The organism is Paractinoplanes pyxinae (assembly GCF_026626335.1).
Classification (GTDB): Bacteria; Actinomycetota; Actinomycetes; order Mycobacteriales; family Micromonosporaceae; genus Actinoplanes; species Actinoplanes pyxinae.
In genome coordinates this window covers 566,814-680,924 of record NZ_JAPNTZ010000003.1, presented here as the reverse complement: position 1 = coordinate 680,924, position 114,111 = coordinate 566,814, and the positions used below count along the sequence as shown (strand labels likewise).

98 protein-coding genes and 1 riboswitch (2 of these 99 running past the window's edge) are annotated in these 114,111 nt (G+C 71.7%); of the genes, 46 read left to right on the top strand and 52 right to left on the bottom strand.

The window, feature by feature from the left end:
• The 4 genes from OWR29_RS11060 to OWR29_RS11045 form a co-directional block, all read right to left on the bottom strand.
• Positions 1 to 762, bottom strand: partial view of an ATP-binding protein gene (locus OWR29_RS11060; protein ID WP_267562549.1) — the 5' portion only. The gene continues 441 nt to the left of window position 1, outside the view; the window shows 762 of its 1,203 coding nt (coding positions 1–762); it begins with the start codon at positions 760 to 762; its stop codon lies off the left edge, out of view.
• Positions 763 to 840: 78 nt separating this feature from the next.
• Complete coding sequence (locus OWR29_RS11055) at positions 841 to 1,803, bottom strand: C40 family peptidase (protein ID WP_267562547.1); 963 nt, start codon at positions 1,801 to 1,803, stop codon at positions 841 to 843.
• A gap of 13 nt (positions 1,804 to 1,816) precedes the next feature.
• A riboswitch (cyclic di-AMP (ydaO/yuaA leader) is annotated at positions 1,817 to 1,950 on the bottom strand.
• A 71-nt stretch (positions 1,951 to 2,021) separates the two neighbouring features.
• Positions 2,022 to 2,930: a M56 family metallopeptidase gene (locus OWR29_RS11050; RefSeq protein WP_267562546.1), complete on the bottom strand. Its 909-nt coding sequence runs from the start codon at positions 2,928 to 2,930 to the stop codon at positions 2,022 to 2,024.
• Positions 2,927 to 3,277 carry a BlaI/MecI/CopY family transcriptional regulator gene (locus tag OWR29_RS11045; RefSeq protein ID WP_267562545.1) on the bottom strand — a complete coding sequence of 117 codons (351 nt, stop codon included), beginning with the start codon at positions 3,275 to 3,277 and terminating at the stop codon, positions 2,927 to 2,929. Before OWR29_RS11045 ends, OWR29_RS11050 begins: the two co-directional genes overlap by 4 nt.
• A gap of 84 nt (positions 3,278 to 3,361) precedes the next feature.
• Here OWR29_RS11045 and OWR29_RS11040 point away from each other — a divergent pair, with 84 nt between their 5' ends.
• Genes OWR29_RS11040 through cydC form a run of 3 tightly spaced genes read left to right on the top strand, consistent with a single transcriptional unit; the run spans position 3,362 to position 9,917 of the window.
• Positions 3,362 to 4,723 (top strand): cytochrome ubiquinol oxidase subunit I, encoded by a 1,362-nt coding sequence (locus OWR29_RS11040; protein WP_267562543.1) that lies wholly within the window; start codon positions 3,362 to 3,364, stop codon positions 4,721 to 4,723.
• Positions 4,724 to 4,734: 11 nt separating this feature from the next.
• On the top strand, positions 4,735 to 5,715 hold the full coding sequence (cydB, locus tag OWR29_RS11035; RefSeq protein WP_267562541.1) for a cytochrome d ubiquinol oxidase subunit II: 981 nt from the start codon (positions 4,735 to 4,737) through the stop codon (positions 5,713 to 5,715).
• Positions 5,712 to 9,917, top strand: a complete 4,206-nt coding sequence (cydC, locus tag OWR29_RS11030) for a thiol reductant ABC exporter subunit CydC (RefSeq protein ID WP_438872569.1) — start codon at positions 5,712 to 5,714, stop codon at positions 9,915 to 9,917. Before cydB ends, cydC begins: the two co-directional genes overlap by 4 nt.
• Here the strand turns inward: cydC and OWR29_RS11025 are convergent.
• Positions 9,871 to 11,898 carry a S9 family peptidase gene (locus OWR29_RS11025; protein ID WP_267562538.1) on the bottom strand — a complete coding sequence of 676 codons (2,028 nt, stop codon included), beginning with the start codon at positions 11,896 to 11,898 and terminating at the stop codon, positions 9,871 to 9,873. The genes cydC and OWR29_RS11025 overlap by 47 nt on opposite strands.
• A 180-nt stretch (positions 11,899 to 12,078) precedes the next feature.
• Complete coding sequence (locus tag OWR29_RS11020) at positions 12,079 to 15,441, bottom strand: putative Ig domain-containing protein (protein ID WP_267562536.1); 3,363 nt, start codon at positions 15,439 to 15,441, stop codon at positions 12,079 to 12,081.
• A gap of 266 nt (positions 15,442 to 15,707) precedes the next feature.
• Between OWR29_RS11020 and OWR29_RS11015 the strand changes: the two genes are divergently transcribed.
• Genes OWR29_RS11015 through OWR29_RS11005 form a run of 3 tightly spaced genes read left to right on the top strand, consistent with a single transcriptional unit; the run spans position 15,708 to position 18,306 of the window.
• Positions 15,708 to 16,034 (top strand): PadR family transcriptional regulator, encoded by a 327-nt coding sequence (locus OWR29_RS11015; protein ID WP_267562534.1) that lies wholly within the window; start codon positions 15,708 to 15,710, stop codon positions 16,032 to 16,034.
• Positions 16,034 to 17,119, top strand: a complete 1,086-nt coding sequence (locus tag OWR29_RS11010) for a hypothetical protein (RefSeq protein WP_267562533.1) — start codon at positions 16,034 to 16,036, stop codon at positions 17,117 to 17,119. Before OWR29_RS11015 ends, OWR29_RS11010 begins: the two co-directional genes overlap by 1 nt.
• A gap of 53 nt (positions 17,120 to 17,172) precedes the next feature.
• Entirely contained in the window at positions 17,173 to 18,306 is a 1,134-nt protein-coding gene (locus OWR29_RS11005) for a glycosyltransferase 87 family protein (protein WP_267562532.1), read from the top strand.
• Here OWR29_RS11005 and surE read toward each other — a convergent pair.
• The 13 genes from surE to OWR29_RS10940 all read right to left on the bottom strand — a co-directional run bounded on the left by surE (position 18,225) and on the right by OWR29_RS10940 (position 31,174).
• On the bottom strand, positions 18,225 to 19,028 hold the full coding sequence (gene surE / locus OWR29_RS11000; RefSeq protein ID WP_267562531.1) for a 5'/3'-nucleotidase SurE: 804 nt from the start codon (positions 19,026 to 19,028) through the stop codon (positions 18,225 to 18,227). The genes OWR29_RS11005 and surE overlap by 82 nt on opposite strands.
• Complete coding sequence (locus OWR29_RS10995; RefSeq protein ID WP_267562530.1) at positions 19,025 to 19,942, bottom strand: 1-phosphofructokinase family hexose kinase; 918 nt, start codon at positions 19,940 to 19,942, stop codon at positions 19,025 to 19,027. The genes surE and OWR29_RS10995 overlap by 4 nt, the downstream gene beginning before the upstream one ends.
• Before the next feature lie 71 nt (positions 19,943 to 20,013).
• Positions 20,014 to 20,310, bottom strand: a complete 297-nt coding sequence (locus OWR29_RS10990; RefSeq protein WP_267562529.1) for a hypothetical protein — start codon at positions 20,308 to 20,310, stop codon at positions 20,014 to 20,016.
• 43 nt (positions 20,311 to 20,353) lie between these two features.
• Positions 20,354 to 21,325: a DNA topoisomerase IB gene (locus OWR29_RS10985; RefSeq protein WP_267562528.1), complete on the bottom strand. Its 972-nt coding sequence runs from the start codon at positions 21,323 to 21,325 to the stop codon at positions 20,354 to 20,356.
• A complete protein-coding gene (locus OWR29_RS10980; protein WP_267562527.1) occupies positions 21,306 to 22,205 on the bottom strand; it encodes a glycosyltransferase family 9 protein in 900 nt (299 codons plus the stop codon). The genes OWR29_RS10985 and OWR29_RS10980 overlap by 20 nt, the downstream gene beginning before the upstream one ends.
• Positions 22,202 to 22,882 carry an SDR family oxidoreductase gene (locus OWR29_RS10975; RefSeq protein WP_267562526.1) on the bottom strand — a complete coding sequence of 227 codons (681 nt, stop codon included), beginning with the start codon at positions 22,880 to 22,882 and terminating at the stop codon, positions 22,202 to 22,204. Before OWR29_RS10975 ends, OWR29_RS10980 begins: the two co-directional genes overlap by 4 nt.
• 13 nt (positions 22,883 to 22,895) lie before the next feature.
• Complete coding sequence (locus OWR29_RS10970) at positions 22,896 to 24,272, bottom strand: PfkB family carbohydrate kinase (RefSeq protein ID WP_267562525.1); 1,377 nt, start codon at positions 24,270 to 24,272, stop codon at positions 22,896 to 22,898.
• Positions 24,269 to 24,898, bottom strand: coding sequence for a D-sedoheptulose-7-phosphate isomerase (locus tag OWR29_RS10965; RefSeq protein WP_267562524.1), 630 nt, complete (start codon positions 24,896 to 24,898; stop codon positions 24,269 to 24,271). Before OWR29_RS10965 ends, OWR29_RS10970 begins: the two co-directional genes overlap by 4 nt.
• Entirely contained in the window at positions 24,898 to 26,103 is a 1,206-nt protein-coding gene (locus OWR29_RS10960; protein WP_267562522.1) for a glycosyltransferase, read from the bottom strand. Before OWR29_RS10960 ends, OWR29_RS10965 begins: the two co-directional genes overlap by 1 nt.
• On the bottom strand, positions 26,088 to 27,014 hold the full coding sequence (locus tag OWR29_RS10955; protein WP_267562521.1) for a glycosyltransferase: 927 nt from the start codon (positions 27,012 to 27,014) through the stop codon (positions 26,088 to 26,090). The genes OWR29_RS10960 and OWR29_RS10955 overlap by 16 nt, the downstream gene beginning before the upstream one ends.
• Entirely contained in the window at positions 27,011 to 28,573 is a 1,563-nt protein-coding gene (locus OWR29_RS10950) for an HAD-IIIA family hydrolase (protein WP_267562520.1), read from the bottom strand. The genes OWR29_RS10955 and OWR29_RS10950 overlap by 4 nt, the downstream gene beginning before the upstream one ends.
• Positions 28,566 to 29,507 carry a glycosyltransferase family 2 protein gene (locus OWR29_RS10945; RefSeq protein ID WP_267562519.1) on the bottom strand — a complete coding sequence of 314 codons (942 nt, stop codon included), beginning with the start codon at positions 29,505 to 29,507 and terminating at the stop codon, positions 28,566 to 28,568. Before OWR29_RS10945 ends, OWR29_RS10950 begins: the two co-directional genes overlap by 8 nt.
• Positions 29,504 to 31,174: a carbamoyltransferase family protein gene (locus tag OWR29_RS10940; protein WP_267562518.1), complete on the bottom strand. Its 1,671-nt coding sequence runs from the start codon at positions 31,172 to 31,174 to the stop codon at positions 29,504 to 29,506. Before OWR29_RS10940 ends, OWR29_RS10945 begins: the two co-directional genes overlap by 4 nt.
• A 131-nt stretch (positions 31,175 to 31,305) precedes the next feature.
• On the opposite strand from OWR29_RS10940, the gene OWR29_RS10935 reads away from it, so the two are divergent.
• Positions 31,306 to 32,712 (top strand): aldehyde dehydrogenase family protein, encoded by a 1,407-nt coding sequence (locus OWR29_RS10935; RefSeq protein WP_267562517.1) that lies wholly within the window; start codon positions 31,306 to 31,308, stop codon positions 32,710 to 32,712.
• On the opposite strand, the gene OWR29_RS10930 is transcribed toward OWR29_RS10935, so the two are convergent.
• The 5 genes from OWR29_RS10930 to OWR29_RS10910 form a co-directional block, all read right to left on the bottom strand.
• Positions 32,713 to 33,558 (bottom strand): glycosyltransferase family 2 protein, encoded by an 846-nt coding sequence (locus OWR29_RS10930; RefSeq protein ID WP_267562516.1) that lies wholly within the window; start codon positions 33,556 to 33,558, stop codon positions 32,713 to 32,715.
• A gap of 41 nt (positions 33,559 to 33,599) precedes the next feature.
• Positions 33,600 to 34,547 (bottom strand): TIGR03557 family F420-dependent LLM class oxidoreductase, encoded by a 948-nt coding sequence (locus OWR29_RS10925; protein WP_267562515.1) that lies wholly within the window; start codon positions 34,545 to 34,547, stop codon positions 33,600 to 33,602.
• An 82-nt stretch (positions 34,548 to 34,629) separates the two neighbouring features.
• Positions 34,630 to 35,268 carry a DUF3618 domain-containing protein gene (locus OWR29_RS10920; RefSeq protein ID WP_267562514.1) on the bottom strand — a complete coding sequence of 213 codons (639 nt, stop codon included), beginning with the start codon at positions 35,266 to 35,268 and terminating at the stop codon, positions 34,630 to 34,632.
• A complete protein-coding gene (locus OWR29_RS10915) occupies positions 35,244 to 35,666 on the bottom strand; it encodes a phage holin family protein (RefSeq protein WP_267562513.1) in 423 nt (140 codons plus the stop codon). Before OWR29_RS10915 ends, OWR29_RS10920 begins: the two co-directional genes overlap by 25 nt.
• Positions 35,663 to 36,508, bottom strand: coding sequence for a hypothetical protein (locus OWR29_RS10910; protein WP_267562512.1), 846 nt, complete (start codon positions 36,506 to 36,508; stop codon positions 35,663 to 35,665). Before OWR29_RS10910 ends, OWR29_RS10915 begins: the two co-directional genes overlap by 4 nt.
• 203 nt (positions 36,509 to 36,711) lie before the next feature.
• On the opposite strand from OWR29_RS10910, the gene folP reads away from it, so the two are divergent.
• Complete coding sequence (gene folP, locus OWR29_RS10905) at positions 36,712 to 37,578, top strand: dihydropteroate synthase (protein ID WP_267562511.1); 867 nt, start codon at positions 36,712 to 36,714, stop codon at positions 37,576 to 37,578.
• Positions 37,579 to 38,153: 575 nt separating this feature from the next.
• Here folP and OWR29_RS10900 read toward each other — a convergent pair.
• The gene (locus OWR29_RS10900; protein ID WP_438872568.1) at positions 38,154 to 38,711 is read right to left on the bottom strand and encodes a TetR/AcrR family transcriptional regulator; all 558 of its coding nucleotides are present in this window, start codon (positions 38,709 to 38,711) and stop codon (positions 38,154 to 38,156) included.
• A gap of 73 nt (positions 38,712 to 38,784) precedes the next feature.
• Between OWR29_RS10900 and OWR29_RS10895 the strand changes: the two genes are divergently transcribed.
• Positions 38,785 to 40,191: a DHA2 family efflux MFS transporter permease subunit gene (locus tag OWR29_RS10895; protein WP_267562509.1), complete on the top strand. Its 1,407-nt coding sequence runs from the start codon at positions 38,785 to 38,787 to the stop codon at positions 40,189 to 40,191.
• 353 nt (positions 40,192 to 40,544) lie between these two features.
• On the opposite strand, the gene OWR29_RS10890 is transcribed toward OWR29_RS10895, so the two are convergent.
• The 3 genes from OWR29_RS10890 to OWR29_RS10880 form a co-directional block, all read right to left on the bottom strand.
• Complete coding sequence (locus OWR29_RS10890) at positions 40,545 to 40,682, bottom strand: hypothetical protein (RefSeq protein ID WP_267562508.1); 138 nt, start codon at positions 40,680 to 40,682, stop codon at positions 40,545 to 40,547.
• Complete coding sequence (locus tag OWR29_RS10885) at positions 40,679 to 40,873, bottom strand: hypothetical protein (protein ID WP_267562507.1); 195 nt, start codon at positions 40,871 to 40,873, stop codon at positions 40,679 to 40,681. Before OWR29_RS10885 ends, OWR29_RS10890 begins: the two co-directional genes overlap by 4 nt.
• Positions 40,874 to 43,169: 2,296 nt before the next feature.
• A complete protein-coding gene (locus OWR29_RS10880; protein WP_267562506.1) occupies positions 43,170 to 43,592 on the bottom strand; it encodes a hypothetical protein in 423 nt (140 codons plus the stop codon).
• Between the two features lie 105 nt (positions 43,593 to 43,697).
• Here OWR29_RS10880 and OWR29_RS10875 point away from each other — a divergent pair, with 105 nt between their 5' ends.
• Positions 43,698 to 44,786, top strand: a complete 1,089-nt coding sequence (locus tag OWR29_RS10875; protein ID WP_267562505.1) for a MutS-related protein — start codon at positions 43,698 to 43,700, stop codon at positions 44,784 to 44,786.
• Positions 44,783 to 46,237 carry a MutS-related protein gene (locus tag OWR29_RS10870; protein ID WP_267562504.1) on the top strand — a complete coding sequence of 485 codons (1,455 nt, stop codon included), beginning with the start codon at positions 44,783 to 44,785 and terminating at the stop codon, positions 46,235 to 46,237. Before OWR29_RS10875 ends, OWR29_RS10870 begins: the two co-directional genes overlap by 4 nt.
• Here OWR29_RS10870 and OWR29_RS10865 read toward each other — a convergent pair.
• On the bottom strand, positions 46,133 to 47,026 hold the full coding sequence (locus tag OWR29_RS10865; RefSeq protein WP_267562503.1) for a helix-turn-helix transcriptional regulator: 894 nt from the start codon (positions 47,024 to 47,026) through the stop codon (positions 46,133 to 46,135). The two genes, OWR29_RS10870 and OWR29_RS10865, sit on opposite strands and share 105 nt — an antisense overlap.
• 88 nt (positions 47,027 to 47,114) lie before the next feature.
• Here OWR29_RS10865 and OWR29_RS10860 point away from each other — a divergent pair, with 88 nt between their 5' ends.
• Genes OWR29_RS10860 through OWR29_RS10845 form a run of 4 tightly spaced genes read left to right on the top strand, consistent with a single transcriptional unit; the run spans position 47,115 to position 52,057 of the window.
• A complete protein-coding gene (locus OWR29_RS10860; protein WP_267562502.1) occupies positions 47,115 to 48,050 on the top strand; it encodes an SDR family oxidoreductase in 936 nt (311 codons plus the stop codon).
• A 54-nt stretch (positions 48,051 to 48,104) separates the two neighbouring features.
• Positions 48,105 to 48,455, top strand: a complete 351-nt coding sequence (locus OWR29_RS10855) for a hypothetical protein (RefSeq protein ID WP_267562501.1) — start codon at positions 48,105 to 48,107, stop codon at positions 48,453 to 48,455.
• Positions 48,416 to 50,617 carry a bifunctional polysaccharide deacetylase/glycosyltransferase family 2 protein gene (locus OWR29_RS10850; RefSeq protein ID WP_267562500.1) on the top strand — a complete coding sequence of 734 codons (2,202 nt, stop codon included), beginning with the start codon at positions 48,416 to 48,418 and terminating at the stop codon, positions 50,615 to 50,617. The genes OWR29_RS10855 and OWR29_RS10850 overlap by 40 nt, the downstream gene beginning before the upstream one ends.
• A gap of 57 nt (positions 50,618 to 50,674) precedes the next feature.
• Positions 50,675 to 52,057: a serine/threonine-protein kinase gene (locus OWR29_RS10845; RefSeq protein WP_267562499.1), complete on the top strand. Its 1,383-nt coding sequence runs from the start codon at positions 50,675 to 50,677 to the stop codon at positions 52,055 to 52,057.
• On the opposite strand, the gene OWR29_RS10840 is transcribed toward OWR29_RS10845, so the two are convergent.
• From OWR29_RS10840 to OWR29_RS10830, 3 genes are all read right to left on the bottom strand, one after another.
• The gene (locus OWR29_RS10840; protein WP_267562498.1) at positions 52,035 to 52,757 is read right to left on the bottom strand and encodes a hypothetical protein; all 723 of its coding nucleotides are present in this window, start codon (positions 52,755 to 52,757) and stop codon (positions 52,035 to 52,037) included. The two genes, OWR29_RS10845 and OWR29_RS10840, sit on opposite strands and share 23 nt — an antisense overlap.
• Before the next feature lie 145 nt (positions 52,758 to 52,902).
• Positions 52,903 to 54,726, bottom strand: a complete 1,824-nt coding sequence (locus OWR29_RS10835; RefSeq protein WP_267562497.1) for a LamG domain-containing protein — start codon at positions 54,724 to 54,726, stop codon at positions 52,903 to 52,905.
• A gap of 51 nt (positions 54,727 to 54,777) precedes the next feature.
• Positions 54,778 to 56,244 (bottom strand): GntT/GntP/DsdX family permease, encoded by a 1,467-nt coding sequence (locus OWR29_RS10830; RefSeq protein ID WP_267562496.1) that lies wholly within the window; start codon positions 56,242 to 56,244, stop codon positions 54,778 to 54,780.
• 61 nt (positions 56,245 to 56,305) lie between these two features.
• Here OWR29_RS10830 and OWR29_RS10825 point away from each other — a divergent pair, with 61 nt between their 5' ends.
• From OWR29_RS10825 to OWR29_RS10815, 3 genes are read left to right on the top strand one after another with little or no spacing between them, the layout of a single operon-like run.
• Positions 56,306 to 57,850, top strand: coding sequence for an FUSC family protein (locus OWR29_RS10825; RefSeq protein WP_267562495.1), 1,545 nt, complete (start codon positions 56,306 to 56,308; stop codon positions 57,848 to 57,850).
• 43 nt (positions 57,851 to 57,893) lie between these two features.
• The gene (locus OWR29_RS10820; protein WP_267562494.1) at positions 57,894 to 58,208 is read left to right on the top strand and encodes an ArsR/SmtB family transcription factor; all 315 of its coding nucleotides are present in this window, start codon (positions 57,894 to 57,896) and stop codon (positions 58,206 to 58,208) included.
• A gap of 14 nt (positions 58,209 to 58,222) precedes the next feature.
• The gene (locus OWR29_RS10815; protein WP_267562493.1) at positions 58,223 to 58,723 is read left to right on the top strand and encodes an SRPBCC family protein; all 501 of its coding nucleotides are present in this window, start codon (positions 58,223 to 58,225) and stop codon (positions 58,721 to 58,723) included.
• A 15-nt stretch (positions 58,724 to 58,738) separates the two neighbouring features.
• On the opposite strand, the gene OWR29_RS10810 is transcribed toward OWR29_RS10815, so the two are convergent.
• Both OWR29_RS10810 and OWR29_RS10805 read right to left on the bottom strand, forming a co-directional pair.
• Positions 58,739 to 59,332, bottom strand: a complete 594-nt coding sequence (locus OWR29_RS10810) for a TetR/AcrR family transcriptional regulator (RefSeq protein ID WP_267562492.1) — start codon at positions 59,330 to 59,332, stop codon at positions 58,739 to 58,741.
• A complete protein-coding gene (locus OWR29_RS10805) occupies positions 59,329 to 60,816 on the bottom strand; it encodes a DHA2 family efflux MFS transporter permease subunit (protein WP_267562491.1) in 1,488 nt (495 codons plus the stop codon). The genes OWR29_RS10810 and OWR29_RS10805 overlap by 4 nt, the downstream gene beginning before the upstream one ends.
• Before the next feature lie 53 nt (positions 60,817 to 60,869).
• Here OWR29_RS10805 and OWR29_RS10800 point away from each other — a divergent pair, with 53 nt between their 5' ends.
• The 4 genes from OWR29_RS10800 (at position 60,870) to OWR29_RS10785 (ending at position 63,161) form a co-directional block, all read left to right on the top strand.
• On the top strand, positions 60,870 to 61,727 hold the full coding sequence (locus OWR29_RS10800; protein ID WP_267562490.1) for an amidohydrolase family protein: 858 nt from the start codon (positions 60,870 to 60,872) through the stop codon (positions 61,725 to 61,727).
• A 75-nt stretch (positions 61,728 to 61,802) separates the two neighbouring features.
• Positions 61,803 to 61,958 (top strand): hypothetical protein, encoded by a 156-nt coding sequence (locus OWR29_RS10795; RefSeq protein WP_267562489.1) that lies wholly within the window; start codon positions 61,803 to 61,805, stop codon positions 61,956 to 61,958.
• Positions 61,959 to 61,962: 4 nt separating this feature from the next.
• Complete coding sequence (locus tag OWR29_RS10790; RefSeq protein WP_267562488.1) at positions 61,963 to 62,370, top strand: EVE domain-containing protein; 408 nt, start codon at positions 61,963 to 61,965, stop codon at positions 62,368 to 62,370.
• The gene (locus tag OWR29_RS10785; RefSeq protein WP_267562487.1) at positions 62,367 to 63,161 is read left to right on the top strand and encodes a PfkB family carbohydrate kinase; all 795 of its coding nucleotides are present in this window, start codon (positions 62,367 to 62,369) and stop codon (positions 63,159 to 63,161) included. Before OWR29_RS10790 ends, OWR29_RS10785 begins: the two co-directional genes overlap by 4 nt.
• Here the strand turns inward: OWR29_RS10785 and htpG are convergent.
• Complete coding sequence (gene htpG, locus OWR29_RS10780) at positions 63,158 to 64,987, bottom strand: molecular chaperone HtpG (protein ID WP_267562486.1); 1,830 nt, start codon at positions 64,985 to 64,987, stop codon at positions 63,158 to 63,160. The genes OWR29_RS10785 and htpG overlap by 4 nt on opposite strands.
• A 65-nt stretch (positions 64,988 to 65,052) precedes the next feature.
• Positions 65,053 to 66,336 (bottom strand): citrate synthase, encoded by a 1,284-nt coding sequence (locus tag OWR29_RS10775; RefSeq protein WP_267562485.1) that lies wholly within the window; start codon positions 66,334 to 66,336, stop codon positions 65,053 to 65,055.
• Positions 66,337 to 66,499: 163 nt separating this feature from the next.
• Here OWR29_RS10775 and OWR29_RS10770 point away from each other — a divergent pair, with 163 nt between their 5' ends.
• The 6 genes from OWR29_RS10770 to OWR29_RS10745 all read left to right on the top strand — a co-directional run bounded on the left by OWR29_RS10770 (position 66,500) and on the right by OWR29_RS10745 (position 75,351).
• Positions 66,500 to 67,357 (top strand): universal stress protein, encoded by an 858-nt coding sequence (locus OWR29_RS10770; RefSeq protein WP_267562484.1) that lies wholly within the window; start codon positions 66,500 to 66,502, stop codon positions 67,355 to 67,357.
• Between the two features lie 27 nt (positions 67,358 to 67,384).
• A complete protein-coding gene (locus OWR29_RS10765; protein ID WP_267562483.1) occupies positions 67,385 to 69,631 on the top strand; it encodes a putative bifunctional diguanylate cyclase/phosphodiesterase in 2,247 nt (748 codons plus the stop codon).
• 1,707 nt (positions 69,632 to 71,338) lie between these two features.
• Positions 71,339 to 72,121 (top strand): exodeoxyribonuclease III, encoded by a 783-nt coding sequence (locus tag OWR29_RS10760; RefSeq protein WP_267562482.1) that lies wholly within the window; start codon positions 71,339 to 71,341, stop codon positions 72,119 to 72,121.
• Between the two features lie 86 nt (positions 72,122 to 72,207).
• Positions 72,208 to 73,893 carry a PP2C family protein-serine/threonine phosphatase gene (locus tag OWR29_RS10755; protein ID WP_267562481.1) on the top strand — a complete coding sequence of 562 codons (1,686 nt, stop codon included), beginning with the start codon at positions 72,208 to 72,210 and terminating at the stop codon, positions 73,891 to 73,893.
• A complete protein-coding gene (locus OWR29_RS10750) occupies positions 73,890 to 74,921 on the top strand; it encodes a cobalamin B12-binding domain-containing protein (protein ID WP_267562480.1) in 1,032 nt (343 codons plus the stop codon). Before OWR29_RS10755 ends, OWR29_RS10750 begins: the two co-directional genes overlap by 4 nt.
• 214 nt (positions 74,922 to 75,135) lie before the next feature.
• Positions 75,136 to 75,351 (top strand): hypothetical protein, encoded by a 216-nt coding sequence (locus OWR29_RS10745; RefSeq protein WP_267562479.1) that lies wholly within the window; start codon positions 75,136 to 75,138, stop codon positions 75,349 to 75,351.
• A 194-nt stretch (positions 75,352 to 75,545) separates the two neighbouring features.
• Here OWR29_RS10745 and OWR29_RS10740 read toward each other — a convergent pair whose 3' ends face one another.
• From OWR29_RS10740 to gsmA, 6 genes are all read right to left on the bottom strand, one after another.
• Positions 75,546 to 76,316 carry a LamG-like jellyroll fold domain-containing protein gene (locus OWR29_RS10740; RefSeq protein ID WP_267562478.1) on the bottom strand — a complete coding sequence of 257 codons (771 nt, stop codon included), beginning with the start codon at positions 76,314 to 76,316 and terminating at the stop codon, positions 75,546 to 75,548.
• A 103-nt stretch (positions 76,317 to 76,419) separates the two neighbouring features.
• Positions 76,420 to 76,800 carry a DUF6401 family natural product biosynthesis protein gene (locus tag OWR29_RS10735; protein ID WP_267562477.1) on the bottom strand — a complete coding sequence of 127 codons (381 nt, stop codon included), beginning with the start codon at positions 76,798 to 76,800 and terminating at the stop codon, positions 76,420 to 76,422.
• Positions 76,801 to 76,875: 75 nt separating this feature from the next.
• Positions 76,876 to 80,772 carry an ATP-dependent RNA helicase HrpA gene (gene hrpA, locus OWR29_RS10730; protein ID WP_267562476.1) on the bottom strand — a complete coding sequence of 1,299 codons (3,897 nt, stop codon included), beginning with the start codon at positions 80,770 to 80,772 and terminating at the stop codon, positions 76,876 to 76,878.
• 43 nt (positions 80,773 to 80,815) lie between these two features.
• The gene (locus OWR29_RS10725) at positions 80,816 to 81,607 is read right to left on the bottom strand and encodes an aldo/keto reductase (RefSeq protein WP_267562475.1); all 792 of its coding nucleotides are present in this window, start codon (positions 81,605 to 81,607) and stop codon (positions 80,816 to 80,818) included.
• A gap of 33 nt (positions 81,608 to 81,640) precedes the next feature.
• Positions 81,641 to 83,959, bottom strand: a complete 2,319-nt coding sequence (locus OWR29_RS10720; RefSeq protein ID WP_267562474.1) for an ATP-binding protein — start codon at positions 83,957 to 83,959, stop codon at positions 81,641 to 81,643.
• 73 nt (positions 83,960 to 84,032) lie between these two features.
• Positions 84,033 to 85,196, bottom strand: coding sequence for a sporangiospore maturation cell wall hydrolase GsmA (gsmA, locus tag OWR29_RS10715; RefSeq protein ID WP_267562473.1), 1,164 nt, complete (start codon positions 85,194 to 85,196; stop codon positions 84,033 to 84,035).
• A 199-nt stretch (positions 85,197 to 85,395) separates the two neighbouring features.
• Between gsmA and OWR29_RS10710 the strand changes: the two genes are divergently transcribed.
• Both OWR29_RS10710 and OWR29_RS10705 read left to right on the top strand, forming a co-directional pair.
• Positions 85,396 to 86,340 (top strand): phosphatase PAP2 family protein, encoded by a 945-nt coding sequence (locus OWR29_RS10710; protein ID WP_267562472.1) that lies wholly within the window; start codon positions 85,396 to 85,398, stop codon positions 86,338 to 86,340.
• A gap of 60 nt (positions 86,341 to 86,400) precedes the next feature.
• Positions 86,401 to 86,895 carry a YflT domain-containing protein gene (locus tag OWR29_RS10705; RefSeq protein WP_267562471.1) on the top strand — a complete coding sequence of 165 codons (495 nt, stop codon included), beginning with the start codon at positions 86,401 to 86,403 and terminating at the stop codon, positions 86,893 to 86,895.
• Between the two features lie 229 nt (positions 86,896 to 87,124).
• Here OWR29_RS10705 and OWR29_RS10700 read toward each other — a convergent pair whose 3' ends face one another.
• Positions 87,125 to 87,886: an RNA polymerase sigma factor SigF gene (locus tag OWR29_RS10700; protein ID WP_267562470.1), complete on the bottom strand. Its 762-nt coding sequence runs from the start codon at positions 87,884 to 87,886 to the stop codon at positions 87,125 to 87,127.
• Positions 87,887 to 88,082: 196 nt separating this feature from the next.
• Here OWR29_RS10700 and ppgK point away from each other — a divergent pair, with 196 nt between their 5' ends.
• Positions 88,083 to 88,880, top strand: a complete 798-nt coding sequence (gene ppgK, locus OWR29_RS10695) for a polyphosphate--glucose phosphotransferase (protein WP_267562469.1) — start codon at positions 88,083 to 88,085, stop codon at positions 88,878 to 88,880.
• Positions 88,881 to 88,882: 2 nt separating this feature from the next.
• Positions 88,883 to 89,344 (top strand): PPOX class F420-dependent oxidoreductase, encoded by a 462-nt coding sequence (locus OWR29_RS10690; RefSeq protein WP_267562468.1) that lies wholly within the window; start codon positions 88,883 to 88,885, stop codon positions 89,342 to 89,344.
• 6 nt (positions 89,345 to 89,350) lie between these two features.
• Here the strand turns inward: OWR29_RS10690 and OWR29_RS10685 are convergent, their stop codons facing one another.
• The 4 genes from OWR29_RS10685 to OWR29_RS10670 form a co-directional block, all read right to left on the bottom strand.
• Positions 89,351 to 90,322: a hypothetical protein gene (locus tag OWR29_RS10685; RefSeq protein WP_267562467.1), complete on the bottom strand. Its 972-nt coding sequence runs from the start codon at positions 90,320 to 90,322 to the stop codon at positions 89,351 to 89,353.
• 3 nt (positions 90,323 to 90,325) lie between these two features.
• A complete protein-coding gene (locus OWR29_RS10680) occupies positions 90,326 to 91,267 on the bottom strand; it encodes a hypothetical protein (RefSeq protein WP_267562466.1) in 942 nt (313 codons plus the stop codon).
• On the bottom strand, positions 91,257 to 91,763 hold the full coding sequence (locus OWR29_RS10675; protein WP_267562465.1) for a SigE family RNA polymerase sigma factor: 507 nt from the start codon (positions 91,761 to 91,763) through the stop codon (positions 91,257 to 91,259). Before OWR29_RS10675 ends, OWR29_RS10680 begins: the two co-directional genes overlap by 11 nt.
• Positions 91,764 to 91,918: 155 nt before the next feature.
• Positions 91,919 to 92,488, bottom strand: coding sequence for a hypothetical protein (locus tag OWR29_RS10670; RefSeq protein ID WP_267562464.1), 570 nt, complete (start codon positions 92,486 to 92,488; stop codon positions 91,919 to 91,921).
• 95 nt (positions 92,489 to 92,583) lie between these two features.
• Here OWR29_RS10670 and OWR29_RS10665 point away from each other — a divergent pair, with 95 nt between their 5' ends.
• From OWR29_RS10665 to OWR29_RS10610, 12 genes are all read left to right on the top strand, one after another.
• Positions 92,584 to 93,342 (top strand): spermidine synthase, encoded by a 759-nt coding sequence (locus OWR29_RS10665; RefSeq protein ID WP_267562463.1) that lies wholly within the window; start codon positions 92,584 to 92,586, stop codon positions 93,340 to 93,342.
• A gap of 128 nt (positions 93,343 to 93,470) precedes the next feature.
• Complete coding sequence (locus tag OWR29_RS10660; protein ID WP_267562462.1) at positions 93,471 to 95,438, top strand: alpha-1,4-glucan--maltose-1-phosphate maltosyltransferase; 1,968 nt, start codon at positions 93,471 to 93,473, stop codon at positions 95,436 to 95,438.
• A 21-nt stretch (positions 95,439 to 95,459) separates the two neighbouring features.
• A complete protein-coding gene (treS, locus tag OWR29_RS10655; RefSeq protein WP_267562461.1) occupies positions 95,460 to 97,238 on the top strand; it encodes a maltose alpha-D-glucosyltransferase in 1,779 nt (592 codons plus the stop codon).
• Positions 97,235 to 98,599: a maltokinase N-terminal cap-like domain-containing protein gene (locus tag OWR29_RS10650; RefSeq protein ID WP_267562460.1), complete on the top strand. Its 1,365-nt coding sequence runs from the start codon at positions 97,235 to 97,237 to the stop codon at positions 98,597 to 98,599. The genes treS and OWR29_RS10650 overlap by 4 nt, the downstream gene beginning before the upstream one ends.
• A 23-nt stretch (positions 98,600 to 98,622) precedes the next feature.
• Positions 98,623 to 100,782, top strand: coding sequence for a 1,4-alpha-glucan branching protein GlgB (glgB, locus tag OWR29_RS10645; RefSeq protein ID WP_438872567.1), 2,160 nt, complete (start codon positions 98,623 to 98,625; stop codon positions 100,780 to 100,782).
• A gap of 60 nt (positions 100,783 to 100,842) precedes the next feature.
• The gene (locus OWR29_RS10640) at positions 100,843 to 101,751 is read left to right on the top strand and encodes a COG1361 family protein (protein WP_267562459.1); all 909 of its coding nucleotides are present in this window, start codon (positions 100,843 to 100,845) and stop codon (positions 101,749 to 101,751) included.
• A 124-nt stretch (positions 101,752 to 101,875) separates the two neighbouring features.
• Complete coding sequence (locus tag OWR29_RS10635) at positions 101,876 to 102,034, top strand: hypothetical protein (RefSeq protein WP_267562458.1); 159 nt, start codon at positions 101,876 to 101,878, stop codon at positions 102,032 to 102,034.
• A 13-nt stretch (positions 102,035 to 102,047) separates the two neighbouring features.
• Entirely contained in the window at positions 102,048 to 103,226 is a 1,179-nt protein-coding gene (locus OWR29_RS10630) for an FxsB family cyclophane-forming radical SAM/SPASM peptide maturase (protein WP_267562457.1), read from the top strand.
• On the top strand, positions 103,210 to 104,889 hold the full coding sequence (locus tag OWR29_RS10625; protein ID WP_267562456.1) for an HEXXH motif domain-containing protein: 1,680 nt from the start codon (positions 103,210 to 103,212) through the stop codon (positions 104,887 to 104,889). Before OWR29_RS10630 ends, OWR29_RS10625 begins: the two co-directional genes overlap by 17 nt.
• The gene (locus OWR29_RS10620) at positions 104,874 to 106,088 is read left to right on the top strand and encodes an MFS transporter (protein ID WP_267562454.1); all 1,215 of its coding nucleotides are present in this window, start codon (positions 104,874 to 104,876) and stop codon (positions 106,086 to 106,088) included. The genes OWR29_RS10625 and OWR29_RS10620 overlap by 16 nt, the downstream gene beginning before the upstream one ends.
• Positions 106,085 to 106,231: a hypothetical protein gene (locus OWR29_RS10615; protein ID WP_267562453.1), complete on the top strand. Its 147-nt coding sequence runs from the start codon at positions 106,085 to 106,087 to the stop codon at positions 106,229 to 106,231. The genes OWR29_RS10620 and OWR29_RS10615 overlap by 4 nt, the downstream gene beginning before the upstream one ends.
• Positions 106,232 to 106,263: 32 nt before the next feature.
• Entirely contained in the window at positions 106,264 to 106,365 is a 102-nt protein-coding gene (locus OWR29_RS10610; protein WP_438872566.1) for a hypothetical protein, read from the top strand.
• Positions 106,366 to 106,484: 119 nt separating this feature from the next.
• Here OWR29_RS10610 and OWR29_RS10605 read toward each other — a convergent pair whose 3' ends face one another.
• A complete protein-coding gene (locus OWR29_RS10605) occupies positions 106,485 to 110,126 on the bottom strand; it encodes an nSTAND1 domain-containing NTPase (RefSeq protein WP_267562451.1) in 3,642 nt (1,213 codons plus the stop codon).
• A 173-nt stretch (positions 110,127 to 110,299) separates the two neighbouring features.
• Complete coding sequence (locus OWR29_RS10600; RefSeq protein ID WP_267562450.1) at positions 110,300 to 110,446, bottom strand: nitroreductase/quinone reductase family protein; 147 nt, start codon at positions 110,444 to 110,446, stop codon at positions 110,300 to 110,302.
• A 41-nt stretch (positions 110,447 to 110,487) separates the two neighbouring features.
• Between OWR29_RS10600 and OWR29_RS10595 the strand changes: the two genes are divergently transcribed.
• Complete coding sequence (locus OWR29_RS10595; protein WP_267562449.1) at positions 110,488 to 110,994, top strand: GNAT family N-acetyltransferase; 507 nt, start codon at positions 110,488 to 110,490, stop codon at positions 110,992 to 110,994.
• On the opposite strand, the gene OWR29_RS10590 is transcribed toward OWR29_RS10595, so the two are convergent.
• The 3 genes from OWR29_RS10590 to OWR29_RS10580 are packed head-to-tail and all read right to left on the bottom strand — an operon-like array spanning position 110,981 to position 112,490.
• A complete protein-coding gene (locus tag OWR29_RS10590) occupies positions 110,981 to 111,364 on the bottom strand; it encodes a VOC family protein (RefSeq protein ID WP_267562448.1) in 384 nt (127 codons plus the stop codon). The two genes, OWR29_RS10595 and OWR29_RS10590, sit on opposite strands and share 14 nt — an antisense overlap.
• 13 nt (positions 111,365 to 111,377) lie before the next feature.
• A complete protein-coding gene (locus OWR29_RS10585; RefSeq protein ID WP_267562447.1) occupies positions 111,378 to 111,914 on the bottom strand; it encodes a DUF4240 domain-containing protein in 537 nt (178 codons plus the stop codon).
• Positions 111,915 to 111,947: 33 nt separating this feature from the next.
• A complete protein-coding gene (locus OWR29_RS10580; protein WP_267562446.1) occupies positions 111,948 to 112,490 on the bottom strand; it encodes a GNAT family N-acetyltransferase in 543 nt (180 codons plus the stop codon).
• 92 nt (positions 112,491 to 112,582) lie between these two features.
• Between OWR29_RS10580 and OWR29_RS10575 the strand changes: the two genes are divergently transcribed.
• Positions 112,583 to 114,111: the 5' portion of a serine/threonine protein kinase gene (locus OWR29_RS10575; protein ID WP_267562445.1), read on the top strand. Its footprint extends 253 nt past the window's final position; only the first 1,529 of its 1,782 coding nucleotides appear in the window; its start codon is at positions 112,583 to 112,585; its stop codon lies off the right edge, out of view.

The window sequence follows — 114,111 nt, the reverse complement described above, 5'->3', positions numbered from 1 at the left end:
GCCGTCGACGCCGTCGAGCTCGGTCAGCAGCTGGTTGACCACCGTGCGCATCGACGACGAGTTGAGCTGACTGCGCTTGTGGCCGAGGGCGTCGATCTCGTCGAGGAACAGCACGCACGGGGCGTGGCCGCGGGCCGAGTCGAACAGGTCGTGCAGGTTGCGCTCGGAGCTGCCCACCCACATGTTGAGCACGTCGGTGATCGACAGCGAGATGAACGCGGCCCCCATCTCACCCGCGACGGCCCGGGCCAGGAAGGTCTTGCCGCAGCCGGGCGGCCCGTACAGCAGGAGACCGCCGCGCAGCGACTTGCCGAACAACGTACGCAATTTCGGGTTTTTCAAGGGGCCGAGGAACGAGACCTCGAGACGCTTCTTGACCTCTTGCATGCCGCCCACGTCGGCCAGCGTCACCGTCGAGCGTTCGACGTCGAACGTACGGTCGTCGTGCCCCTGAACCGGCTCGGGCTCATGCGAGAAGCGCGGCGGCACGATGTCGCCCAGGTCTTGCTCCATGGCGGCCCAGTCCACGGTTTCCGGCGGAGAAGACGACGGTGGCGATGGCTTGCCGAGCGCGGACGTCATGAGCTTCTGCGCGACCTCGTTGCCCGGCTCACGGGCCAGCACCTGAGCCGCGTGCCCGATCGCCTCGGCCCCGCGCCCCGCCCCCACCAGCAGCTCGGCCAGGTGCAGGCGCAGCGTCAGGTCGTCGGGCCGGGCCTCGACGGCCGCGGTCAGGCTGTCGATCAGGGGCGAGTCGCTCATGACAGCGAATTATGCCCGCCGCCTGTGACAAGAAGAGGCCGCCGGGTAGCTGCCCCGACGGCCTCTTCGACAACAAACTCAGCCCGGTCGTCGATAACCCGCGATCGGGCCGCGGTCGATCGTCGCCATGCGCACATGGTCGCCCGTGTGCGGGGCGTGCACCACCATGCCGCCGCCTATGTAAAGCGCGACGTGGTGCAGGCTGCCCGGGTAATAGAACACCAGGTCGCCCGGTTGGAGCTCGTCCTTCGAGACGGGCCGGCCCTCGTTCCACTGGTCCTTCGTGTAGTGGTCGAGGTGCACGCCGACGCTGCCCCAGGCCTCCTGGGTCAGGCCCGAGCAGTCGTACGAGTTGGGACCGGCCGACCCGAAGACGTAAGGCTTGCCGATCAGGTCGCACGCCTTCTGCGCGGCCCGGCCACCCTTGTCGTTGGTGTAGTCGACCGGGCACGGCCCGAGCCGCAGCGGCCCGTCGTTGGCGTCGGCCGAACCGTAGGCCGCGATGCGCAGCTTCTGCAGCGAGTCGATCTTCTTCTCGATCGCCGTCTTGCGCTTGGCCAGGTCGACGTCGCGCGCGGCGACCGACTTGGTCACCACATCCAGGTCGGCCTTGGACGCGGTCAGCTTGTCCCGCAGCGCTGCCACGCCGGCCACCTGGGCCCGCTGGTTGCGGGCGAGCTGGTCGAGGTAGAGCAGCTTGTCGGTCAGCCCGGTCGGCGACCCGGTGACCAGCAGCGCGTTCACCGCGTTGGGGGCGCCCTGCTTGTACGCGTCGACCGCCAGCCCGCGCACCTGCTGCATGGCCAGGTCGACCTTCACCTGCAGCGGGGTGATCTGGGCGGCCAGCTTCTTCTGCTGCGCACGGTTCTTGATCAGCTTGCCGTGCACGTCGTTGTACTGCTCGATGACCGGTTCGAGCTCGTTCCACTGCTTGTCGATCTGCGCCTCGACCGTTCCCGGCGAGGGAGTTGCGTGCGCCACCGCGGGCCCGGAGAAGATGATCCCGACCGCGGCCAGAGCGCAGAGCAAGGCACGACGCACTCTGCTGTGGTTCCTTTCTTCCCTCAGCCGCCTACCGGGTTAGCTGCCGGGTTCGGACGGGAAGCGCGTCCGGCCGCAAAATATCGCGGCTTCACCCCTACTACTCGGGTCCCCGGTTCACTCACAGTGATTGGGCGGTGATCCGCCAGATCGACCGGGCGGTCGATGGGGGGCTGCCGGACCGTGCAACACCGTACTCCCGATCAAGCAAAAGATCACTACAGGGGCCAGGCCTCCAGAGCCTGGTCGAGCCACGGCACGATCAAAATCACGGTGGGTAACACGAGGAGACTCACCGCGACGAAAACGACCAGCGCGTTGAGCGCGACGGACGGAGTGTGCGACTCCGTGAGCCGGGCCAGCCGACGCCGGCGCGCGTCACCCCGGGGATCGGCCTTCACGTCCTCGGCCAAGGGCACTGCGTCGGACAACTGCTCGAGGGCGGCGCGCAACGGCGCAGCACCCACGCGGCGGCGGGCGACGTCGTCGGCGATCATCTCGAGCAGCAGGTGCACGGCGTCGAGCGGCAGCCGGCTGCGCAACGGCCGCGGCACCGCGCGGTAGAAGGCGGTGAACGACTCCATCACCACCTCGTGCCGGTGCCGCAGGTGGGTCTGCTCGTGGGCCAGCACGGCGTCGACCTGTTCGCGGTCGAGCACCTGCAGGACGCCGTTGCTGAGCACCACCCTCGGCTCGCGCCCCGGCACGCAGTACGCCAAGGGAAGCGGCCCGTCGAGCACGCGCAGATTGTCCGGGCCCAGCTCGCGGTGCTGTTCGGCCCGGTCGAGCAGGTCGACCAGCAGCCGGTGCCGGGCGCGGCGGGCCCGCGAGCGCCGGCTGACCCCGATCAGCGAGAGCAGCAGCCGCACGATGATCACCGCGGCCACCGCCAGAGCGCCGATGACGGCCGCCTCGGCCACCGGCTGCCCCGAACCGGCGATGCGGGTGACCTCTTCGGGCGCGGCCAGCACGACGCCGAGGGCCGCGAGCACGGCGGTCAGGGTGATCGACTGCCACAGCAGGACGGCCGCGATCGGCGCCCGGTCGGGCCAGCGCGCGTTGGCCAGGAGGCTCGGCACGACCAGCGAGAGGGTCAGGCCGAGCGCCCCCAGCAGAAGCGCGGTCACCGGTTCTTCTGAGCGGCTTCGATTGCTGCAGCTAAGGCGTCGGGCGGCAGCTGCCCGACGAAGTACGCCAGTGCGGCGTCCTGATCGTCGCTGGACGTCAGCGCGTCGAGCATGACCGAGGCGGTCATCTCTTCCCGCGTCTGAGCCGGCACGTACTTGTAAGCGCGGTCAGCCTTCTGCTGGGTGACCACACCCTTCTTCGCCAACCGGTCGAGCACGGTCATCACCGTTGTGTAGGCCAAGTCGCGCTGACGGCTCAGGCGCTCGTGCACCTGCCGCACGGTGAGCGGCTCACCGGCGTCCCACAACTGCGTCATGACCTCGCGTTCCAGATCCCCGAGAGCCATGTGAGCAAGCATACCCACCCTACTGCACAGCGTCGTACTACGAGGCGTAGTATCTACTACGAGACGTCGTAGAGGGGCATCCACATGGACGTGCTGGACTGGACCCGGCTGCAGTTCGCGGTCGTGACGATCTATCACTACTTCTTCGTGCCGCTGTCGATCAGCCTGGCCGCGACCGCCGCCGGCCTGCAGATCGCCTGGCTGCGCACGAAGAAAGAGCAGTACCTGCACCTGACCAAGCTGGTCGGCAAGCTGCTGATCGTGACGTTCGCCGTCGGCGTGGTCACCGGCCTCGTCCAGGAATTCCAGTTCGGCCTGGGGTGGAGCGCATTCGCCCGGTTCTACGGCGACGTGTTCGGGCCGACGCTGGCCATCGAGGGGATGCTCGCGTTCTTCCTCGAGGCGACGTTCCTCGCGCTCTGGTACTTCGGGTGGGACCGGCTGCCCCGCGCCATCCACACGGCCTGCATCGTCATTGTCGCGGTCGGCACGCTGCTGTCGGCGTTCATCATTCTGGCCGCCAACTCCTTCATGCAGAACCCCGTCGCGTACGCGTTGGACCCCGTCACCGGACGGGCCCGGCTCACGTCGTTCACCGAGCTGATGCTGAACAAGGTCAACCTGGCCGCCTTCCCCCACACCATCTCGGGCGCGGTCATGGTCGGGGGCGCCCTGCTGCTGGCGGTCGGCGTATGGCGGCTGGCGGCCGACCCGGCGTACGGAATCCTGGCTCGCCTCGGCGCCTGGCTGACGCTGGCCGGCGGGGCGGCGACCGCGCTCACCGGCGACCACCTGGGCAAGGTCATCACCGAGGTGCAGCCGATGAAGATGGCCGCGGCCGAGGCGCTGTACGAGACCACGGCCGGCGCGCCGTTCGCCGTCTTCGCGACGGGCAAGCCGCTGCCCGAGTTCGCACTCGAGATTCCGTGGCTGCTGTCGATCCTGGCCAAGGGCAACCCCAACGCGACCGTCCAGGGCATCGACGACCTGCAGGCGCAGTACGCGGCGGAGTTCGGGCCCGGCTCCTACGTGCCGATGATTCCGGTGGCGTTCTGGACGTTCCGGCTCATGATCGGGATCGGCATGCTCGCCGCCTTCCTCGGGGCGCTCTACCTGTGGCGTACGAGGAAAGGTCGTCAAGCCCCGCGCTGGCTGACCCGATGGCTGCCGCTGATCCCGCTGCTACCGACCGCGGCCAACACATTCGGCTGGATCTTCACCGAGACGGCGCGCCAACCGTGGATCGCGTTCGGCATCTCCAAGGTCGCCGACGGCATCTCCCCCGGGCTGACCAGCTCGGAGGTCATCGTGTCGCTGGCCGGGTTCACCGTCATCTACGGGGTGATCGCCGTGGTCTGGCTTCGTCTCGTACGTCATCTGGCGCGGCAGCCGCTTTCGCCTTCGGCCGCGTCGGCTGAGAAACCCGAACTCGCCCCGGTCTACTGAGGAGCTTCGACGTGATCACCTTCTGGTTCTCGGTCGTCGTGCTGGCCTGGGTGCTGTTCTTCGTGCTCGAGGGCTTCGACTTCGGCGTGGGACTGCTCGGGCCGGTGCTCGGCCGCGACGACCACGAGCGAGGCGCGGCCGTGCGCACCATCGGCCCGTTCTGGGACGGCAACGAGGTGTGGCTGGTGGCGGCGATCGGCGTGACGTTCGCGGCGTTCCCGGCCTGGTACTCGGCGCTGCTGGCCGGGCTGTACCTGCCGATGGTCCTGCTGCTGCTCCTGCTGGCGGTGCGCGGCGTGGCCCTCGAGTTCCGCGGCAAGGGCGACGGCCCGCGGTACCGGCGGCGGGCCGACATCGCGCTGGCGCTCAGCTCGCTCGGCATCGTGCTGGTGTGGGGGGCGCTGCTGGCGGCCTTCGTCCGGGGCCTGGCCATCGACGCCGGCGGCGACGTGGTGGGTGGCGGTTTCGCCCGTACGGTGGGTCCGGTGCTGACGCCGGCGGCCGGGCTCGGTTCGCTGGCCGCGCTGTACGCCGCGCTGCTGCTCGGGGCGACGTTCCTGGCCCTGCGCACGAGCGGCCCGGTGCGCCGCCGGGCCCGCACGCTCGCCCAATGGCTGGGCACGGGCGGGGCAGTCGCGCTTCTGCTGCTGGGCTTGGGTACGGGTTCGGTCGTGGTGCTGATCGCCGCGGTGCTCGCCTTCGTGGCCGGCCTGCTGGCCCGCACCGGCCGCGAGGCGCTCGCCTTCGCCGCCACCGCCGTGGGCGTGGCCGGCTCGGTGGTGGCCGTCTTCACCAGCCACGGCTCGGTCGTGCTGCACAGCACCATCGACCCGGCGTACGCCCTGACCCGCGACGCCGCGGCGGCCACCCCGCAGGCCCTGGAACTGCTCACCTGGGCCGGCGTCCTCATCCTGCCCGGCGTGCTGGCCTACCAGGTCTACTCCTACTGGGTCTTCCGCCGCCGCGTAGCCAGCGAACGGGTCCCCTCATGACTGCCTCTCCTCCTGCTGCCATCGCACCTTCCCCTCCTGCGGCCGCGGTTTCCGCGCTTCCCTCCTCTCCGGGTCCGGAAGCCGTGGCGTCCCAGCGATCCGCGCCGCCTCGCGGGCCGCTGGACCCCCGGCTGGTGCGGCACGCCCGCACCAGCCGGGGTGGCATCGCCGGCCTGGCCCTGCTCGGCGCCGGGCAGGCCGGCGCCACCCTGCTGGTGGCGGTGGCTCTGACCATGCTCGTGACCCGAGGCCCCGGCTGGGCGGCGCTCTTGCTGGCCCTCGCGTACGTGGCCCGGGCGCTGCTGTCGTGGGGGGAGCAAGTGGTGGCCCGCCGGACCGCCGCCCGCGTCACCGACGAACTTCGCCGCTCGATGCTGCGGGTGCTCCCGCAACGCGGCCCGGCCTGGGTGGCCACGTTCGGCGCGGGCCGCCTGACGGCCGTCCTCACCACCGGCCTCGACGCCCTGAAGCCCTGGTTCAGCGGCTACCTGCCGGCCCTGGTGCTCGGCGTGGCCCTGCCCCCGCTGGTCATCGTGGCGATGGCCGTCGTCGACCCCACCTCGGCCGTGATCGCGCTGGTCACCCTGCCCCTGATCCCGGTGCTGGGCGCGCTGATCGGTTGGGCCACCCAGGCCCGGGCCCGCCAACGCTGGCAGGCCGACGCCCGCCTGGCCGGCCACTTCCTCGACGTGGTGCGCGGCCTGCCCACCCTGCGCGTCTTCGGCCGGGCCGACCGCCAGACCGAGGTCATCGAAACCCTGACCGACCAGCACCGCTCGGCCACGCTGCGCGTGCTGCGGGTCGCCTTCCTCTCCTCCACCGCGCTCGACCTCGTCGGCACCCTCTCGGTGGGCCTGATCGCCGTCGAGGCCGGCCTGCGCGTGGCCGCCGGCAACCTCGCCCTCGGCCCCGCCCTGCTGGTGATCCTGCTGGCCCCGGAGGCCTACCGCCCGCTACGCGAAATGGCCGCCCGCTACCACGCCTCCACCGACGCCACCGCCATCATCACCGACGTCGACGAGATCCTCACCGCCCCGGCCCTGGCCACCGCGGCATCCACGGTCGAAGAAGCCGTCGGCGCCTCAGCGACCACCAACCCGGCCGCCGAATCCTCAGCCTCCGCCGCAGCCGGCGACACCGAGGCTCGCCCGGCGACTCCCGGCCTCTTTCCCATCGGTGTCGCAGGCGGCACGGGCACCAGCCCGGCTGGATGCGGTGCTACCGCCGGCCCTTCCGACACCGGCTTCGGCCCGGTCGCCGGCGGCCTTCCTCCGGCGGCGGGTGTTGTGGTCAGCGGATTGCGATCCCGCTATCCCGGCGCCACGCGCGACGCGGCCGCGCTGGAGCAGCTGGTCGTGCGACCGGGCGAGATAGTCGCCCTGGCCGGCCCGTCCGGCGCCGGCAAGACGACAGTTCTCCGCGTCCTGGCCGGCCTGCAGACCGCCCACACCGGAGCCGCCCACGCCACCAACCCGCTCTACCTGCCGCAACGCCCGGCGCTGCCGCACGCTCGAACGGTCGCCGACCTCTTCCCCACCGGCACCTCCGCCGCCGACATCACCGACGCCCTCACCACCGTCGGCCTGGCCACCGACCTGACCCCGGCCACCCAGCTCGGCGAACGCGGCACCGGCGTCTCGGCCGGCCAACGCCACCGCCTGGCCCTGGCCGCCCTGCTCCACCAGGTCCTCACACCGACCGCCGCCACTCCGCAGCACCCGGACACGACGCCGAACGCAGGCGTCCGGCATCACCCGGCCACGGGGCCCAACGCAGCCGCTCCGCAGCACCCGGCCGCGGCACCGAACGCCGCCACTCCGCAGCACCAGGCCACAACACCGAACGCAGCCGCTCCGCAGCACCCGGACACGACGCCGAACGCCGCCGCCTCGCACCACCAGGCGACGACACCGAACGCAGGTGCTTCGCCGCACCGGGCCGGCACACCGACCGCCCGGCAACCCGGAACCGGCGCGCTGATCGAGGCCGCCCTACTACCCCTATCCAGCCCACCCGCCCGGGGTCGGGACGACTCTACGATTTTTCGGGCGCCCACGTCGGCGTCGTCCACAGGTGGCGTCGCTGCCCACAGTTCTGTCGAGCGGCCGGACAAAGCGCCCGCCACCCTGCTACTCGACGAGCCGACCGCCCACCTCGACCCGGCCGGCGAAGCACTGGTCATCGCCCGCCTGCGTGAGGCCGCCCGTGCCGGATGCGCGATTCTCGTGGTCGCCCACCGCGCGGCCCTGCTCGCCGCCGCCGACCGCGTGGTCCGGCTCGTCCCGCCGGCCACACCCGGAACCGAAACGCCCTTCCTCGCCACGGCCGACGTGCCGCTGCCGGGCCACGCCGGGCTCGCCACAGCGGGAACCGCGGGCACGAAGGCCAACTCGCAGGCATCCGCCCCGACCCGGACGCTCACGACCGGCACGGGGAACGCCGTCCGGCTCGCCACCGCCGAGACACCCCTCACTTTGGAAGCGGCCGCGTCCCCCGCCGGGACGGAACGGGCCGAAGCGTCCCCCGCCGGGACGGAACCGACCGAAGCGTCCCCCGCCGGGACGGAACCGGCCGAAACCGAAGCGGCCACCGAAGCGGCCGAAACCGAAGCAGCGGCCACCAGGCACGACGCTTACCGATCGGACTCGCCAACCCAGCGGCCGTGGTGGCGGCGGGCCGGCGTGGCGGTAGCGCTCGGCAGCGGCTCCTCGCTGGCCGGCCTCGTCCTGACCGGGGCGGCGGCCTGGCTGCTCGTGCGGGCCTCCTTCCTGCCGCCGGTGCTCACGCTGTCGACTGCTGTGGTGCTCGTGCGGGGCAGTGCCGTCGCCCGGCCGCTGCTCCGGTATCTGGAGCGGCTTGTCGCGCACGACGTGGCCTTCGCGCGCCTGGGCGTCTGGCGGGCCCGGGTCTTCGCGGCCCTCATCCCCCGCGTGCCGGGGCCTCGGCTGCGCCGCCGCGGGGACCTGCTCACCAAAGTGGCCGACGACGTCGACGCCCGGGTCGACGGGCTGCTGCGGGGGCGGATGCCCTTCCTCGTTGCCGCCGCGACCGTCGCGGTTGCCGTGAGCGCCGCCGTCCTGCTGAGCCCGCTTGCCGCGCTCCCGCTGATGGCCGGGGTGTTCATCGCGGGCGTTCTGGCGCCTGCGCTGGCCGCCCGCCAGGCCGCCCGGGACGAAGCCGCCACCGGTGAGGCGCGGGCCCGGCTACGCGACGCGATGGTCGAGACGGTGGACGGCCTGGAGGATCTGCGAACGGGTGACGACGTACCGCAGAAGCGAAGCCGCGACCTGGCCCTGCTCGAAGCGCGGGCCGCCCGGACGGCCGGTTGGTCGACCGCGCTCGCGCACCTCGGCTGGGGTGTGGCCGTCACCGGCGTCGCGTTCGCGCTCGGCGGTCTGAGCGCGGAGTGGGCCGCCGTGCTGCTGCTGGCCACCGTGGCCCTGGGCGAGATCGTGCTGACGCTGCCCGACGCCGCAGTGGCCCGGCAGCGCGCGGCCGGCGCCGAAGTCCGCCTGGCCGGCCTGACGTCCGAGCCGCCCGCCGCGACGCCCCGCGACAGCAGCGGCTCGACGGGGTTCCGCCTCGAGCGGGTCACCGCCGCCTGGGCCGACCCCGTGCTCGACGGCCTGGATCTCGACCTGCCGGCCGGTTCCCGGGTGGCCGTGCTGGGCCGCTCCGGCTCCGGCAAGTCGACGCTGGCCGCCGTGCTCGCCGGTTTCCTCGACCCTCGCGACGGTGTCGTGACGCGAGGCCGCGGCCGCGTCGTTCTCGTGGGCGACGACACCGGGCACATCTTCGCCTCGACCGTGCGCGAGAACCTGCGGCTGGCCCGCCCCGGCGCCACTGATGACGAGCTCCTTGCGGTGCTTCACCGCGTACGGCTGGGAACTTGGTTCGATGCCCTGCCGCAAGGCCTCGACACGTGGCTGGGCGGTGGCGGGACGACGATGTCGGGCGGTCAGGCCCGGCGGTTCGCCGTTGCGCGGGCCCTGCTGGCCGGGCCCGCGCTGCTCATCCTGGACGAGCCGACCGAGGGCCTCGACGCGGAGGTGGCCGAGGAGCTCATGGCCGACCTGCTCGGGGCGGCCGACATGAGCGTGCTCGTCCTGACCCACCGCGCCGAAGGCCTCGACCGGGTCGACCGGGTGCTCGAGCTCAGCGCGGGGCGAGTGCGTCCTGCAGGAATCGCAGTTGCGGCGTGAGCAGGTCGACGTCGGGCGGCATGTGGCTGGCGCCGGCCAGTGTCAGCAGCGTGTGCGGTTTTCCGGCGGCGAGCAGGGCCGCCGAGAGCCGCATCGTGTGCGCCGGGTAGACGTTGTCGTCGGAAAGTCCGTGGATCAGCATGAGCGGCCGCTCCAGGTTCGGCGCGTCGGCGATCAACGACTCTTTCTCGTACGGCGTGGGGTCGACGCGGGGATCGCCGAGGAACCTTTCCTGCCAGTGCGTGTCGTACAGCCGCTCGTCGGTCACCGGCGCCCCCGCCACCGCCGCGTGGAAGACGTCGGGCCGGCGCAGCACCGCGGCCGCCGCCAGGTAGCCCCCGTCCGACCAACCGCGCACCCCGACCCGGGACAGGTCGAGCTCCGGATACAGCGCGGCCACCGTCTCGAGCGCCTCGATCTGATCGTCGAGCACCTTGCCGATGCGTTCGCCGCGCGCCTCCCGTTCCCAGCGCGGCCCGCGCCCCGGCGTGCCCCGCCCGTCGGCCACGATCACCGCGAAGCCCTGATCGGCGAACCACTGCGACACGTAGAACTGCCGCCGGTTCGCGACGACCCGTTGCGCCGCCGGCCCGCCGTAGGGATCCAGCAGCACCGGTAGGCGTTCGCCGCGCTGCCACACCGCCGGGAACAGCACGGCCGTACGCAATTCGTTCTTGCCCGCACGCAGCAGCGACACCTTCGGAACCACCGGCGAGCTGAGGGCCAGGCTTCTCACCGTACGGCCCTCGCACATGGCACTGAAGCCGGAGAGCGTGTCGCTGCTGATCACCGTCGCCCCACCCGCTCGCGTGCCGGTGTGCTCGCCGGGTTCGGTGGTGAGCCGGCGCAACCCGTCGGCGGCCGACCACGACCACAGGTGCTGCTCGGTGGGCTCGGACGATCCGGTGAACAGCACGGTGTCGCCGTCGACCCCGCACAACGCCGCGATTTGCAAGCCGGGCGGCGTCACCGTTTCGCCGGCCACCGTGAGGTGCCGGGTGTCGCCACGGTCCTCGGTCCAGACCAAAGACCCTTCCCTCGTACGCCGGGGAAAGCCGGGCACGATGGTCGTCCACAAGGGATCGTGGGTCTCGGCCAGCACGTCCCCGCTGTCGGCGTCGACCACGCGCATCTTCGTCTGGGGCCGGTTCTGCAACACGACGAGCAGCCCGTGCTGGTCCCACACGACGTCGACCAGATACTCGTACTCGTCCCAGCCGAACTCGACGGCCCGGCGCTCGCCGTCCAGCCCGAGCACGAACAGCTCGACGACGGCGTTGTCGGTGCCGGCCCGCGGGTAGCGCTGCGCGGTCGGCGGCGCGGCCGGATCGGCCGGGTCGCTCAGGTACCAGATCTCGAGCGGCGAGTTGTCGACCCGGGCTACGGCCAGGTGCTGCCCGTCGGGCGCCCACCAGAACCCGCGCAGCCGCTCCATCGACTCCGACGCGACGTGCTCGGCCAGCCCGTACGTGACGTCGTCGCCCTCGGGCGTGGCTAGCGCCCGGTCCCCCGTACCGTCGCAATTGATCACGCGAAGCGCACCCTCGTGCACATACGCGACGGCGGTCCCGTCCGGGCTGATGGTCGCATCGGTCAGCGGCGTCAGAGCGGGCAGCTCCCGCGACTCGCCCGACTCCGCGTCGGCAACGAACAACTTCTGACCAGCCGTGTACGCGATGACGCGCGCGCCCCGGTCGGTGCTGTAGTCGGAAATGCCGGCCGACCGATCACGGGCCCTCTCGCGCCGGGCCCGCTCAGCCGCCGACATCGGCCCGGCGGCGCCCGCAGACCCCGGATCCCCCACGAGCCGTTCTTCCCCGCTGGCGAGCTCGAGCTCCCACAACAGCCGAACCGGATCCTCCCCACCGGCGCTGCGCAGAAACAACACCCGCTTCCCATCCGGAGCAACCGTGAACCGATGCGGCCGCCCCAGCCCGAACCCCTGCGTCCGAGCCAGCAACGGCGGAAACGACACAAGCATGGCTAAGTCTTACTCCGATCAATGCTCGAGCGGGAACCAGCGACCTGATCATGTCGCGACGAGCCGCCCAATGCACTATCGGAAAGGCGCCTTTCTCCTGTCGCCGGCGGCCGTCCACTCCGAGCCGGGCCGGCGGGCCACGTGGTCGCGGGGCTGACCACGCCCCGCGACCACACTGCGTCAGTCCTCCATCACGACCTTCCAGGCCAGGCCGGCCGGGTTGCCGTTGGGATCGTCACCGCCGTTGTTGACCGTGTCGAAACTGAGGATGTTCGGCCCGGGCTGGAGCCGTACGGCTGCGGAGACCGGGGCGTTGTACCCAGCGTTCAGGACGACGTCACCGTTCACCGAGGCCGTCACCAAGTCATCGGCTGCGGCGTAGAGGCGGACCGGGCGTTCGGCCTGCGCCGCTGTCGCGGTGATGGTTGCGGTGAACGTCGCCCGGTACTGCCCCGGCGTGGTCAGCCGCTTCGTCCAGATCCACGGCGCGTCCGGCACCACGGTCCAGGCGCCGCTCGTGCAGCGGTTGCGCGTATCCAGGCCGGCGCAGCCGGTGTGGCCGTAGGTCAGTTCGCTGACGCCGGTGACACCGGCCGCGTCCCGCCAGGGCTGTCCCGCCTTCGACGCCCCGAGCACCCGGCCATCGCCGGCCGAGCCGGCCGACTGGGCGACGATCGCGGCCGCGGCGGCGTTCTTGTCACCGCTGAGCGCTACGTCGAGAGTGCAAGCGTCGAGCAGCGTGGGCTCCGTGATCCCGGCGGCCGCGCACGCCCGGCGCGCGGCCTCGCGGTTCTCGTCGGGAAGACTGTTCAGCGGCAGGTCCGCGTAGGGAAACGCGGTGTCGGTGTAGGTAGAGGTGTCCTCACCCGGCGCATAGTCGAACAACGAGTCGTCCGGTGTCACGCGCCAGGCCGAAGGATCGTCACCGACCGCGCCGAGCAGACCGTCCAGGAAGCCCCGCTGCGACTCCGGCGCACCGACGGTCAGGTTGAGCGCCGAGCCAGGGTCGTAGTCCACGCCCAGGTAGGAGCCGTCCGGACCGCTGACAGTCACCCGCCGGATGCCGGCATCGAGCATGATCGTGCCACCGCCGGGCAGCTCGAGCGGATCGCTGCCTGGATTGACCACAGCTCCGTCGACCATCGTCCGCACTCCGGTGTCGGTGAGGTAGACGCCGACGCGGTGTCCGCCGACCCGCAGCGCCACGGCCGAGTTGACCGCGACCACCCGCGACGACCCCCACGGGCGCTGCCGGACCTGGATCTCGAGGTCATCCACCGTGGACCGGACCGCGGTGAACTCGCCGACGCGCTGGAAGTCGTAGGCGACGCCGTCGAAGGTGCGCAGGTGCGGGTCGCCCCAGGTGGTCGTGCAATAGGTGCCGCAGCTCGGCGCGGGCGGTCCGCTGACCACGCCGCCGCCGTCCACCGGGGGCGGCAGTTCGGCATTGACGGTGAGGTCGAGTGTGCGGGTGACGGTGGTGCCACCCGCGTCGGTGAGCCGGAAAGTGACGGGGCCGGACCCGACGGCGGTGGGGCGCCCGGCGATGGAGCCGGTCGTGTCCATCGTGAGACCGTCCGGCAGGCCGGAAGCGGTCCAGGTGTAAGGCGGCGCGCCGCCTGCACCGGCTACGCCGCCGCGATAGTCGATGCCGAGGAAGCCGTCGTTCAGCCGGCTGGTCGTGATGGAGAGGGCGGTGGAGTCGGGGTTGACCCGCAGACGCACGGTGCCGTCGGCGGTCTGCCCGCGGGCATCGGTGACGCTCACCGCGATCTCGTAGTCGCCGGCACGGGCCGGCGTGCCGATCAGCATGCCGTCGCGCACAACCAGACCGTCGGGCATCGATCCGGTGCTGCGCCAGGTGTAGGGCTCGGTTCCGCCCGACGCCAGGAGCTTTTCCTCGTACGCCCGCCCGGCCTCGCCGGGTGCGAGCGGCTGGTCCGAGACGGACAAAGGATCGGCACAGCCGGGCCCGGGACGATCGATCAGCAGTTTGCGGATCTCGGCCACGGTCGCCTGGAAGTTCGCGATCGTCAGCGTGAAGAACTTGATGTCACCGCTCACCTTGGCCGCCAGGTAGGGACCGAACGTCTCGCTGCCGGGGCACGGCAACGTGGCCTTGAGCTCGAGCCCCACCTCGGGGTGCACGCTCGGGCCGAGCAGCCCGTTGATGGTCGCGCCGAAATGCGGATCGGTGTAGACCTTCTCGGAGGCCGACGCCGACACCTTGGCCTCCAGCGGGCCGGTGACCTCACCGGACAGGCTCGCGTCGCTGAGGTTGGTGATCTTCCCGTCCTGCCACCGGAATCCGGCGCCGACGGTGGCGTTGCTCTTGGCGCCGACCGAGATCTTGCCGTTCACCTGGGCCGAAGCACCGATCTCGGCACCCGCGCTGGGCACCAGCACCAGCGGCGGTGTGGGAGTGATCAGGACCGGGGCGAGCTGGACTTCGGGCACAGCACGGGGCAGCTTCCAGTCCAGCTTGCCCGAGCCGGAGATCTCCGCTTCCAGGCCCGTGTCCACCGTGCCGCTGACGCGCCAGCTGAACGTACGAAGCTTGCCCTTGATCCCGCTCCAGGAGACGTCGATGTCGATCTTGAGGCTGACGTCGAGGGCCACCCGGGCCGAGATCGACGCGCTGCCCTTGATCTCGACCGGCTTGGCCGACGATGCGATCGCGACTGTCCGGGAGAGCGTGAGATTGCTGGTCAAAGCCTTGGACCGAGTGCCCGCCGCGCCCGGCGGGGTCAGCGGGACATCGGTCAAGTTGATGTCGGCCTGCAGCAACGCCTCGTCGATCCCGGCGGGAACGGTCTGCACCACGGTGCTGGAGCCCTTGCGGCCGACCGAGGCGACCCGCCGCAACAGTCCTTCCGGGGTGGTCGGACTCAGACCAGCCACGATGATGTCGCCGGACTCGAGGCCAGGCGATCGGGAGAAGGTGATGCTGCGATCGGCAGTCTTGGTGATGGCGGACAGCACCGACGCGGACGGAGTCACCACATCAGGTGACACCACCGTTGCCCCAGCCGGCGGAGCTTTCACGGTGAAGGTCAGCCGGGCGGCCGCAGTCAATCCGCCCCAGGTTCGTACACACGCGAGCAGAGCGTGCTTCCCGGCCGGCGCCGACGTCCGCAACGACCAGGTACGGCTGCCGTCCCGCGCCGGTTGGCGAGCGATCTGGGCGGCCCCGATGCTCTGGTCGTCCGCGTACAACTCGACCCTGCGGGCGAAGGAGGCCAGGCCGCCCCGGAAGACGCCGGTGATGTCGAACTCGGGTTGTTTCGCCAGATCGATCGTCCCGTTCGCCCGCGGGGTGCTGATCGTGAGCGTGAGCGCCCGAGTGGGGGCGGTGCCGGGGCACGAGGGCTTCGGCTTCGCCGGACGGCTGACGGTTCGCGGAACGCCGGCCGCTTGACCCGCGAAGGAAGCCTTCCCCTCGCTGGTGGCCGCGTCCGCCGTGGCGATCCCACCGGCGACGAGACCACCGACTACCAAGGCCGCGGCGATGGACGACGCCACACGACGCCAGGGTCTGGACATGCTGAGTGCTCCTCTGTTCGCGACGCGGCGGCTTCCGAGTCGCATCGACGGAGTGAACAACCGGACACGAACAGACAGGGACACTCATCAGTCCATGATTCGACCGCGAAGGTCCGCGGCTCCGGGACGATCTACGAGCCGGCTCACCTCACCGGCTGAGCAAGACCACCGGTCCGGCCGAACCCGTTCGGCGCGTGCGGCTGGTCGCTTCGACCCGGCACGGACAGCAGGTGGTCGAGCGTGCCAACCCTATGTAGGGTGCGTACATGGGTGAGCCGCGGATTACCGCTTCTGTGCTTAAAGTGCTGGCCGGGCTGCTGGCCGAGCCGGGGGCGCAGCGGTACGGGCTCGAGCTCATGCAGGACACCGGGCTGCCCAGCGGCACGCTTTATCCGATTCTGGCGAGGTTCGAGCGGGCCGGGTGGGTCGAGTCGCGGTGGGAGCAGATCGATCCGGCGGCCGAGGGGCGCCCCAGCCGCCGTTACTACGTGCTGACGGCCGAAGGGACGGTGGCCGCGCGGCGCGAGGTTGCCCTGATGCGGCAGCAGATGTCTCGGGCGGCCGGGCCGCTCGGTCAGGCGCAGGAGGCGTGATGGGGGCGGTTGACCGGCTGGCCCGCGCGGCCGTTCTGGTGGCGGCCCGGCGGTGGCCGGACGACCTCGCCGGGGTCATGCGGGACGAGTGGCTGGCCGAGCTGGCCGTGATCGGCGAACCGTGGCGGAAGCTGGCTTTCGCCGGGTCGCTGGCGGTTTCGCCGGGTGTGGACGAGCCGTCGTGGCGCGAGCGGGCCGAGAATGCCGGACGGCTGGCGGCGGTCGCGGCGGGAGTCACGTTGCTCGCCGCGGTGGCGACCAATCTCGCGCGAGCTACGGAGGCTCTGGCCCCCGTGATGCTGCTGCTGGGCGCCGCCGGGCTAGCGCTGGCCGGCCGGCGGGTTCGCGGGTCAGTCGCCCTGGCCGGGGTGGCGCTGTTCGCCTTCCTGTTCGCGGGCAATCCGGTGCCGATGATGCCGTTCATGGGTGCGCGTGACATCGCTCCGGCGGTCGCGGTCTGGACGATCGGGATGGCCGTCGCGCTTCGGGCGAGGCGGCGGTGGGTGGCCGTCGCCGGCGGTCTGGTCACGCTTGATCTCGCGGTGGTCGCGGGGTCGGCGCATGCGGCGGCGGCACTCGGCGTGCCCGCGTGGACGGCTCCGGCCTGGTTCCCGCTCGCCCTGCTGCCCGGCGGCACCGTGTCGTTCGGGCCCCACCTCGGTGACGGCCCGGCCTTCCACGCCTCCGGGATCCTGCTGGCCAACGCTGCCGTATCGGCCGGCCCGTTCCTGCTGTGCACCGCCTTCCTCCTCGCCTCGGCACTCACGGGCAAGACAGGTGAGCCGGCACGAAGCAGCGGGCACCTGACCCGGCGTGTCACAGACGCTGCCCGCGCGGCGGTGTCGCGACTCGGTGTGAACGCGCGCCGGGGAGCCGCCGGGGCGGTGACGGCGCTGGCCACGCTGGCGGTGGCGCCCGCTCTGCCGGCGGCCGGCGGGGATCCGGATGTGGTGTTGCGGCGGCTGCTCGACAACTCGACGGCGTTCGGGTTCGGGTTTGTCGAGCACCCGGTCGGCCTGGGCGCCGTCGCCCTCCTGGCAGCCCTGCTGGCCATGCGGGCCACCGACTCCCTCACGGCCGCATAACAACCGAGCTCGCGGCTCGACAAGCAGCCCAGACCCTATGTAGCGTTCCGACTATGGGTAAGCGATGGATCTGGTTCCTCACGGCGGTGGTCGCAGCAGCCACGGCGGTCGCGGCCTTCTGGAAGCCTGCGGGAAGCCGCCTCACCGACCTTTCGGTCTACCTGGGCGCGGTCTCCGGCCTGGCCGACGGCGCCGGCCTCTACGACTTCACCCGCGGCGCCGCTCCCTTCACTTATCCCCCGTTCGCGGCCCTGCTGTTCACCCCGCTGACTTGGCTCCCGGTCGGCGTCGTGCAGATCGCCTGGACCCTGGCCTCGCTGGCCACCGTCGCCGGTCTGGCCGTTCTGGTCACCCGCCGGAACCAGCCAGTCGTCGCGCTCGCGCTCATGCTCTCGGCGCCCGTCTCGTCCGACGTCAAATACGGCCAGGTGAGCCTCTTTCTGGCTGCTCTGGTCGCGGCCGATTTCCTGGCCTTGCGCCGTACGCCCTGGCACGGCGCACTGGTCGGCCTGGCCGCAGCCGTCAAACTCACGCCGCTGATCTTCATTCCGCTGCTCTGGCTGGCCGGCCGCCGCACCGCCGCGGCCGTCGCCACCGCCACGTTCGCCGCCTGCGGCCTGCTCGCTGCGGCCACCTTGCCCGGCGACTCGTGGGCCTTCTGGACCGACAAGGTCTTCCAGGTCAACCGGCTCGGCTACATCGACGGCGTGGGCAACCAGTCGCTCAACGGCGCCCTGCTGCGCCTGGGCATCGAGGCCGACGCCCGCCGGACCCTGGTGCTGTTCGTCGGGGGCACCGTCGCCGCCGTCGCGCTCGCTCGAGCCGTACGGCTGGCCCGTCGCCAGGACTGGCTGAGCGCCGTGATTGTGGTCGGCGCGGCGAGCATTGTCCTCAGCCCCGTCTCGTGGACTCACCACCAGATCTGGCTGGTCCTGGCCGTCCTGCTGCCCATTGGAAAGGTTCAGAAGGCGGTCGTCCTGGCCGTCATGATCCTGCCCGTGCCGGTGCTGTTCGCCGAGTCACGCCTGCTGCTGGCGGTGGCCGTGGCCGCCCTGATCCCGCTTCACGACGACGCGGGCCCCGGCCACCGGACGCGCATCCCGCTTCACGACGACGCGGACCGCGGAACCGGAATGCGCACCCCGCTGACCGAGACGGGCGGCCGCAGCGCGGTCACCGTGGCGTAGCCGTCGGCCAGCAACGCCAGGTCGGTGCCGGGCACCAGCTTCTCGCCGCTGCGTTCGATGGTCGTCCGCACGTACCCCTCGCCCGACTCGGCCACCGCGAGGCCCGCCTGGCCGAACGACGCCAGCGTCGCCTCACGCACCTGCGGCGCCTCGGGCCGGTCGGGCACGTTCACGTTGAGCACCGTTCCGGCCGGCGTCGACGAGGCCATCTCCATCAGCGAGGCCGCGACCGCCGCGGCCGTCGGCCAATGCAAATCGTCGTCGGACGGCAGGATGATCGCGTTGCCCCCGGAGGCGGCCGAGATCGCGGCGTCCGGGTTGAGCACGTCGAGCGAGACCGCCATCGCCCGCATCCCGTAGTTGGCCGCCGTCAGCGCCGCCCCCACCGTGCCCGAGTGCAGCACCGCGCGGCCCGCGTTGGCGCCCCGGTTGATCCCCGAGAGCACCACGTCGGGCGGCGGGCCGAAGACCCCCAGGGACGCCAGGACCACGATGTACGCCGGTGAGGCGGCCACCCCGTACGCGGTGATCCCCGGCATCTCGTACTTCGAGATCAGGATCTGCCCGTCCGACACCACCGCCGTCAGGGCGGCGCTCATGCCGCTCGCTTCTTCCTGCGGCGCCGCCACGACCACGTCGTACGTGCCGGAGACAGCCGCCGCCAGGGCCAGGATCCCCGGCGCGGCCACCCCGTCGTCGTTGGTGATCAGCACCCGGGTCATCGCTTCTCGATCCGCACTCGGCTCATCAGCTCGCGCACCGCCTCGGCCCTTCCCGTCCCCAACCCGTGCCGCGTCACGTTGAGGGCCCCGGCCGCCGACCCGGTCCGCAGCGCCTCCTCGAACGAGCCGCCCCGGGCCAGCACCGACGTCACCCCGGCGGTCATCGAGTCGCCGGCGCCCCGGTGCTCGTTGACGGTCAGCGGCGGCGGGTGCACCTCACACTCATGGTCTTCGTAAAGGGCCAGCGCCGCGTCCCCCGCCCGGCTGATCAGCACCGCGTCGAGCCCGCGCTCGCGCAGCTTCCGCCCGGCGGCCAGCAGCGATTCCACGCTGTCGTCGTCGGCCAGCCCGTCGTCGAGGAGTTCCTCGTGGCTGACCTTCACGACCGAAACCCCTCCTTCGAGCACGGCGGTCAGGTAGTCACCGGAGAGGTCGGCCACCACCCGTACGCCGTTGGCTGTCAGGTCCGAGGCCAGGCGCTCATAGACGTCGGGCGCGACCGCCGAAGGCTTGTGCGGTCCGCTCAGCAGGGCCACCGACGAGCGCAGGCCCTCGGTGAGCGCGACGTTGTGCAGCTCGTCCAGTTCGTGCCGGGTCAGCGGCGGCCCGGGGTGCTCGGCCACCGACTCGCGCTGCCCCTCGCGGCGGTCGTGCACGTACCAGCCGCTGGCCGAGTGCCGGGGCACGGCCCGGACGTCGAACCCCTCCGCGGCGAGCGTCGCCTCCAGCAACGACCCCGGCTCGCCGCCCAGCGCCACGCACAGGTTCACCGGCACGCCGAGGGCTGAGATCATGCGGGCCTGCCAGACGCCCTGCCCGCCCGGGTGGACGTGCAGGTCGGGTTCGTCGCCATGTTGTTCGATGGTCACGGTCAGGATCGGCGCAGGAGCGAATACCATCACCCGGTCGGTCATGCCGGAGGCTTACCCAGCCCGGCCGCTCCGATCGGCGGTGACCGCTGTGAATCGCCTGGGAACCGGACGCTTCAGGCCACGCGGGTCAGCTTGAGGTACCGCTTGCCCACGGCGTGCCGGGCTCCCCGCGGCTCGACGCGCAGCCGCACGGTCGCGCCCGGTCCGAGGTGGACGGGCACGTCGTCGCTGCCGGTCCAGTCGAGGCGGGCGCGGACGGTGTGCGGCCCCGGCGGCAGCGCCAGCGACAGTTCGCGGCCGCAGCGCACGACGCCCTTGACCGCCCCGTCGACGACGATCTGGTACGCGCGGGCCCGGTCGATCCAGTGCCCGGACGGCCGTTCGACGGTGAGTGTGGCTATGACGGTCATACCGACGATGCTCCCACCGGGGTGCGGGAACCGCAGCGCATGATCACTCCTCCAGGAGCTCGAGGACGGCCTTCTCGCCCGGCTCGTCGACGACCTCGCCCTCCTCGAACGCCTCGACCACGCGCGGGTCGACGTAGGACGCCCTCGCCACGGCCGGCGTATTGCCCAGCAGGTTCGAGACCTCCTTCATGGCGTGCGAGACTGCCTTCTTCCGCTTGCTCTCGGTGGGCTGCGGGCCGACCTCGGCCAGCGTCTCGGCCGCCTTGACGGTGCCGTGCCACGTACGGAAATCCTTGGCCGTCATCTGCTCGCCGCTGATCTCGCGGAGATAGTCGTTGACCTCGTCGGCGTGGATCTCGTGCCACCGCTTGGCCGACTTGTCGTAGTACGCGAAGAGGCGGTTCTCGCTGCGGCGCCGGCGCTTGAGGTCCTTGAGCACCTGGCACACCTCGCCGTCGCCGATCGTGCCCGAGTGCTGCACGCCCGACTTGCCGGTGAACTCGAGCAGCACACAGCCGCCCTGCGTGCGCACGTGCTCGGGCCGCAGCGTGGACAGCCCGAACGACGGGTCGTCCTCGCGGACGGCCGACTGGTCGCCGCCGATGCGGAACATGCCCATGTCGAGCAGCCGGACGATGGCCGCCAGCACCCGGGCCCGGGTCAGCCCGCGCTCGTCGGTCAGGTCGCCGCACAGCTTGTCGCGGATCTCGGGCAGACGCTCGGCCACCTCCAGGGCGTGGTCGAACTTCGCCTCGTCGCGGGCGGTGCGCCAGGCGTCGTGGTAGCGGTACTGCTTGCGCCCGGCGGCGTCGATGCCGGTGGCCTGGATGTGCCCGCGCGGATCGGGCGATATCCACACGTCCTTCCAGGCCGGCGGCAGCACCAGCTGCTTGACCCGCTCGACCTCGTCCGGGTCGGTCAGGGCCGACCCGTCGGTGTCGCGGTAGCGGAAGCCCTTGCCCGACTTCTGCCGGGTGTAGCCGGGCTTGCTCAGGTCAGAACGCTTGAGCCGCATCGATCACCTCGCCGGGCTCGATGGCCAGCAGGGCCGGGTGGACGCCGGGCTCGGTGCTGTCGCCCGGTTCGCTGCGGGTGCCGTGCCAGATGGTCTTGTGCTGGGGCAGCGCGGGCGGTCCCCAGCGCTCCGGCGACATCGGGCCGAAGAGGACAACTGACGGCGTACGGTACGCCGAGGCGAGATGCGCGATGCCGGTGTCCCCGCTGATCACGATCCGGGCGTGGGCCACCAGCCCGGCGAGCTCGGCCAGCCCCGTGCTGGGAACGGCGTCCCGGCCCAGACCGGCCCGCTCGGCCACCCGTACGGCCAGTTCTTTCTCGGAAGCGGAACCGGTGACCAGCACGCGGTGACCCGCCGAGCGCAACTGCCGCGCGACGGCCGCATAGCGGTCGACCGGCCAGCGCCGCGAGGGCGACTTGGCCCCGGGATGAATGATCGTGGCCTTCTCGACGGGAGCCACCGGCGCCGCGATCCGAAGGTCGGTCTCGTCGGCGGTGACGCCGTAATGGCGGACGAGCCGGCACCAGCGATGCACCTCGTGCTCCTCTGCGGTCCAGGTGGGACCGTCGAGATGCCCGGCCTCGGCGTTGGCAAACGCCCACAGCTTGGCCGGTTCCGCCGATTGCAGCAGCCGGTGCGACTCCGGCCCGCTCCCGTGCAGGTTGACCGCGATCTCGGCCGGCGGCAGGGTCACCGGATCGAGCGACGACACCTCGACGATCCGGTCGACGCCGCCGATCAGCTCGATCAGCGGCGTCAGCCAGGCCGGCGCGGCCAGCGCGAGCGTCTGCCGCGGGAACGCACCGCGGAGCCCGCGCAGGGCGGGCACCGCGGTGAGAAGGTCGCCCACGCCCAGCGCGCGCAGAGCGAGGATCACGGGTACGAGCTCTCCTGCTCGGCCGCGATGACCAGCTCGCGGACGGCGCAGCCGCGGGGCTGGCCGAGCGCGAACATGATCGCCGAGGCGACGTGGGCCGGGTCGTTCAGGATGGCGTCCGGGCCCGGCTTGTACTGCGCGTCGCGGTCGTCGAAGAACTTCGTCCGCATGCCGCCCGGGATGACCAGGGTGACGTTGACCTGCCCGGCCAGCTCGGCCGAGAGGGCCCGGGTGAAGCCGACCACGCCGAACTTGGCCGCGCAGTACGCGGTGGCGTCGCTGACCGCCTTCACGCCGAGCGTGGAGGCGACGGTGACGACGCCGCCGTGCGACTGCTTGAGGGCCGGGATCGCGGCCCGGATCACGGCCGCCGTCGACAGCAGGTCGATGGTGACGATCCGGTCCCACGTCTCGCCCGGGATGTCGGCCAGCGCGCCCGGCACGTCCATGCCGGCCGCGGTGACCACGCCGTCGATGCTGCCGCCGGCCTGCTCGATGGCCTGCCGGGTGGCGGCCTCGGCGGCGCGGGTGTCGGCCAGGTCGCACTCGATCCAGGCCACGCCGTCGGCCGGGGCCTGACGGTCGATGACGAACGGGCGGCCGCCGGCCTTGACCACGGCGTCGACGACGGCGGCGCCGAGGCCGCTCGATCCGCCGGTGACGATCACTGCGTCCATGTCTTTCTCCTACTCAGCTGGTGGCGGCTTGAGCCGCGGCGATGGTCCGGGTGGTGGAACGGCCGTCCAGGTAGGGCACGAAGACGGTCTGGCCGCCCCAGCGCTCGATGAGCTCCGACTCGGGCACGGAGTCGTAGTCACCGCCCTTGACCCAGACGTCGGGGCGCAGCCAGGTCAGCGCCGCCTCCGGGGTGGACTCGTCGAAGACGACCACGGCGTCGACGCAGTCGAGGGCGGCCAGCAGGCGGGCCCGGTCGTTCTGCGGGTTCAGCGGGCGTTCCGGGCCCTTGAGCCCGCGCACCGAGTCGTCGCTGTTGAGCAGCACGATCAGGCAGTCGCCGAGCTTGCGGGCGGCCCGCAGGGTGGCCAGGTGGCCGACGTGCAGCAGGTCGAAGCAGCCGCCGGTGGCCACGACCGTGCCGCCGCGGGACCGCACCTCGGCCGCGAGCCGGCCGGCCGCGTCGGCCCCGATGCGCTCGGGCGCCGCTTCGGCCACGACGGGCGGTGCGAGCGCGGCGGTCACCCCGCCCGACGCGACGTACGCCGAGGCGGCCGCCACCGCCTGCTGCACGGCCTCGCTGACCAGGGCGCCGCCGGCCAGCGCGAGCGCCGCCGTGGCCGCGAACCGGTCGCCCGCGCCGCAGGTGTCGCCGTCGCCGACCTCGGGGGCCGGGACGACCAGCGGCGTCGAGCCCGAGTGGCAGAGCACCGCGCCCTCGGCCCCGCAGGTCACGACGACCGCGCCGGCCCGCCAGTGCTGGCGCATCGCCTGCCCGCCCCGCTGCGCGGCGGCCAGTGTGGAGCCGCCGCCCCCGTCGCCGGAGAGCTTGCGCACCTCAGCCAGATTGGGCGTGACGAGCCGGGCGTTGGGCACCGGCTGCGGCCCGTTGGGGTGCGGGTCCCAGACGATCGGGGCCTTGGTCTCGCCCAGCGCGCGACGCAGCTCCGGGTGCCGGGCCACGCCCCGCCCGTAGTCGCTGACCAGGATCGCCTTGGCCTGGCGGAGCAGGTCGAGGGCGGCCTCGGGCGCAGCACCGGGCGGCTGGGGCTCGCCGCCGCGGTCCAGGCGCAGCAGCACGTGCTCGCCGGAGCGCAGGCGCACCTTCTCGGGCGTGGCGCCGGGCAACGGCAGCGCGTAGACCTTCACGCCGGCCGCGGTGAGCAGTTCGCTCAGCCGGGCGCCGCCGGCGTCGTCGGCCAGCGCGGTGACCAGGGCGACGTCCTGGCCCGACTGGGCGGCGAGCAGGGCGGCCAGGCCGGCGCCGCCGGGGCGCTCGTTGACGTCCTCCTCGTCGAGCACCGGGGCCGGCGCGTCCGGGGCGACCCGCCGCACGCTGCCCTGCACGTCCTTGTCGAGCAGGGTGTCGCCCACGATGACGAGACTGCTCATACGGCCACCTCCACCTTGAAGTCGGCGAAAGGGGCGTCGCTGCCGCCTCCGAGCACCGAGGGCAGGGTGCGGTCGAGGTATTCGCACATCAGGTGGACCGCGACCAGGTGCAGCTCCTGCACGACCTGGCTCTCCGGCGACGGGCAGCGCAGCGCCTCGTCGGAGGCCTCGGCCAGCGGGCCGGACGGGCCGGTCATGGCCCAGGTGCGCATCCCGCACTCCTTGGCCGCGCGCACGGCGGCCAGCAGGTTGGGGCTGCGGCCGCTGGTCGACAGGGTGATCAGCACGTCGCCCGGGCGGCCGTGGGCCCGTACCTGCCGGGCGAAGATCTCCTCGAAGCCGTAGTCGTTGCCGATCGCGGTGACCGCCGAGGAGTCCGGGGTGAGCGCGATGGCCGACAGCGGCCGCCGCTCGTCGCGCAGCCGGCCGACCAGCTCGGCCGCCAGGTGCTGGGCCTCGGCCGCGCTGCCGCCGTTGCCGGCCACCAGCAGCCGGCCGCCCTGCCCGAGGTGCCAGGCCAGGTCGGAGCCCCAGCGGGCCAGCTTGCCGGACATGGCCCGGAAGGGGACGATCGCCGCGGCCAGCGCGGTCAGGTGGTCGTCGGTGGGGGTGAGATCGTGGTCCATCAGGCGACTGCCTCCCGGGTGGGTTCGGTGGCGACCCCGGCGACGCTCGCGTAGACCTGAGCGAGCCGGTCCGCGATGCGGGGCCAGGCGTAGGAGTGGAGGGCGCGGTCGACGGCGGCCGCCGCGTACGACAGGCGGCGCACCTCGTCGGAGGCCAGCCGGCGCAGCGCGACGCCGAGCCGGGCCGGGTCGCGCGGCGGCACGAGGTCGCCGGTGACCCCGTCGACGACCGTGTCGGCCAGCCCGCCGACCGAGCTGGCGACGACCGGCACCCCGCACGACATGGCCTCGAGCGCGGTCAGGCCGAACGGCTCGTACCAGGGGGTGGCGGCCACGATGTCGGCCGAGCGGTACCACTGCGGCATCTCGTGGGCGGGCACCGCCCCGGCCAGCACGACCCGGTCGGCCACCCCGGACTGAGCGGCGGCCCGCCGGAGCTTCGTGGCGACCTCGCCCTCGGCCGGGCCGCCGACCACGACCAGTTCCGCCCCGGGAACGGCCGGCAGGGCGCGGACGATGTCCTCGATGCCCTTGCGCTCGACCAGCCGGGCCACGGTGAGGATGCGGGTCCGCTTGGGGTCGCGGGCGACGGCCGGGCCGTCCGGGCTGAACCGCTCGACGTTGACGCCCGAGGGCACCAGCGTCATCTGCGAGCGCGGCACGCCCAGGCGCAGCAGCTCGCGGATCTCGTCGTGGCACTGCACGATGACCCGGTCGACCGCCCGGCCCAGCTCGCGCTCGTAGGCGATCCGGCGCGGCGGGCTGGTGTCGGCCGAGCCCTGGTGGCGGCGCTTGACCGAGCCGAGCGCGTGGTACGTCTGCAGCACCGGCACGTCGCACCGGCGCCCGGCGGTCACCGCGGCCAGCCCGCTCATCCAGAAGTGGGCGTGCACGACGTCCGGCCGCCACTCGGTGCGCCAGTTGGCCGCCAGCCACTCCGCGAACTCGCCCATGAACGGCAGCAGCTCGTCCTTGGGCAGCACGCAGGCCGGCCCGGCGGGCACGTGCACGACGTCGATCCGCTCCCCCATCGGCATCACGGCCGGCAGGTCGGCGCTGTCCCGGCGGGTGTAGACACGCACCTCGTGCCCGGCCGCCGCCAGCGCCCCGGCCAGCTCCGCCACGTGCGCGTTCTGGCCGCCGGCGTCGATGCCGCCCAGCGCGGCCAGCGGGCTGGCGTGTTCCGAGATCATCGCGATGCGCATGTTTCCTCCTCGAGCAGCCGGTCCCAGTCCGCGAGGAACCGGTCCAGCCCGTAGCGGGCGAGGGCGACCTGACGGGCCCGGGCGCCGAGGCTCACGGCCGCGGCGTCGTCCTCGAGCAGCCAGTGCGCGGCCTCGACCAATGTGGCGACGCGGGTGTCCAGCACCCCGGCGTCCGGTGGCACGGCGACGACCGCCTCGGTGGTGGCCAGGCCGATGACCGGCATGCCCATCTGCATGGCCTCGATCAGGCTCAGCCCGAGCGAGGTCCAGCGGCACAGGTGCAGGTAGGCCCGGCGCTGAGCCACGAGCCGGTGCATCTCGTGCTGCGGCGGGTCGTCGTACGGGGTGATCCGCTCGCTGCGGAGCCCTTCGACGCCCATGCCGAACACGTCCAGCGGGGCCACCGCGGCGAACCGGCCGAACAGGTCGGTCCCGGTCACCCGCTGCCGCCGTACGGGCTCGTTGGTGACCACGGCGAAGTTCTTCAGCTCGCCGGTCCAGCGGGCCTGGGGCTCGACGATGCCGTGCTCGATCACCGTCGTACGGGTGGCGCCGGTGTCCCAGAAAAGGTCGTTGAAGTCGGTCACGTGGGCCACGATCAGGTCGTCCCGGTCGGCCATGGGATGCCGGCTGACCGGCACGTCGCCCTTGGGGGTGTTGTGCTCGACGTAGATCACCGGCACGCCCTTGGGCACCAGCTCGAGCTCTTCGGGCCGCTGGACGATCGCCACATCGACGTCGTGGATCTCGTCGAGCGGCAGCTCCTCCACGGTGGCGGGCCAGTCGAAGGTCTGGGCCCGGCCCCGCCCCCAGGCGTCCCGGGCGTCGTTGACGGGGATCAGGTAGCGGTGCTTGCCCTGGACGAACGAGGTGGTCCAGGAGCCGTGCACGTGCCAGAGCAGGATGTTCACGCGGCGGCCTCGGCAATCTCGGCCGGGGTGGTCAGCCGTGCGACGGCGGCCACCACCTCGGCCGGTTCGATGGTGGACAGGCAGGGATGGCCGTCGATCGGGCAGGTGGTGGCCCGGCTGTCGCGGCAGGGCGCGGCGGCGTCGCCGAGGCGGATGTTCGGGACGCGGTAGGGACCCCATTGGCCGTACGGGACGGTGGGGGCGTAGAGGCTGACGACGGGAGTTCCCACGGCGGCGGCCAGGTGGGCCGGGCCGGTGTTGGCCACGATCAGGGCCCGCGCGCCGGCCAGCAGCGTGGCCAGCTCGGGCATCGAGGTGCGGCCGACCTGATCGGCGGTGTCCCCGGCGACGTACGCGGCCAGGTGGCGCTCGTCGGGACCGCCGGTGATCAGCACGCGGTGGCCGGCCCCGGCCAGCGCGGCCACGATCCGGCGCAGGGTCTCGGGCGGGCAGGAGCGGGCCTCGCAGCTCGCTCCCGGGTGGACGACGACGTAGTCGCCCCGTTCCGCCGGGGCGGCGGTGACCCGTAGGCGGCCGTCGTCGCCCGGGGGAAGGGCGAAACCGGCGGCCGCGGCGACGCTGCGCGCCCGCTCGGGTTCGGGCAGGCCCACCGGTACGCCGCGGTGGCGCACGTCGAGCAGGGAACCGGGGTAGTCCTCGCTGATCGCGGTGATCCGGCCGATGCCGGCCATCCGCATGAGCAGCGCCAGCGGGAGGGCCGACTGGTGGAACGAGGTGAACACCACCGCCTCGTCGATCTTCTTCGACCGCAGGAGCGCGACCAGCTCCTCCATGCCTTCCACCGGCCCGGGCTGCGCATCGATCCAGGGCAGCCGCCACTCGATGATCTCGTCGACCCCCGGCAGCAGCTCGGCGGCACTGCGCCCGCGCGGGCCGCACAGCATGGTCACCCGCTCGGCGCCGGCCGCGACCGCCCGGATCGCCGGCCCGGTGACCAGCACATCGCCGGCCGAGTCGGACCGAACAACCAGGACATTTCCGGCGGCCGCCGACCGCGCGACCGGAGCCACCAGAGCTTCCCGCTGAAGGATCAGATCCGCGGCGGCTGAGATGGTGGGCGCGACGGCCGGGGCGGCGGCGACCTCGGCGGGCAGCGTGACCGGCGTCGGCACGAGGATGGCGGCGGCCCCGGCGGCCTGGGCGGCCTCGGCGTCGCGTCCGATGTCGCCGATCATCACGCAGCGGGCCGGGGTGGTGCCCAGCGCCTCGGCGGCGGCGACGACCATGCCCGGCGCGGGCTTGCGGCAACGGCACCCGGCCGTCTCGTCGTGCGGGCAGATCTGCCAGTCGTCGAACGGGCCCAGCAACTGCTCGACCCGGGCGTTGACCGCGTCCAGCTGCTCGGCGGTGAACCGGCCCCGGGCCAGCCCCGACTGGTTGGTGACGACCCCGATCCGCAGCCCGGCCGCGCGCAGCCGGTCCAGCGCCTCGCGGGCCCCCGGCATCGGCTCGACCAGCGCCGGGTCGCCGTTGTAGGGCACGTCGACAATGAGCGTGCCGTCCCGGTCGAACAGCACCGCCTCGAACAGCTCAGCCACGGGCGCGCCACCGCCACCAGCCGCGCAGATAGTGCAGGGTCGCCACCGGCGGGATGACCGCGCTGGTGACCAGCATCGTGCCCACCTCGCGGGCGTCGCGGGGGCCGGGCGCGATGCGGGCCGCGGCGAACTCGGCGGTGCCGGCCGCCCAGGCCAGCCCGGCCAGTGCGGCCAGCCGGGGGCGGCGGGCGGCCGCGGCGGCCAGCGCGGTGAGGCCGGCGACGGTGACGGCCAGGTGCCGGGGGCGGCGGCCGGGCGGGATCTCCAGCAGCTCCCGCCACTCGGGGCCGTAGAGGCGGCGGAGCAGGGCGTCGTCGGCGTTGCCGCGCTGGGTGCGGACGCTGACCCACGTGCTCTCGGGCCGCACCGGGTGGGTGACACGGCGGTTGCCCCGCTGCAGGGTCCAGCCCTCACGCCGTACGCGATAAGCCAGTTCGGCATCCTCGCGGAAGGCCCGCGGCAGGCGCTCGTCGAAGCCGCCGCACCGCTCCAGCGCCTCGCGGCGGTAGGCCATGTCGGCGGTGATCCAGGCCCCGTCGGCCAGCCCGGCCGTCACCCGCTCCCAGTCGGTCGGCCGCCGGTCGTCCGGCAGCGGCACCCGCAGCACGCCCTGCACGCCGCCCACCTCGGAACCGGCCGCGGCCAGATCCAGCACCAGGCGGTCGGCCCAGTCCGGATCGGGCACCACGTCGTCGTCGAGGAAGGCGACCCAGTCGTGCCGGGCCGCCCGCCAGCCCACGTTGCGCGCCGCCGCCGGACCCCGGGCCGGTCCGGTGAGGACCTTGGCCTCGACGTCCAGCGCCGGCGGATTGCCCGGCCGGTCGTCCACCACCAGCAGCTCGAGGTCGTGCTCGGCCACGCCCGCAGCCAGCGCGGCGAGCAGGACGTCCAGGCTCGGACGGCCGAGCGTCGGCACCACGACGGTGACGGTCACGCGCGTTCCGCCTGCTCGGCGACGACACCTCGCGCGTCCGCGCCGAACGCCTTCGCGCGGTGCACCGCGAACGGCCCGATCGCCAGCAGGTCGACCGGCGCCGAGCCGAACAGCTCCATGGCCTCGCGCGGCGTGTCGACCATGGGCCGCCCAGCCGTGTTGAGCGACGTGTTGACCACCACCGGCAGCCCGGTCAGCCGCTCGAACTCGGCCAGCATCTCGGCCACCAGCGGCTCGGTCTCGGTGTGCACGGTCTGCACGCGGGCGGTGCCGTCGACGTGGGTGACCGCCGGGATGCGGTCCTTCCACTCCGGTTTCACCTGGTGCACGAAGAGCATGTACGGGCTCGGGTAGACGCCTTCGAAGATGTCGCCGAACCGCTCGGCCCGCACCATCGGCGCGATCGGGCGGAACTGCTCGCGGCCCTTGACGTTGTTCATCCGGGTCTGCGTGTCCTGGTCACCGGGGTGGGCCAGCAGCGACCGGTGGCCCAGCGCGCGCGGGCCGTACTCGCTGCGCCCCTGGTACCAGGCGATGATCCCGTTGTCGGCGAGCACCTTGGCCGCCTCGGCCGCGATGGACTCGGGCCGGGTGTAGGGCAGCGCAGCCCGCTTCAGCTCCGCTTCCAGCTCGTCGTCGGACCAGCCCCGGCCCAGCGCGGCGGTGCCGAACGGGATGTTCTTGCCATGGACGGCCAGGGCGGCGCCGAGCGCGGTGCCGGAGTCGCCGGCGGCCGGCTGCACCCAGACCCGCTCGTACGGGCCCTCGGCCGCGATCCGGGCGTTGGCCACGCAGTTCAGGGCGGTGCCACCGGCCATGGTCAGCGTCTTCAGCGTGCCGCCGGAGGCCTCGAACGTCCATCGGGCCAGGTCGAGCAGCACTTCCTCGAGCCGCACCTGCACGCTGGAGGCCAGGTCGGCGTGGGCCTCGGTCATCTCGCCGTCGGCCGTGCGCGCCTTCGCGAGGGCGGCCCAGTCGATGCGCTCGACGACGAAGCCGCCGTCCTCGGTGGGCCGGACGAGCTCCCGCAGCAGGTTGAGGAACTTCGGTTTCCCGTACGAGGCCAGCGCCATCACCTTGTACTCGTCGCTCGAGTGCATGAAGCCCAGGTGGCGCGTCAGGTCCTCGTAGAGCAGCCCCAGCGAGTGCGGCAGCTCCTGGCTCTTGAGCACTTCGAGCTCGCCGCCGCGGAAGGCACCGGCCAGGTGGCTGGCCACCTCACCGCGCCCGTCGAGCACCAGCACCGCGCTGTCCTCGGGCACCGACAGGCCGGCCGAGGCGGCGTGCGCGACGTGGTGCGGCACGAACCGCACCTGCTCCGGGTCGAGCCCGGGCAGCGCCGCGGCCAGGAACTGCGGGGCCCGCCGCGCGTAGTCGACGCGCAGGTGGTCCCACGGGTCGGCCAGGCCCAGGCTCTCGGCGTCGCGGCTCAGGCCGGGGTCGAAGGAGTAGGCGACCGCGTCCAGGTCGTCCGGGCGCAGTCCGGCCTCCTCGAGGCACCAGGCGGCCGCCAGTTCGGGCAGCTCCCAGGCCGAGAAGGGAACCGGGCGCTTGCCGTGCTTGCGGCGGCTGAACCGCTCCTCCTCGGCCGCCGCCACGACCTGACCGTCGACGATCAGCGCCGCGGCCGGATCATGGAAGATCGCGTTGATTCCCAGGACTCGCATGGCGCGCCGGATACCCGGCTATCCCGCGCTTACTCCCAAGATCGTTGACTTCCTGCAAATAAAATTCCCGACGGCGTGAGCTGCACTGATAACCGTGTTTGTTTTCTTTGCCGTGGGGCAAGCGCCCGACCATGTACGACGTGGAGCAATACGTTGACGGCGCCTGGAACCCGGGCAACTCGGGCCGGACCCTGACCGTTATCAACCCTTCGGATGACACTCCGGTGACCACCGTGCGTATTTCCGGTGAGCCCGACGTGGAAAAGGCCGTGCAGGCCGCGCGGAAAGCCGCCGCGCCGTGGGCGGCGACCGCGCCCGCCGCCCGCGCCGCCGCCCTGCACGCGGCCGCGACCGCCGTCGAGGAGGCCGCCGGCGAGCTGGCCGAGATCATGACGGCCGAGATGGGCAAGCCGGTCGACGGCGCCCGCGAGTCGATCCTGGCCGGGGTGGGCACGCTGCGGCAGTACGCCGAACTGGGCCCCACCCACCGCGGCCGCACCCTGGCCGGCAACGACGAGGCGATCGACCTCATGGCGTACGGCCCGCGCGGGGTGGTCGCCGTGATCACCCCCTGGAACGACCCGGTCGCGGTGTCGTGCGGTCTGCTCGGCGCGGCCCTGGTCACCGGCAACACGGTCGTCTACAAGCCCAGCGAGCGCACCCCCGCCACCGGCTGGCGCCTGGCCCAGCTGCTCGCCCCGCACTTCCCGGCCGGCGTGCTCAACCTGCTCAACGGCGACGGCCAGGTCGGCGCCGCGCTGGCCGCCGCCCCGGTCGACGTGGTGGCCCAGGTCGGCTCGACCGCGACCGGCCGATCGATCGCCGCCGCGTGCGCCCGCACCGGCGCCAAGGCTCTGCTCGAGAACGGCGGCAGCGACCCGCTGATCGTGGACGCCGGCGTCGACCCGGCCTGGGCGGCCTCGCAGGCGGCGCTGGGCTCGTTCGTCAACTCCGGGCAGATCTGCGTGGCCGTCGAACGCATCTACGTGCACCGCGAGGTGGCCGACGCGTTCGTCGAGGCCCTGGCGGCCGAGGCCGACAACTGGGCGCCGCAGATCGGCCCGATGGTCGACAAGCGGATGCGCGACGCCGTGGACGAGCAGGTGCAGCAGGCGGTGAAGGCCGGAGCGCGGGCGCTGCGGGGTGGATCGGCCCCCGCCGGCCCCGGTTCCTACTACCCACCGACCGTGCTGGCCGACTGCACCGACGAGATGGCCGTCGTCCGCGAAGAGACGTTCGGCCCGGTCGCGCCGGTCGTGACGGTCGACTCGTTCGACGAGGCTTTGTCGCGGGCGGCTGACTCGCCGTACGGCCTGGCCGCCACGGTGCTGACCGCGTCGATGAGCAATGCGCAGCAGGCGTGGCGGCGGTTGCCGGCCGGAACGGTGAAGGTCAACGCGGTGTTCGGCGGCGCGCCGGGCGGGGCGGCCCACCCGCGCGGGGGCAGTGGCCAGGGGTTCGGTTACGGCCCTGAGCTCCTGGACGAGATGACGGCCACCAAGGCCGTACACATCGAAGCCCCGCCGACCGGCTGGTGATCAGCTCAGCCGCCGCAGGTCCTCCTCGACCTGCGGCGGCAGCGCACGCCGCTGCCGCCAAGCCCAACCCGCCTGCCGCAACGCATCACGTGCGCCACCCGGGTTCTCACGCCACGCCCCAGCCAAAGTGCGCCGCACCACAGGCATAGGCCGCCGCAACATAGCTGTCAGCACGCGGTTCCGTGTCTCGACACGGGCGCGCGCCCCGTTGTCCCGCCCCGAAGGCAGCGGCAGGTGCCGGACAACCAGCTCGTCCACGTACGACAATTCGTGCCCCGCCGCTGCGAGGTCCATCGCCAGCAGCGCTTCCTCGCCGTACACGAAAAGCCGCGGCTCGAACCCGCCGGCCGCCAGAAAGGCGTCCCGCCGCACGATGATCGAGCAGGCGAGGAACCCGAGCACCGATGGCCCGGCCGCGCCCACCGGCGTACCCAGGGGCGAAGCAGCCATCTCACGCGAGACCGGATCGACCCGGCCCGACTCGCCGACCAGTACCTTCGCCGCCAGCAGCGCCGCCCGGGGATGCTCGCGCATCAGCGCGGCCGCCCGGGCCAGCGATCCGGGCGTCCAGTAGGAATCGTCGTCGGCGAAGGCCACGTACGGCGTACGGGCCCGCTGAACTCCCACGTTGCGCGCCGCCGCTCCCATGTTCGCGGGCAGGCGCACCACGTCGACGCCCGGGAACAGCGGCTGCGGCGTGTCCGAGGCGTTGTCGACCAGGATCGTGCGGGCCCGGTGGTGCGGAAACGTCTCGATCAGGCGGTCGGCCCGGTTCCGGGTCGCGACCACGACGGTCACCTCGTCGGTCTCGATCTCGGTGCCGTAGTACTGGGGGGTCAGCGTCACGAAGATCGCCTATACCCCGCTGACCCCCGCGCAAGCGCCTCTTACAGGTGACCCTTCAGTTCTTTGGCGAAGAAGTCGATGAAGCCGTCGGGGTCGGGACCGGCGTTCATCAGCACGATGTGGTCGTATCCGGCGTCCTTGTACTCGCCGACCATCTTCACGTACGGCTCGGGGTCGGGTCCGACCGCGAACTGCTCGGCGATGTCCTCCGGCCGCACGGTCGCCGCGGCGGCCTCGAAGTTGACCGGGTTGGGCAGCTCCGACATCACCTTCCAGCCGGTCAGTGCCCACCTCGTGGTCTCGTGCGCGGCCTTCACGGCCTCGTCCTTCGAGGGCGCCCAGGCCACCGACGCCTCCGCGTACTTCGGGCCGTTGCCTCCGGCGCCGGTGAACGTCTCGACCAGGTCGGCCCGCGGCTCGGTCGCGAACAGGCCCGTGCCGTGGGTCGCGGCCAGTTCGGCGGCCTGCTTGCCACCGGCGGCGACGGCGATGACCGGCAGCTTCGACGGCAGGTCGAACACCTGCGCGTCTTCCAACTGCAAATGCTTTCCCTCGTACGACTGATAGCCGCCCTGCCACAGCAGGTTGATGATGTCGAGGGCCTCCACCAGGCGCTCGTGGCGCCCGCGCACGCTGGGGAAACCCTGGCCGACGACGTGCTCGTTGAGGCGCTCGCCGGCGCCGATGCCCAGCGTGAACCGGTCGTCCGAGATGATCGCCAGTGTCGCCGCGGCCTGCGCGATGATCGCCGGGTGGTAGCGCACGGTCGGGCAGGTGACGCCCGTGGCCAGGCCGAGCTGGTCGGTCTTCATGGCGATCGCGCTCAGCACGTTCCACGCGAACGGCGAGTGGCCCTGCACGTCGAGCCACGGGTGGTAGTGGTCGCTGATCTCGACGAAGTCGAATCCGGCCTGCTCGGCGCGGACCGCCTGGCGGATCAGTTCCTTGGGTCCGAAGGCCTCCGCGGCCAGCTTGTATCCGAGTTTCATACTCGTTGAGCTTCCCCGCACGAACCACCACAAACGCCTTCGAGCCGGTCCCCGTGGGGACCGGCTCGAAACTCGCGGAGGATCAGGAAGCGGCCGACTTGGCCTGCTCCTTCACGTCCTGCGCGTTGGACTGCGCGGTGTCCTTGGTCGTCTGCACGGCCTCCTGCGCGGTCTGCTTGACCTGGCCGACCGCCTCCTGGGCGGTGCCCGCGAGGTCGTCCTTCATCTCGGTGGCGACGTCCTTGACCTTCTCGGTCAGCTCGCCGCTGTTCTCCTTGATCTGGGCGCCGGCACGCTTCTCGGCGTCGGTGACCGGGATCAGGGTCGAGGCGAGCAGGCCCACGCCGAAGGCGATGATGCCGGCCGCGAGCGGGTTGCCCTGGGTCTGCGCGGTGACCGCCTGCGGCGCGCTGCGCACGGCGTCGGCCGCCTGGTGCGCCTTCTCGCTCGCGACGTCGCTGACCTGGGACGCCTTGTCGCTGACCGTGCTGCCCACGGACGACGCCGTGTCGCTCACGGAGCTGCCGACCGACGACGCCTTGTCACTTACGGTGGAACCCACCGAAGAGCTGGTGCCCATCACTTTCTCCTTCACCGACGTCCAGCGCCGCTGCGCGACCTTGGTCGGGCTCGTCTTCTCGGCCAGAAGGTCGACGTCGCGGGTGAGCGACGCCCGGGTGTTCTCGATCTGCTGCCTCAGCCGGTCGGGTTCTTCAGCCATTGGGCGTCCTCCTTGAGCGTGTCGACGGTGCGGCGCGGCACGGGGTCGACGGTCTTGAGCTTGTTCTTGCCGATCACGTAGAGAACGCCACCGATCACTGCCCACAGGACGGCGACGATCAGGGCCGCCCAGCCCGCGGGCATGACGGCGTCGAGCGCGAACACCAGCGCGAAGCTGAGCAGCACGACGGCCAGGTAGGCCGCGAACGCGGCGCCGCCGAGCATGCCGCCGGCCTTGCCGGCCTTCGACGCTTCCTGCTTGAGCTCGGCCTTGGCCAGCTCCACTTCCTGCCGGAACAGCTGCGACAGGTCGTTGCTGATGTTGCCGATCATCTCGCCGACCGAGGTCTCCTGGACCTCTTCGGCGTCGATCCGGCCGTGCGGGTGCGGTGCGGTCATCGCAGGCGCTCCGGGCTCTCGACCACGTACTCCTCACGCACGGCGGGCGTGCCGGTGCCGGTCGAGGAGTACTCGGTGGTGCTCGCGTAGCCGGCGCCGGTGGTGTAGTCCGGCGTCACTGGCGGCGTGACGGGAGGCGTGGTGACCGGCACGGTCGTCTCGGTCGTGGCGTACGTGTCGGGGCGCGACACGAACGAGTCGGTGCTCGGCTTGACCGACTGACCGGCGTCGGGGTCGGCCTTGGCCACGACCTTGCCCAGGCGGCCGACGACGAAGCCGGCGGCCAGCGCGGTGGCCAGGAAGGCGCCGGGGCGACGGCGGGCGAAGTCCTGCACCTCGCGCAGCACGCCCTCCGGGCCGTTGCGGTCGAGGTAGTCGGCGAACTGGCGGCCACCGTCGGCCACCCGCGACACGACGGCCGCGGCCGGGGAGTCGCCCCGCTCGCCGCGCATCTCGTCGAGCTGGTCGGCGGTGCTGCGGATCTGGTTCACCAGCTTGTCGTTCTGGGTGCGCGCCTGGTCGTTGACCCGGCCCTTCACCTCGGACGCGAGGTTGCTCGCCTGCGCCTTGGCCTCCTGGCCGACACGGGCCGCCTGCTCCTTGGCCGTGTCCTTGACGTCGGCGGCCGCCTCCTTGGACGCCTGGCCGGTCTGGGCCGCGACCTCCTTGGCCTTCTCCTTGGCGCCGCTGCCGCTGCCGCTCTCGCTGCCCGACTCGTAGGTCGTGTCGTACGCCGTGGTGGTGGTCGTGGCGTACGGGTCGGCCGGGTAGCCCGGCGTGGGCGGCACGTCGAGCGGATAGGTGTCGTCCGGCCGGCGAACGCCCGATGGCACGTCACTCATGGGGATTCCTCCAAAGGGGATTCGTCATTGTGCCTTCGCCCTCTGAGCTACCCGATTCACGTCTGGACCATTCATACTTTCCGCAGTGCAATAAAGAGAAAACCGACAGGAATAATCAGCCCAGATTCGGGTACACCGTCGTTCCTTTCTTATTTGGGCACCGCTCGAAAACCGCCGTTGCAGCCCTGCTAACCTGCACAATCGTGAGTGAGCAGAACCGCGCGCGGGTCATCGGGGGCCGCTCGTTCGATTTCTCCCGGCGCGTCGCGGTGATGGCGATCGTCAACCGTACGCCGGATTCCTTTCACGACCGGGGCCGCACGTTCGCGCTGCGGAAGGCGGTCGAGGCGGTGACCGCCGCGGCCGAGGCCGGCGCCGACTGGATCGACATCGGCGGCGTGCCCTTCGCCCCCGGCCCCGAGGTGTCCGCGGCCGAGGAGCTGGACCGGGTGCTGCCCGTCGTCGAGGCGGCGCGCTCGCTGGCCGTCGTCTCGGTCGACACGTTCCGCCCCGAGGTCGCAGCCGAGGTGATCAAGGCCGGCGCCGGGGTCGTCAACGACACCTCCGGGCTGCGCGACCCGGCGATGGCCGACGTGGTGGCGGGCACCGACGCCCAGCTCGTGATCACGCACAGCCTGGCCCCGCCCCGCACGCTCTGGCCGAGCCCGCAGTACGGCGACGTGACCACCGAGGTGGCGAAGTTCCTGCGCGAGCGGGTCGCGGTGGCGCTCGAGCGCGGCGTACGCCCGGACCAGATCATCATCGACCCGGGGCACGACCTGAACAAGAACACGCGGCACTCGCTCGAACTGACCCGCCGGCTCGACGAGATCGCCGCGGTCGGCTACCCGATGCTGGCCGCCGTGAGCAACAAGGACTTCATCGGCGAGACCCTGGACGCGTCACAGCCCGACCGCCTGGCCGGCACGCTGGCCGCCGTGGTCTTCTGCGTGCTGCACGGCGCCCGCATCGTGCGCGTCCACGATGTACGAGCCACAGTCGACGCCGTACGCATGACGGAGGCGATGCTGGGCTGGCGGGAGCCCATCCTCGCCCGCCACAACGTCTAGCGCCTCGCCCCGCCTCGCCCTTCGCCGCCCCCGGTCCGCCGCTCCCCCGCCCGCCGCTCTTCGCCTGCCGTTTTTCGCCTGCCGTTTTTCGCCTGCCGTTTTTCGCCTGCCGTTTTTCGCCTGCCGTTTTTCGCCTGCCGTTTTTCGCCTCACCGCGCCGCGTTCGGGCCGCCATGCCTGGCCACGCCGCGCTTCGCCCCGCCGCGTTCGCCAAGCGACGCTGGGCCGCCACGCTTGGCCGCGCCGCGCTTCACCCCGCCGCATTTCGCCCCGCGACGCTCGGCCGCGCCGCCTTCACCCCGCCGCATTTCGCCCCGCGCACGGCCGCGCCGCGTTCACCCCGCCACGCCACGCCGCGTTTCGCCCCGCGCACGGCCGCGCCGCGTTCCACCCCGCCACGCCACGCCGCGTTTCGCCCCGCGCACGGCCGCGCCGCGTTCCACCCCGCCACGCCACGCCGCGTTTCGCCCCGCGCACGGCCGCGCCGCGTTCCACCCCGCGACGCTGGCCGCGCCACGCCGCTTTTCGCTCGGCCGCGCCGCGTTCTGCCGCGCCGCGCCTTGCCCGTCCCGCGGCTACAGCTTCTTGTCGAGGCCCTCGAACGTGCCGAGCAAGTCGGCCGACCAGGGCTGGGGCGGCACGGCGTCCGGGCCGAGCACGCGCATCGCGCCCAGGCAGGTGAGCAGCATGCCGACGGCGAAGAAGTCGCGGGCCTCGGCCGCGGTGGCGCCGGTCAGTTCGCGGACCACCTCGTAGAGCCGCCCGAAGCAGGCCCGCACCGGGTCGCCGATGGCCGGATCGCCGGCCGCCGCGAAGCCGTGCAGCAGCATGGTGATCAGCTCGGGCTGGGCCAGCAGCTCGCCATAGGCCTCCCCCAGGCTCTCGAGGGTCGGTGAGCGGTCGGCTGCCTCGCGCCATGTGGCCTCTATGCGGTCGCCCGCGTGCTGCACCCCGGCCAGGAAGAGCTCCTGCTTCGTCCGGAAGAGACGGATCACGTACGGCTGGGAAACGCCGGCCAGCCGGGCCACCTGGTCGGTCGTGGTGCCGGCGTAGCCGTTCTGGCTGAACGCGGTGACGGCGGCGACGATCAACTGCTCCTGGCGTTCCTCGGCGGTGAGGCGGGTTCGGGTCACGGTTGACATGTTATCAGTCAATAACTAACGTCGCGATCGAAGTTATCAGCGGATAACAACTTGGGGAGACCTGATGACCGCCGTTCTCGAGGCACCCGCCGCGGCACCCCGGCGCCGCACCCGCCCGCTCGGCTGGGTGCTGGCCGCCGTCGGCATCCCGACCTTCATGGTCACGCTCGACAACCTGGTGGTGAGCACGGCGCTGCCGGTGATCCGCACCGACCTGGGCGCCTCGCTCACCGACCTGCAGTGGTTCGTGAACGCGTACACGCTGCCCTTCGCCGCCTTCCTGCTCACCGCGGCCGCCCTGGGCGACCGCATCGGACGCCGCCGCATGTTCGTGGCCGGCCTGATCGTCTTCACGCTCGCCTCGGCCGCGGCCGCCCTGGCTACCGAGTCGTGGCAGCTCACCGCGGCCCGGGCGGTGCAGGGCCTGGGCGGCGCGGCAGTCGCTCCCCTGGCGCTGACCCTGCTGGCCCAAGCCGTACCCGACCGCTTGCGCACCATGGCCGTCGGCATCTGGGGCGGCATCAGCGGCCTCGGCGTAGCGGTCGGCCCGGTCGTCGGCGGCGCCGTCGTCGAAGGCCTCGACTGGCACTGGATCTTCTGGCTGAACGTCCCGATCGGCGTGGTGGCGGTCGTGCTGGCCCTCACGGTCCTCGGCGAGTCCCGCGGCGGCGCCCGCCGCCTCGACCCCCTAGGCCTGGTTCTCTCCGCGGCCGGCATGCTGCTGGTCATCTGGGGCGTGGTCGACGGCCCCGACCGCGGCTGGACGTCCGCCCGCATCCTCACGATGCTGATCGGCGGCGGAGTCCTGCTGGCCGCGTTCCTGGCCTGGCAGGCCCGCAACCCCTCCCCCATGCTGCCGCTGCGCCTGTTCCGCTCCAGGGGATTCAGCCTGGTCAACGCGGTCACCCTGACGTTCTCGGCCGGCGCCTTCGGCTCAGTGTTCCTGCTGGCCCAGTTCTTCCAGGTGGTGCAGGGATTGAGTCCCCTCGACGCCGGCCTGCGCACCCTCCCGTGGACGGCCGCCCCCATGATCGTGGCCCCGCTGGCCGGCCTCTTCGGCGACCGCATCGGCCAGCGAGCCCTGATCTTCACGGGCCAACTGTTCCTGGCCGCCGGCATCCTGTGGATCGGCCTGGCCACAAGCCCCGACGTGACGTACGGAAGCTTGGTGGTCGCCTTCGCCCTGGCCGGAGTTGGCATGGGCCTGACCTTCGCCCCGATCAGCACGGTGGCCTTGGCCAGCGTCACCGAGTCGGACCGAGGCGTGGCCTCCGGCGTGAACAACACCATCCGCGAGGCCGGAGTAGCCGCCGGAGTGGCCGTCCTGGCCTCCATCTTCAGCTCATACGGCGGCTACAGCACCCACCAAACCTTCGTCGACGGCCTCCGCCCAGCCGTGATCGTAGGAGCGGTGATCGTGGGGGTGGGGGCTGTGCTTGCTCTGTGGCTGCCCCGGCGCAACGCTGCTTGAGAATGGGTTAGATGCGGGGCGGGCTTTCTCCGGAAGCCCGCCTCGTCTGGCCCTATTACTTGTCCAAGTCCCCAGCCCGCAGCGGCCCGGCGGTAGCCACCCGCCCCTCACTCACTGCAGCTGTCTAAGGTCCACTTCCAGCCCATGCCACCACTCACCCACTACGGACGGTCAAGGCCGGCATCCCAGCGTGCAGCGTCGTGGGCCGGGCCCTGCCGCCACTCGCCGTCGCAGTGGTCAGGCTTGCATCCCAGCCAGCAGCGTCGTGGCCCAGGCCCTGCCGCCACTCACCGCCATACGTGGTCAGGCTTGCATCCCAGCCAGCAGCGTCGCGGTCCAGGCCCTGCCGCCACTCACCGCCGCAGACGGTCACGGCCCGCTTCCCAGCCAGCAGCGTCGTGGCCCAGGCCCTGCCGCCACTCACCGCCGCAGACGGTCACGGCCTGCTTCCCAGCCAGCAGCGTCGTGGCCCAGGCCCTGCCGCCACTCACCGCCGCAGACGGTCACGGCCTGCTTCCCAGCCAGCAGCGTCGTGGCCCAGGCCCTGCCGCCACTCACCGCCGCAGACGGTCACGGCCCGCATCCAGACCGCGGCGTCGCGGACCGGCCCGCGCCGCAGTCGCGGTGGGCGGACGTCGAATAGCCGGTAGGCGTCCGAATCGCGGATCGAACGAATTGCCACCGCTCTTGTTCAGCTAAGCGCGATTCATTCTCCACCCCTTGCTGGAACAGCATCCGCTCGATGACCTTCACATTTATGACTACCCAGATCTTAGCGTCACTCCACCTGACGAGGTCCCCAAATGTGCCACTGCATGAACTGATCAACCGGCCTGCCGAAGCTGACAGCCTTGATATTGCCCTCTGTGAGTTTCGAGCTGCCAGCCGACACGGCGTGGCGTGGATTCATATGGCGAAACCGGCTTTAAATGGCGCACGCTCTCAGCAGCGCAACCCAGTGACGCACGCCCAGGAGCGCACGCCTAGGAGCGCACGCCCAGCAGCACACCTGCAGCAGCAGACGGCCTACCGCGCCAAAACGCGCACAAGTCAAGAACACGGGATACGTCGTATCGCCGAAAGCGTCGTTGTCTACATCAGAGAAAGACTCGCCAAGTCGGACACGCGGAAGATGGTTGACAGGCCGACATGCCAACGAATCCCCTTCCTTCATTTGGCATGATCGACTTCTCGCGAGAGTTCCTTTCCCTCCATCGACGCGGGATAATTGGGTATGCGGCAACGGCAGCTACAGTTTTTCACCTCGGCCGAGCTGGCCAAAATGCGCGACCGAACCCGTCGTCGAAACTACTCGCCCGCAGGCGAAGAATTCCGCCACGAACATGAACGGCACCGCGCCTGGGGCTTACAACAAAGACACGCCGCCAAGCTGTGCCGCCTACGCCGCGCCGCGTCCGACCCGACGAGCACCCTCGCGCCGCCGACGTTCCCCGCCGTCCTCGCCGCCGCGTTTCCACCCGCGCCAACTACGCGGCCAACCGCGACCAGCGCACAGCCAACCGCCGCTGACGCGCCACCCACCGCGACCAACCCGCCGCCCGCCACGACTGACGCCCCGCCCACCGTGACCAACCCGCCGCCCGTCACGACTGAGGCCCCGCCTACCACGACCAACACGCAGTCAGATCCAAGCGACCCACCGTCGAACGCGACCAGCACCCAATCACCCGCAAGCGACTCATCGTCGAACGCGACCGACGCGCAGCCGAACGCGACCAGCACGCGTTTACCCGCAAGCGACTCGCCATCGAACGCGACCGACGCGCAGCCAAGCGCGACCAGCGCGCGTTCACCCGCAAGCGACTCGCCGTCGAACCCGACTGACGCGCAGCCAAGCGGGACCAGCACCCAGTCACCCGCCGACGACTCACCGCCGAAGGCGACCGACGCGCAGCCGACTGCCGGGGGCTCGAAACTCGCCGCGACCGATAATCAGCCGACTGGAGTTACTTGCACGACTCCTGACTCTCACGCCGAAACGACGAGCGAGGCGCCCCAAACGCGCTACGTCTCCTTCAAGCTTGGCACCGCCTCGGCTCACAGCGATTCAGCTGCGCGAAGTTGCCCGGACAACCCTCGGACTCGCTCTCACACCAATCGCGACGCAGCGGGAAGCGACCAACCGAGGCGCCGCTGTCCCTCACCCAGCTGCGGCCGGCCGGGCGCGACGCCAGCGCCCTCATCCATCAGCCCGTCGGCTTCGGCTCGAGCACGACAACGGCGCGCACAGTCGCCGGCGCCGCATTTCGGCCGACACTCATGGCGAGTACGACGCTCAGAAGCAGCGCCACGCGAAGTCTCCGAGGGCTGCGCTGCCGGCTTCCGGCCCCACGTCCATGTGCCCGACCGGCGGCAGCCACCACAAGCGCGGCACCTGCAAGAACGATCCCCACCAGGCCGGTTGGCGAAGCAGCTGCCACCGCCGCCACCACGCCGCACGCTCGGCGATCTGTGGCCTTGCGCTTTCAACCGAGGGTGCGCGCCCGGCTCGCCGGCAACTGCACGCAAGTCTGGCTGCCTCACGATCCCGCCGACAAGTCGATCATCAGGGCGGGTCGGGCGAAACCTTGCCCACTATCAGCACCGAGATCTTCGCTTCCTCGCGACGCCCGAAGGTGCCACAGATCAGAGGTGTCCGGTTTTCGAGCCGCACCGTCGCGGACGGCGATCGCGGTGCACGATCAGCGAGGTCGCCCGCGACCGGCCACCGCGGGCATGGGGCTAGGGAACGTAGCGGCCAGCCACCGGCCACCAGCCACCAGCGACCTGTGAAAGGCGACCAGCGACCGGCGACCCGCGACCGGCCACCAGCCACCAGCCCCCGGCCACCGGCCACCGGCCCCCGGCCCCGGGCCCCCGGCCCCCGGCCCCCGGCCCCCGGCCCCCGGCCCCCGGCCCCCGGCCCCCGGCCCCCGGCCCCCGGCCCCCGGCCCCCGGCCCCCGGCCCCCGGCGATGATCAACCCAGCGCGGCATAGGGCGGGCGGTCGCGGCGGCGGTCGGGTGGTGTGTTGGGGTGGCGGGGTTGGCGGTCGCATACGATCTTGGGGTGAGTGAGTTTGCGCAGGCTGCGGCAGATTTTGGCGGTCTGTATGTGGTCGCGGGCGATGACAGTGCTCGGCTGGCCGATGAAGCGCCCGCCCCCGCCTACTTCCCGGACCTTCACCTTGATCAGCTTGTTGAGGCCGTTACCGGTGGGCGGGAGAGGCACAACCTGCAGCCGGCTTATCGGGCTCGCCTCGGCAGTGTGAGTGCCGTTCGGCGGCGGCAGGCGGTGTTTGCCGATCTGGCCGACGAAGGGCTGCGGGCGGCGATGCAAGCGTTCTGTGACGGGCTGGATCGGGTTGAGCGGCAGCTTGCGGCGGCGGGGCGGGTTCGGCATCGGCAGCGGTCGCAGCGGCTTCGGCTCAACGCCATTGCTGGGTATGCGGACGTCATTGATGCGGCGGCAGCGGCGCTTGAGGGGGCGGAGCCGTCGTCGGAGGGGATGCGGGGGTGGCTGGCCTGGCTGCGGCAGTACCAGGCGGGCTCGGGCTTCGCGGGGCTGGCTGCGGGGGCTCGAGGTCTTCTGACAGAGCTTGGCGAACTCGAATACACCTTGACGCTGTCGGGGGCTGAGGTGGTCGCCGGGCCGTTCTCGGGGCAGGAAGACCTGGGCGCGGCCACTCTTTCGCTCTTCGCGCGGTTCGGCAGTGATGGCGCAGTGGCGGCGCACGAGTTTGATCTGCGGGCCGGGGCCGAGATGGGGCAGCTGCAGGGGGCGGTTCTCGACCTGGTCGTGCAGCTGTTCCCGGACGTGTTCGAGCGGGTCGGGAAGTTCCTGGACGACCACCCCACGGTGTGGCCGTCGGCGGTCGGTGTGGTGGAGCGGGACCTTCAGTTCGCGCTGTCCTGGCTCGCGTTCACGGCGGCGGAACAGACGTGCCTGCCCGAGATGAGGCCCGAGCCCGCGCTGCACGTCACCGAGACGTACGATTTGATGCTGGCCCGCCGAAGCCCGCCCGTCACCAACGACGCCGACCTGGCCGAGGGCGAGCAGATGCTGGTGGTCACCGGGCCCAACCAAGGCGGCAAAACAACGTTCGCCCGTACGGTGGGACAGCTCTACCATCTGGCGGCGCTCGGCCTGCCTGTGCCGGGCTGCTCCGCGGTGCTGCACCCGCCGGACGCCATCCTCACCCACTTCGACCGGGGGGACCGCGCCGGTGACCTCGAGAGCCGGCTCGAGGACGAGGTCAACCGCATGGCGGGGCTGCTGACCGAGGTGGGTCCCCGCTCGGTGGTGATCCTCAACGAGATGTTCAGCTCGACCACCTGGGTCGACGCGCGGGCCATGAGCACCGACGTGCTGCGGACCGTTCTCGACGCGGGTGCGATCGGCGTGTGCGTCACCTTCATCGACGAGCTGTCCCGGCTCGACCCGCGGGTCGTCTCGCTGGTCGCCGGCATCGACGAGCACGACGTGACGGCCCGCACCTTCAAGGTCAGCCGGGGCCGGGCCGACGGTGCGGCCCACGCCGTCGCCCTGGCCGCCAAGTACGGGCTGACCCGGGACCAGCTACGGAGTCGTTCATGAAGCCCGGCCTGGTGAACGCCGGCGACATCGCGCCCTTCGCGGACCGTACCGCCGAAGACCTGGGACTCGACGCCGTGATCGACGCCATGGCGGCGGGCGACGCGGAGATCGCCGAAGCGGCCCGGGCTGTGCTGCTCGCCGTGCCGCCCGGCGCCGGGCAGGTCGCTCGCCGGCAGGCTGTCCTCAGCGACTTCGAGCAGCGGCCCGAGCTGGGCCGCCGCCTCTACGACCTGGGCGGACGGGCCGTCGACGCGCAGCGGGAAGCGGCCCGTGCGGTCTTCTTCACCACGCCGGAAACGGTGCTGAACCGCTCGATCGCCACCCTGACCGCCTTCGTTCCCCTGCTGCGGGAACTGCGCGAGGTCGCCGAGCAGAACCGGGCGCGCGTGTCGTCAGCCGGCCTCACCGAGTTCTTCGCGACGGTGACCGACCAGCTCGACGAGGCCTACCTGAGCTCGGTCACCACCCTGCTCGGCCGGCTGAACATGCGCGGTGACCTGCTCGTCTCGGCTCGGCTGGGCGCGGGCAATGAGAGCGAGTCCTTCGCCGTACGCCAGCCCCTCCCGCGGTCGCGCGGGCTCTTCCGTCGCGGCCCGGCCGCCGGCGGCCCCACCGCGAGCTACAAGATCCCGCACGGCGACGAGGCCGGCCACCGCGCCGTGAGCTCGCTGCGCGACCAGGCACTGGCCGGGCTGGCCGGGGCCGCCGACCACTCGGCCGCTCAGGTGCTGTCGTTCTTCACTTCATTGCGTACGGATGTGGCCTTCTACCTGGGGTGTCTGAACCTGCGCGAGGCTCTGACCGCCCGGGGCGCGCCCGTCTGCCTGCCGGCGGTGCACGACGCCGAATCGGGCGAGTTCAGCGCCCGCGGGTTGTACGACCCGAGCCTGCAGCTCCGCCTCGACCAGCCCGTGGTCGGCAACGATCTCGACGCCGACGGCATGAAGCTGATCATGGTGACGGGGGCCAACCGGGGCGGCAAGTCGACGTTCCTGCGCAGCGTCGGCCTCGCCGGCCTGATGGCCGGGGCCGGCCTGCACGTGGCCGCCACCAGCCTCACCACCTCGGCCCGGGCCGGCGTGTTCACCCACTTCACCCAGGACGAGGACGCCGGCAGCAAGTTCGACGAGGAGCTGCGGCGCATGTCGGAGCTGACCGGCGTCCTGGGACCGCACAGCCTGCTGCTGTGCAACGAGTCGTTCCAGTCGACGAACGAGCGCGAAGGGTCGGCCGTCGCCCGCCACCTGGTCGACGCCCTGACCGAAACCGGCGTCACCGTCGTGTTCGTGACCCACCTGCACGAGCTGGCGAGCAGCGGTTACGAGGACCGGGACCGCTTCCCCGCCCTATTCCTGCGGGCCGACCGCGACCGATCGTTCAGCCTGCGCGCGGCCGCCCCCGAGGCCACCAGCCACGGCGCCGACCTGTGGAACCGCCTGCGCCACGGCTGAACCCAGCAGCGCCAGCTTGTCGGCGTCGGCCGTCCCGGGCTCGGGGTGGTAGATCACCAGCATCATGCCGTCGGTGTCGCTGATCTGGAGCTTCTCGCGGTGCAGGGTCAGCCGGCCGACCGACGGGTGCTCGAACGGGACGGCGGCGCCGCCGCGGTGACGGACGTCGTGGCGGGCCCACAACCGGCGGAACAGCGGGCTGGCCACCGAGAGCTCGCCGACCAGCTCGACCAGGCGCGGCTCGTCCGTGTCGGCGCCGGCCGCTTCGCGCAGGTGAGCCACCATGATGGCCGCGCCCTCTTCCCAGTACGGGATCAAGGCCTGCTCGCCCTCGTCGAGCAGCACGTCACGCAGGCGGTTGGCGCCGGGCACGATCCGCGGCGAGAGCGCCGTGGCCAGCGGATTGGCCGCCAGCACGTCCATGAACTTGCCCTCGACGAAGGCCGGCAGCGGCAGCATCGCGACCAGGGCGGCCGTGCTCGGCGGCACGACCTCACGGCGGCGGGCGCGGGCACGGCGGGGCCGCGGCGAACCGAGACCCACCAGGTGCGTACGGGAATCGTCGTCGAGCCGCAGCACCCGGGCCAGCGCCTCGAGCACCTGCACGGACGGATGACGGACGCGGCCCTTCTCGAGGCGCAGGTAGTAGTCGGCGCTGATGCCGGCCAGCAGCGCGACCTCCTCGCGGCGCAGCCCGGGCACCCGGCGCACCCCCACCACCGGCAGGCCCGCCTCCTGCGGAGTCACGAGCTCGCGCCGGGCCCGCAAGAAGGCTCCCAGCTCGGTCATGCCCTCAACCGTAGGCGGAGCGAACGCGATGTGAGGGGGTCTGACGAACCCCTCCCTGTGCCCCGGCGGCGGGGCCACCATGGTCGGCATGACCACTGTTCTTGTCACCGGCGGATCCGGCTTCATCGCCGGGCACTGCATCTCCCTGCTGGTCGAGCGGGGCTACGACGTACGGGCGACCGTGCGCTCCCTCGACCGGGCGCCCACCCTCGACGGGGTCACCTTCGTGGCGGCCGACCTGCTCAGCGACGACGGGTGGGCCGACGCCGTCCGCGGCTGCGACTACGTGCTGCACGTCGCCTCGCCCGTCGCCCCCGGTCACGTGGAGAACGAGGACGACCTGATCGTCCCGGCCCGTGAGGGCACGCTGCGGGTGCTGCGCGCCGCCCGCGACGCCGGCGTCCGGCGGGTCGTGCTCACCTCGGCCTTCCACGCCGTGGGCTGGGGGCACCCGCACGACGACCACGTCTTCACCGAGGACGACTGGACCGTGCTCGACGGGCCGGGCACCGACGCCTACGGCCGCAGCAAGACCCTGGCCGAGCGGGCCGCCTGGGACTTCGACCGGGGTTCCATGGAGCTGACCACGATCCTGCCCGTCGCGGTGATGGGGCCGGCCCGGGGCGGCGCGGTCTCGGGGGCCAACCACATCGTGCAGTCGATCCTCTCCGGCGCGATGCCCGGGTTCCCCGACCTGTGGATCCCGATCGTCGACGTCCGGGATGTGGCGAGCGCCCACGTGGCCGCGATGACCGCCGAGGGCGCGGCCGGCCAGCGGTTCCTCGTCGCGGACGGCCCGGCGATCCCGATGGCCGAGATCGGCGCCATCCTGCGCAGGCATCTGGGCAGCGCGGCCGACAAGGTGCCGACCCGGGTGCTCGCCGACGACGAGGTGCCGCCGGCCATGCGGGCCGACCTCGGGTACGCCCGCCGGGTGTCCAGCGAGAAGGCCCGCCGGGTGCTCGGCTGGACCCCGCGCAGCGCCGAGGAGGCGATCGTCGCGGCCGGCGAAAGCATGGTGTGACGGGGGCACCACCACAAAGTGCGCATCGGTCCGACATCTTCTAGCGTCGATGGCGTGGGAAAGGAACGAGGCGTCGACGGCGCGGGAAAGGAACGCAGCGCCGACGGCGTCGGGAAGGAACAAAACGTCGGGCGGGCCCGGGTCGGGCGCGCGGTGGGTAAGGCGCCGCTGCCCGAGAACGCCAAGACGGAGATGTTCGCCGTCGGCGCGGCCGGGCCGCCGCCGGTCTTCGTCGATCCCACCGGCGGCCGGCGCCGGTGGCTGCGCCGGACGGCGTACGCGATGGGGATTGTTCTTGTCCTGGCCCTGATCACGATCTGGGTGACGCAGCTGATCGAACCGGCCCGGCCCCCAGCGCGCCAGCCGTGCCCGAGCGCCGCGCCCGCCGCGAGCTGCCCGCGGTGACCGTCTACCGGTCCTCCCCGCCGCCGCACGACCCGGGCGAGGCGACCTCGCTGCTGCCCCCGTTGCAGCGCAAACGGCGGATCCGGCGACGCCGGGTGCTGGCCGGCGCGCTCGGGCTCACCGTGTTGCTGCTGCTGGCCACCGTCATCCTGGTCTCCGTCTACACCGACGCCGGCTTCAGCCCGGACGGCACCAGCCCGGCGTCGACCGCCAACGGCGCGGTGCCGGCGAACGTCCGGGACGGCGGACCGGTGATCGACCTGACCGAGGGTGGCGGGCTCAAGACGTACGAAATGCCGGCCCGGACCATCGCGCTCACCTTCGACGACGGCCCCGATCCGCAGTGGACTCCCAAGATCCTCGACGTGCTGGCCAAGCATCACGCCCCGGCCACCTTCTTCGTCGTGGGCTCGCAGGTCGCGCGGCACCCGGGCCTGGCCGAGCGGATCGCCCGCGAGGGGCACGAGCTGGGCGGGCACACCTTCACCCACCCCGACCTGGCCGAGCTGCCCGAGTGGCGGCGCGAGATGGAGAACTCGCAGACCCAGCTGGCCATCGCCGACGCCACCGGCGGCGCCACCCGGCTGATGCGCCCGCCCTACTCGTCGTTCGCCGACGCGCTGACCGACAAGGACTGGCAGACCGTGCAGGCGGTCGGCGCGCAGGGCTACCTGACCGTGCTCGACACGATGGACAGCGAGGACTGGAAGCGGCCGGGCGCCGACGCCATCGTGCGCAACCTGACCCCGAAGGGCACCGCCGGTCAGATCGTGCTGCTGCACGACGCGGGCGGCGACCGCTCGCAGACCGTGGCCGCCCTCGACCGGCTGATCCCGCAGCTGCAGAAGCGCGGCTTCCGGTTCAGCACGGTCAGCGCGGCGATCGGCGGCCAGGTCAACCCGCCGGCCACCGACGACGCCGTGTGGCGCGGGCGGGCGCTGGTCGGGACCATCCGGGTGGCCGACGCCGTGCTGGCGGTGCTGTGGGTCCTGCTGATCACGGCGGGCGGGCTGATCGTGATCCGCACGCTGATCCTGTTCGCGTTCGCGTGGCGGCACTCGCGGCACCGGCGGGGGCCGGACTGGTCGTGGGGGCTGCCGGTGACCTCGCCGGTGACGATCGTCGTGCCCGCGTACAACGAGGAGAAGACGATCGGGCCGGCCGTACGCTCGCTCGCGCTCTCGGCCCATCCCGGCGTCGAGGTGCTGGTGGTCGACGACGGCTCGACCGACGGCACGGCGGCCGCGGTGCGGCAGTTGAAGCTGGGCAACGTCCGGGTCGTCAGCATCCCCAACGGCGGCAAGGCCAACGCGCTCAACGCCGGGGTGGCGCTCTCACGCAACGACCTGATCGTCATGGTCGACGCCGACACCGTGGTCGAGCCGGACGCGATCCACCGGCTCGTACAGCCGTTCGCCGACCCCAAGGTGGGCGCGGTGGCCGGCAACGTCAAGGTGGCCAACCGGCGCGGGCTGATCGGCAAGTGGCAGCACATCGAGTACGTGATCGGCTTCAACCTGGACCGGCGGCTGTACGACACGTTCGGCTGCATCCCGACCATCCCGGGCGCGCTCGGGGCCTTCCGCCGCGCGGCGCTGACCGGCGCGGGCGGCCTGAGCACGGACACGCTGGCCGAGGACACCGACCTGACCCTGGCCATCCACCAGGACGGCTGGCGGGTGGTGTACGAGGAGACCGCGCGCGCCTACACCGAGGCCCCGGCCACCATGAAGCAGCTGTGGCGCCAGCGCTACCGGTGGAGCTACGGCACGATGCAGTCGATGTGGAAGCACCGCGGGGCCGTCAAAGCCCGCCCTGCCCTGATCTTCGTCGCGCTCTTCAGCGTGCTGCTGCCGCTGCTGGCGCCGCTGGTCGACCTGATGGCGGTCTACGGCCTGCTCTTCCTGGACCGCGAGATCACGATCATCGGCTGGGTGACCATGCTGGTCGTGCAGGTGCTGACCGCGGTGCTGGCCTTCCGACTCGACCGCGAGCCGCTGCGCCCGCTCTGGAGTCTGCCGCTCCAGCAGATCGTCTACCGGCAAGTGATGTACCTTGTGCTGCTGCACTCGGCGCTGGCGGCGGTCACCGGGCGCCGCCTGAAATGGCAGACGATCCACCGCACGGGCGATCTCAGCTCCGCGCCCGTTCCCGGACGTTGACCGTGATCGTTGGACCGCCGCGTATGTTGTGATCGGCTATCGGGCAGAGGAGGTGGCATGCCGTCCCCAGGTGAGTTGATCGGTGACCGGTACCGGCTGGACGACCGGATCGCGGCCGGCGGCATGGGCGAGGTCTGGCGGGCCGCCGACACGGTGCTCGGCCGCGACGTCGCGGTGAAGACGCTGCACGCCGACCGGGCCGGCGACCCCGGCTTCCAGGAGAGGTTCCGCCACGAGGCCCGGTCGATGGCCGCGCTGCACCACCCGGGCGTGGCCGACGTGTACGACTTCGGCGAGACCGCTGACGGCACCGACGCTTATATCGTGATGGCCCGGATCGACGGCCAGCCGCTGACCGAGCGGATCGCCGAGCGGGGCCGGCTGACCGCGGCCGAGACCATGTCAGTCGTGGCGCAGGCGGCCCGGGCGCTCGAGGCGGCGCACGAGGCGGGCATCGTGCACCGCGACGTGAAGCCGAGCAACCTGATCATCCAGGCCGACGGCACGGTGGTGCTGGTCGACTTCGGCGTGGCCCGCTCGGCCGGCTCGTCCACGCTGACCGGGGCCCGCGAGGTGGTCGGCACGGCCATGTACATCGCGCCCGAGCAGGTGTCGAAGGCGACGACCGGGCCGCCGGCCGACATCTACGCGCTGGGTGTGGTCGCGTACCACTGCCTGGCCGGGCACCCGCCGTTCACCGGCGAGAACCCCATCGCCATCGCGATGCAGCACCTCAGCGAGACGCCACCCGACCTGCCGGACGACGTTCCTCCCGCCGTGCGCGCGCTGGTCATGCGGGCGATGGCCAAGAACCCGGACGACCGCTTCCCGACCGCGGCGGCGATGGCCGAGGCGGCCGACCGCGCCGTCTCGGGCGGCGACACGACGGCGATCCTGGCCGCTCCGCGTTACGCGGCGGCGCCCGCGCCGACGACGCTGGCCGAGCCGATGGGGGCGCCGGTCGCGACGCCGGGCCCGCGCCGCACCACGATCGTGGCCACTGTGGCCGGTGCGCTGGTGCTGATCGCGGCCATCGCCGCCACCGCGTACGTCCTGGCCAACCGCGACGACAACCAGGCGCCCGGACCGGTCACACCCTCGAGTTCGGTGCGGAGCTCGGTCGGCACCGGCAACGCGCCGGCCGAACCGACGGAAACCCGGGGCCAGGACCGCCCCACTACCGAGCCGACGAACCGTCCCACCACCACGCGGCCGACACCGACACCCACGCAGACCTCCGAGCCGGCCTCGGAGCCGCCGAGCGCGCCCGACCCGGACGAGTCGGAGCCCGCGGACCCGGGCACCGAACCCGGGGATCCGGGCAACTCGGCCGAGCCGCCCGGCAACGGGAACGAGGGCCCGGGCGGAGGGAACGACGACCCCGGCGACGGGGGCGGGGACACCGAGGCCGGGACGGTCAGGACGAGCGGTTCGCCGTGATCTGCGAGCTGAGCTCGGCGACCTGCTGCGAAAGCTGCTCGACGGCGTCGCGCAGCTTGGGCATGTAGTCGTTGGCGATCGCCCCGGCGCGGATGTTGGCCGTCACCAGCGCGCCGTCGGCCCGCTGGGACGCGCTGCCCGTCGCCTTGCCCACGTTGAACGCCCAGATGTCGTCGACCTGGGCCTTGACCTGCTTGGCGATCTCGGCCGAGATCCACTTCTTGTCGTCGGCGGTGAGTGCCACGGGTACGTCCTCCAGGTGCCAGGAAGCCGTCGAGGCTTCGTGGGAAGTCGTGTACGAGGATGAGAAGTGCGCGTGGTGGTCATGCGCGTTGGCGCCGGTGTAGGCCTGCTGCCGCCAGCCCGTGCTGGCCGACCAGATCCGGCGGTTGTAGATGATGTAGCGCAGCCGCTTCTCGGCGCCCGAGCGGCACCGGGTCAGCAGGAACTGCACCACGTTCTCCATCGACAGCCCGGGCACGCGCAGGTCGACGTCGACGTCGATGGCGTGCACCTCGTTGACCTTGTCGGCGTCGCGGATCGGAACGTTGCCGGTCTCGTCGGGGTTGTGATCGGACTGGCTGTTCTGATGCGCTGTGTCCCCGACCGAGCCGTCGCTGGACTTGTCACGGTTCGGCGCGATCGCGTTGAACTCGGAGCGCAGCTTCACCAGGCAAGGCACCAAGATCCAGCTGGCCATTCGTCAGCTCCTCACGCTGCGTAGACAACGGCGGGCAAGATTACCAGTACCCGAGCGCCGTGGTCATTACTCCGATCAGGGGCAGACTGTCACATGTGGGAAGTTCCACTCTCCACTGTGATCATCACCGACAGTGACCAAGCGATCATCCGATGTGGATCCAGACGTCGTCCAGCGCGCCGTGGAACTGGTCGTTGTTCGGGCCCACACCCTTGCCACCCAGGCTGAACGGCTGTTCGGAGTCGATCGACAGCTCCGGCGGGACGGCGGCCGACGCCTGCTCCTGATCGTCGACGACGATGGCCAGAGCGGGTCCGGTGCGCCGGCATTCGACGGTGTGCCAATCGTCGTCGGCGATCGAGGTGCGGCTCCGGGCGACGTACGAGACGTCACCCGTACGGCCGGTCAGGACGCAGCTGGGCTTGCCGCTGACCCCGTCCACCTGCAGCTTGTACTGACCGCCGGCCGCCGCGTACCCCTTCTGCAGGATGTTCTGCCCGTCCGGGCCGGTGGCGCCGTCCGGCGGCGAGGCCAGGCGCACGCTCGCGCCGTAACGCAGCGGCTTGTCCTGCGGGTTGAGGTCGCCGGTGGCCTCGGCCCGCAGCACGACACGAGGACAGTCTTGACCGGAGCAGCGGGGCGGGAAGGTGACGGCCTGACCCGAGCCGTGCGGTTCCGTCGAGAGCTTGCCCTCGTTACGGGTGACCGTGCGCAGCAGGTGGCCGTGTCCCGAGCCGTCGTCGAAGGTGCCGTCGGCGATCGTCGAGTCGAAGTTGTACGAGGCCACGGGTCCCTCGGCCGGCGCCGACTCGACCCGCGGGCCACCGCCGGCGAACGCCACGTACCGCTTGCGCTGCACCGCGCCGACCGTGGTGAAGTCGCCGACCGCGCTGATCGAGCCGAGGGAGGGGCTGGTCGCGATCTGCCGGGTGCCGACCACGCCGTTGGCCTGCGGCGCCCACGGCAGCAGGTTGCCCTGGGCGTCGATGGCGGCCAGCTTGCCGCGCGGCACCGAGCCGTCGGTGCACAACCCCTTGACGCCGTTGTTGGTGGTCGTGCACGCCTTGTCGAAGTGCCCGCCGACATAGGTCGTGCCGTCCAGCGTCGCGATGGCCTGCGCGTCGCCGTCGAAGACCCGCGTCCACCGGGTGGCGCCGTCCGGGGCGTACGCCACCGCGCGCCCGCCCTGGCCGCCGAGCGCCGCGTAGACGCCCGAGGAGTCGGCGGCGAGCGCGAAGACCTGTGACACCGGCTTGGCGGCGAACGTCGGGTCGAGCTTGCCGGTGGCCGGGTCCACCGCGGACAGCCGGATCGTCGAGCTGACGTTGTTGGTCCGGTGGAACCGCCCGCCCACGTACACCCGCTTCGTCGTGACGGCGACCGCGTTCACCACGTCGTCGGTGGTCGGCGCCCAGGGGTCGAGCGCGCCACTGGTCAGGCTGAACGCGGCCAGGTTGCCGCGCGCCTGACCGTCGACGGCGGTGATCCGGCCGCCGAGGTAGAGGCGGCCGTGGCCGGCGGCGATCGAGTTGGGCTGGCCGTTGACCGCGTGCCGCATCGGGGTCAGCGTGCCGGTGGCGGCCTCCAGACCGGCGACAGCGTCGCGGGCCGTGCCGTTGACGTTGTCGAAGTCGCCGGCCGCGTAGACGACATTTCCGGCCACGGCCAGGGCGCGCACGTTGGCGTCGGCGCTCGGCTGCCAGTCGAGCAGGGCGCCCGAGCGGGCGTCGAGCGCGGCCAGACGCGTACGGGAAACGCTCTTGCCGCCGACGATGGCGCTGGTGAAGTTGCCGCCGACGTAGACGGTCGAACCCCGATAGGCCACCGCGTACACCGGGCCGTTGAACGACGGCGAGGTCACCGGCTCGGGCGTGACCACCTCGGCGATCGCGGCGCCGCCGGTCGCGATCGCGGCGACGCCGAGGGCGACGATCAAGCTACGACGGACGGCGTTTCGGATGTATGGCACATTGCTCGTTAACTACACTTCCCCGCCGAAGATGCGCGCCCGATCAGGTGGTTACACGACCAGGCTGAGCAGCATCACGCAGGCGAAGCCGACCACCGAGATGATCGTCTCCATCACCGACCAGGTCTTGATGGTCTGGCCCACGGTCATCCCGAAGTACTCCTTGACCAGCCAGAAGCCGGCGTCGTTGACGTGCGAGAAGAACAGCGAGCCGGCCCCGATGGCCAGTGCCAGCAGCGCGACCGTGGGCTTGTCGAGGGTCTGGGCCAGCGGCGCCACGATGCCGGCGGCGGTGATGGTGGCCACGGTGGCCGAGCCGGTGGCCAGGCGGATGCCCACCGCGACCAGGAAGCCCAGCACCAGGGCGTTGATGTTGGCGTCCTTGGCCGCGTCGGCCACCACGTTGCCGACGCCCGCGTCGACCAGCACCTGCTTGAAGCCGCCGCCCGCGGCCACGATGAGCAGGATGCCGGCGATCGGCGGCAGCGCCCCGCCCACGACCGACGAGGTCTGCTGACGGTCGAAGCCGGCCCGCTTGCCCAGCGTCCACATGGCCAGCAGCAGGCCGAGCAGCAGCGCGACGACCGGCTCGCCCAGCACCTCGAAGAAGCCGCGGACGCTGTTGCCCTCGGCCAGGGTCAGCTCGGCGATGGCGCGGGCCAGCATGAGCACGATCGGCACGAGGACGGTGCCGACGGCCGCCGCGAAGCCAGGGTTGCGCCGGCCTTCCGGCAGCTGCTTGTCCACGAGCTCAGCCGGCTCGCCGGTCGCGGGGTTGGCCACGTCGTCGCGGTCGACGAAGTCCCGGCCGCCCTCCGGCCTGCCGCCGGCGCCGGCGCTCGCGCCGACGAGGGCGGGCACCGGGACGTGGACCCGCTTGGCGATCCAGTTGCCGAACACCGGCCCCGCGACGATCACGGTCGGGATCGCGCAGATCAGGCCGAACAGCAGGGTCAGGCCCAGGTCGGCGTTGAGGTTGGCGATGGCCACCAGCGGCCCCGGGTGCGGCGGTACGAGTCCGTGCAGCACCGAGAGGCCGGCCAGCGCCGGGATGCCGATCCGCAGCAGCCCGATGTCGGTGCGCCGGGCCACCAGCAGCACGATCGGCACCAGCAGCACCACGCCGACCTCGAAGAACAGCGGCAGCCCGATCAGCGCGGCCACGCCGGCCATCGCCCACGGCAGGGCCGAGCCGGTGACGCTGTTGACGATCCGGTTCACGATGCCGTCGGCCCCGCCCGACTCGGCCAGCAGGGCGCCGATCATCGAGCCGAGCGCGATCAGCAAGCCGACGTTGCCGACCGTGCTGCCCAGCCCCGCGGTGAACGAGTCGATCGTGTCCCCCGGCGAGGCGCCGGCCACGATGCCCAGCGCCGCCGAGCCCAGAATCAGGGCCAGGAACGGATGCCACTTCGCCCAGGCGATCAGCAGCACCACAACCACAATGCCCAGCACGGCGGCCAGCACGAGCTGCCCGGTCCCCGCGTCGGTGATCGCCTCAGCGCCCAACGTCATCATGGTCGCGCGCTTACCCAGACGAACGATCGTTCAACCACCGCGATCAGTACGGTGGAACCCGATGCGCCTGTCCGTCCCGCCCGACCTGCACGCCGCCACCCGGGTCCGCCCGGTCGACGCGGCGTGGGCGTTCGCGCTGCGGGCCGGGCTCGCGGTGGCGGTGCCGCTGGTGGTGCTGACCGCGACCGGTCACCCGTCCCTGGCCGGCGTGGCCACATTCGGAGCCTTCACTGCCCTGTACGGCCGGGATGAGCCCTACCGTCGCCGGGCCCTCATAGTCGCCGCGGCCGCCATGGGCCTGGTGGCCTCGGTGGCTGCCGGAACGCTCGCCGCGCTGGCCCCGCAGTCCGAGATCGTCGGCGTGGCGGCCGTGGCTCTGGTCGGAGCCACGGCGACAGTGCTGTGCAACCGCTATCGGGTCGGGCCGCCCGGCGGTCTGATGTTCGCCTTCGCCACCGCCGTGACCAGCGCCCTGCCCGCCACCGCGCCGGCCGACCTGCTGCGCAACGCCGCCCTCACCGCGGGCGCCGCTGCCGTCTCGTGGCTGATAGTCATGTCCGGCTTCCTGGTCGCCCCGGGCGCGCCCCGCCGCCTCGCCATAGCCCGCGCCCTCCGAGCCGCCGCGGCTCTGGCCGATGCGCCCGACGGACCCGCGGGCCTGACCGCCCGCCAGCAAGCCGCCCTGGCGGTCGAACGAGCCTGGCGGGCAGCCGCCGGTCGAGCCGACGAAGAGGTGCTCGTCGCGCACGCCGAGACCGAGTTGAGCGGCGTGCACGGGCACGACCCGGCGGCTGCGGCCGAACTGCGCGAGTTGGCCGCCCGGCTGACCCCGCGCGGCCCGGTCCCCCGCCTCGCCGCGACCGCCACCGAAAACCGCAAGATCGCCGAACGCCGCCGGGCCGCCACCCTGCTGCGTGACCTGCCCGCCCGCCGGGGCGGCCCGCTCTGGCCGGCCGCCGCCCGCGTCGCGCTGGGCGCCCTGGTCGCCGGGGCCGCCGCCGGTCTGCTGGTCCACTACACCGGCCTCGGCCACCCCTACTGGGCCGCCGTCTCGGCCGTGGCCGTCCTGCAGGGCGCGTCCCTGCGCCTGTCCCGCCACCGCGCGATCCAGCGCGCCGGCGGCACCACCATCGGCCTGCTGATCGCCGGCGCCGCGGTGGCCGTCCCCGGCGGCCCGTGGGTCCTGGTCGTCGAGATCCTGATCGCCCAGGTGATCGCCGAACTGCTGGTGGTGCGCAACTACGGCCTGGCCATGCTCGCCGTCACTCCCCTGGCCCTGCTGGTCGGCGAACTGGGCCACGAGACGCCCCCGCTCGACCTGATCGGCGACCGCCTGATCCAGACGGTCCTGGGCTGCCTGCTCGGCCTGGCCGCCGCCGCGCTGATCCGCAACCGGGCCGCCACCCGCCACCTCGGCGAGGCGATCACCGCGGTTGAGCAGGCCACTCACGACCGGCAGGACGCCCGCCACCTGGCCGCCCTGGTGGCCACCATGCGCGAGGCGTACGAGGTGGCCGCCGGCGAACCAGCCCTCAACCCCGCCACCACCGACCGCGTCCTGCACGCCGAACGCGAGGCGCGCCGAGCCCTCACGTCGGCCGACTGAATGTACCTTGCTGGTTACGTAACCAACGGGGTACATTGACGGCATGGAAGCGGTGTTGCAGGCGCTGGCGGATCCGAGCCGCCGCACGGTGCTGGGAATCCTGCGCGATCGTCCGGCGACGGCGGGCGAGCTGGCCGAGGCGTTGCCGATCGCCCGGCCCGGCGTGTCCCGGCACCTGCGCGTCCTGCGCGAAGCCGGCCTGGTCGACGTGCGTCAGGAGGCGCAGCGCCGCATCTACACGCTCCGGCCGGAGGCGCTGGTCGAAGTGGACGAGTGGCTGGAGCCGTACCGCGCGTTGTGGCGCAACCGGCTCGACGCCCTGCACACCGAGATCGCCCGAGGAAAGGCGCACAAGTGACAATCATCGGAAGCATGCGACCCCTGGACGACGCGCACGGCGCGGTCCGGGTGGAAGACGTCTACGACACCGGGATCGACGACCTGTGGCAGGCCTGCACCGATCCGGAGCGGCTGGCGCGCTGGCTGGCCAAGGTGTCGGGCGACCTGCGCCCCGGCGGCACGATCGACGCCGTGTTCACGAGCACCTGGAGCGGTTCGGGCCGGATCGAGGTCTGCGAGGCGCCCCACCACTTGCGGCTCACCATGGAGCCGGGCACCGACGAAGAGACCGTGCTCGAGGCCTGGCTCACCGCGGACGGTGACCGGACGCGGCTGGTCGTCGAAGAGCGCGGCCTGCCCCGGGACCGCCTGCACTTCCACGGCGCCGGCTGGCAGGCCCACCTCGAAGACCTCGCCCGATCGCTCACGACGGAGGGCGCCGGGGAGTGGAGCGGCCAGGCGGCGGAACCCGGCTGGCGGGCCCGCTGGACCGAGCTCACCCCGGTCTACCAGAACATGGCGGCCGCCCGATGACCGGAACGATCCGGCTCAGGGCTCGAGCGGCGCCAGGTGTTCCCGCACGCTGATCAGGGCCGTCCGGACCCGGTCGAAGTCGTCGGCGTGGAAGCCGGCCTCATTGTGCGGATAGAGGAACGCCAGCATCACGCCGACCAGGGCGCCGGTCAGGGCGCGGGCTCCGGCGTCGTCGGCGGGCACGTTCAGGCGCTCGGCGATCACGCCGGCGAGCATGTCGACCGCGTCCAGCGTCTGTTGCTGCTGCCGGGCCCGCAGTTCGGGCACGACCCGGAACAACGCCTGGCGGCGGTGCTCGCTGATCCACTCCTCCTCGGTGAAGCCGTCGAAGACGTCGCGCATGCCCTGCAGCACCGCCTCGACCACCGGGGTCGAGGCGGGCTGGTTGCGGATCGCCTCGACGATCAGCGGGTCGTAGTCGTCGGTGAGGACGACGTCTTCCTTGGTCGGGAAGTAGCGGAAGTACGTGCTGGGCGAGACCTCGGCCGCCTCGGCGATCTGCTCCACCGTGGTCGCGGCGTAGCCCTGCTCGGTGAACAGGCGCATCGCGGCGTCGCGGATGGCCGCCCGCGTTTTGGCCTTCTTCCGCTCGCGCAGCCCTGAGGTCATACCAGCGATTCTGCCAGCACCTCCGGCTCCGGCTCGGTGGCGGCGCGCTTGGGCAGCACGACCAGCGCGAGCACCACCCCCACCAAGGCGAGCGCCCCGGCGACAAGCAGAGACCTTTCCATCCCGTACGCGAAAGCCTCCCGCACCGTGGCCAGGAGCTCGGAGTCGCCAGTCCGCCGAGCGACCGCCACCCCCGACGTGACGCTGTCCCCGGCCGAGACCGGCACGCGGGACCGGTACGCCGAGTTGAGCACCGTCCCCAGCACGGCCACCCCGATCGCCCCGCCGACCTGCCGCATCGCCTGCAGCAGCGCGTTGCCGACCCCGCTGCCCGAGGGCGGCAGCGCGCCCAGGGCCGCGGCCAGCGCCGGCGGCATGGACAAGCCGAGCCCGACCCCGGTGATCGTGATCCAGACGGCGATGTACCCGTAGCCGGTGCTCGCCGTGGTCTGCATGCCCAGCAGCGACGCCACGGCGATCAGCCCGAGCCCGCCCGCGATCACCAGCCGGGCCCCGAACCGCGCGACCAGCTTCTCGGCCGATCGGGCGCCGACGATCAGCCCGCCGATCACCGGCAGCAGCCGCAGCCCCGAGCCGAACGCGTCGTGCCCGCCGACCGCCGAGAACAGTTGCGGCAGCGAGAACAGCAACCCGAGCATCGCGAAGCTGGCCACCGTGGCCAGCACCGCCCCGCCGGTGAAGGCCCGGTTCCGGAACAGCGCCAGGTCGACCAGCGGGTGGGCCGCCCGGCGCTGCCACAGCACGAAGGCGGCGAGCAGCACGACCCCGGCGGCCAGGGTGATCAGCGACCGCGCGTCGGACCAGCCGCGCTCGCCGGCCTCGATGATCCCGTACGTGACCCCGACCAGCCCGGCCGCGGAGAGCGCGACACCCGGCAGGTCGATGCGGGCCCGCGGCCCTCGCGACTCCGGCAGCCACAGCGTCAGCGCGAGCACCCCGGCCACCACGACCGGCACGTTGATGAGGAAGACCGAGCCCCACCAGAAGTTGTCGAGCAGCCAGCCGCCCAGCAGCGGCCCGAGCGGGATCCCGAGCGCGCTCGCGGTGACCCAGATCGACATGGCCCGGGTGCTCTCACCGGCCGGGAAGAGCACGGTCAGCACCGCTCCGGAGAGCGGCATGATCACCGCGGCCCCCAGGCCGAGCACCGCCCGGGCGGCGATGAGCTGGCCCGACGTCTGCGCGTAGGCGCAGGCCACCGAGGCGACGCCGAACAGCACGAGCGCGCCGATCAGCAGGCGTTTGCGGCCGAGCCGGTCGCCGAGCAGGCCCGCCGGGAGCAGCGCCGCCGCCAGCACCAGCAGGTAGGCGGTGGTGAACCACTGCAGGTCGCCGGTGGTGGCGCCGAGATCGCGGGCGAGGGTGGGCAGGGCGACGCTGAGCACGGTGGTGTCGAGCGCGACAGCCAGCGTGCTCAAGGCGAGGGCAGCCAGCGCGTACCAACGAGAAGTGGAAGTCAGCATAATTTGATAGTAGCTGTCATTTCATAGTGACTGTCAATGCATAGACTGGCGGGGTGATCGAACGCTGGGGTCTGCCGGGGCTCGCCGACGTCCATACGCACTTCCTGCCGCCGCGCATGCAGCGCCGCGTGTGGCACCACTTCGACCAGGCGGGGCCGCTGATCGGCCGGCCCTGGCCGATCACCTATCGCGGCTCCGAGCAGGAACGCGTCGACACGCTGCGCGGGCTCGGCGTCACGATGTTCAGCGCCTTGGCGTACGCCCATCGCCCCCACATGGCGGCCGACCTCAACGACTGGACGCTCGCCTTCGCCGAGCGCACCCCGGGCTGCCTGCCCAGTGCGACCTTCTTCCCCGAGGCAGGCGTGACCGCGTACGCGCAAGAAGCTCTTGACCGTGGCGCCCGCATCTGGAAGTTGCATCTGCAGGTGGGCGGCTTCGACCCGCGCGACGAACAGCTGGAGGCGGTGTGGGGTCTGCTGGCCGAGGCCGGCGCCCCGGTCGTGGTGCACGCCGGATCAGGACCAGTGGCGGCCGGCTTCACCGGGCCCGGCCCGATCGGCGAGGTGCTGGCCCGGCACCCGCGGCTCGGCGTGATCATCGCGCACGCGGGCGCACCCGAGTACGAGGGGTTCCTCGAGCTGGCCGAGCGCTACGTGAACGTCCGGCTCGACACCACGATGGCGTTCACCGACTTCTTCGAGGAGATGGCGCCGTACCCCCGGGAACTGCGACCGCGTCTGCGGGAGCTCGGGCTCGGCGGCAAGGTGTTGCTCGGCAGCGACTTTCCCAACATTCCGTATCCGTACGAGCACCAGCTGGAGTCACTGGCCCGGCTGGAGCTCGGAGACGACTGGCTCCGGGCCGTCTGCTGGGCAAATGCGCGTGCCCTGTTCGCGCCGCGCGGGTGAAGGTGCGCGAAAGGCGTGCGCGGGCATGCCACGATCATGTAGGCAGACGCCCGCACCGGGAAAGGAGCCGGTCCCATGAAGAAGGCCCTCGGCTGGATCGTGCTCATCCTGATCATCTTCTACATCGGCACCAACCCCGGGCCGGCGTCGGAGATCGCCCAGGGCATCGGCGACGGCATCGCCGAGGTGTTCCGCAACATCGGCGTCTTCCTGCGCGAGTTGTCCAACTGACCCGATGGCGTTCTGGCTCCTGCAGCACAATCCGGCCCGCGGCATCTGCGGCAGCGGCGACTGGACGGTCCGCCGCTACCGCGAGCTGATCACGGTCGGCGACGGCGTGGCGCTCCGGCACAGCGGCCGCGGCGGCGGGGTGGCGGCCGTCGGCACGATCACCGAGGGCCCGCACGACGGCGTGATCACCGTCGACTTCGCGCGCATGTTCACCGGCCGGCCCATCCCCCGCGACACGCTGCGGGCCGACGAGCGGTTCCGCGACGCGCTCGTGCTGCGCATGGCCGGCGGCAGCAACCCGTTCCCGCTCACCCCGGCCCAGTGGCAGGCCGTTGTCGACCGCGTGCCGCCGGACAGTCAGCCGGCCGCCACGACCGTCCGGGGTGCGGCGGAACGCGCGGTCGCGGAATGATCCTCTGCGTCGGGCTGGCCACCGTCGACCTCATCTATCGGGTTGATCGGATTCCCGGCGCGGACGAGAAGGCGCAAGCGACCGCGTTCGAGGTGGCGGCGGGCGGTCCGGCCGCCAACGCGGCGGTCACGGCGGCGGCGCTGGGCGCGCCGGTCACCCTGGTCACCGCGATCGGCTCGCATCCGCTGGGCGAGCTGATCCGCTCCGACCTGCGAAACCATGGCGTACTCGTGATCGACGCGGCCGCCTCATCCGGAGCTCCGCCGCCGGTGTCCAGTATCGTGGTGGCCGGCCACGAACGCACGATCATCAGCCGCAATGCCGGTGAGCTCCAGGTCGCCGTGCCAGGGGAAGGGTTGCCCGACGCTGAGCTGACGCTGATCGACGGCCACCATCCCGTGCTCGCCGTCGCCGCCGCGAAGTCCGCCCGCCGCCTGGTGGTGGACGCGGGATCGTGGCGCCCGGTCTTCGCCGACATTTTCCCGTATGCCGAGGTCGTCGCGTGCTCGGCCGCGTTCCGCCATCCGGCCGACGCAGTCGACGCTCCACATGTGGTCGTCACCCACGGCCCCGGCCCGGTGACCTGGACCTCCGGTGGCGTCTCGCGATCTCTTACGGTGCCGCCGGTCGACGCTGTCGAGACCTCGGGCGCGGGCGACGCGTTCCACGGCGCGCTCGCCTTCGCTCTCCACGAGCAGTCCGCGATGGACGCCGCGCTGGCCGAAGCGATCCGGGTCGCCGGGGTGCGCGTGACGCACCCCGGCGCCCGGGAGTGGCTGGCTTTCCTCTAGACCGTGCGGGCCAGGCGGTCCGCGAGGAGCTTGGCGAAACGGGCCGGGTCCTCCAGGTCGCCGCCCTCGGCCAGCAGCGCCGTGCCGTACAGCAGCTCGGCCGTCTCGGGCAGCGCCGGGTCGTCGGCCCGCGACTCGTGGGCCGACCGCAGACCGCCGACCAGCGGGTGGTTCGGGTTGAGCTCGAGGATCCGCTTGACCCGCGGGCCCTCCTGGCCCATCGCCCGGTACATCTTCTCGAGCGCCGGCGTGATGTCGTCGGTGTCGCTGACCAGGCAGGCCGGCGAGGTGGTGAGCCGGTGCGACAGGCGGACGTCCTTGACCTGCTCGGTCAGCTGCTCCTTGAGGTAGGTCAGCAGGGGCGCGAAGTCGCCCTCGGGCTCCGGCTCCTCTTTGTCCTTGGGCAGGTCGACCGAGCCGCGGGCGATGGACTGCAGCTTCTTGCCGTCGTAGTCGGGCACCGCCTCGACCCAGATCTCGTCGACCTGGTCGGTGAGGATCAGCACCTCGTACCCCTGGGCCTGGAACGCCTCCATGTGCGGCGAGTTCTCGACCTGGGAGCGGCTGTCGCCGGTCAGGTAGTAGATCTCGTCCTGACCCTCCTTCATCCGCTCGATGTAGGCGGTGAGCGTGGTCGGCTCGCTGCCCGCGGTGGAGGCGAAGGTGGCCACGTCCAGGATGGCCTTCTGGTTGTCGGGGTCGTTGAGCAGACCCTCCTTGACCGCCCGGCCGAACTCGCGCCAGAAGGTCGCGTACTTCTCGGCGTCGTTGTTCATCAGGTCTTTGACCGTCGACAGCACCTTCTTGACCAGCCGCCGGCGGATCATCTGAATGTGCCTGTCCTGCTGCAGGATCTCGCGCGAGATGTTCAGCGACAGGTCGGCCGCGTCGACCACACCCTTGACGAAGCGCAGGTAGTCGGGGATCAGCTCGCGGCTGTCGTCCATGATGAAGACGCGCTTGACATAGAGCTGCAGGCCGCGGCGGGCGTCGCGCTGGAACAGGTCGTGCGGGGCCCGGGACGGCAGGAACAGCAGGGCCTCGTACTCGAAGGTGCCCTCGGCCCGCATGTTGATGATCTCGAGCGGCTCCGACCAGTCGTGGCTGATGTGCCGGTAGAACTCGTGGTACTCCTCGTCGGACACCTCGGAGCGCGGCCGCGCCCACAGCGCCTTCATCGAGTTGAGCGTGTCCTCGCCCATCCGGATCGGGAACGAGATGAAGTCCGAGTACTTCTTGACGATCGAACGGATCTTCCCGGTGTCCGTGTAGTCGTAAAGCGCGTCCTCTTCGTCCTTCGGGCGCAGGTGGACGGTGACGGTGGTGCCGACCGGGGCGTCGGCCGCGTCGTCGATGGTGAACGTGCCCTCGCCGGTCGATTCCCAGCGCGTGCCGTGCCCCTCGGTGCCGGCCTTGCGGGTCAGCAGCGTGACCTTCTCGGCCACCATGAAGGTCGAATAAAAACCGACGCCGAACTGGCCGATCAGCTCGGGGCTCTCTTTCGCCTCGCGCAGCTTGGTCAGCAGTTCCGCCGTGCCCGACTTGGCGATCGTGCCGATCAGCTCGACGACCTCGTCGCGGGTCATGCCGATGCCGTTGTCGCGCACGGACAGCGTACGGGCCTCGGGGTCGGCCTCCAGCTCGATGTGCAGGTCGGAGGCGTCGGCCTCGAGCCCGTCCTGCAGGGTGGCCAGGCGCAGCTTGTCCAGCGCGTCCGAGGCGTTCGAGATCAGCTCGCGCAGGAAGATGTCCTTGTTCGAATAGATCGAGTGGACCATCAACTGCAGCAACTGCCGGGCTTCGGCTTGAAACTCCAACGTCTCCATGCGCTGATGTTACGAAAACGCCCCGCCGGATCTCCGGCGGGGCGTTGAAACTTCGTTCGATCCGGTCAGCGCTTGTCGATCGCGACGAACTCGCGCTCGGGCGAGCCCGTGTAGAGCTGACGCGGGCGGCCGATCTTGTTGGCCGGGTCGTTCATCATCTCGGTCCACTGCGCGATCCAGCCGGGCAGCCGGCCGAGCGCGAACAGCACCGTGAACATCTTGGTCGGGAAGCCCATCGCCTTGTAGATGAGGCCCGTGTAGAAGTCCACGTTCGGGTAGAGCTTGCGCGAGACGAAGTAGTCGTCGCTGAGCGCGATCTCTTCCAGCTGGAACGCCAGCTCGAGCAGCGGGTCGGGCCGGTCGAGCGTCGACAGCATCTCTTGCGCGGCCTTCTTCACGATGGCGGCCCGCGGGTCGTAGTTCTTGTAGACCCGGTGGCCGAAGCCCATCAGCTTGACGCCCTTCTCCTTGTTCTTCACTCGCGTGACGAAGGAGTTGACGTCGCCGCCGTCCTTGCGGATCTGCTCGAGCATCTCGAGCACGGCCGCGTTGGCCCCGCCGTGCAGCGGGCCGGACAGCGCGTTGATGCCGGCCGAGACCGACGCGAACAGGTTGGCCTGCGCCGAACCGACCAGCCGCACGGTCGACGTGGAACAGTTCTGTTCGTGGTCGGCGTGCAGGATGAACAGCATGTCCAGGATCTTCGCGACCTTGGGGTCGACGTCGTACTGCACCGTGGGCAGGCCGAAGGTCATCCGGAGGAAGTTCTCGACGTAGTCGAAGCTGTTGTCCGGGTACGGCAGCGGGTGGCCGATCGACTTCTTGTACGCGTAGGCCGCGATGGTCGGCAGCTTGGCCATCAGGCGGATGCCCGAGATCTCGACCTGCTCGGGGTCGAGCGGGTCGAGCGCGTCCTGGTAGAAGGTCGACAGCGCGGTGACGGCCGACGAGACGACGGCCATCGGGTGCGCGTCCCGCGGGAACCCGGAGAAGAACGTGCGCATTTCCTCCTGCAGGAGGGTGTGCACACGAATCTTGTCGGCGAAATCCTTGAGCTGCTGGGGGGTGGGCAGCTCGTCGTGCATCAAGAGGTAAGACACCTCGAGGAACGACGACCGCTCGGCCAGCTGCTCGATCGGGTAACCGCGGTAGCGGAGAATGCCGGCGTCACCATCGATGTAGGTGATCGTCGACGTCGTCGAGGCAGTATTGACGAAACCCTGGTCGAGGGTGACGAAGCCGGTCTCCTTGAGGAGGGCGCTGACGTCGATGCCGCCCGGGCCCTCGACCGCCTCGCGTACCGGCATCGACAGCTGCCCGCCAGGGTGGTCGAGCTTGACATCCGTCATGTATTTCCCTCACTTCACCGGCAGATGTCCCACAAATTTTGTAGTTCACCGTAAACCCTCAACCTGAATGGGTCATCAGGCGGATCCCTGCTGAGGGATTGATCACGAAGAGTGGCGCTCTTGTATAGATAATGGTTGTAGTCGAACGCGGAGGTGCAAGCCAATGCCCGTTCCGAGTCCGTCTCCTGTGGTTGTGGGGGTCACCGGCACCTCCGCGAGCCTGGCCGCCGTGCGGCTGGCCGCCCGCGAAGCCGTGTCACGCGGTCGCGAACTTCGGATAGTGCACGCTTTCACCTGGTCGCACCCCCGCCTCGATCAGCACTACGACCGGGCCCGGCGGGCCGCCTCACAAGTGGTCGACGCGGCCGTCGCCACCGCCCAGCGTTCCACACCCGGCGTCCGGGTGCAGGGTCAACTGGTCGACGGGCTGCCCGACCAGGTGCTGCTGCGCCTGAGCCGCAGCGCCGAGATGGTCGTGCTGGGCGACGACGACCTGGCCACCCTGCCCTGGCTGCCGACCGGCTCGGTGCTGGTGCAGACGGTGGCCCGGGCCTGGTGCCCGGTGCTGGTCGCGCGCGGGCCGCGGCCCCAGGCCGGGCCGATTCTGGCCGCGGTCGACGGGTCCGACTGCTCGCTGCTGGGGCTGCGCCAGGCGGCCGTCGAGGGCGCCCGCCGCAACGTCGGCGTGGTCGTCGCCCACGTGGTCGAGCAGCCGGGGCCGGCGGCCGAGGCGGCGGGGCGCGAGATCCTGGAGAGGGCGGTCGAGGCCGTGCCCGAACTGGTCGACTACCAGCTGCGGCTGCTCACCGGGGCGCCGGCGGCGGCCATCGTACGGGCCTCGGCGCGGGCCCGGGTGACGGTGCTCGGGCCGCGCGGGACGAACGACGTGGGCCTGCTGGGGTCGGTGGCCCGGGCGGTGCTGCGCCGGGCGGCCAGCCCTACGCTGTTCGCCCACGGTCCCAGCGTGCCGTCGCCCGCTCCCCGGCTGCCCCAACTGTCTGGACAAAGCGGGCTCAGCTAGCGGCGCCATCGTCCGACATGAACAGAGATGACCAGGAACTGGCGGCTTTTCGCGTCGCTGGGTTTGCTGGCGACCGTCGTCTACACCGTCAACGTGTCGCCCGTGGTCAACGCTGCCTGCATGCTGGTCGTCGCGGGCGGCTCGGTGTGGGCCTGCTTCGCGGGGCCGCGCCGGCACCGGGCCGAACCGCCCGGCGCCTGGCTGCTGCTCGGCGGGGCGGTGCTGGGCTGCCTGGCCGGGGTGCTGCTGCGCCCGGCCGTGGAAGATCTGCCCGGGCTGTGGCCGCTGCTCGCCGACTGCGCCACCATCAGCGGCTACGCCATGCTGTGCGCCTTCCTCACCACCATGCTGCGGCAGCGGCAGAGCATCGACCGCAACGCCGTGCTGGACGGCCTGATCGTCTGCGTAGCCGGCGCTCTGGTCGTCGGCCTGCTGCTGGCCGCGCCGGCCGCCGAGATCTCCGACCGGCCCGAACCCGTCTCGTTCGTGGCCGGGCTGTACCCGCTGTTCGACGTGGTCGTGCTGATGCTGCTGATCAACCTGACCTTCACCGCCACCACCTGGCCGGTCAGCCTCATCACGCTGATGTGCGCGATGACCTCGATGTTCGTGGGCGACACGGCGTACGCGGTGGTCGGGGCCAACGGCATCACGTACGCCTCGCCGCTGTTCGACGCCCCCTTCCTGCTCGGCTTCGTACTGGTCGGCGTGACCGCGCTGCACCCCTCGGTGACCCGCTTCGGCCTGGCCGCCCGCCCGCCGGTGCAGGCCTGGTCGGCCCGCCGCATCGCCGTGCTGGCGCCCGCCCTGGCCAGCCCGTTCGTGCTGCTGACGCTGCTCGACTCGACCGCCGAGCGGGCCACCATCGCGCTGGCCGGGCTGGTGATCGTCGCGCTGCTGATCGCCCGGGCCGTCAGCGCCGTACGGTCCCAGGCCGCGGCCCAGCTGCGGGCGGTGCACCAGGCGATGCACGACGCCCTGACCGGCCTGCCCAACCGCTACATGATGGGCGAGGAGATCACCCGCATGCTCGCCGACGGCCGCCAGGTGTGGGTGCTGCTGCTCGACCTGGACGCGTTCAAGCTGGTCAACGACGGCTGGGGGCACGACACGGGCGACCAGCTGCTCATCGAGGTGGGCGAGCGGCTGCGCGCGGCGGTCCCGCCGGCGGTGCCCGTGGCCGCCCTCGGCGGCGACGAATTCATGCTGGCCACGGTGGGCGGCCAGGCCGAGGCCGACGCGCTCGCCGACGCGGTCCGTAACTGCTTTTCCCGTACGTTCCCCGTGCGCGGCACCGAGCTGACGATCACCTGCTCGATGGGCATGGCGTCCTCGCCCGCTGCTCTACTGCCAACGTCCTCTGATGCTCTAATGCGCGACGCCGATACGGCTATGTACCGAGCCAAGGCCGAGGGACCCGGCAGCTGCACGATCTTCGACGCCGCCATGCACGCGCAGGTGCGCGAACGGATCGACCTCGAGGTGGCGCTGCGCAAGGCGCTCGGCGAGAACCAGCTCAGCGTGGCCTACCAGCCGATCGTCGACCTGATGCCCGGCGTCCCGGCCGGCGCCGAGGCCCTGGTCCGCTGGACCCACCCCGAGCGCGGCCCGATCAGCCCCGCCGTGTTCATCCCCATCGCCGAGGACGCCGGCCTGATCGGCGCGATCGGCGACTGGGTGCGCCAGGAATCCCTGCGCCAGGTAGGCGAGTGGCGAACCGACGGCACGGTAGGCGACACGTTCTACGTCTCGGTCAACGTATCCGGCCGCCAGCTGCTCGACCCCAACCTGCCGCTCGTGCTGGCGGCCGAGATGCAGACGTACGGGGTGCCGGCCCGCTGCGTGGCCGTCGAGATGACCGAGTCGGTGCTGGTCGACTCGACCGGAGTGGCCGGCCGCGTGCTGTTCGAGCTGCGCGAACTCGGCTGCCAGGTCCTCATCGACGACTTCGGCACGGGATTCTCGGCCCTGGGCTACCTGCGCCGCTTCCCGGTAACCGGCATCAAGATCGACCGCTCTTTCGTCACCGGCCTCGGCAGCAGCACCGAGGACGACGAGATAGTCCGAGCCATCGTCTCCCTCTGCCGCGCGCTGGGCCTGAGCGTCATCGCCGAGGGCGTAGAGACCAGAGTCCAACGAGACGCCCTGGCCGACGTGGGCGTGACCAGGGGTCAAGGTTGGCTGTGGGGGCCGGCCGTGCCGCCGGCCGAGTTCGCCCGCCACTGGCACATCAAGAACGCGGCCGCCCTGGCCGGCCACGACCGCCCCGACTGATTCCAGCCGAGCCCGGCCCAGCCGAGCCCGGCCCAGCCGCCCCGGCCCAGCCGCCCCGGCCCAGCGGCCCTGGTCCAGCGGCCCTGGTCCAGCGGCCCCGGCCCAGCCCTTCTGACCCAGCCGCCCCGGCCCAGCCGCCTTTGGTGCAGCCGCCTCTGGTCCAGCCGCCTTTGGTCCAGCCGCCTTTGGTCCAGCCGCCTTTGGTCCAGGCGGCAACGCTGCCGAGGACGCCGCCGGACTGCGGGGTTCGCGCCCTCGCTGTCGCTTGTCCACAGGCCGGCACCAGCAACGGACTCCATCCGCCGGCGTCCGCGCACGCAGTTGTGGACAACCGTCCTCCGTGCGCTTGACATGGCGCTACCTTCCCTTCCTATTCCCCTGGGCGGGCGGCGGGCTCGGGATGGACACGCGCGAGAGCTGTCGATCCTGCGAAGTTCGCTTTTGGGGCGTTTGGGGTGGGCGGGTCGGTGAGCGGATGCTGAACAACGCGGCGGAATGGGTGGATCGTTCGGCCGGGGTGCCGCTGGTGGACCGGTTGCAGGACGGAGTCGGCCCAGCTCAGCGGCGACAGCCATCGGAGTGGCGCCCTCGCGGAGCCGGTCAGTGCACGATCCGCTCGTCCACCCTCGGATGCCGGGCCGAGACCACCCGCGGCGGCTAGGCTGCCTCGGCCGGTTCCCGACTGCGCCGCCGGTCCAGCGGTGTGCGGCCGAACCGCCACGCATGCCCCGGTTCGACGATCCATGCTCAACTGCCGGCGCTGGGGATGGACGTGCGCGACGGCTGCCGATCTTGCGGGGTGGGTGAAGTTCGCTTTTCGGGCGTCTGGGGTGGGGTGGGCGGGGTCGGTGATCGGATGCTGAACAACGCGCGGGTGCGAACTGGCATCGCGTGCGGGAGTCAGGCATTATTCGCTGGCCGGGTTCGCTGGTAACGCGGATCACATTCGGCTTATGTTTGATGGCGGAAGGGAGACGGCATGGCGACGCTGGTGGGCTCCGAGGGGGCTGTGGTCTGGATGGTCGCGGTGCTTCTCGTTCTTACTGCGGGCCTTGCGGTCGCGCTGCTCGCCGCCACCCGCGCCACCCGCCGGCCCTGAGGCTCGCCGCGGGCCGGGACGACACCGTTCGCTTGCGCGAGGTGTCCCCAGCACGTCCGCTCGGGAATCTGGGCTGCTTCTGAGCGCTGCTCGCGCCGCATCCCCGCCCCGGTCGCTGTCCGCGCCGCATCCCCGCCCCGGTCGCTGTCCGCGCCGCATCCCCGCCCTGGTCGCTGTCCGCGCCGCATCCCCGCCCTGGTCGCTGTCCGCGCCGTGTCCGCGCCGCATCGCCGCTGTCCGCGCCGCATCCTCGTGCTGAGGGCTGTCCGCGTCCGAATCTCACCCTCAGCGCCGCTCGCGTCGCATCCTCGCGCTGAGCGCTGCCCACGCCACATCCCCACCTAAGCGTTGGCCCGCACCGCGTTCTCGCCGTGAGCGCAGTCCGCGCCACACCCTCACCCTGAGCGCTGTCCGCGCCGCAAATCCCTTCTACCGGTCTCTCCGGCGTTCGAGCAGGCCCGCTCGCCTCGGCCGGCCGCTCGAGGACGCCGGACGCCCGCTCGTCCCCCAGGCACGGCATCGGCAACAAAGCGCCGCTCGGGGTCGTCCGGCGGCGGCTTGCGGGGTGGCAGGAGGCGGGCGGGCGGCTGATGTAGCAGGCTGGGTGGATGCGCTTCGCTACGTGGAACGTCAACTCGGTCAAGGCCCGGCTGCCCCGCCTGCTGGAGTGGCTGGACGGCACCAAACCGGACGTCGTGTGCCTGCAGGAGACGAAGGTCGCGGCCGATGGGTTTCCCGAGGCTGAGGTCCGGGAGCTCGGGTACGAGACCGCCGCGTACGGGCAGGGGCGTTGGAACGGGGTCGCCCTGCTGTCGCGGGTCGGGCTGGACGACGTACGGCACGGTTTTGACGGGGAACCGGGCTATCCGGAGGCGGAGGCGCGGGCCATCAGCGCTCTCTGCGACGGCATCCGGTTTTATTCGATCTACGTTCCCAATGGGCGTACGCCGGACGACCCGCACTATGTCTACAAGCTCAGCTGGCTGGCCGCATTGCGCACGGTGCTTGCGGGCGAGGTGGAGAAGGGGCCGCTGGTCGTAGCGGGCGACTTCAATGTCGCGCCCACGGATGACGACGTCTGGGACCCGAAGGTCTTTGTGGGGTCGACTCACGTGACCGCGCCCGAGCGGGACGCGCTGGCCGAAATACGCGCGCTCGGACTGCGCGACATCGTGGGGCGGCCCCTGAAAGGGGACCACCCGTTCACCTATTGGGATTACCGCGCCGGGATGTTCCATCAGAACAAGGGGATGCGGATCGACCTGGTGTACGCGACGCCGTCGGTGGCCGACCGGGTCGCAGATGCGGTGGTGGACCGCGAGGCGCGCAAGGGCAAGGGGCCCAGCGATCATGCCCCGATCGTGGTCGATCTTGGCGCGGGCGCCCCTTGATCAACCACCTGGGCACGGCCGTCGAGCCCGTGAGCACGTAGTCTGGGGTTGGAGATCGTGTTGGGCGGGGACAGACGGGAGGGACCATGACAGCGCTATCGCCGGCTTCGACCGGCGAACAGCTGACAACTCTGCTCCGGGCCGCGCTCGACGCCGCCAGCGAGGCGGTGGTGCTGTGCGACGCGGCCGGCGACACCATCTTGATGGTCAACTCGGCTGCTCAGACGCTGGTGCCGGGTCTGGTCGCGGGCGGCACCGCCGTCGACGGTCCGCTGGCGGGTATGGCCGGCGCGCTCGCCGCCGGTGACGACTCGTTCACTGACTTCTACGACGGCCGCCACCTGCAGGGTCAGCGCCGCATGCTCGGGCCGGACCACTACGGCTGGTATCTGCGCGACCGCACCGACGAGGTGGCGCGGGCCGATGCCTTGCGGGCCGAACGCGCCCGTACGGCGTTCCTGGCCGAAGCCGGTCGCCGGCTCTCCTCCTCGCTGCATCAGGGCCGTTGCACGCGCATCACGGCCGAACTCGCGGTGGCCCACCTGGCCGACGCCGCGATGGTCGTCCTGCCGGTCAACCGCCGTCAGGCCCAGTGGGTGCGGCTGGTCGCCGGTGAGTCACCCGAAGAGGGTGTGCTCCGCGAGCAGGCGCTGGCCGAGGTGCCGGGTCTGGTCGAGGCGCTCGGCGGCTTCCCGCCCATCCCGAGCAAGTGGCTCGACGCGTCTCAGGCGCCCGAGTGGCTGCTGCCCGCCGGCTTCGGGCCGATCGGGGCGCTGCTGGTCACTCCCCTGCCGGGCAACGCCGAGCCGGCCGGCGCGCTGATCCTGGCCCGCCGGGGCGACCACGCCGAGTTCGGCCCCGAGGACGAGATCCTGGCCCGCATCTTCGCGGCCCGGGCCGGGGCCGCCATCTCGGCCGCCGGGCTCTACCGCGAGCAGGTCGACACCACCGCCGTGCTGCAGGCCGACCTGCTGCCGCCTGAGCTTCCCCAGCCCGACGGCATCGAGCTGGTCGGCTCGTACCAGGCGGCCCGCGAGACGATGCGGATCGGCGGCGACTTCTACGACGTGTTCGGCCCGACCGAGAACAGCCCCGACACGGTGATCGCGCTGGGCGACGTGTGCGGCAAGGGGCCCGAGGCGGCCGTGCTGACCGGCAAGGTGCGTCAGACGCTGCGCGCGTTGCGGCTGGTCGAGGCCGCGCCGGACGAGATGTTGCGCGTACTGAACCGGGCCCTGCTCGAGTCGGGCCGCCAGCACCGGTTCGTCACGATGGTGGTCGGCTCGGTGAGCCGCGGCGAGCACGGGCGCGTACGGCTGAACCTGGCCACCGGTGGCCATCCGCCGCCGCTGGTGCTGCGGACCGACGGCACGGTCGAAGAGGTGCCGACCAGCGGCACGCTGATCGGGGCGGTGCCGCGCACGGTGGTGCGTCCGGCCGAGGTCGAGCTCGCCCCCGGCGAGTTGTGCCTGCTCTACAGCGACGGCCTGACCGAGGCGCGGGGCGGCCCGACCGGCGACGAGCAGTTCGGCGAGGCCCGGCTGCACGACGCGCTGGCCGAGTGCCGCGGCATGCCCGGGGTGGCGACCGTCGAGCGGGTGCGCCAGCTGGTCAGCGACTGGGTGCACGGCGGCACCCGAGACGACATCGCGATGCTGGCCGTCCGCGCCCCGGCCCGGGCCCAGCTCAGCCTGCGCAACGGTTCCCGTAACCAGTCGCCGTTCGCGATCGACGCGCGGCGCGGCGACCGGCGCGTGCGGCAGCGCTCGTGAGCGTCGTCCCGCGGCGCTCGATCGACGACCCGGGGCTGGCCGACGAGTTCCTGCGCCTGGTCGGCGACGGTGACGAGTACGGCGCGGTCGAGGTGGTCACGGCCCTGCTCGACGACGGGGTGGCGCCGCAGCGGATCATGACCGAGCTGATCGCGGGCACGCAGGCCCGGGTGGGCGAGCTGTGGGCGGCCAACGAGTGGTCGGTGGCCCGCGAGCACGCGGCCACGGCGATCAGCGAGCGTGCCCTGGCGGCGGTCGCGGCCCGTACGAACGTCCGGCCCACGCGGGGCCGGGTGACCATCGCCTGTGTCGACGGGGAGTGGCACGCGCTGCCCACCCGCATCCTGGCCGAGATGCTTCGTCTGGACGGTTGGCGGGTCGACTTCCTGGGCGCCAACGTGCCGGGCCCGCACCTGATCACCCACCTGCACCAGACCGGCCCCGACGTGGTCGCGCTGAGCTGCATGATCGCCACCCGGCTGCCCCGGGCACACGCGGCCATCACAGCCTGCCGGGCGGCCGGGGTGCCGGTCATCGCGGGCGGGCGGGGCTTCGGGCCGGGCGGCCGCTATGCCCAGGTGCTGGGGGCGGACGCCTGGGCGGCCGGCGCTGAGGAGGCGGTGCGCCGCCTGGCCCGCAACTGGCCGCCGCACGGCCAGGATCCCCAGCTGTCGGCCTTCCTGGGCGACGACGAATACACGTATGTCGTGCGTAACCGCGGCCAGCTGATCAGCACCGCGATGAGCCGGCTGACCGACGCCTACCCGGCGATGCGCGAGTACAACCAGCGCCAGCTCGACTCCACAGCCGAAGACATGGCTCACATCGTCGACTTCCTGGCGGCCGCGCTCTACGTGAGCGAGACGCCGATCTTCACCGACTTCGTGGCCTGGACCAACAGCGTGCTGCAGGCCCGCGGCGTTCCCGCGGTGGCGTTGCGGGTCGGTCTCGATTCCGTACGGTCACAGCTCCGCGATTACCCTCGGGCCTCAGCCATCCTCGACGCCGGAGCAGCCGAAATTAAATAGCTGGCGCGGCTTCCAGCGGCCGCCTAGTGTCTGTCCCATGCGCATCTGATGCTCCCGGCCGTTGCGGCCGTCCACCGTGCTCGGTTCCGGGTGCTCCGGCGGGGTTGTCCGCCGTGGAGCCGCCTCCGTGCCCGACATCCGGAGCGTCACGCTTTCTCTTCCCCGGCTCCACCGCACCTCGCCCTGTCCTGAGCAGGGCTCAGAGGAGGTCCGCATGCCTGGCCAACGATTCACCGTTCAGCTCCCCGAGGCTCCCGTCCTCAGCGAGCTCGCCCTCCCGGGCAAAGCCCGCCGCAAGTCCGAGCCCGAAGCCAAGCACCACGGCGCCGGCGACGAACGGCAGGCCGCCCGCCAACGCTCCGAGCAGGCTCGCGCCGGCCGCGCGGCCGGCGCCGGCGGCGGCCGCTCCTACGCCTTCCGCCGCAGCTAGGCCACCCCGAAGCGACAGCGCAGCTAGGCCACCCCGAAGCGACGGCGCAGCCAGGCCACCCCGAAGCAACGGCGCAGCTGGGCCGCCGCGAGGCGCGACGAGAGCCGACCGGAAGGCGTGACGCGCCGATCGGAACCAACCGGATGAGGCGCCCGAGCCAGGCTCGGGCGCCTCATCGCGTACGGGAAAAAGGATCAGCCCAGCTCGGCGTAGACGTCGTCGAGGCGGCCGTGGAACATGTCGGTCTTGGTCTTGAAGTTGGGGCCGCCGATGCGCAGCGGCAGCGTGTTGCTGATCGAGAGGGTGGCCGGGACGGTGGCCTGGCCGCCGAGCTTGTCGTCGACCCAGACCTGCAGCGCGGTGCCCCGGCGCTGGCAGACGATCTTGTGCCAGGCGCCGTCGGCCACCGACGCCGACGAGCGGGCGATGTAGACGGTGGGCGAGCCGGCGCCGACGATGACGCACTGCGCCTTGCCATTGGTCTTGCCGACCTGCATCTTCCACTGGCTCGTGGTGTCGGCCACGCCCTTCTGCATGATGTTGGCCGAGCCGGTGACCTGCGTCTTGATCGTCAGCATGCGAGCCGACCACCGGAAGTTGCGGGTGCCGGGGTTGAGGTTGGCGATGCTGGGCGTCTCCAGCAGCGCCCGCGGGCAGGTGGCGGCGTTGCCGGCGCAGGCCGTCGGGAACGAGACGTAGCGGCCGCTCGGGGTGGCCGTGTCGAAGCGGAGCACGCCCTGGTCGGCGGAGCGGGTGGTGAGCGCGGGGCCGCCGCGGCCCGAGGCGTCGGCCACGCGGCCGTTGACGGCGCCGGCGTCGAAGGTCCAGCGGGCCACCAGCTGGGCGGTGGCCGGGGCGGCGACGGGCGGCGTCGTCGTCGCCGGGGTGGGCGTCGGCGCGGCGGCCGCGGGCGCGGCGGGAACGACGAGGCCGGTGATCGCGACGAGCGCGAGGGCGAGCTTCATACGTACTAGGTTGGCGTATTGACCGATTTCGCCGCAACACACCCCTATAGGCGTTTCGGGCGAGCCTGAAAGTGGGACAGACCCGCCCGAAGCCCCAGGAACGTCAGAGGACGCCGTTCTCCTCGGCGATCATGCAGATGGCGACCAGGCGCAGCAGGTGCCAGTCGGCCGCCTTCCATTCGGCCGGAGCGTCCGGGGCCTGGCCCGGCTCGGGCAGCCCGCGGCTCATGCGGCGGGCGCCGGCGACGATCGCGCGGGCGTACCCGGCCAGACCGTCGGCGTCGGCGTCCCGGCCGGCCGACTCGAGGGCGTCCCGGACGGCGGCGGCGTGCTGGTCGACCAGGGCGAGCAGGCCCGGGTCGGCGAGCGCGGCGACGATACCGTCGACGCCCACCCGCGCCATCATCTCGTCCAGCAGGCCGGTCGCCGGCGAGGCCGGAACGAGCGCGGAAATCGGGGCGAAGGCGAGGAATTCGTTCGTCATGGCCAGAACGCTAGGGCCTCCGGAAGCCCCGCGACAGGGGGGTAACCGAACGGCACCCGAGCGCCAACGAGCGCGCTACACGGGGAGCTGGTCCATGGCCTTGAAGATCCGTTTGTCCGATATCGGATAGGCGGTTCCCAGCGACTGGGCGAAGAAGTTGATCCGCAGTTCCTCGATCATCCAGCGGATCTCGCGCAGCCCCTCCTCGGGCGCGCCCAGCTCCTTCAGCTCGCGGAACTCCGACTCGATCTCGTGGATCTGGGCCATCAGCTGGCGGTCGCGGGCCAGGTTGCCGCCCACCCGGTCGAGCCGGTAGACCATGCCCCGCAGGTAGCGCGGCAGGTGGTGCAGCTGGCGCCAGCCCGTCTCGGTGACGAAGCCGGCGTGCACCAGACCCTTGAGCTGCTGACGGATGTCGGCCAGGGCGGGCAGCAGGGTCGGGTTGCGCTGCGACTTGAGGCGCTGCTCGATGTCGTACGCCGTCGACAGCACCTGCCGCACCTGGGTGACCACGTTCGCCACGGCGTCGACGAGGTCTTGGCGCACGGTGTCGCGCAGCGAGGCGAACTCGATCGACGACCACACCGGCCCGCCCGCGTCGGCCACCAGCCGGTCGACGGCCGCGCCGGCGCAGTCGTCCAGCAGCTCGGCGATCGACCGGTACGGGTTGCCGCGGGTCAGCTCGAGCTTGGCCTGGTTGTCCAGCCGCCCCTGCAGGTAGCGCGCGGCCGGCGGCAGCGTGAGCAACAGCAGCTTCCGGGTGCCGGCGATCATGGCCGTCCGCTGCTCGGCCTCGGTCTCGAAGACCTTGATCGCGACGCTCTCGCCCTCGTCGACCAGCGCCGGGAAGACGTTGACCTCGTACCCGCCGCGCACCTGGACGACCCGCCGGGGCAGCAGGCCGAAGTCGTTGGTGGTGATCCCCCGGCGCTCGATGTCGCCGGCCGCCTTCGAGATCGTCTGCTGCACCTTGGGGGCCAGCGAGCGCCGCAGCACCTCGAGGTCGCGGCCCTCCCCCACCACCTTGCCGTCGTCGACGATCCGGAAGTTGACCCGCAGGTGGTCGGGCACCTCGTCCGGGCGCCAGGCGTCGCGGGGCACGATGGTCCCGGTCAGCCGCCGCAGCTCGTTGCCGATCGCGTCGGGCAGCGGCCCACGGCGCGCCGGCACTGTGCCCAGCACGGCGTCGGCCCAGTCCGGCACGGGTACGAAGTTCGTGCGCAACGCCTTGGGCAGGGCCCGGATCAGCGCGATCACCACGTCGCGGCGGAAGCCCGGCACCGACCAGCCGAAGTCGTCCGGGTCGAGCTTGTTGAGCAGCGCGATCGGCACCTCGACGGTGACGCCGTCGGCCTGGGTGTTGGGCTCGAACTCGTACGTCAGCGGCAGCCGCACCCCGTTGGCCAGCCAGGCGTCCGGGTACGCGTTGGGGTCGACCGCGTCGCGGCCGGCGTTCACCAGCATCTCGCGGGTGAAGGTGAGCAGCTCGGGCTGGTCGCGCCGGGCCTTCTTCCACCACGCGTCAAAGTGCCGGGCCGACACCACGTCGGCCGGGATGCGCGCGTCGTACAGGGCGTACACCGTCTCGTCGTCGACGGCGATGTCGCGGCGCCGGGCCCGGTTCTCGATCTCTTCGATCCGGGCCAGCAGCTTGGCGTTCTCGGCGTAGAACTTGTGGTGGGTGTCCCAGTCGCCCTCGACCAGCGCGTGCCGGATGAACAGCTCGCGCGACACCACCGGGTCGACCTTGGCGTAGCCCACCTTGCGCCGCGGCACGATCGGCAGGCCGTACAAAGTCACTTTCTCGTACGCCATGACGGCGCCCTGCTTCTTTTCCCAGTGCGGTTCGCTGTACGAGCGTTTCACCAGGTGGGGAGCCAGTTTCTCGGCCCATTCGGGCTCGATGCGGGCGTTCACCCGGCCCCACAGGCGACTCGTCTCGACCAGTTCGGCCGACATCACCCAGCGCGGCTGCTTCTTGAACAGCGCCGAGCCGGGGAAGATGGCGAACTTGGCCCCGCGGGCGCCGAGATATTCGCGCTTGTCGCCCTCTTTGAGCCCGATGTGGGAAAGCAGACCCGACAGCAGGGCGGTGTGCACGTGCTGCCCCTCGGCGACGTCTTCTCTGTCCTCCACGAGAGACAGTCCGAGGGTACGCGCGACTTGGCGCAGTTGCGCGTAGATGTCCTGCCATTCCCGTACGCGAAGGTAGTTGAGGAATTCGCTCCGGCAGAGCCGCCGGAACTGGTTGCCGGACAGCTCCTGCTGCTTCTCGCGCAGATAACGCCACAGGTTGAGGTAGCTGAAGAAGTCCGATTCCTTGTCGGTGAACCGGGCGTGCTTCTCGTCGGCCTGCTGCTGCTTCTCGGTGGGGCGCTCACGCGGATCCTGGATGGACAGCGCGGCCGCGATCACCATGACCTCGGCCAGGCACTCCTGCCGGTCGGCCTCGATGACCATGCGGGCCAGCCGCGGGTCGACCGGCAGCTGCGCGAGCTGACGGCCGAGCGGGGTGAGCTTGCGGTCGTCGAGCGCGCCCAGCTCCTCCAGCAGCTTCACGCCGTCGGTGATGTTGCGGCGGTCGGGCGGGTCGATGAACGGGAACTTGGCCAGGTCGCCCAGGCCCAGGTTGGTCATCTGCAGGATGACGCTGGCCAGGTTGGTCCGCAGGATCTCGGGCTCGGTGAACTCGGGGCGGGCCTCGAAGTCCTCCTCCGAGTAGAGCCGGATGCAGATGCCGTCGGCCACGCGCCCGCAGCGGCCCTTGCGCTGGTTGGCGCTGGCCTGCGACACCGGCTCGATGGGCAGGCGCTGCACCTTGAGCCGGTGCGAGTAGCGGCTGATGCGCGCGGTGCCCGGGTCGATGACGTAGCGGATGCCGGGCACGGTCAGCGACGTCTCGGCGACGTTGGTGGCCAGCACGACCCGGCGCTGCGAGTGCCGCTCGAACACCTTGTGCTGTTCGGCCGCCGACAGCCGGCCGTAGAGCGGGACGATGTCGGTGTTGCGCAGGTTCCGCTTGCCCAGCGCGTCGGCGGTGTCGCGGATCTCGCGCTCGCCCGACAGGAACACGAGAATGTCGCCGTCGCCCTCACGGCCCAGCTCGTCCACGGCGTCGGCGATGCCGTCGACCTGGTCCTGCGGCTCCTCGGTGTCGTCCTCGGTGGTGGTGACGAGCGGCCGGTAGCGGGTCTCGACCGGGAAAGTACGGCCGGACACCTCGATCACCGGGGCCGGCTTGCCCTCGGCGTCGGCGAAGTGCTCGGCGAACCGCTGCGTCTCGATCGTGGCCGACGTGATGATCAGCTTGAGGTCGCGCCGCCGGGGCAGCAGCTCGCGCAGGTAGCCGAGGATGAAGTCGATGTTGAGGCTGCGCTCGTGGGCCTCGTCGATGATCAGCGTGTCGTACCGGTACAGGTTGCGGTCGTTCTGGATCTCGGCCAGCAGGATGCCGTCCGTCATCACCTTGACCATGGTGTCGTCGCTGACCTGGTCGGTGAAGCGCACCTTGTAGCCCACGGTCGTGCCCAGCGGCCGCCCGACCTCTTCGGCGATGCGCTCGGCGACCGTGCGGGCCGCGATCCGCCGCGGCTGGGTGTGCCCGATCTGCCCGCGGATGCCCCGCCCCAGCTCCATGCAGATCTTGGGAATCTGCGTGGTCTTGCCCGACCCCGTCTCACCGGCCACGACGACCACCTGGTGGTCGCGGATGGCGGCCAGGATGTCGTCCTTGCGCTGGCTGACCGGCAGCGACTCGGGATAGCTGATCGGCGGCACGCTCGCCACCAGGGCGGCCACGCGCCCGGCGGCCTTCTCGATCTCGGCCGAGATCTCGGCCAGCGCGGACGCCCGGGCCGCCTCGTCCTTGATGCGCCGGGTCCCCTCCAGACGGCGCCCGAGGCGCCGCTCGTCCCGCGGCAGGAGGTCAGCCAGGCGTTTACGCAGTTCCGGCAGAGCAGTTGTTGTCGACATCGCGCAGCAAGAATAGGCGGATCCTGCCGCAAACGCCTGGTGATTAACGCCGCCCCAGGGCGTCGATCGCCCGCATCTCTTCGTCGGTGAGGACGAAGTTGGTGATGTCGGCGTTGCGGGCGATGCGCTCCGGGGTCTTGGACTTGGGGATGACGACGATCTCGTGCTGGATGTGCCAGCGCAGGACGACGCGGGCCGGGTCGACGCCGTGGGCGGCGGCTATGCGGGTCAGGGCCGGGTCGTGCAGATTGGTGGTCTTGAACGGGCTGTAGCCCTCGAGGACCACGCCGCGCTCACGGTGGGCGGCCAGGACGGCCGGGTCGTACAAGGCCGGGCCGAAGCGGATCTGGTTGACCGCGGGGGTCTGGCCGGTCTCGGCCGTCAGCTCGTCGATCTGGCCGTTGTCGTAGTTGCTGACGCCGACGGCCCGGGTCAGCCCGGCCTCGCGGGCCTCGATGAACGCCTGCCAGACTTTCACCGAGCGGCCGCGGTGCGGCGGCCAGTGGATCAGCCACAGGTCGACCGCTTCGACGCCGAGGTCGCGCAGGCTGGCCTCGATCGTGCGGCGCTCCTTGCCGGCCCGCTCGGGCGGCAGCTTGGTCGTGATGAAGACCTCGTCGCGCGGGACGCCCGAGTCTTTCAGGGCGCGGCCGACCTCGGCCTCGTTGCCGTACATGGTGGCCGTGTCCAGGTGGCGGTAGCCGGCCTCGAGCGCGTCCCGGACGGCCTGGTACGCGGACTCGCCGCGCAGCTGCCAGGTGCCGAAGCCGAGCAGGGGCATCTCGACCGGGGTGCCGTCGGCCGCCTTTCCCAGCGGCAGGGCGGGAATCGTCATGACTCTCATCCTGCCCCGCCGCGGGCCGGGCGACTACTCGTGATCGGCGCGGGGATGGTGGTCGGGCACGGGAGCCCGCAGCCGGGCCGCGGCCGGGTCGTGCGACGACGGGTCGGCCGCGGGCAGCGCGCTCAGCCCGGGCAGCCGGGCGTTCTCCATCGCGGCCCGCTCGGCCAGGGCCCGTTCCAGGGCGGCCCGGGTGGCGGCGTCGTCGTGGTCGGCTCTCATCTCGTTCTCCTTCAGAAGCGGCAGGGTGAATTGGAAGCGCGTGCCGCCGCCGGGGTTGTCGGACACCCCGATCTCGCCGCCGTGGCGCTCCACGATGCGTTTGCAGATGGCCAGGCCCAGGCCGGTGCCGGCATACCCGGCCTCGGCGTGGGCCCGGTGGAAGCGGTCGAACACGTCGTCCTTGGCGTCGTCGGGGATGCCGATCCCCCGGTCGGCCACCTCGATCCGCGCCTGGCCGTGCTCGGTGACGCCGGAGACGCCGACGCGCGGGTCGGTGCCGGGGCGCACGTACTTGAGGGCGTTGCCGATCAGGTTGTCCAGCACGTGCCGCAGCATCGCCGGGTCGGCCGTCACCTCCGGCAGCTCGCCGACGGTGATCTCCGGGTGGTCCTCGGGGCGCAAGTGAGCCGTACGGTCGTGCACCACCTCGGCCACCAGGGCGCCCAGATCGACCCGGCGGAGGCGCAGCGGGGCGTCCCGGGCGGTGCTGTAGGCCAGCAGGGTGTCGATCAGCCCGGCCATGCGGTCGACGGCCAGGATGATCCGCTCCAGGCTGCGCTCCACGCCCGTACCCGGGGGAAGGTCTTCGACAGCGGCCTCGGAGTGCCCGCGGATGACGGTGAGCGGCGCCTTCAGGTCGTGCGCGACCACCCCGGCGAACACGGCCAGGTCGTTCTCGTAGCGGCGCAGCTCGGTGATGTCGTGGAAGACGGCCACCGCGCCGTGCCGGTCGGCGCTGGTGTCGAGCGGCCGCCCGTCCACGCTGACCAGCACCCCCTCCGGCCGCCGGTCGTTGCGGACGATCATCTCGACGCCGTCGCAGGCCTCGCCGTGCAGGGCCCGGATCAGCGGCGTCTCGTCGACCGGGAACGGCGTGCGGCCGTCCGGGCGGAACAGGCCGTAGTGCTTCTGCCACTCCTGCGGGTCGTTCTCGTCCTCGGCCACCCCGAGCAGGTCCCGCGCGGCCGGGTTGTGCAGCAGGAACGCTCCGCGCTCGTCGACCACACCGACCGCGTCGCTGATGCTGGCCATGATCGCGCCGAGCAGCCCGGCCTGGCGGCGGCTCTCCTCCTCGGCCGCGCGCAGGTCGGTCGTGGCCTCCTGCACCTTGGCCCAGGCCCGGGCCCGGCCGGTGGCCAGCACGTAGACGAGGCCGGCCAGCAGCACGGCCAGGGCGATGCCGGTCAGCAGCACGGTGAGCGGCAGCCGGCTCGAGGCGCCGGGCAGGTGCGAGGCGTCGGCCCGGGTGATCAGGGTCCAGCCGCGGTCGGCGACCACCAGGTCGGCCGTACGGTCCAGGTCGGTGCGGCCGGGGACGGTGTACTCGGCGACCACCGGTGTCCGGCCGTCGCGGTTGGTGGCCAGCAGCGCGCCGTCGAGCTGGTTCTGGCTGACCGTGCGCAGCATGCCGGTGAGGAAGTCCTGCCCGCGCAGGCCGAGGACCAGCCAGCCGCGGAACTGGGGCGTGTTGGCCTTCGTCCAGATGGGCGCGGCGAAGACGAACGAGCGCTGCTGCTGGGCCGCCGGCAGATTGCGGTCACGCAGCAGCACGTACGCGTCGGAGACACTGGGCTGGCCGATGCGCCGGGCGTCGGTGAGGGCGGCCGCCGCCTCGGGCGCGGCCGCCACGTCGAGGCCGTTCATCGGGCGGCCCTGCGCGGCCAGCTGACGCGTGTAGATCGAGAAGAAGTGCTCGTCGGTCGGCACGGCGGCATGCAGCTCGAGCCCGCTGGCGCCCCGCGAGCGCCACAGCGCCTGCTGGGCCGGGATGTCGCTCGTCCGGACGGGGACGACGTAGGCCAGCGAGGCCGCGCCGATCAGGTTGGCCGTGGCCAGCGGGGCCGTCGCCGCGTCGAACTCGGCCCAGGTCAGGCCGGCGTCGGTGCTGATGCCGGCGGCGGCCGTCTCGACCAGCGACCGGTAGCGCTCGGTCTCGGTCTGCACGGCGGCGCGGGCCATCTCGGTGCGCTGGTCCATCACGCGCTCGGCGTTCTCACGCTGAGCGCCCCGCATGACGGCGTACACCGAGATCACGACGGCGAGCCCGGCCAGCAGGACAGCTCCGGCCAGCAAGAGACCGGTGAGGCGCCCGCGGCGGGCCTCCGAGGGCTCTCGTGGCTTCACCAAAGCCAGCATAAGACGCAAATCGCCCCCGTCGGCCGGGTTCGGCCGACGGGGGCGGGGTCTCGCGGTGTTCTTACTTCCAGGTGTCGTACTGGTACAGCTTCTGCTGCGCCATCAGCGTGGTGACCTTGGTGTAGTAGTTCGGGTCGGTGGCGTAGCCGGCCTTCCACACGTTCCAGATGAAGGCGTTGGCGTTCTTGGTGTAGTTGAAGGCCGGGGCGTAACGCGGGTTGACCTTCAGGAAGTTGCCGTGGTCACGGAACGAGTGGCCCATCGAGGCGTACGTGCGGAAGGTCGCCGTCGTGGTGAAGCAGGTGCCCTCCTTGGTGCACTCCTGCGTCTTGTACTCGTGGCAGCCGTTGGCCAGCGTGCCGTACTTGCCGCTCTGGCACTTGATGCCGAAGTAGTTGCGGTCGACCGACGACAGGCCGCTGCGGCCCCAGCCCGACTCCAGGATCGCCTGCGCGATGGTCACCGAGGCCGGGACGCCGTACTCGCGCCAGCCCAGCTGCGCGCCGGGGACGGCCGCCTTGATGAACTGCTCCGGCGTGAGGGTGGTGGCCGGCGCCGGCGTGACCGGGGCGGCGCCCGGGCAGGCCTTGAGAGCGGCCGTCGACACGTACGCGTGCGAGATGTAGTTGCCGTCGGAGAGCTTGTTCCACTGCGCGGTCGTGCGGACCGTGCCGGCCACCATCGAGCCGGACACGTAGCAGACGCCGGTCACCTTGGCGCCGCTGGCGACGATCCGCCGCACGGGCGCGGTGGTCGACGGGCCCGAGCGGATGTTGACCTTGCCGTCGGAGCTGCGGACCGTGCCGACCTTGTTCGTCGTGGCGATCGGCTTGCCGGGCTTGGTCTTCACGGCCTCGGCCTGGGGCGACGTGGTCGCGCAGCGCTTGATGGCCGCGCTGCTGCGCACGTACGCGTGGGTGACGTACCCACCCGTGCTGAGCTTGTCCCACTGGGCCGTCGTACGCACGGAACCGCGCACGCTCTGGCCGGTGACCGAGCAGACGGTGGAGACACGCTGGTTGTCCCGCAGCGACCCGAGCACCTTGTCGGCCAGCGAGGGCCCGGACCGCACCTTGAGCGTGGTGCGCACGTCGATCGTGGCCGAGACCGCGGCCGCGTTCGCCGTACCGGGCGCGGCGACAAGACCGGCGCCAACGGCGAACACGAGCAGCGGGCCGGCGAACCGGCGGGCGTACTGCTTCATCTGGTACGTCTCCTTCTTCACGGGCGGCGTCCGTTAGAAGGTGGCGGCGCGGCGTTGCGAGGCAAGAGCGCGCCAGGGTGCAGACAAGTTGCGACGAGACGCACACGTTGCGGATGTGTCGCCGTGAACCTGCTGAGACTTATGATTCGACGCGCTTAGAAAAGCAGCCGGTTGGGCAAAGGCCTAGCGCCCTGCCCAGCCCTCCCGAAGGACACCGCCCATGACGGTCCTGGCGTCGCCCCAACCGGCGACAGCCGCGCGCGCCAGCGGCTCCTCCCGGCACCTGCTCGCCCCCCTCGGCATCGCCGTGCTGGCCACGCTGGCCGTGCCGGCGCTCTATCAGGTCGCCGTCCGCAGCACCCTCGGCCAGCAGGTCGACACCCTCGTGATGCGCGGCGCCGACGTCCACCACGCCCGCGTGGTCGGCGTGCTCGAGCGCACGCTCAACGGCACCTCGCTGGCCAGCCTCGTGCTGGTCTGCCTGTTCGCGGCCGTCTTCGGCGTGGTGCGCCGCCGGCTCGACCTGGCCCTCGGCGCGGCCGTGCTGGTGATCGGGGCCAACCTGACCACCCAGCTGCTCAAGACCCAGCTGCCCCGCCCCGACCTGGACGGCTCGGGCATGGCCAACTCGTTCCCCAGCGGCCACACCACGGCCGCCGCGTCGGTGGCGTTCGCGGTGATCCTGGTGCTGCCGCAGGCCCTGCGCGGCACGGTGGCCCTGGCCGGCTTCGCCTACGTCACGATCATCGCGGTGGCCACGGTCTGGGCCGAATGGCACCGCCCGAGCGACACCGTGGCGGCGCTGATGGTCACGCTGGCCTGGGGCGCGTTCGCGGTCTTCGTCATCCGGCTGCTCAAGCCGATGGACACCCAGCCGGCCAGCCGCGTGGTCCGGCTGCCGCTGCTGGCCGTCGGCGCGGTGACCGCCGCGGCCGGCCTGTTCGGGCTGGCCTCGGTCGTCCTCTCCGAACGGGCCATGCCCGACCTGGTCTCGGGCCGCTTCGCGTTCCTGGCCGGCTCGGCCGCGATCACGGCCGTCGCGGCCGGCGTGTTCCTGCTGTGGGCCCGCCTGGCCGCCGCCTACCCCGCGTCCGAAGTTTCAGTGAGTAAGAAGCCCGGCGCCCCGGCACCAGCCGGCCGCCGCGTCAAGGGAGGTACGAAATGACCGCGCCCACCCCCGGATAACCCGACAGCCCCCGGCGGCGTCCCCACCGGCCCGGCCGGAGTGCCCAGCCTGCCCGCGCAGACCCTGGCCGGGGGCGGCTCCCCCACCGTCGTGGTCGGCACCTACCCCGACTACGCGCAGGCGCAGAAGGCCGTCGACACGCTCAGCGACAACAAGTTCCCGGTCGAGCGCACCGCCATCATCGGCACCGACCTGCGCCTCATCGAAAACGTGCTCGGCCGCGTGACCGTAGCCCGGGCCGCTTTGGCCGGCGCGGCCAGCGGCGCCTGGTTCGGCCTCTTCGTGGGCCTGCTGTTCGGCCTGTTCAGCGACTCCAGCTGGTTCGCCGTCATCCTGGTCTGCCTCCTGATCGGCGCCGCCTGGGGCGCCGTCTTCGGCGCCATCGCCCACGCCGCCACCGGCGGCCGCCGCGATTTCGCCTCGCGCTCCTCCATCCAGGCCGGGCAGTACGCGGTGGTCACCGACCCCGAGGTCGCCGAGCAGGCGCGTCAGCTGCTGGTCTCCCTGAACTGGCAGGCGTCGGGCGCCCAGTAACCCAACTTCAAAGTCGGCAACCCCCTCGGGCTGGGCGGCCCGAGGGGGTTGTTTGTTCTTGGTTTTCGAGCGCAACCACTTACGCAGGCCGCCCGGGTGGGATTCGCGTTCTGGACGCGCCAGCGGCCAGCGAAGCCCGCCCGGGCCCTCGGCGGGAGCGACGGTCTGTAACCCCCCACCCCGCTACGACAGCTGCTTTCAGAATTTGATCTTGCCTCTGAAAGAGCCGTCAGAAGCCCTCGTGCAGCTCTGAGCGCAGCTTTGCCAGCGCCCTCGTCAGCAGGCGGGAGACGTGCATCTGGCTGATTCCCACCTGGTCGGCGATCTGGGACTGGGTCAGGTTGCCGTAGAAGCGGAGCGTCAGGATCTTCTGCTCGCGGTCGTCGAGGGTGGCCAGGGCCGGGCCCAGCGCCACTCGTGTTTCGGCCAGCTCGTACTCGTAGTCCTCGCCGCCCAGGGTGTCGCCCAGCTCGGTCGAGCCGTCGGCTGTGATGGGGGTCGACAGGGACGTGGCGTTGTAGGCGCGGGCGCCCTCGAGGCCTTCCAGCACGTCTTCCTCGGAGACGCCGAGGTGGGTGGCCACGTCGGCGACCGTCGGGGAGCGGCCCAGGCTGTGGGTCAGGGTGGCGTTGGCCTCGGTGATAGCCAGGCGCAGCTCCTGCAGGCGGCGCGGCACCCGGACCGACCAGGTGCGGTCGCGGAAGTGGCGCTTGATCTCGCCGATGATGGTGGGAATGGCGTAGCCCGCGAAATCCACCCCGCGGGCCGGGTCGAACTTGTCGACCGCCTTGATCAGGCCGACCGTGGCCGTCTGGATCAGGTCGTCGGTGGGTTCGCCGCGGCCGGAGTAGCGCTGGGCCAGGTGGCGGGCCAAGGGCAGCCAGGCCTCGATCGCGCGGTCGCGCAGGTGGGCTCGGGACGCTGAGTCGGGCTGGGACGCGAGTTCGACCAGCAGATCGGATGCGGTGGGCTCGGCGTGGGACACGGCCATGGGAGGGTCCTCCAGAGGGCGGGCAGAGAGCCGTGCCCGCACGCGGCGACCGTTCAGTTCTCTCACGCTAACCGAGAAGACGAGGCTTGCCTAGCCGAAAGTACGAGGGTCACCCCGCAACCGCCAGGGGATTTAATGTCGGGGCTCCGTGGTAAACAGCGGAAGCACAACCAGGCACCTCAAGACGGGAAACACAATGGCCATTCTCGGCATCGACATCGGCGGCTCCGGGGTCAAGGGGGCTCCGGTCGACACCGTCCAGGGCGAGCTGCTCGCCGAGCGGTACCGGGTGCCCACCCCGCAGCCGTCCGACGTCACCAGCGTCGTCGAGGCGGTCGCCGAGGTGGCGGCCCAGTTCGAGGGCCAGTTCGACCGGGTCGGCATCACCTTCCCGGGCGTGGTGGTCGACGGGGTGACCCGCACGGCGGCCAACGTCGACAAGTCCTGGCTCGACGCCCCGGCCGCCCAGCTGTTCACCGAGCGCCTGGGCAAGCCGGTCTCGGTGCTCAACGACGCCGACGCGGCGGGCGTGGCCGAGGTGGCGTTCGGCGCCGGCCGCGACCAGACCGGGCTGATCATGATGCTGACGTTCGGCACCGGCATCGGCAGCGCGCTGTTCCTCGACGGCACACTCATCCCGAACACCGAGTTCGGCCACCTCGAGCTCGACGGTCACGACGCCGAGACCCGGGCCAGCGACCGCGCCCGCGAGCAGGACGACATGAGCTGGGAGAAGTGGGCCGGCCGGGTCCGCGACTATCTGGCCCACGTCGAGATGCTGCTCTCGCCGCGGCTGTTCATCATCGGCGGCGGCGTCAGCAAGAAGTCCGACCGCTTCCTGCCGCTGATCGACATCCGCACCCCCATGGTGCCGGCCACCCTGCTCAACAACGCCGGCATCATCGGCGCGGCCCGCATCGCCGAGATCGACGGCCGCAAGCCGGCCGACGACGGCGTGACGCCGCACGAGGCCGGCGCCCGGGTGGTGGAGTGACGATGGCTCGCACGATCGCCACCAACACCGAGGTCAGCCGGGACGAGCTGCTCGAGTTCCTGCGCCCGCGGCACAAGGCCATCCTGATGACGACCCGGCGCGACGGCCGCCCGCAGGCCTCGCCCAACACGTGCGGCGTCGACACCGAGGGCCGCATCGTCATCTCGACCTATCCCGAGCGGGCCAAGGTCTACAACCTGCGGCGCAACCCGCTGGTGTCGGTCTGCGTGCTCTCCGACGACTTCGGCGGCGCCTGGGTGCAGGTCGACGGCACGGCCGAGGTGATCGACCAGCCCGATGCGGTCGAGCCGCTGGTCGAGTACTTCCGCGTCATCTCGGGCGAGCACCCGAACTGGGACGAGTACCGCCAGGCGATGCGCGACCAGGGCAAGTCCCTGATCCGCATCACCATCGACCGCTGGGGGCCCATCGCCACCGGCGGTTTCCCGGCCCGCCTGGCCTAGGGATCATCAGCCCGGGCGCCGCCAGGCCTTCAAGCGCTTGGCCAGGGCTTGGCCGAGCGTCCGGGCTGTCTCGACTTCCGAGGCGGCGTTCTCGTAGCCGCGGCAGTCGATGAGGGTCACCGCGTCGCCGATCCGGACGGCCGCGATGTACGTGTTGCGCCAGCGGCCATTGTCCAGCGGCTTGCCCTCGGCGTCGACCTCCTCGTACGACCGCTCGATCAGCACCGACTCGTCGCCCACGCCCAGCGGCGTGAGCAGGCCGAACCGCACGTCGAGGCCGCGCACCTGGCTGGTCGCGCAGACCTCGGCGGCCCGCCGCAGCTCGGTCAGGTAATCCTCGGCGCCGTCGCCGTGGTAGACGCCGACAGTGTTGTAGACCGCGTCGTCCGGAATGCCCTTCGGGGGCGGGTTGTCCGGCTTTCGGTAGCGCGAAATGATCGACGCGCTCACGCCGAGCTGCTTCTGGCTCGGGAACTTGGCCGCCGGGCAGAACTCCGGCACGCCGAGCGGCTCGAAGTACGTGACGGTCGCGTTGGCGTCCTCCTGGCGCAGCGTCACCTGGTACGGGATCTCCGCCGGCATCGGTTCGGCGGTCGCCGGCCCGCTCGTGGGCGGCGGCTCGGACGACGGCGTGGGCGACGGCGGTTCGCTGGGGGGCGCCGGGGCGGACGGCGGGACGCTCGGGGGAACCGATGAAGGCGGCGGCGGCGCGAGGCTGCGCGCGTGGCTCACCGAGGGGGCCGGACCGGCGAGGCTGCCGGTCGACGGCGACGCCGCCGGGCGGCCGTCGGCCCTGGTCACCGCCCAGCCGGTGCCGATCGAGGCGGCGGCCAGCACCACGATCGCCGTCGCGGCCAGCCCGGCCCGGCGGGAGCGGCGGCGGGCGGCCTGGTAGCGCAGTTCGGGGCCGGTCAGCAGCAGGCCGCGCTCGCTGTCCGACGACAGCGCCGCGAAGGCCTGCCGCACGTCGTCCGGCATCGATCAGCCTCGCCAGTCCTGCAGGCGCGCGGCGGCCCGGCCGGCCAGCTGCCGCTCGAAGTCGGCCCGGGCGGCGCCCCAGCCCTCGTAGCCCCGGCCGTCGACCAGGGTGACCGCGTCGCCGACCCGGATCGCCGCGATGTAGGTGTGGTTGCGCGAACCGTTGTTCACCGGCTCGCCCTCGCCGTCCCGGGCCTCGTACGAGCGGTCGATCAGGATCGACTCGTCGCCGGTGCCGAGCGACCCGAGCGAGTCGAACTGGGCCTCCGAGGTGCCCACCTTGCCGGTCGGGCAGGCCTCGACGGCCCGGCGCAGCTCGGTCAGGTAGTCCTCGGCCCCGTCCCCGCGATAGACGGTGACCGTGTTGTAGACCGTGTCGTCGGGAACGGACGTCGGTTCCGACTTCGGCCCGCGGTAGAACATGCGCACGGTGGCCCGCACGCCCACCTCGCCCTCGCTGGCGAACTTCGCCTTCGAGCAGAACTCGAGCGGCTCGAACTCGTCCTCGACGCGGGCGAGGTCGGAGACGCCGGTGTCGGAGTCGGCGAGCAGCGCCCGGGCCGGGACGGAACCCGGGATGGCCGGCGGCTTGGTGGTGGGCGCCGTGGTCGACGGCCGGGTCGTGGTGGGCGACGCCGGCGCGGTCGACGACGACGGCGGCGCCAGGCTCGGTGCGGAACTGGCCGGCGCGGCCGGGGTCGACGCCGCCCCGGTGCCGCTGACCGCCGGGGGCAGCGAGGTGTTCGGATCGTCGCCGGTGTTCGTGACGGCCCAGCCCGCGCTGACCGCGCCGACGACCAGAACCACGGCGGCGCCGGCCGTGACCGCTATCCGCCGGGAATGGCGCTTGGCGGCCTGGCGGCGCAGCTCGGGGCCGGCCAGCAGCAGACCGCGTTCGGCGTCGGAGGAGAGGGCGGCGAAGCCACGCTCGATCTCATTCGGCATTCTCCACCTCCGGGGTGCGGGTGGGGGTCTCGAGCATCGCGGCGAGCTCGGCCCGGCCCCGGAACAGCCGCGAGGTCACCGTGCCGACCGGGGTGCCGGTCTCGGCGGCGATGGCCGCGACGGGCAGGTCGAACAGGTAGTGCAGTGCGACCGCCTGACGGGTGGGTGCGGGGAGCTTGCGCAGGGCGGTGATCAGCCAGACCGCGTCCTCGGTGGGCGGGCCGGCCGGTTCGGGCGGGCCGGCCCGGCGCACGGCGGCCCGCCACCCGCTGAGGCGGCGCCACCGGTCGGTGGCGAGCCGGCCGACGGTCAGCCGCAGCCAGCCCTCGGGCGCCGGGTGGGCGGCCACCTTCCGCCAGTGGCGCCACGCCCTCGTGTACGCCTCCTGCACCACGTCCTGAGCCTCGGCGAGATCCCCGGTCAGCGCGTAGCCGTAGCGCAACATCCTGGCGGACGTGTCCCGGTAGAACTCGTCGAAGCCGTCCGCATCCCGCATCCGCGAACTACCCCCGCTCGTCCTCATTCGTGCACCGGTAACGTCCGGCCCCGCAAGGATGCTGCATCCGACTGCAAATTTTCTTCCCGGATTCGGGCCAAGCGCCAGAAAAGGCCGGCACCCCGTCGGGGTACCGGCCTTTCGGCGCAGCGAAATCAGGCAGCCAGCTGCTGCTCAGCGTCGAGCAAGTAAAGCAGCGAGTCGCGGTGCATCGAGGCGACCGGCTCGAGCAGGTCGGGGTGACGCAGCAGCGCGGCCGCGTCCAGGTCGCGGCGGTCGGGCTCGAGCAGGCGGCGGAACTCGGCCGGCGCCTTGCCGGTACGGGCGTAGGGCAGCGGCCGGTCCTGGGCCAGCGGCACCGCCGCGATCACGGCGTCGACGCCGCGCCGGGCCAGCTCCGGGTCGGCCAGCAGGCAGGCGGCCCAGCTGACCACGGTCTCGTCGACCCAGGTGCGCCAGCCCTCCTCCTCGGCCTCCTCGTCCTCGGGCTCGCTGCCGACCCGCCAGTCGAGCACCGCCGAGCCACCGGGGCCGGCGATCGCGACCAGGGCCGCGTCGACCTCGGTCGGGTAGCGCAGCCAGGCCGCGACCGTGACGGCCTGACGGGCCTGCAGCTCCGACAGGGTGTGCGCGATCGTGTCCGCGCTACCCGAGGGGTAAGCACGCGACAGCCAGTGCGTGCTCGCCGCGATGACGGGCGACAGCTCGACAGACGGTCCGGCCACGTGGGAACTCCTCCGCTTCGGCGCGGTACCGGTCGGCCCGCGTCACACCGGATCACTCGGCGGCCGCAGAGGGGTATCTGAGTAGGGTCACCAAGGTGGGACCACACGGCAACCGACGCGCTCCTGTCCACGCCGCGGTCGACCTGGGGACGGCCGAGCTGAGCCCCGATCCGGCCCGCCCGCAGGGCTGGACGCTGCTGGTCGACGGGGTGCCGCAGCCGTACGTCGACCTGGCCGACCCCGGCCACCTGGAGTTCCCGGTCATGAAAGATCTGGGCTCGGTGGTGCGGCTGGTGCAGCCGAGGAGGGTGCTGCACCTGGGCGGCGGCGCGCTCACCCTGCCCCGGCTGATCGCGCACCTGCACCCGGCGGCCGAGCAACGGGTGATCGAGCGCGACGCGGGCCTGCTGGCGCTGGTCGAGCGGTGCCTGCCGTTCCCGCCGTTGATCACCGTCGAGGTCGGTGACGCCGCCGACGCCGAGCTTCCCGGCAGCGACCTGATCATCATGGACGTCTTCGAGGGCGCCGCCATGCCGGCCCGGGTGTCCACAACGAGCTTCGCCGAACGGCTCCGGAAGGCGCTGACCCCGGACGGTCTGCTGGCGGTCAACCTGACCGACGTGCCGCCGCTGGCGCACACCCGGGTTCAGGCCGCGACGATCCGCACCGCCTTCGAGAACGTCGCCCTGCTGGCCCCGGCGGCGGTGCTTCGCGGCCGACGGGCGGGAAACATTATTTTGCTGGCCGGTAACGTTCCGATGATCAAACTCGGTAAGCATGAACGGATCATCGGCGGGGCCGAATTGGCGGAATTCATCGGCGGCGCGCGGCCTCGCCTGGATGAGCCCGCCTGAGCGGACTCCGGTAGGTTGAGCGCATCGGCACGGCACCGTTTGCGGCGCCTCCACAGCGGAGAAGTATGCCCTGACGGCGGTCTGTATTCGCCGAACCCGTCCGCGCACTGAAGATTACGGTGGAGATCATGACCGGTCGCTTTCCCATCGAAGACGTGACGCCCTCGGTGTCGTGTGGCCGCTATCCGGCAAAGGCTGTTGTCGGCGAATTGGTGCCGGTTTCCGCGGTGTCCTATCGAGAAGGTCATGACGCTCTCGGCGTCAACGTGGTATGGCGTGGCCCCGACGGCGAGTCCGAGCCGTTCACCCGCATGCATCCGGGCGAGCCCGGGCTCGACCAGTGGCACGGCGCCATCCGGCCCGACAAGGTCGGCCGGTGGACGTTCACGGTGGAGGCGTTCGACGACCCGTACCGCACCTGGCGCGACCGGGTGGTCAAGAAGATCGGCGCCGGTCAGGGCCTCGAAGACCTGGCGAACGACCTGGCCGAGGGGGCCGAGGTGCTCGACCTGGCGACCAAGGTCGTCCCCCCGCACGACGAGGAGCGGGTGCGCGACGCCGCGGCCGCCCTGCGCGACGAGCAGCGCTCGCTGTTCGCCCGGGTCTCCCCCGGGCTCGACCTGGAAGAGCTGCTCTGGCACAACCCGGTCCGCCAGCTGGTGACGACCACCCGCTCGTACGCCATCTGGGTCGACCGCAAGCGGGCGCTCTACTCGGCCTGGTACGAGTTCTTCCCGCGCTCCGAGGGGGCCGAGGTCGGCCCCGAGTCGACCCCGATCAAGCACGGCACGTTCGCCACCGCGGCCGAGCGCATCCCGGCCGTGGCCGGCATGGGCTTCAACGTGCTCTACCTGCCGCCGATCCACCCGATCGGCAAGGTCAACCGCAAGGGCCGGAACAACACGCTGGTGGCCCGGCCGGAAGACGTGGGCTCGCCGTGGGCCATCGGCTCCGACGAGGGCGGCCACGACGCGATCCACCCGCAGCTGGGCACCCTCGAGGACTTCCGCGCGTTCATCGCCACCGCCGAGGCGCACGGCCTCGAGGTCGCCATGGACCTGGCCCTGCAGGCCGCGCCCGACCACCCGTGGGTGAAGTCGCACCCCGAGTTCTTCACCCGGCGGGCCGACGGCACCATCGCGTACGCCGAGAACCCGCCCAAGAAGTACCAGGACATCTACCCGATCAACTGGGACAACGACTACAAGGCGCTGCGCGAGGAGGTCTACCGCGTCGTCAAGCACTGGGTCGACAACGGCGTCAAGATCTTCCGCGTCGACAACCCGCACACCAAGGCGCTGAACTTCTGGCAGTGGCTGATCGCCAAGGTCAAGGAGTCCGATCCCGACGTGCTCTTCCTGGCCGAGGCGTTCACCCGGCCGGCCATGATGAACGGGCTGGGCAAGGTCGGCTTCACCCAGTCGTACACGTACTTCACCTGGCGCACCACGGCCTGGGAGATGCGCCAGTACATGGAGACGCTGCTGACCACGATCGACTGGATGCGGCCCAACTTCTGGCCCAACACGCCCGACATCCTGCACGAGTCGCTGCAGCACGGCGGTCCGCCGATGTTCAAGATTCGGGCCGTGCTGGCGAGCATGCTCACGCCGTCGTGGGGCATGTATTCCGGGTACGAGCTCTTCGAGCACGTCCCGCGGCCGGGCGCCGAGGAGTACATCGACAACGAGAAGTTCGAGCTCAAGCCGCGGGACTGGGCCGCCGCCGAGCGCACCGGCCGGTCGCTCGCGCCGTACATCACCCGGCTCAACCAGATCCGCGACGAGAACCCGGCGCTGCACTGGCTGCGGAATCTGAGATTCCACGACATCGACAACGGAGCACTGCTGTGCTTCTCGAAGCGTGACCCCGACACCGGCAACACGGTTCTGGTCGTCGTCACCTTCGACTCGTCGACCGTGCAGTGGGGCAACACCGTGCTGAACATGCCGGAACTCGGCCTGGACTGGCACGACCGGTTCACGGTGGTCGACCAGATCACCGGGGCCACGTACGAGTGGGGGCAGCACAACGCCGTGCGGATCGATCCGTACGTCGAGCCGGCGCACGTCTTCGTGATCCAGCCGGCTAGTTAACAAGTACCTGCGGGTGGGTAGGTGGGGAACCTGATGGACCAGAACGAACTCAGCCTCGAGCCGGATCCGACCGAGGGCAGCCACGTCGAGCAGGGTGTGGTCGAGCACCCGACAGCGGAGGACTTCGAGCACGCCCGGGCCCTGCCGGCCGACCGGACGTGGTTCCAGCGCGCCGTGTTCTACGAGGTTCTGGTCCGGGCGTTCTACGACTCCAGCAACGACGGCTCGGGCGACCTGAAGGGCCTGATCGAGCGGCTCGACTATCTGCAGTGGCTCGGCGTCGACTGCCTGTGGCTGCCGCCGTTCTACGAGTCGCCGCTGCGCGACGGCGGCTACGACATCAGCGACTTCTACAAGGTGCTGCCCGAGTTCGGCACGGTCGAGGACTTCGTGGCGCTGCTCGACGCGGCCCACAAGCGCGGCATCCGCGTCATCACCGACCTGGTCATGAACCACACCTCCGACCAGCACCCGTGGTTCCAGGAGTCGCGGCGCGACCCCGAGGGTCCGTACGGCGACTTCTACGTCTGGAGCGACACCTCCGACAAGTACCAGGACGCCCGGGTCATCTTCGTCGACACCGAGGAGTCGAACTGGACGTTCGACCCGGTGCGGCGGCAGTTCTTCTGGCACCGGTTCTTCTCGCACCAGCCCGACCTCAACTACGACAACCCGGCCGTGCAGAACGCGATGCTGGACGTGCTGCGGTTCTGGCTCGACCTGGGCATCGACGGCTTCCGGCTGGACGCGGTGCCGTACCTGTTCGAGCGCGAGGGCACCAACGGCGAGAACCTGCCCGAGACGCACGCCTTCCTCAAGCACTGCCGCAAGGTGATCGACGACGAGTTCCCGGGCCGGGTGCTGCTGGCCGAGGCCAACCAGTGGCCGGCCGACGTGGTCGAGTACTTCGGCGACTCGAAGGCCGGCGGCGACGAGTGCCACATGGCGTTCCACTTCCCACTGATGCCGCGCATCTTCATGGCGGTCCGGCGCGAGTCGCGCTTCCCCATCTCCGAGATCCTGGCCCAGACCCCGGCCATCCCGGACAACTGCCAGTGGGGCATCTTCCTGCGCAACCACGACGAGCTGACGCTCGAGATGGTGACCGACGAAGAGCGCGACTACATGTACGGCGAGTACGCCAAGGACCCGCGCATGAAGGCCAACGTGGGCATCCGCCGGCGGCTGGCCCCGCTGCTCGAGAACGACCGCAACCAGATGGAGCTGTTCACCGCCCTGCTGCTGTCGCTGCCCGGCTCGCCGGTGCTTTACTACGGCGACGAGATCGGCATGGGCGACAACATCTGGCTCGGCGACCGCGACGGCGTGCGCACGCCGATGCAGTGGACGCCCGACCGCAACGCCGGCTTCTCGACGGCCCACCCCGGACGGCTGTACCTGCCGGCCAACCAGGACCCGGTGTACGGGTACCAGGCGGTGAACGTCGAGGCCCAGCGCGACAGTTCCACGTCGTTGCTGAACTGGACGCGTACGATGCTGGCGGTGCGACGCCGCCACGAAGCGTTCGCCGTCGGGACCTTCCGCGAGCTGGGCGGATCCAACCCGTCGGTGCTGGCGTACCTGCGCGAGGACGGCGACGACGTCGTGCTCTGCGTGAACAACCTGTCGCGCTTCCCGCAACCGATCGAGCTGAACCTGCAGCACTGGAACGGGTACACGCCGGTCGAGCTGACCGGGCACGTGAACTTCCCGCGTATCGGCCAGCTGCCCTACCTGCTCACGCTCCCCGGGCACGGCTTCTACTGGTTCCAGCTGTGCGGGTCCGAGGAGAAGCAATGACGTTGCCTTTCGCCGAATGGCTGCCGCTGCAACGGTGGTACGCCGGCCGATCCCGCACCCTGTCGTCGGTCAAGGAGGCGTCCAGCACGGCGCTCGACGACGACCTCGACCTGGTACTGATCGACGTCGAATACACCGACGGCAGTTCCGAGCGGTATCAGGTGGTCGTGGCCTGGGAGACCGGCCCGATCATCGAGTACAGCGAGGTGGCGACGATCGGCACCGACGGCGACCGGACGGGTTACGACGCGCTCTACGACACCAGCGCCGCCCGCAAGCTGCTGGCGCTGGTGGCCGAGGGCGGCACCCGCGGCGACGTCACGTTCGAGCCCGAGCCCGGCGCGACCTTCCCGGTCGAGGCGTGGCCGCGGGTCTTCGACGCCGAGCAGAGCAACACCAGTGTGATCTTCGAGCAGGACGCCATCCTGAAGGTGTTCCGCCGGGTGTCGGCGGGCATCAACCCCGACGTGGAGCTGAACCGGGTGCTCGGGCGGCGGGACAACCCGCACGTGGCCCGGCTGCTCGGCTCGTTCCAGACTGTGCAGCCACCGATGCCTGGTCCTTCGGACGGCACGGAGAACCCGGGCAAGTTGGGTGAGGGCGGCGAGCCCTGCCCCCTGGGCATGGTCACGGCGTACGCGGGAAACTCGGCCGAGGGCTGGGCCATGGCCACCGCCTCGGCCCGTGACCTGTTCGCCGACGCCGAGATGCGCGCCGACGAGGTGGGCGGCGACTTCCAGGGCGAGTCGTACCGGCTCGGCGAGGCGGTCGCCTCGGTGCACGCCGACCTGGCCGAGGCGCTGGGCTCGGGCCCGTCGGTCTTCCCGGTCGACGCCATGCTGGCCCGGCTGCGCGAGGCCGCCCAGGCGGTGGCCGAGATCCAGCAGTACGTCCCGTCCATCGAGGCCCGGTTCCGCGAGCTCGACACCCAGACGGTCGAGGTGCAGCGCGTGCACGGCGACCTGCACCTGGGCCAGGTGCTGCGGGTGCCCGAGGGCTGGCTGCTGATCGACTTCGAGGGCGAGCCGGGCCAGCCGCTCGACCAGCGCCGCCAGCCCGACTCGCCGCTGCGCGACGTGGCCGGGGTGCTGCGCTCGTACGAATATGCGGCCTACCAGCTGCTGGTCGACCAGGACGACGACGAGCACCTGGCCGCCCGCGCCCGCGAGTGGGTCGACCGCAACCGGGCCGCCTTCTGCGACGGCTACGCCCATGTCGCCGGGGCCGACCCGCGCGAGCAGGGTCCGCTGCTGGCGGCGTACGAACTCGACAAGGCGGTCTACGAGGCCGCGTACGAAGCCCGCCACCGGCCGGGATGGCTGCGCATTCCGCTGCGCTCCATCGCCCGGCTGGTCGGCTGACCAACCCGAAGGAGAACCCCCTCGTGATCGGCCACACCGCCAACTCGCTCGCCGCCGACCAGCGCGCCCTGAACAGCGTGGTGGCCGGCGACACCCACGACCCGCACGGCGTCCTCGGCGCCCACCCGGGCGGGGGGAACACCGTCATCCGCACGCTGCGCAAGGGGGCCAAGGCGGTCGTGCTCGTGTACGAGGGCGAGCGCGTCGACATGACCCTGGTCCACCCGGACGGCGTCTTCGCGGCCGAGGTGCCGGGCCTCGTGCTCGACTACCGCCTCGACGTCGACGGCGAGGTCGTCGACGACCCGTACCGGCACCTGCCGACGCTGGGCGAGCTCGACCTGCACCTGATCGGCGAGGGCCGGCACGAGAAGCTGTGGAAGGTGCTCGGCGCGCAGCCGCGCGGCCCCGAGGGCGTGGGCGTCGGCTTCTCGGTGTGGGCGCCGGGCGCCCGCGGCGTCCAGGTGATCGGCGACTTCACCGGCTGGGGCCCGTACGCCGGCTGGCCGATGCGCTCGCTCGGCTCGAGCGGCGTGTGGGAGATCTACCTGCCCGACGCCGAGGTCGGCCACAAGTACAAGTTCAAGATCCTGGGCCGCGACGGGGTGTGGCGCGAGCACGCCGACCCGCTGGCCCAGCACACCGAGGTGCCGCCGGCCACCGCCTCGGTGGTCTACGACTCCTCGTACGAGTGGGCCGACGAGCAGTGGATGACCGAGCGCGCGGCCAAGAAGTGGCACGAGGAGCCGATGAGCGCCTACGAGGTGCACCTCGGCTCGTGGCGGCCCGGCCTCTCGTACACCGAACTGGCCGACCAGCTCGTCGAGTACGTCCAGGAAATGGGTTTCACCCACGTCGAGCTGATGCCGGTCATGGAGCACCCGTTCGGCGGCTCCTGGGGCTACCAGGTCACCGGCTACTACGCGCCGACCTCGCGCTTCGGCTCACCCGACGAGTTCCGCCACCTGATCGACAAGCTGCACCAGGCCGGCATCGGTGTCATCTTCGACTGGGTGCCCGCGCACTTCCCGAAGGACGAGTGGGCGCTGGCCCGTTTCGACGGCACCCCGCTCTACGAGCACGGCGACTGGCGCCGCGGCGAGCACCCCGACTGGGGCACGTACGTCTTCGACTTCGGTCGCAAAGAGGTGCGCAACTTCCTGGTGGCCAACGCGCTCTACTGGTGCGAGGAGTTCCACGCCGACGGCCTGCGGGTCGACGCGGTGGCCTCGATGCTCTACCTGGACTACTCGCGCAAGGACGGCGAGTGGACGCCCAACCAGTACGGCGGCCGCGAGAACCTGGACGCGATCAGCTTCCTGCAAGAGATGAACGCGACGGTCTACAAGAACTACCCGGGCGCGATCACCGTGGCCGAGGAGTCGACCGCGTGGCCCGGCGTCACCCGCCCCACCCACCTGGGCGGTCTCGGCTTCGGCTTCAAGTGGAACATGGGCTGGATGAACGACACCCTGTCGTACATCGAGAAGGAGCCCATCTACCGCCAGTGGCACCACCACCAGATGACCTTCGCGACCGTGTACGCGTGGAGCGAGAACTACATCCTGCCGATCAGCCACGACGAGGTCGTGCACGGCAAGGGCTCGCTGACCGGCAAGATGCCCGGCGACCTGTGGCAGAAGCTGGCCAACACGCGCGCCCTGCTCGGCTTCATGTGGGCCTTCACCGGCAAGCAGCTGCTGTTCATGGGCAGCGAGATGGGCGACCTGCGCGAGTGGAGCGAGGAGCGCGGGCTCGACTGGGAGCTGCCCGACGACCCGCAGTTCGGCGGCATTCAGACTCTGGTGAAAGACCTGAACCGGGTCTACAAGGAGTCGCCCGCCCTGTGGACGCAGGACACGTCGGCCAGCGGCTTCCGGTGGATCACCAGCGAGGACTCGCAGCACAACACGTTCTCGTTCGTCCGGTTCCCGCCGAACGGCGACCCGGTGGCCTGCGTGGTCAACTTCGCGGCGGTGCCGCAGGAGGGCTACCGCATCGGCCTGCCCCGAGCCGGCCGGTGGGAAGAGGTCATCAACACCGACAGTGAGCTGTACGGCGGTTCCGGCGTGGGCAATCTGGGCGAGGTGCACACCGACGACACGCCGTGGCACGGTTTCGACTACTCGGTGTCGCTGCGGGTGCCGCCGCTGGGCGCGGTCTGGCTTCGCCTCGCGTCGTAAGGGTGGTTGACGGTCGCATGTAGAGTGCGGCGCATTCCATTTCCTCACTGGAGGTGATCAATGCGTCGCACTGAGTCCGCTCTGGTGCGCGGCGGAGCGGGGGCCGTCGCGATCCTGGCGGCCACGCTTCTCACCGTGCCGAGCCCTGCGCACGCCGCCGACCCGCAGCCGAACATCGTGGTCACGGCGGCCGATCTGAACACTCCCGGCACCCGGGTGGGCGGTGGTGACAGCCGCCCGCTGCAGGCCGAGATCCGCAACGACGGTGACGCTCCGGCCACCGGGCTGACCTACACGATCAGCCTGACCGACGGCACCCGGCTCTCGGGCCCGTCCGAGGGCTGCACCTACACCGACTACTGGCCCGACGACGACGGCGGCCCGTGGGTGTACGGCCCGTCCGAGGCGACCTGCACGATCGACTCGCTCGCACCGGGCGAGTCGGTGCCGCTGCCGTTCACGGTGAGTTTCGGCCGCAACATGTGGGGCCCCGACCAGTTCTACGGCTACATCTTCGTCCCCTTGGGCGACGACCAGGTGTCGGACGACTTCTCGTGGTGGAGCAAGCGCAACACCCATGACGTCGCCGTCACGGTGCCCACCGTCCGGGGCTCGGTGGGTCAGACCGCCGATCTCACGTTCACCGTCGTCAACTACGGCCCATCTGACGGTGGCGGCCCCGACGTGCTCGTCACCGCGCCGAAGGGAACGGCTCTGCTGCCCACCGAGTGGTGCTGGACCGAGGGCACGCCGCACGAGCAGCGGCCCGAGTCGCGGCAGGTGCGGTGCAACTTCGAGAGCTTCTTCCCGACGGTGCACTCCGGCTACGGCCGGGTCTCGCACACCATCCCGCTGAAGATCAAGGCACGGCCGGGTCAGAACGGCCGGGTGTACGCCGAGGGCGACATCGTCGACGGCACGGAATCGCGGCCGGCCAACAACACGGCACGCATTATCGTCCGGCCGTAGCCCGCCTTTAGTCCTCTGTCACGAAGTTGACAGGCGGGTTCAACCGTTCGACGTTCGTCAATAGGTTCGAGGAAAGCCCGCCGGGGTCCGCCCCGGCGGGCCACCGATCTGACGGAGGCGGAACATGGATCAGGCGCTCGAGGCGACGGAGCTCGACCAGGTCGACGACGAGCTGCTGGCCGAGCTCAGCCCCGCGCTGCGCGCGGCCGTCGAGCGGGTCTACTCCCCCGACGACCAGGGCGGCGCGGGCGGTTTCAACTCGTTCGTGGACGCCGACCTCTAGCCGAGCCCGTCCCGTGGATCTCCGCTGGCCCGGCAACCTGGACGTGACCGCGCTGACGGCGGACGGGTGGCGGCCGAAACGCTTCAACCAGTTCGTCATCAAGATTCACAGCCGGTGCAACCTGGCCTGCGGCTACTGCTACGTCTACGAGTCGGCCGACCAGAGCTGGCGCGACCAGCCCAAGGTGATGACCGAGGCCGTCTTCGCCGAGGCCGTCCGGCGGATCGACGAGCACGCCGGGCCGTCGGTCAGCCTGGTCTTCCACGGCGGGGAGCCGCTGCTGGCCGGGGCCGCCCATCTCGACCGGCTGGCCCGGGTGGCCACCGAGGTCCTCGGGCCCGGCCGCCGGTTGCGGCTGGGCATGCAGACCAACGGGCTGCTGCTCGACCCGTCGGTCATCGAGGTGTGCGACCGGTGGGGCATCCGGGTGGCGGTCAGCCTGGACGGCGACGAGGCCGGGCACGACCGCCATCGGACGTTCCGCGACGGCAGCGGCAGCCACGCCGGTGTCGCGCGGGGCATCCGGCTGCTGCAACAGCATCGTCACCTGTACGCCGGGTTGCTGTGCACGGTCGACCTGGCCAACGAGCCGGTCACGACGTACGAGGCGTTGCTGAAGTTCGCGCCGCCGACCGTCGACTTCCTGCTGCCGCACGCCAACTGGCAGACGCCTCCGGCCGGCGCTCCCGCCGCGTACGGGAAATGGTTGGCTCAGATCTTCGACCGCTGGTTCGACGCGCCGGTGCGCGAGGCGGGCGTCCGGCTGTTCGACGACATCCTGGCCCTCACGCTCGGCGGCACGGGCACGTCGGAATCGGTCGGGCTGCAGCCGATCCGGGTCGCCGTGATCGAGACCGACGGCACGATCGAGCAGGTCGACACGCTGAAGACGGCCTTCGCCGGGGCCACCAAGGTGCCGGCGGCGGACTTCGACCAGGCGCTGCTGCAGCCGCAGATCGTGGCCCGGCAACTCGGCCGGGAGGCGCTGTGCCAGACCTGCCGGGAGTGCGAGATCCACCAGATCTGCGGCGGCGGCAACTACACCCACCGCTTCCGCCCCGGCAACGGCTTCCTCAACCCGTCGGTGTACTGCCCCGACCTGGCCTTCCTGATCGGCCACATCCGCGACCGGGTGTCCGGCGAGCTCGCGAGGCTCCAGACGAGGAGGCCGCCCGGTGCAGACCAGGCCTGACCCGATGGTGCGGGACGTCGGCTCGGGCTTCGGCTCGCCCGAGAGCCTGGCCCGGCTCGCGGCCGGCCAGCGGCAGAAGCGCCGGGTGCTGCTGCGGATGCTGGTCAACGACGCCGCCGCGGTCGAGGGGTCCGGCCTGGCCGAGGCGGCCGAGCACGTCACCGACGACATGCTGGACCACCCGCACTTGGGCGTCTGGCTCGTGCACTGCATCCGGCGCATCGCCCACCCGAGCGACGACGCCATGCCGCTGTGGGCCGATCTCGGCTATCTGGGCTGGCTGCGGGCGGCCGCGTTCGTCACGTCGGGGTCGGCCGGCCGCGTCGACGTGGTGGTGCGGGACGGCGTCGTGATGCTGCCGGGGCTCGGGCTGGCCCGGCTCGCGCTCCCGGGCACGCACGGGCACGCGACGCTGAGTGGCCGGTTCGAGTTCACGATGGGTGACACCCGGCTGGTGGTGCGCGATCCGGGGAGTGAGGGCGACGAGCGGTGGCTGCCGCTGCGCAAGCTGGGCGCCACGTACTCGACGCTGCGGACGGTCCACCTGGATGATCTCGACCCGTTCCGGGACTTCTCCGACCCGTACACGAAAGCGCAGTTGAAGGCCCCGCCGCCGCGCCTGACCGCGACGCAGGCGGCCACCTGGAAGAGGGCGTTCGCGGGCGCGCTCGAGATCCTTCGGCGCCAGTACGAGGACTACTCCAACGGCATCGACGAAGTGCTGCGTACGGTCGTCCCGCTCACCGCCGACCCGGTGAGCAACGGGGTCAGCAACACCTCACTGCACGCGTACGGCGGGGTCAACATGAGCGCCGCGGGCGGGCCGCACCAGTTCGCGCTCACCCTGATCCACGAATGCCAGCACGCCAAGCTGACCGCGCTCACCGACCAGGCCGAACTGCAGAAACCGTCAACCGTCAAAGACCTGTACGCACCCTGGCGCGACGACCCGAGGCCGCTGTCCGGGCTGCTGCAGGGCATCTACGCGCACATCGGCGTCACCGACTTCTGGCGCATCTACCGGAACGACGCGGGCGCCAAGTCGCTGATGGCCGAGGTCGAGTTCGCCCGCTGGCGCACCCAGGTGCGGCAGGCGCTGCTCGTGGCGGCCGCGTCGCCGCTGCTCACCGAGGCCGGCACCACCTTCGTCGAGGCCATGGGCGCCGCCGTCCAGCACTGGTCGGGCGAGACCGTGCCGGCCCACCTCGAGGCGCTGGCCCGCGAGTCGTCGGCCGGTCACCTGGTGGCCTGGCGGGTGCGCAACATGAGCGTCGACGTCGACGACCTGCTGTCGCGATGGACGCGCGGACTGGACGCGGGCGAGCTGCCTCCGGCCGGCGTGGAGGCCGGGGTCGTGCCGCCGCGCGACCGGCTGCCGGTGGGCTACGTCAAGATGAACCGCGCGGCCGGCATCGAACCCGGCCCGTCGACACCCGCGGCCGACCTCGCCTACATCGACGGCGACTACGAGGGGGCGCTCGGGCTGTACAAAGCCTCCCTGGCCGAGGGCCCGGAGTCGTGGGCCGGCCTGGCCCTCTGCCTGCGCCAACTGTCCGACGAGCAGTCGGTGTCGGCGTTGTTCCGGCGGCCCGAGGTGGTGGCCGCTCTGTGGCGGGTCACGGGGGCCGACGTCGTCCAGCTGACCATGTGGCTGTCCTCTTGATCCTGCGCAACCGGCGCTTCCTGGCGCTGTGGAGCGGCAACGCCCTTTCGCTGGTCGGCACGTCCGGCGTGCGCATCGCGTATCCGCTGCTGGCGCTGGCCCTGTTCGACTCGCCCGCGCTGGCCGGCTGGGTCGCCTTCGCCGCCACCCTGCCCAACCTGCTGCTGCAGGTGCCGGCCGGGCTGGTCGCGGACACGGTCAACCGCCGGACGGTTCTGCTGACGGCCCAGGCGACCGGTCTGCTGGCCACGGCCGCCGTGCTGCTGGCGGCCGCGGTCGACTTGCGGGGGATGGCGTTTCTTCTGGTGGTGGCGGCGGTCGTCGAGGGCTCGGCTTTCGTGTTCTTCAACATCGCCGAGGTGAGCGCGGTCCGCGACGTCGTGGACGAGCAGGACCGGACTGTCGCGTTCTCGTTCCTCGAGGCCGAGCAGCCGATCGGCAACCTGGCCGGGCGGGCGGCCGGGGGTGCGCTCTTCGACCTGTCGCGGTGGGCGCCGTTTCTCCTCAATGCTTTCTCGTACGTGTTCTGCCTGCTCACCCTGGCGACGATGCCCAAGCGGGTCTTCGCACCGGTTCCGGTCGCTCACGAGGAACGCCGGCTCCTGCAGGGCCTGGTGTGGCTGTGGCGCATCCCGTACCTGCGCCTCACGAGCCTGATCACCGGATTCACCAACGTGCTGTGGCAGTGCGTCATCCTGCTCGTGCTGGTGGTGGCCACCCGCGACGACCGTCCGGCCTGGACGGTGGGAGTCGTGCTCGCCGCGGCCGGGGTGGGCGGGTTGCTGGCCGCGCTGGTGACGCCGCGGCTGTCTCGCCGCTTCCCGCCGCGCGGGCTGTTCCTGGGCTGCGTGTGGGTGTGGACGGGGCTGCTGGCGATGATCGCGGTGAGCACCCATACCGTGGTGCTGATGATTGCCTGGGGTGGAGTAGGCGCGGTCGGCACGGTGGTGTCGGTGACGCTCACCGTCACCCGGGCCCAAGCGGTGCCGGACAACATGCTGGGCCGGATCGTCAGCGCGGCCGGCGTGATCACCGACGGCGCGGTGCCGATCGGGGCGCTGGTCGGCGGTTATCTGCTGGCGGCGGCCGGGCCCACGGTCACCGCGCGCGTTCTGCTGATCGCCATGCTCGCGGCCGCGCTGCTCTGCACGCGCTTCCTGCGGCCTGCTCCCCATCCGGTCACGGAGAACGCGGCATGATGCGCGGCGGCCGGATCGGCTTCGGCGCCATGCAGCTGCCCACCTCCCCTTCGTCGGTGGCGGTGCTCCGGCGGGCCGTCGGCCTCGGCGTGCCGTTGATCGACACGGCCTACCTGTACGGCGGTGGCGCCAAGCTCAGGTAGCGCTGGCCTGGCTGCTGACCCGCTCCCCCGTCATGCTGCCCATCCCCGGCACGTCGAAGCTGACCCACCTGAAGCAGAACCAGGCCGCCGAACACCTTCACCTGAGCCCCGAGCGCCTGGCCCGCCTCGGCTGAGTTGTCCGCCGTTGTCTGCCTCCCGTTGTCCGGCCCCACGATCGGGAAGCCAGACAACTTTTCGCCGACTAGACAGGGAGAGGGTCGGCCGCCGGTTAACGGGGGCGGCGGCCGGCCACTCAATCGGACTCGCGCAGGTATCGGGCTCGTTCCTCTTGGGTGAGGTCCCGGGTGGCTCGCCGATCGGCCAGCTCGACCACCTCGTCGATCGGCCCGCACACCTCGCACGGGACGAAGCGGACCGTCGCCTCGGTCGCGGTGACCAGGTGCCGGCCGTCGGCGCTGAAGGCCAGTTCGTCGGCGCCGGCGGGAAGGTCGACAGTCAGCGGCTCACCGCCGCGGGTGTCCCACAGGCGCGCGACCGCGTCGCCGCCGAGACCGGCGATCAGGCGTCCGTCCGGGCTGAAGGCGATCGCCGTGATCTGCCCGGCGGTGCCGGTGAGGACGACCGGGTCGCCGGCCCGGCCGACGGTCCAGACCCGGACCGCGCCGTCGTCGCCGGCCACGGCCAGCAGCCGCCCGTCGGGGCTGAACCGGATGTGATCGGCCCGCGCGGTGAAGCCGGGAAGGGTCCGGGCCGGCCGCCCGCCGGCCGGGTTCGCCAGCGAGACGCCGGACAGATGCTGCGAGGCGGTGGCCACGGTGAGGTCGGGACCGACCGCGAACGGTCCGTAGCCGTCGACCCGGCCGGCGATCCGGCCGGCGCCGGTACGCCACACGTAGATCTCGCCTTCGCCGCAGTCGACGGCGAGTGTCCGGCCGTCGTCGCTCAGGGCTGGTGTGTTGCTGGTCAGCTGGCTGTCGGGCCGGCGCGGGCAGTCCAGCACGGCCGGCTGGTCGCCCGTCGCACCGCGCCACCAGTGAATCCGCTCGTCCTCGGCGGACGTGGCGGCTACGTCGCGCCCGTCGGCGCTGACGGCGAGGGTGAGAGCACCGGGCGGTGCGTTGCTCAGCGCGACCGCCTTGTCCGGTTCGCGGCTGGGAAAGACGGAGATCGTGCCGGGCCGGAGCGCGGCCGCGGTGAAACTGCCGTCGCTGCTGAGGGCCGGCCAGGTCGGGCCGCCTGGTACGGCAGTGGTGTCGAACCCGGTTGCGGTGTCCCACACCCGTACGGTCGAATCGGCGCCGCCGGAAACCAGGGTGCGGCCGTCCGGGCCGAAGGCCACCTGGCGCACGGCGCCGTGGTGACCGCGAAGCGCCAGGCCACGGGTGTTGTCGGTGTCCCAGACCCGGACGGTCCGCTCCTCCGTGCCGGCGGCGATCCGCCGCCCGTCCGGGCTGAAGGCCACGCTGGTGTAGAAGGTTTCCGGACCTCGGTACGTCTGCGGCCCGGCCGAGCCGTCGGCCCGCCACACGGTGACCTGCTTGAAGCCGCCGACGGCGATCCGGCGGCCGTCGGGGCTGATCGCCACCGCGCCGGGATAGGAGTCCGCCGGTTGCCTCAGGACGCGCGGAGGCTGCGGAGAGGCCAGGCTCCAGATCCGTACGGCGCCTTCGTGCAGGACCAGAGCCAGCTGCCCACTTGGGCCGAGGTCGAGGTCGAGAGCGGTTCCGGTGTAGCTCAGCGATCTCAGCGGTCGTTCCCGCGTGGTGTCCCAGACATGGACCTTCGAGTCGTCACCGATGGCGGCGACCCAGCGGCCGTCCGCGCTGTAGGCCACGCTCGCCGTCGAACCAGGCATCGACGGCTCCAGGGCCCGGGTCCGGCCCGGATCCTCCGGTCGCCACAGCATCATCCGGGTGGTCTCGCCATCCGCGGCCGGGACGGCGATGGCCACGCTCCCGGCCGGGCCGACGGCCACCGCCGACCCGCTGACGGGCGCGGTGACCGGTGCGGTCCGGCCCGACAGATCCCACGCCTTGACCACCGATGCGTCGTCGGCCCCGGCGACCAGCGAACCGCCGGCGTCGAGCGAGAAGATCTCCGCTTCGAACGGTTTCGTCACCGACACCGAACGCACGTCGGACGTGGCCTGGCGCAGCACCCGCTCGGTCTCGGCGTCCGGATGGAGGCGGTAGGCCCGCGATGCGAGCAGCAGGGCGAGCTCCGGATCGGTCAACCGCTCGGCCCGGGCGCTCGCCGCCAGTTGCAGCGCTTCGGCCCGGTCCCGCTGGGCCACCGCGCGCCGGGCCGACACGGCCGCGACGGCCGCGAGCACGGAGACGACGGCCAGCACGGCGACCAGCCCCGCGAACAGGCCGCGCGTCCGGCGCCGGTTCCGGCGTGCCTCCCGCCGCTGCGCGGCCCGGCCGGCCTCGAGGAATTCCCGTTCCACGCCGGTCGGCTCGAGCACGCCGGTGTCCGCCGCGTCCGTCGCCGTGGAGAGCCGCAGACCCCGGTACAACGCGCTCTCGTCCCTTTCCAACCCGACCCAGGCGGCCGTCGCCTCGGTGAGCTGGCGGTGCAGTCGCAGACCGGCCCGGCTCTCGTCGACCCAGCCCCGCAGCCGCGGCCAGGCGCTGATCAGCGCCTCGTGGGTCATCCCGGCCGTGTCCCGGTCCACGCTCACCAGCCGGGCGGCCGCGAACGCCTCGATCACCTCCGGCGCCAAGGGGATCGAGCCGTACTCGGCCCGGTCCAGCCGCCGCCGGGTGATCAGGCCGTCCGGCCCGACGTCGACCATCCGCAGCAGCACCCGCCGGGCGACGGCCCGTTCCGGTTCGGTCAGCGACTCGTAGACCTGCTCGGCCGAATGAGCCACCGCCCCGGCCACACCGCCCGCGGCCTGATAGCCGGCCAGCGTCACCATCGCGCCCTGGCGACGCTGCCAGGCCTCGCGCAGCGCGTGCGCCGCCAGCGGCAACGCGCCGGGCGAATCGCTCGCCTCGGCCACGACGGTGGCCACGAGCGCCCCCTCGACCCGGGCGCCGCGCTGCTCGGCCGGCCCGGTCACCGCCTCGCGCAGCTCGGCCGGGCTCATGCCGCCGATCAGCACCTGGGCGCCGGTCAGCAGCTCGGGATGCTCGGCGAACCGGGCGTAGTGATCGGCCCGCACGGCCAGCACGACCCGGGTCCGGCTGTCCGGCTCGCGCCACATCGTCAGCAGGGCCTCGACGAAGGCGGCCCGCTCGGCCGGGTCCACGCCGGTCGCGAAGACCTCCTCGAACTGGTCGACCACGACAAGCAGGCCGACATCGGACGGCACGATCAGATGCGCCCGTTCCGGCTTCTCGCGCAGCTCCGACAGCAGTTCGTGGGCCGGCACACCGGCGTGCCGGCTCAGGTGCGCGGCCAGCTCTTTCATCGGCGACGTGCCCGGGGTCAGCACCACGGCCGGCCCGCGTGCGGCCGGAACCAGCCCGGCCCGCACCACGGACGACTTGCCGGCCCCCGACGCGCCGAACACCACCAGCAGCCGCCGCTCGTCCAGGCGACGCACCAGGTCGTTCACCAGCGCGGCCCGGCCGAAGAACACGTCCGCGTCCTCGGGCTGGAACATCGCCAGCCCCGGATAGGGCGGACGCCCGTCCTCGTCCGCCGGCGACAGATCCGGCACGCTGCGGCGTTCCGCCTCGCGCCAGCGCTGTTCCCAGTCGTCGCGGTCACCGCCGCAGGCGGCCACATAGGCCAGCGTGACGTCCAGGGTCGGCAGCCGCCGCCCCGACGCGGCCGCGGACAGGGTCGCCACCGAATAGTTCGCCCGGGCCGCCATCTGCCGGTAGCCCGGCTTGCCGGCTTTCTCGCGCAACTCCCGCAGCCCGGCCGCCAGGTGCTCGACCGGGCCGCCGCGGCCGTCCAAGGGCCGCTCGGGTCTCGGCATCCGCTACCCCCGCGTGACGTCGTCCATAGAGGATGACAGCTCCGGCCCGGATCTCTAAGCGAGTGTCAGCCGCAGGACCGGAATCCCTCGGCCACCGGCCCGGTCACGAAAGCGGAGCCAGCCCGGATTCACGCGCACGGCCAGGGCGAAACAGCGGTCACGTTCCTCGCCGGTCAGCTCGACGGCGGTGTAGGCGCGGGTCGAGCCGTCGTGGCGTACGGGTGCGCCTTGAGATTGTGGTACCAGGCCGGGTGGCGGGTCTCGCCGAAGTTGGCCGCGATGCCGGCCTCGGCGAAGCCGTAGGTCGAAGGATCAACCACGCGGGCCACGCTACCCGTTGGCGGTTGGCGACCATGGGGTCATGAGGCATCTGCCGCACGTGACGCTGGTGCCGTTCACCGAAGAGTTGCTGCCGGCCGTGCAGGTGTGGTTCGAGCACGCCGAGGTGCAGCGGTGGCTGGGCGGGCCCGACTGGCCGGCCCAGTGCCTGCGGATGCGCGGGCAGGGCATCGGCGAGATCTTCCGAGGGCGGAGGGTGCTGCGCGACCATACGTGGGTGGCGCTCGACGTCGGCAGGCGTCCGGTGGCGCTGATCGGCGGGGACGTCTACGACTCCGGTCCCGAGCTGGGCTTCGCCTACGTCGTCGACCCGGCGCGGTGGCGGCAGGGCTACGGCACCGCGGCCCTGCTGGCCATGATGGAGCATCCCGACCTGGCCGACGTCGTCGTCTTCAAGGCCGGCATCGAGCCGGAGAACGTGGCCAGCACCCGCTGCGTGACCGGCGCCGGCTTCCGGCCCGACGACCCGGAGCCGGACTTCGAGGGCATCGTGCACCACCGGCTGCGGCGCGACCTCAGGGCCAGCTAGTGGCCAGGCGGTCGAACGTCTCGTCGTCGCTGTGGCGCGGGATCACGCAGGCCAGCTGGCCGCCGGGGATGCGCAGGATGTGACAGTCGAGCCACTGGTCGATCTGTTCGGCGCCCAGGCCGATCAGGCGGGCCGTCTCGGCCTCGACGTCATCGGTCTCGAAGTCGAGGTGGTAGCGGGCCTCGCCGTCGATCGACTGGAGGGCCAGCGTCAGCCCGGGCAGCACCCCCGGCAGCGACCGGAACTGCGGCTCGCCGGGCGGCGAGACGGTCTGGACGCCGAGGGCGCCCTGCCAGAAGGCGGTGGCCGTGTCCGTCTGGTCCTGCGGCACGTCGATCAGGATGGTGGACAAGCGGCTGCGATGGGCCATGGCCTGCGCCTTTCTAGGCGGACGGGACGAGCGCGGTCAGTCGTGGGTAGCGGCGCAGCTGCTCGGCCGGGTCGTCGAGGTCGAACGGCTCGTCCTGCGGGTCGGGCGAGCTGAGCAGGCGTACGCCGCGCGCCTCGAGGGCGTCGTCGAGGTCGGCGCCGCCGGTGACCTCTTCGTAGGCCTCGCAGGCCACGTAGTCGAGATCTTCCCAGTCGAAGTCGTCCGGGTCGGACCGGACGGCGGGCAGCTCGGCCAGGGCGTCGGGATCGGCCACCACGCGCTCGAAGACCTCGCGGCCCTGCCCGATCAGCCACGCCTGGAAGTACCAGAAGGCGTCGTCCGAGGCGCCGTCGCACACCAGCGCGGCCGCGCCCCACAGCTGCCACGTGTCGGCCCGGGCCCGTTCGCGGTGGAAGTGGACCTCGAAATCCTCGATCTCGCCTGGTTGCAGCTTCGCGAGCTGGGTGATGAGCCACTCGGCCCGGTCTTCGGGGTGGCTTTCCTTGCGGCCGCTGCGCTCGATCAGCGCCCAGAACCCATCGAGATCCATGCGCGCACCTAACCACATGGGTGCGACAAGATTTCAGGGCCCCGGGATCAGCCACTCGGTCGACAGGAGGCCGTACAGCGCGTCGTCGGTCCACTCGCCCTTGATGTACGTCTGCTGGCGCAGCAGCCCCTCGCGGGTGAAGCCGAGTCGCTCCATCAGCCCGGCCGAGGCCACGTTGCGGGCGTCGCACTCCCCCGTCACCTTGTGCAGCCCCTGCACCCGGAACAGGTGATCGAGCACGGCCCGGACCGCCTCGGACGCGTACCCCTGCTTCTGATGCTCGCGGGCCAGGGTGAAGCCGATCTCGGCCTGCTTCAGGTTGTCGTGCAGGTGGACGGCCACGTCGCCGATGAGCAGGCGGTCGGCGGTGCGCTCGATCGCGTACTGGAACCAGCCGGGCCGGGCCGGGTCGGAGGCCATGAAGTTGGCCACGGCCGTCTCGGCCCGCAGCATCGGGAACGGCGCATCCCATGACTGGTACCGCGCCACCTCCGGATCCGACCGGTACGCGGCCAGCGGCGCCGCGTCCGCCTTCCGGAACCGCCGCAGCACGAGCCGCTCGGTCGCGATCAACATTCGCCGAGCTTAAACCCCGACAGTGCGGGCGAGGGGCGGGACGCCACCCGTTACAGTGACGTCTTCAGATTTCTCCGGGACTGGGGGCGGTCATGCGTCCGGAGCCATTGCGTCCGCACGATCCGGTCCGGCTGGGCTCCTACGAGCTCGTCGGCCGGCTCGGCGAGGGCGGCATGGGCACCGTCTACCTGGCCAAGACCGCCGCGGGCACGCAGGTCGCCGTCAAGGTGGTGCGGGCCGACCTGTCGCCGGACGACGAGTTCCGCCGCCGGTTCCGCAGCGAGGTGGCCCGGGCCCGCCAGGTGCCGCCGTTCTGCACGGCCGAGGTGTTGGACGCCGACCCCGACGCCGACCACCCGTACCTGGTCGTCGAGTACGTCGACGGCCCCACGCTGGCCCAGGTGGTCGACGACCGGGGCCCGCTCACCGCGGCCAACCTCCACAGTGTCGCCATCGGCGTGGCCACCGCGCTCACCGCGATCCACGGCGCCGGCGTGATCCACCGCGATCTCAAGCCGCGCAACGTGCTGCTGGCCCCGGGCACGCCCAAGGTGATCGACTTCGGCATCGCGCGGGCCGTCGGCAGCACCGCCACCGGCAACACGGCGCCCGAGTTCATGATGGGCACGGTGGCCTACATGGCGCCCGAGCGGTTCGGCGACGCCGAGGTGCCGCTGACCGCCGCGGCCGACATCTTCGCGTGGGGCGGCGTCGTCATGTACGCCGGCACGGGCCGCACCCCGTTCGGCGGCGATTCGCCACCGGCCACGGCCGGGCGGATCCTCACGCAAGAGCCCGATCTGTCGGGCCTGCCCGATCCGTTGCGCGAGTTGGTCGCGTACGCGTTGAGGAAGAACCCGGCCGAGCGGCCCTCCGCCCGGGAACTGCTCGACCTGCTCGTGGCCGGCCCGTCCCGGCCCGCCGCCACCGCCGCTGCCCTGGCCGGCCAGCCCGACCTGCGCGCCGCGGCCAGCCAGGCCCAGTCGGTGACCGGCGTGCTGACCGCGCCCGCCCCGGGAACGCCGGCCGGGCTCGGTCAGCCGGTGGCCACCGGGGAGCCGCCCGTTCCCGAGGGTCCGACCGTGCCGGTCTCGGCCGTGCCGGGACTGGTCGAACCGGATCGGCCGGACGGCCGTCGCCGCCGCTGGTTCCTGCCGGCCGCGATACTGGTGCTCATTCTGGCCGTGGTCGCGGGCACGATGATGATCGTCTTCGGTTCGCCGGCCGACCCCACAGCCGGCCCGGCCGGCACCACACCGGCCACCACATCGGCCCCCGCCCCGGCGCCGCCCGCGGGCCCGGTCCTGATCACCGACGACCTCGACAAGAACCGGTTGTGGCTGGCCAAGACCGAGCCCGACGGCCGCTCGTCCTGTGTCTTCACCGGCGGTGAGCTGCACGTCCGGATCGTGGCCAGGCCGCTCTACAAATGCCGCGGCCCGCAGGACACCTTGCCCGAAGACCTCACCATCGACGTCGGCGTGCGTCTGCTCACCGACGGCGCCTGCGCCGCCGTCTGGTACCACTTCAAGCTGCCGCACGGTGGTCGCCTGGTGCGCATCTGCCAGGACAACATCTTCGTCGGCACGCACCAGAGCGCCGAGGTCACCGTGACCCGTAC

Excerpts from the sequence above, each read along its gene's own strand:
- OWR29_RS11045 (WP_267562545.1), bottom strand. The coding sequence starts at position 3,277 with ATGGCTCTCGGGGATCTGGAACGCGAGGTCATGACGCAGTTGTGGGAC.
- OWR29_RS11040 (WP_267562543.1), top strand. The coding sequence starts at position 3,362 with ATGGACGTGCTGGACTGGACCCGGCTGCAGTTCGCGGTCGTGACGATC.
- cydC (WP_438872569.1), top strand. The coding sequence starts at position 5,712 with ATGACTGCCTCTCCTCCTGCTGCCATCGCACCTTCCCCTCCTGCGGCC.
- OWR29_RS11025 (WP_267562538.1), bottom strand. The coding sequence starts at position 11,898 with ATGCTTGTGTCGTTTCCGCCGTTGCTGGCTCGGACGCAGGGGTTCGGG.
- OWR29_RS11020 (WP_267562536.1), bottom strand. The coding sequence starts at position 15,441 with ATGTCCAGACCCTGGCGTCGTGTGGCGTCGTCCATCGCCGCGGCCTTG.
- OWR29_RS11015 (WP_267562534.1), top strand. The coding sequence starts at position 15,708 with ATGGGTGAGCCGCGGATTACCGCTTCTGTGCTTAAAGTGCTGGCCGGG.
- OWR29_RS11010 (WP_267562533.1), top strand. The coding sequence starts at position 16,034 with ATGGGGGCGGTTGACCGGCTGGCCCGCGCGGCCGTTCTGGTGGCGGCC.
- OWR29_RS11005 (WP_267562532.1), top strand. The coding sequence starts at position 17,173 with ATGGGTAAGCGATGGATCTGGTTCCTCACGGCGGTGGTCGCAGCAGCC.
- surE (WP_267562531.1), bottom strand. The coding sequence starts at position 19,028 with ATGACCCGGGTGCTGATCACCAACGACGACGGGGTGGCCGCGCCGGGG.
- OWR29_RS10995 (WP_267562530.1), bottom strand. The coding sequence starts at position 19,942 with ATGACCGACCGGGTGATGGTATTCGCTCCTGCGCCGATCCTGACCGTG.
- OWR29_RS10990 (WP_267562529.1), bottom strand. The coding sequence starts at position 20,310 with ATGACCGTCATAGCCACACTCACCGTCGAACGGCCGTCCGGGCACTGG.
- OWR29_RS10985 (WP_267562528.1), bottom strand. The coding sequence starts at position 21,325 with ATGCGGCTCAAGCGTTCTGACCTGAGCAAGCCCGGCTACACCCGGCAG.
- OWR29_RS10975 (WP_267562526.1), bottom strand. The coding sequence starts at position 22,882 with ATGGACGCAGTGATCGTCACCGGCGGATCGAGCGGCCTCGGCGCCGCC.
- OWR29_RS10970 (WP_267562525.1), bottom strand. The coding sequence starts at position 24,272 with ATGAGCAGTCTCGTCATCGTGGGCGACACCCTGCTCGACAAGGACGTG.
- OWR29_RS10965 (WP_267562524.1), bottom strand. The coding sequence starts at position 24,898 with ATGGACCACGATCTCACCCCCACCGACGACCACCTGACCGCGCTGGCC.
- OWR29_RS10960 (WP_267562522.1), bottom strand. The coding sequence starts at position 26,103 with ATGCGCATCGCGATGATCTCGGAACACGCCAGCCCGCTGGCCGCGCTG.
- OWR29_RS10940 (WP_267562518.1), bottom strand. The coding sequence starts at position 31,174 with ATGCGAGTCCTGGGAATCAACGCGATCTTCCATGATCCGGCCGCGGCG.
- OWR29_RS10935 (WP_267562517.1), top strand. The coding sequence starts at position 31,306 with ATGTACGACGTGGAGCAATACGTTGACGGCGCCTGGAACCCGGGCAAC.
- OWR29_RS10925 (WP_267562515.1), bottom strand. The coding sequence starts at position 34,547 with ATGAAACTCGGATACAAGCTGGCCGCGGAGGCCTTCGGACCCAAGGAA.
- OWR29_RS10920 (WP_267562514.1), bottom strand. The coding sequence starts at position 35,268 with ATGGCTGAAGAACCCGACCGGCTGAGGCAGCAGATCGAGAACACCCGG.
- OWR29_RS10915 (WP_267562513.1), bottom strand. The coding sequence starts at position 35,666 with ATGACCGCACCGCACCCGCACGGCCGGATCGACGCCGAAGAGGTCCAG.
- OWR29_RS10910 (WP_267562512.1), bottom strand. The coding sequence starts at position 36,508 with ATGAGTGACGTGCCATCGGGCGTTCGCCGGCCGGACGACACCTATCCG.
- OWR29_RS10895 (WP_267562509.1), top strand. The coding sequence starts at position 38,785 with ATGACCGCCGTTCTCGAGGCACCCGCCGCGGCACCCCGGCGCCGCACC.
- OWR29_RS10880 (WP_267562506.1), bottom strand. The coding sequence starts at position 43,592 with ATGCCGAACCCGCCCCGCCGCCGCAAGCTGCCGCTCAACCCGATCCAG.
- OWR29_RS10875 (WP_267562505.1), top strand. The coding sequence starts at position 43,698 with ATGCGGGGGTGGCTGGCCTGGCTGCGGCAGTACCAGGCGGGCTCGGGC.
- OWR29_RS10870 (WP_267562504.1), top strand. The coding sequence starts at position 44,783 with ATGAAGCCCGGCCTGGTGAACGCCGGCGACATCGCGCCCTTCGCGGAC.
- OWR29_RS10865 (WP_267562503.1), bottom strand. The coding sequence starts at position 47,026 with ATGACCGAGCTGGGAGCCTTCTTGCGGGCCCGGCGCGAGCTCGTGACT.
- OWR29_RS10860 (WP_267562502.1), top strand. The coding sequence starts at position 47,115 with ATGACCACTGTTCTTGTCACCGGCGGATCCGGCTTCATCGCCGGGCAC.
- OWR29_RS10845 (WP_267562499.1), top strand. The coding sequence starts at position 50,675 with ATGCCGTCCCCAGGTGAGTTGATCGGTGACCGGTACCGGCTGGACGAC.
- OWR29_RS10840 (WP_267562498.1), bottom strand. The coding sequence starts at position 52,757 with ATGGCCAGCTGGATCTTGGTGCCTTGCCTGGTGAAGCTGCGCTCCGAG.
- OWR29_RS10830 (WP_267562496.1), bottom strand. The coding sequence starts at position 56,244 with ATGATGACGTTGGGCGCTGAGGCGATCACCGACGCGGGGACCGGGCAG.
- OWR29_RS10825 (WP_267562495.1), top strand. The coding sequence starts at position 56,306 with ATGCGCCTGTCCGTCCCGCCCGACCTGCACGCCGCCACCCGGGTCCGC.
- OWR29_RS10820 (WP_267562494.1), top strand. The coding sequence starts at position 57,894 with ATGGAAGCGGTGTTGCAGGCGCTGGCGGATCCGAGCCGCCGCACGGTG.
- OWR29_RS10815 (WP_267562493.1), top strand. The coding sequence starts at position 58,223 with ATGCGACCCCTGGACGACGCGCACGGCGCGGTCCGGGTGGAAGACGTC.
- OWR29_RS10810 (WP_267562492.1), bottom strand. The coding sequence starts at position 59,332 with ATGACCTCAGGGCTGCGCGAGCGGAAGAAGGCCAAAACGCGGGCGGCC.
- OWR29_RS10805 (WP_267562491.1), bottom strand. The coding sequence starts at position 60,816 with ATGCTGACTTCCACTTCTCGTTGGTACGCGCTGGCTGCCCTCGCCTTG.
- OWR29_RS10795 (WP_267562489.1), top strand. The coding sequence starts at position 61,803 with ATGAAGAAGGCCCTCGGCTGGATCGTGCTCATCCTGATCATCTTCTAC.
- OWR29_RS10790 (WP_267562488.1), top strand. The coding sequence starts at position 61,963 with ATGGCGTTCTGGCTCCTGCAGCACAATCCGGCCCGCGGCATCTGCGGC.
- OWR29_RS10785 (WP_267562487.1), top strand. The coding sequence starts at position 62,367 with ATGATCCTCTGCGTCGGGCTGGCCACCGTCGACCTCATCTATCGGGTT.
- htpG (WP_267562486.1), bottom strand. The coding sequence starts at position 64,987 with ATGGAGACGTTGGAGTTTCAAGCCGAAGCCCGGCAGTTGCTGCAGTTG.
- OWR29_RS10775 (WP_267562485.1), bottom strand. The coding sequence starts at position 66,336 with ATGACGGATGTCAAGCTCGACCACCCTGGCGGGCAGCTGTCGATGCCG.
- OWR29_RS10770 (WP_267562484.1), top strand. The coding sequence starts at position 66,500 with ATGCCCGTTCCGAGTCCGTCTCCTGTGGTTGTGGGGGTCACCGGCACC.
- OWR29_RS10765 (WP_267562483.1), top strand. The coding sequence starts at position 67,385 with ATGACCAGGAACTGGCGGCTTTTCGCGTCGCTGGGTTTGCTGGCGACC.
- OWR29_RS10760 (WP_267562482.1), top strand. The coding sequence starts at position 71,339 with ATGCGCTTCGCTACGTGGAACGTCAACTCGGTCAAGGCCCGGCTGCCC.
- OWR29_RS10755 (WP_267562481.1), top strand. The coding sequence starts at position 72,208 with ATGACAGCGCTATCGCCGGCTTCGACCGGCGAACAGCTGACAACTCTG.
- OWR29_RS10745 (WP_267562479.1), top strand. The coding sequence starts at position 75,136 with ATGCCTGGCCAACGATTCACCGTTCAGCTCCCCGAGGCTCCCGTCCTC.
- OWR29_RS10740 (WP_267562478.1), bottom strand. The coding sequence starts at position 76,316 with ATGAAGCTCGCCCTCGCGCTCGTCGCGATCACCGGCCTCGTCGTTCCC.
- OWR29_RS10735 (WP_267562477.1), bottom strand. The coding sequence starts at position 76,800 with ATGACGAACGAATTCCTCGCCTTCGCCCCGATTTCCGCGCTCGTTCCG.
- hrpA (WP_267562476.1), bottom strand. The coding sequence starts at position 80,772 with ATGTCGACAACAACTGCTCTGCCGGAACTGCGTAAACGCCTGGCTGAC.
- OWR29_RS10725 (WP_267562475.1), bottom strand. The coding sequence starts at position 81,607 with ATGACGATTCCCGCCCTGCCGCTGGGAAAGGCGGCCGACGGCACCCCG.
- OWR29_RS10710 (WP_267562472.1), top strand. The coding sequence starts at position 85,396 with ATGACGGTCCTGGCGTCGCCCCAACCGGCGACAGCCGCGCGCGCCAGC.
- OWR29_RS10700 (WP_267562470.1), bottom strand. The coding sequence starts at position 87,886 with ATGGCCGTGTCCCACGCCGAGCCCACCGCATCCGATCTGCTGGTCGAA.
- ppgK (WP_267562469.1), top strand. The coding sequence starts at position 88,083 with ATGGCCATTCTCGGCATCGACATCGGCGGCTCCGGGGTCAAGGGGGCT.
- OWR29_RS10690 (WP_267562468.1), top strand. The coding sequence starts at position 88,883 with ATGGCTCGCACGATCGCCACCAACACCGAGGTCAGCCGGGACGAGCTG.
- OWR29_RS10685 (WP_267562467.1), bottom strand. The coding sequence starts at position 90,322 with ATGCCGGACGACGTGCGGCAGGCCTTCGCGGCGCTGTCGTCGGACAGC.
- OWR29_RS10680 (WP_267562466.1), bottom strand. The coding sequence starts at position 91,267 with ATGCCGAATGAGATCGAGCGTGGCTTCGCCGCCCTCTCCTCCGACGCC.
- OWR29_RS10675 (WP_267562465.1), bottom strand. The coding sequence starts at position 91,763 with ATGCGGGATGCGGACGGCTTCGACGAGTTCTACCGGGACACGTCCGCC.
- OWR29_RS10660 (WP_267562462.1), top strand. The coding sequence starts at position 93,471 with ATGACCGGTCGCTTTCCCATCGAAGACGTGACGCCCTCGGTGTCGTGT.
- OWR29_RS10650 (WP_267562460.1), top strand. The coding sequence starts at position 97,235 with ATGACGTTGCCTTTCGCCGAATGGCTGCCGCTGCAACGGTGGTACGCC.
- OWR29_RS10640 (WP_267562459.1), top strand. The coding sequence starts at position 100,843 with ATGCGTCGCACTGAGTCCGCTCTGGTGCGCGGCGGAGCGGGGGCCGTC.
- OWR29_RS10635 (WP_267562458.1), top strand. The coding sequence starts at position 101,876 with ATGGATCAGGCGCTCGAGGCGACGGAGCTCGACCAGGTCGACGACGAG.
- OWR29_RS10615 (WP_267562453.1), top strand. The coding sequence starts at position 106,085 with ATGATGCGCGGCGGCCGGATCGGCTTCGGCGCCATGCAGCTGCCCACC.
- OWR29_RS10610 (WP_438872566.1), top strand. The coding sequence starts at position 106,264 with ATGCTGCCCATCCCCGGCACGTCGAAGCTGACCCACCTGAAGCAGAAC.
- OWR29_RS10605 (WP_267562451.1), bottom strand. The coding sequence starts at position 110,126 with ATGCCGAGACCCGAGCGGCCCTTGGACGGCCGCGGCGGCCCGGTCGAG.
- OWR29_RS10595 (WP_267562449.1), top strand. The coding sequence starts at position 110,488 with ATGAGGCATCTGCCGCACGTGACGCTGGTGCCGTTCACCGAAGAGTTG.
- OWR29_RS10590 (WP_267562448.1), bottom strand. The coding sequence starts at position 111,364 with ATGGCCCATCGCAGCCGCTTGTCCACCATCCTGATCGACGTGCCGCAG.
- OWR29_RS10585 (WP_267562447.1), bottom strand. The coding sequence starts at position 111,914 with ATGGATCTCGATGGGTTCTGGGCGCTGATCGAGCGCAGCGGCCGCAAG.
- OWR29_RS10580 (WP_267562446.1), bottom strand. The coding sequence starts at position 112,490 with ATGTTGATCGCGACCGAGCGGCTCGTGCTGCGGCGGTTCCGGAAGGCG.